Origin of the sequence: Klenkia taihuensis (assembly GCF_900112525.1) — a bacterium.
Lineage (GTDB): Bacteria > Actinomycetota > Actinomycetes > Mycobacteriales > Geodermatophilaceae > Klenkia > Klenkia taihuensis.
In genome coordinates, this window is sequence record NZ_FOMD01000006.1 from 1 (window position 1) to 113852 (window position 113852).

Annotated in this window: 111 protein-coding genes, 1 tRNA gene and 1 other RNA gene (1 of these 113 running past the window's edge); 70 read left to right on the forward strand and 43 right to left on the reverse strand. The window is 75.1% G+C overall.

Features of this window, described 5'->3' with window-relative positions; translation table 11 throughout:
- A partial coding sequence (locus BM158_RS19850) for a glycosyltransferase (protein ID WP_131802091.1) occupies positions 1–480 on the reverse strand: 480 nt, incomplete at its 3' end.
- A gap of 112 nt (positions 481–592) precedes the next feature.
- Between BM158_RS19850 and BM158_RS19855 the strand changes: the two genes are divergently transcribed.
- A complete protein-coding gene (locus BM158_RS19855; RefSeq protein ID WP_229827876.1) occupies positions 593–1528 on the forward strand; it encodes an NADP-dependent oxidoreductase in 936 nt (311 codons plus the stop codon).
- A gap of 21 nt (positions 1529–1549) precedes the next feature.
- Here the strand turns inward: BM158_RS19855 and BM158_RS19860 are convergent, their stop codons facing one another.
- Positions 1550–1891 (reverse strand): group I truncated hemoglobin, encoded by a 342-nt coding sequence (locus BM158_RS19860; protein WP_165629037.1) that lies wholly within the window; start codon positions 1889–1891, stop codon positions 1550–1552.
- Between the two features lie 220 nt (positions 1892–2111).
- Here BM158_RS19860 and BM158_RS19865 point away from each other — a divergent pair, with 220 nt between their 5' ends.
- From BM158_RS19865 to BM158_RS19945, 17 genes are all read left to right on the forward strand, one after another.
- A complete protein-coding gene (locus tag BM158_RS19865) occupies positions 2112–3359 on the forward strand; it encodes a TadA family conjugal transfer-associated ATPase (protein WP_091563778.1) in 1248 nt (415 codons plus the stop codon).
- Positions 3356–4219 (forward strand): type II secretion system F family protein, encoded by an 864-nt coding sequence (locus tag BM158_RS19870; protein ID WP_091563780.1) that lies wholly within the window; start codon positions 3356–3358, stop codon positions 4217–4219. Before BM158_RS19865 ends, BM158_RS19870 begins: the two co-directional genes overlap by 4 nt.
- Positions 4216–5157: a type II secretion system F family protein gene (locus BM158_RS19875; protein ID WP_091563782.1), complete on the forward strand. Its 942-nt coding sequence runs from the start codon at positions 4216–4218 to the stop codon at positions 5155–5157. The genes BM158_RS19870 and BM158_RS19875 overlap by 4 nt, the downstream gene beginning before the upstream one ends.
- Before the next feature lie 10 nt (positions 5158–5167).
- Positions 5168–5368, forward strand: a complete 201-nt coding sequence (locus tag BM158_RS19880; protein ID WP_091563784.1) for a hypothetical protein — start codon at positions 5168–5170, stop codon at positions 5366–5368.
- Positions 5358–5765 (forward strand): TadE/TadG family type IV pilus assembly protein, encoded by a 408-nt coding sequence (locus tag BM158_RS19885; RefSeq protein ID WP_091563786.1) that lies wholly within the window; start codon positions 5358–5360, stop codon positions 5763–5765. Before BM158_RS19880 ends, BM158_RS19885 begins: the two co-directional genes overlap by 11 nt.
- Positions 5762–6214, forward strand: a complete 453-nt coding sequence (locus BM158_RS19890) for a hypothetical protein (RefSeq protein WP_229827875.1) — start codon at positions 5762–5764, stop codon at positions 6212–6214. The genes BM158_RS19885 and BM158_RS19890 overlap by 4 nt, the downstream gene beginning before the upstream one ends.
- Before the next feature lie 104 nt (positions 6215–6318).
- The gene (locus tag BM158_RS19895) at positions 6319–8091 is read left to right on the forward strand and encodes a putative bifunctional diguanylate cyclase/phosphodiesterase (protein ID WP_165629038.1); all 1773 of its coding nucleotides are present in this window, start codon (positions 6319–6321) and stop codon (positions 8089–8091) included.
- Between the two features lie 97 nt (positions 8092–8188).
- Positions 8189–11656 carry an ATP-binding cassette domain-containing protein gene (locus tag BM158_RS19900; RefSeq protein WP_207506823.1) on the forward strand — a complete coding sequence of 1156 codons (3468 nt, stop codon included), beginning with the start codon at positions 8189–8191 and terminating at the stop codon, positions 11654–11656.
- A gap of 37 nt (positions 11657–11693) precedes the next feature.
- Positions 11694–12809, forward strand: a complete 1116-nt coding sequence (gene prfB / locus BM158_RS19905; protein ID WP_091563795.1) for a peptide chain release factor 2 — start codon at positions 11694–11696, stop codon at positions 12807–12809.
- Positions 12810–12861: 52 nt separating this feature from the next.
- Positions 12862–13551 carry a cell division ATP-binding protein FtsE gene (ftsE, locus tag BM158_RS19910; protein ID WP_091067689.1) on the forward strand — a complete coding sequence of 230 codons (690 nt, stop codon included), beginning with the start codon at positions 12862–12864 and terminating at the stop codon, positions 13549–13551.
- 27 nt (positions 13552–13578) lie between these two features.
- Positions 13579–14463, forward strand: a complete 885-nt coding sequence (gene ftsX, locus BM158_RS19915; protein ID WP_091563797.1) for a permease-like cell division protein FtsX — start codon at positions 13579–13581, stop codon at positions 14461–14463.
- A gap of 39 nt (positions 14464–14502) precedes the next feature.
- The gene (gene smpB, locus BM158_RS19920; protein ID WP_091563799.1) at positions 14503–14979 is read left to right on the forward strand and encodes an SsrA-binding protein SmpB; all 477 of its coding nucleotides are present in this window, start codon (positions 14503–14505) and stop codon (positions 14977–14979) included.
- Positions 14980–14990: 11 nt separating this feature from the next.
- Positions 14991–15914: an NADP-dependent oxidoreductase gene (locus BM158_RS19925; RefSeq protein WP_091564053.1), complete on the forward strand. Its 924-nt coding sequence runs from the start codon at positions 14991–14993 to the stop codon at positions 15912–15914.
- Positions 15911–16813 carry an amidohydrolase family protein gene (locus tag BM158_RS19930; protein WP_229827874.1) on the forward strand — a complete coding sequence of 301 codons (903 nt, stop codon included), beginning with the start codon at positions 15911–15913 and terminating at the stop codon, positions 16811–16813. The genes BM158_RS19925 and BM158_RS19930 overlap by 4 nt, the downstream gene beginning before the upstream one ends.
- A gap of 14 nt (positions 16814–16827) precedes the next feature.
- The gene (locus tag BM158_RS19935; RefSeq protein WP_091563802.1) at positions 16828–17805 is read left to right on the forward strand and encodes a GNAT family N-acetyltransferase; all 978 of its coding nucleotides are present in this window, start codon (positions 16828–16830) and stop codon (positions 17803–17805) included.
- Between the two features lie 20 nt (positions 17806–17825).
- Entirely contained in the window at positions 17826–18710 is an 885-nt protein-coding gene (locus BM158_RS19940; RefSeq protein ID WP_091563804.1) for an SCO6745 family protein, read from the forward strand.
- On the forward strand, positions 18707–19288 hold the full coding sequence (locus BM158_RS19945) for a carboxymuconolactone decarboxylase family protein (RefSeq protein WP_229827873.1): 582 nt from the start codon (positions 18707–18709) through the stop codon (positions 19286–19288). The genes BM158_RS19940 and BM158_RS19945 overlap by 4 nt, the downstream gene beginning before the upstream one ends.
- On the opposite strand, the gene BM158_RS19950 is transcribed toward BM158_RS19945, so the two are convergent.
- Together BM158_RS19950 and yczE are read right to left on the reverse strand one after the other, a co-directional pair.
- A complete protein-coding gene (locus BM158_RS19950) occupies positions 19285–20811 on the reverse strand; it encodes a hypothetical protein (protein WP_091563807.1) in 1527 nt (508 codons plus the stop codon). The two genes, BM158_RS19945 and BM158_RS19950, sit on opposite strands and share 4 nt — an antisense overlap.
- A 45-nt stretch (positions 20812–20856) precedes the next feature.
- Positions 20857–21528, reverse strand: a complete 672-nt coding sequence (gene yczE / locus BM158_RS19955) for a membrane protein YczE (protein WP_191328757.1) — start codon at positions 21526–21528, stop codon at positions 20857–20859.
- 290 nt (positions 21529–21818) lie between these two features.
- Between yczE and BM158_RS19960 the strand changes: the two genes are divergently transcribed.
- Positions 21819–22976, forward strand: coding sequence for a magnesium and cobalt transport protein CorA (locus BM158_RS19960; RefSeq protein WP_109504872.1), 1158 nt, complete (start codon positions 21819–21821; stop codon positions 22974–22976).
- Between the two features lie 28 nt (positions 22977–23004).
- Positions 23005–23380: a transfer-messenger RNA gene (ssrA, locus tag BM158_RS19965) on the forward strand.
- A gap of 74 nt (positions 23381–23454) precedes the next feature.
- Here the strand turns inward: ssrA and BM158_RS19970 are convergent.
- The gene (locus BM158_RS19970; RefSeq protein WP_207506826.1) at positions 23455–25818 is read right to left on the reverse strand and encodes an ATP-binding cassette domain-containing protein; all 2364 of its coding nucleotides are present in this window, start codon (positions 25816–25818) and stop codon (positions 23455–23457) included.
- Between the two features lie 80 nt (positions 25819–25898).
- Here BM158_RS19970 and BM158_RS19975 point away from each other — a divergent pair, with 80 nt between their 5' ends.
- Both BM158_RS19975 and BM158_RS19980 read left to right on the forward strand, forming a co-directional pair.
- Entirely contained in the window at positions 25899–26774 is an 876-nt protein-coding gene (locus BM158_RS19975) for a sigma-70 family RNA polymerase sigma factor (protein ID WP_091564063.1), read from the forward strand.
- Entirely contained in the window at positions 26771–27013 is a 243-nt protein-coding gene (locus BM158_RS19980) for a hypothetical protein (RefSeq protein WP_091563813.1), read from the forward strand. Before BM158_RS19975 ends, BM158_RS19980 begins: the two co-directional genes overlap by 4 nt.
- Here BM158_RS19980 and BM158_RS19985 read toward each other — a convergent pair.
- Both BM158_RS19985 and BM158_RS19990 read right to left on the reverse strand, forming a co-directional pair.
- Positions 27010–28014, reverse strand: a complete 1005-nt coding sequence (locus BM158_RS19985) for an NADP-dependent oxidoreductase (protein WP_091563815.1) — start codon at positions 28012–28014, stop codon at positions 27010–27012. The genes BM158_RS19980 and BM158_RS19985 overlap by 4 nt on opposite strands.
- Positions 28015–28027: 13 nt before the next feature.
- On the reverse strand, positions 28028–28387 hold the full coding sequence (locus BM158_RS19990) for a DUF1304 domain-containing protein (protein ID WP_207506827.1): 360 nt from the start codon (positions 28385–28387) through the stop codon (positions 28028–28030).
- Positions 28388–28504: 117 nt separating this feature from the next.
- Between BM158_RS19990 and BM158_RS19995 the strand changes: the two genes are divergently transcribed.
- Positions 28505–29071 carry a TetR/AcrR family transcriptional regulator gene (locus tag BM158_RS19995; RefSeq protein WP_091563819.1) on the forward strand — a complete coding sequence of 189 codons (567 nt, stop codon included), beginning with the start codon at positions 28505–28507 and terminating at the stop codon, positions 29069–29071.
- Here the strand turns inward: BM158_RS19995 and BM158_RS20000 are convergent.
- Positions 29068–30102 carry a 5-methyltetrahydropteroyltriglutamate--homocysteine methyltransferase gene (locus BM158_RS20000; RefSeq protein ID WP_091563821.1) on the reverse strand — a complete coding sequence of 345 codons (1035 nt, stop codon included), beginning with the start codon at positions 30100–30102 and terminating at the stop codon, positions 29068–29070. The genes BM158_RS19995 and BM158_RS20000 overlap by 4 nt on opposite strands.
- Before the next feature lie 89 nt (positions 30103–30191).
- Here BM158_RS20000 and BM158_RS20005 point away from each other — a divergent pair, with 89 nt between their 5' ends.
- Positions 30192–31265 carry an alpha/beta fold hydrolase gene (locus BM158_RS20005; RefSeq protein ID WP_165629039.1) on the forward strand — a complete coding sequence of 358 codons (1074 nt, stop codon included), beginning with the start codon at positions 30192–30194 and terminating at the stop codon, positions 31263–31265.
- Between the two features lie 52 nt (positions 31266–31317).
- Complete coding sequence (locus tag BM158_RS20010) at positions 31318–32145, forward strand: alpha/beta fold hydrolase (protein WP_191328769.1); 828 nt, start codon at positions 31318–31320, stop codon at positions 32143–32145.
- Between the two features lie 38 nt (positions 32146–32183).
- Here the strand turns inward: BM158_RS20010 and ggh are convergent, their stop codons facing one another.
- Complete coding sequence (gene ggh, locus BM158_RS20015; protein WP_109504873.1) at positions 32184–33605, reverse strand: glucosylglycerate hydrolase; 1422 nt, start codon at positions 33603–33605, stop codon at positions 32184–32186.
- Between the two features lie 9 nt (positions 33606–33614).
- The gene (locus BM158_RS20020; protein ID WP_207506829.1) at positions 33615–34958 is read right to left on the reverse strand and encodes an APC family permease; all 1344 of its coding nucleotides are present in this window, start codon (positions 34956–34958) and stop codon (positions 33615–33617) included.
- A gap of 155 nt (positions 34959–35113) precedes the next feature.
- Between BM158_RS20020 and BM158_RS20025 the strand changes: the two genes are divergently transcribed.
- Together BM158_RS20025 and BM158_RS20030 are read left to right on the forward strand one after the other, a co-directional pair.
- Complete coding sequence (locus BM158_RS20025; RefSeq protein ID WP_207506831.1) at positions 35114–36667, forward strand: adenylate/guanylate cyclase domain-containing protein; 1554 nt, start codon at positions 35114–35116, stop codon at positions 36665–36667.
- Positions 36668–36675: 8 nt separating this feature from the next.
- Complete coding sequence (locus BM158_RS20030; RefSeq protein WP_229827872.1) at positions 36676–39465, forward strand: FAD-binding and (Fe-S)-binding domain-containing protein; 2790 nt, start codon at positions 36676–36678, stop codon at positions 39463–39465.
- A 2-nt stretch (positions 39466–39467) separates the two neighbouring features.
- On the opposite strand, the gene BM158_RS20035 is transcribed toward BM158_RS20030, so the two are convergent.
- Both BM158_RS20035 and BM158_RS20040 read right to left on the reverse strand, forming a co-directional pair.
- Entirely contained in the window at positions 39468–40475 is a 1008-nt protein-coding gene (locus BM158_RS20035; RefSeq protein WP_091563833.1) for a potassium channel family protein, read from the reverse strand.
- A gap of 66 nt (positions 40476–40541) precedes the next feature.
- Positions 40542–42248, reverse strand: coding sequence for a class I adenylate-forming enzyme family protein (locus BM158_RS20040; protein WP_229827871.1), 1707 nt, complete (start codon positions 42246–42248; stop codon positions 40542–40544).
- A gap of 234 nt (positions 42249–42482) precedes the next feature.
- Here BM158_RS20040 and BM158_RS22145 point away from each other — a divergent pair, with 234 nt between their 5' ends.
- The 4 genes from BM158_RS22145 (at position 42483) to BM158_RS20060 (ending at position 46932) form a co-directional block, all read left to right on the forward strand.
- Positions 42483–43622, forward strand: a complete 1140-nt coding sequence (locus BM158_RS22145; protein WP_131802092.1) for an LPXTG cell wall anchor domain-containing protein — start codon at positions 42483–42485, stop codon at positions 43620–43622.
- Between the two features lie 105 nt (positions 43623–43727).
- Entirely contained in the window at positions 43728–45125 is a 1398-nt protein-coding gene (locus tag BM158_RS20050; protein WP_268247951.1) for a sugar porter family MFS transporter, read from the forward strand.
- Between the two features lie 45 nt (positions 45126–45170).
- Positions 45171–45935 carry a crotonase/enoyl-CoA hydratase family protein gene (locus BM158_RS20055; RefSeq protein ID WP_091563838.1) on the forward strand — a complete coding sequence of 255 codons (765 nt, stop codon included), beginning with the start codon at positions 45171–45173 and terminating at the stop codon, positions 45933–45935.
- Between the two features lie 118 nt (positions 45936–46053).
- A complete protein-coding gene (locus BM158_RS20060) occupies positions 46054–46932 on the forward strand; it encodes a DUF559 domain-containing protein (protein WP_109504875.1) in 879 nt (292 codons plus the stop codon).
- Between the two features lie 50 nt (positions 46933–46982).
- Here the strand turns inward: BM158_RS20060 and BM158_RS20065 are convergent, their stop codons facing one another.
- Positions 46983–48515, reverse strand: coding sequence for a long-chain-fatty-acid--CoA ligase (locus BM158_RS20065; RefSeq protein ID WP_229827870.1), 1533 nt, complete (start codon positions 48513–48515; stop codon positions 46983–46985).
- A gap of 118 nt (positions 48516–48633) precedes the next feature.
- Between BM158_RS20065 and BM158_RS20070 the strand changes: the two genes are divergently transcribed.
- The gene (locus BM158_RS20070) at positions 48634–49389 is read left to right on the forward strand and encodes a 3-hydroxyacyl-CoA dehydrogenase (RefSeq protein WP_091563844.1); all 756 of its coding nucleotides are present in this window, start codon (positions 48634–48636) and stop codon (positions 49387–49389) included.
- On the opposite strand, the gene BM158_RS20075 is transcribed toward BM158_RS20070, so the two are convergent.
- Positions 49386–49985, reverse strand: coding sequence for a TetR/AcrR family transcriptional regulator (locus tag BM158_RS20075; RefSeq protein WP_091563846.1), 600 nt, complete (start codon positions 49983–49985; stop codon positions 49386–49388). The genes BM158_RS20070 and BM158_RS20075 overlap by 4 nt on opposite strands.
- A 95-nt stretch (positions 49986–50080) precedes the next feature.
- On the opposite strand from BM158_RS20075, the gene BM158_RS20080 reads away from it, so the two are divergent.
- Genes BM158_RS20080 through BM158_RS20105 form a run of 6 tightly spaced genes read left to right on the forward strand, consistent with a single transcriptional unit; the run spans position 50081 to position 56801 of the window.
- Entirely contained in the window at positions 50081–51337 is a 1257-nt protein-coding gene (locus tag BM158_RS20080) for an acyl-CoA dehydrogenase family protein (protein WP_091563849.1), read from the forward strand.
- Complete coding sequence (locus BM158_RS20085) at positions 51334–52311, forward strand: acyl-CoA dehydrogenase family protein (protein WP_091563851.1); 978 nt, start codon at positions 51334–51336, stop codon at positions 52309–52311. The genes BM158_RS20080 and BM158_RS20085 overlap by 4 nt, the downstream gene beginning before the upstream one ends.
- Positions 52308–53168: an enoyl-CoA hydratase-related protein gene (locus BM158_RS20090; protein WP_091563854.1), complete on the forward strand. Its 861-nt coding sequence runs from the start codon at positions 52308–52310 to the stop codon at positions 53166–53168. The genes BM158_RS20085 and BM158_RS20090 overlap by 4 nt, the downstream gene beginning before the upstream one ends.
- Before the next feature lie 38 nt (positions 53169–53206).
- The gene (locus BM158_RS20095; protein WP_091563856.1) at positions 53207–53728 is read left to right on the forward strand and encodes a 2Fe-2S iron-sulfur cluster-binding protein; all 522 of its coding nucleotides are present in this window, start codon (positions 53207–53209) and stop codon (positions 53726–53728) included.
- Entirely contained in the window at positions 53725–54738 is a 1014-nt protein-coding gene (locus BM158_RS20100) for an FAD binding domain-containing protein (protein ID WP_091563858.1), read from the forward strand. Before BM158_RS20095 ends, BM158_RS20100 begins: the two co-directional genes overlap by 4 nt.
- A complete protein-coding gene (locus BM158_RS20105) occupies positions 54735–56801 on the forward strand; it encodes a xanthine dehydrogenase family protein molybdopterin-binding subunit (RefSeq protein WP_091563860.1) in 2067 nt (688 codons plus the stop codon). The genes BM158_RS20100 and BM158_RS20105 overlap by 4 nt, the downstream gene beginning before the upstream one ends.
- Positions 56802–56808: 7 nt before the next feature.
- On the opposite strand, the gene BM158_RS20110 is transcribed toward BM158_RS20105, so the two are convergent.
- Positions 56809–57291, reverse strand: a complete 483-nt coding sequence (locus tag BM158_RS20110; protein WP_091563862.1) for a MarR family winged helix-turn-helix transcriptional regulator — start codon at positions 57289–57291, stop codon at positions 56809–56811.
- A gap of 89 nt (positions 57292–57380) precedes the next feature.
- Here BM158_RS20110 and BM158_RS20115 point away from each other — a divergent pair, with 89 nt between their 5' ends.
- From BM158_RS20115 to BM158_RS20150, 8 genes are all read left to right on the forward strand, one after another.
- Positions 57381–57935: a YceI family protein gene (locus BM158_RS20115; RefSeq protein ID WP_091563864.1), complete on the forward strand. Its 555-nt coding sequence runs from the start codon at positions 57381–57383 to the stop codon at positions 57933–57935.
- Positions 57936–58007: 72 nt separating this feature from the next.
- A complete protein-coding gene (locus tag BM158_RS20120) occupies positions 58008–58772 on the forward strand; it encodes an alpha/beta fold hydrolase (RefSeq protein ID WP_091563866.1) in 765 nt (254 codons plus the stop codon).
- Positions 58773–58819: 47 nt separating this feature from the next.
- On the forward strand, positions 58820–59308 hold the full coding sequence (locus tag BM158_RS20125; RefSeq protein WP_091564073.1) for a MauE/DoxX family redox-associated membrane protein: 489 nt from the start codon (positions 58820–58822) through the stop codon (positions 59306–59308).
- Entirely contained in the window at positions 59305–60066 is a 762-nt protein-coding gene (locus tag BM158_RS20130) for a DsbA family protein (RefSeq protein ID WP_091563869.1), read from the forward strand. The genes BM158_RS20125 and BM158_RS20130 overlap by 4 nt, the downstream gene beginning before the upstream one ends.
- Before the next feature lie 17 nt (positions 60067–60083).
- Positions 60084–60407, forward strand: coding sequence for a hypothetical protein (locus BM158_RS20135; RefSeq protein ID WP_091563872.1), 324 nt, complete (start codon positions 60084–60086; stop codon positions 60405–60407).
- Positions 60408–60545: 138 nt separating this feature from the next.
- Positions 60546–62441: a translational GTPase TypA gene (gene typA / locus BM158_RS20140; protein ID WP_091564075.1), complete on the forward strand. Its 1896-nt coding sequence runs from the start codon at positions 60546–60548 to the stop codon at positions 62439–62441.
- Positions 62442–62695: 254 nt separating this feature from the next.
- Entirely contained in the window at positions 62696–63199 is a 504-nt protein-coding gene (locus tag BM158_RS20145) for a DUF5994 family protein (RefSeq protein WP_229827869.1), read from the forward strand.
- Positions 63200–63234: 35 nt separating this feature from the next.
- Entirely contained in the window at positions 63235–64074 is an 840-nt protein-coding gene (locus tag BM158_RS20150; protein WP_091563874.1) for a DUF1684 domain-containing protein, read from the forward strand.
- Here the strand turns inward: BM158_RS20150 and BM158_RS20155 are convergent.
- Positions 64071–64733, reverse strand: a complete 663-nt coding sequence (locus BM158_RS20155) for an SDR family NAD(P)-dependent oxidoreductase (protein WP_229827868.1) — start codon at positions 64731–64733, stop codon at positions 64071–64073. The two genes, BM158_RS20150 and BM158_RS20155, sit on opposite strands and share 4 nt — an antisense overlap.
- Before the next feature lie 130 nt (positions 64734–64863).
- Between BM158_RS20155 and BM158_RS20160 the strand changes: the two genes are divergently transcribed.
- The gene (locus BM158_RS20160; RefSeq protein ID WP_091563880.1) at positions 64864–65835 is read left to right on the forward strand and encodes an NAD-dependent epimerase/dehydratase family protein; all 972 of its coding nucleotides are present in this window, start codon (positions 64864–64866) and stop codon (positions 65833–65835) included.
- A gap of 78 nt (positions 65836–65913) precedes the next feature.
- Here the strand turns inward: BM158_RS20160 and BM158_RS20165 are convergent, their stop codons facing one another.
- The 6 genes from BM158_RS20165 to BM158_RS20185 form a co-directional block, all read right to left on the reverse strand.
- Positions 65914–66897, reverse strand: a complete 984-nt coding sequence (locus tag BM158_RS20165) for a sulfite exporter TauE/SafE family protein (protein ID WP_091563882.1) — start codon at positions 66895–66897, stop codon at positions 65914–65916.
- A gap of 87 nt (positions 66898–66984) precedes the next feature.
- Positions 66985–67092 (reverse strand): putative leader peptide, encoded by a 108-nt coding sequence (locus BM158_RS22905; RefSeq protein WP_409359902.1) that lies wholly within the window; start codon positions 67090–67092, stop codon positions 66985–66987.
- Between the two features lie 27 nt (positions 67093–67119).
- Complete coding sequence (locus tag BM158_RS20170) at positions 67120–68520, reverse strand: MFS transporter (RefSeq protein ID WP_091563884.1); 1401 nt, start codon at positions 68518–68520, stop codon at positions 67120–67122.
- Between the two features lie 10 nt (positions 68521–68530).
- The gene (locus BM158_RS20175) at positions 68531–69532 is read right to left on the reverse strand and encodes an inorganic phosphate transporter (protein ID WP_278247591.1); all 1002 of its coding nucleotides are present in this window, start codon (positions 69530–69532) and stop codon (positions 68531–68533) included.
- 7 nt (positions 69533–69539) lie between these two features.
- Complete coding sequence (locus tag BM158_RS20180; protein WP_091563886.1) at positions 69540–70157, reverse strand: DUF47 domain-containing protein; 618 nt, start codon at positions 70155–70157, stop codon at positions 69540–69542.
- 46 nt (positions 70158–70203) lie between these two features.
- The gene (locus BM158_RS20185) at positions 70204–70758 is read right to left on the reverse strand and encodes a sigma-70 family RNA polymerase sigma factor (protein WP_091563889.1); all 555 of its coding nucleotides are present in this window, start codon (positions 70756–70758) and stop codon (positions 70204–70206) included.
- 17 nt (positions 70759–70775) lie between these two features.
- Between BM158_RS20185 and BM158_RS20190 the strand changes: the two genes are divergently transcribed.
- The 7 genes from BM158_RS20190 to BM158_RS20220 all read left to right on the forward strand — a co-directional run bounded on the left by BM158_RS20190 (position 70776) and on the right by BM158_RS20220 (position 77528).
- On the forward strand, positions 70776–71480 hold the full coding sequence (locus tag BM158_RS20190; RefSeq protein WP_229827867.1) for a zf-HC2 domain-containing protein: 705 nt from the start codon (positions 70776–70778) through the stop codon (positions 71478–71480).
- The gene (locus BM158_RS20195; RefSeq protein ID WP_091564084.1) at positions 71477–73192 is read left to right on the forward strand and encodes a copper resistance CopC/CopD family protein; all 1716 of its coding nucleotides are present in this window, start codon (positions 71477–71479) and stop codon (positions 73190–73192) included. Before BM158_RS20190 ends, BM158_RS20195 begins: the two co-directional genes overlap by 4 nt.
- Positions 73193–73223: 31 nt before the next feature.
- Positions 73224–73967, forward strand: a complete 744-nt coding sequence (locus BM158_RS20200) for a YcnI family copper-binding membrane protein (RefSeq protein WP_091563892.1) — start codon at positions 73224–73226, stop codon at positions 73965–73967.
- Positions 73964–74626, forward strand: coding sequence for an SCO family protein (locus BM158_RS20205; RefSeq protein WP_091563894.1), 663 nt, complete (start codon positions 73964–73966; stop codon positions 74624–74626). The genes BM158_RS20200 and BM158_RS20205 overlap by 4 nt, the downstream gene beginning before the upstream one ends.
- Positions 74627–74628: 2 nt before the next feature.
- A complete protein-coding gene (locus BM158_RS20210) occupies positions 74629–75666 on the forward strand; it encodes a hypothetical protein (protein ID WP_229827866.1) in 1038 nt (345 codons plus the stop codon).
- 50 nt (positions 75667–75716) lie between these two features.
- Positions 75717–76688: a DMT family transporter gene (locus tag BM158_RS20215; RefSeq protein WP_091563899.1), complete on the forward strand. Its 972-nt coding sequence runs from the start codon at positions 75717–75719 to the stop codon at positions 76686–76688.
- Positions 76689–76817: 129 nt separating this feature from the next.
- Positions 76818–77528: a M23 family metallopeptidase gene (locus BM158_RS20220; protein ID WP_091563901.1), complete on the forward strand. Its 711-nt coding sequence runs from the start codon at positions 76818–76820 to the stop codon at positions 77526–77528.
- A gap of 4 nt (positions 77529–77532) precedes the next feature.
- On the opposite strand, the gene BM158_RS20225 is transcribed toward BM158_RS20220, so the two are convergent.
- Genes BM158_RS20225 through BM158_RS20235 form a run of 3 tightly spaced genes read right to left on the reverse strand, consistent with a single transcriptional unit; the run spans position 77533 to position 81209 of the window.
- Positions 77533–78207, reverse strand: coding sequence for a response regulator (locus tag BM158_RS20225; protein ID WP_091563903.1), 675 nt, complete (start codon positions 78205–78207; stop codon positions 77533–77535).
- Positions 78204–80666 (reverse strand): ATP-binding protein, encoded by a 2463-nt coding sequence (locus tag BM158_RS20230; RefSeq protein WP_091563905.1) that lies wholly within the window; start codon positions 80664–80666, stop codon positions 78204–78206. The genes BM158_RS20225 and BM158_RS20230 overlap by 4 nt, the downstream gene beginning before the upstream one ends.
- 57 nt (positions 80667–80723) lie before the next feature.
- On the reverse strand, positions 80724–81209 hold the full coding sequence (locus tag BM158_RS20235) for a hypothetical protein (RefSeq protein ID WP_091563907.1): 486 nt from the start codon (positions 81207–81209) through the stop codon (positions 80724–80726).
- Positions 81210–81360: 151 nt separating this feature from the next.
- Between BM158_RS20235 and BM158_RS22780 the strand changes: the two genes are divergently transcribed.
- The 6 genes from BM158_RS22780 (at position 81361) to BM158_RS20260 (ending at position 86039) form a co-directional block, all read left to right on the forward strand.
- On the forward strand, positions 81361–81483 hold the full coding sequence (locus BM158_RS22780) for a hypothetical protein (RefSeq protein WP_278247592.1): 123 nt from the start codon (positions 81361–81363) through the stop codon (positions 81481–81483).
- Entirely contained in the window at positions 81480–81566 is an 87-nt protein-coding gene (gene kdpF / locus BM158_RS22910; RefSeq protein WP_091563909.1) for a K(+)-transporting ATPase subunit F, read from the forward strand. Before BM158_RS22780 ends, kdpF begins: the two co-directional genes overlap by 4 nt.
- A complete protein-coding gene (gene kdpA, locus BM158_RS20245; RefSeq protein ID WP_091563912.1) occupies positions 81566–83197 on the forward strand; it encodes a potassium-transporting ATPase subunit KdpA in 1632 nt (543 codons plus the stop codon). The genes kdpF and kdpA overlap by 1 nt, the downstream gene beginning before the upstream one ends.
- A complete protein-coding gene (gene kdpB / locus BM158_RS20250; RefSeq protein ID WP_091563914.1) occupies positions 83194–85221 on the forward strand; it encodes a potassium-transporting ATPase subunit KdpB in 2028 nt (675 codons plus the stop codon). Before kdpA ends, kdpB begins: the two co-directional genes overlap by 4 nt.
- Entirely contained in the window at positions 85221–85808 is a 588-nt protein-coding gene (gene kdpC, locus BM158_RS20255) for a potassium-transporting ATPase subunit KdpC (RefSeq protein ID WP_091563917.1), read from the forward strand. The genes kdpB and kdpC overlap by 1 nt, the downstream gene beginning before the upstream one ends.
- Before the next feature lie 158 nt (positions 85809–85966).
- Positions 85967–86039: transfer RNA gene (locus tag BM158_RS20260), tRNA-Ala, on the forward strand.
- A gap of 65 nt (positions 86040–86104) precedes the next feature.
- On the opposite strand, the gene BM158_RS20265 is transcribed toward BM158_RS20260, so the two are convergent.
- Both BM158_RS20265 and nhaA read right to left on the reverse strand, forming a co-directional pair.
- The gene (locus BM158_RS20265) at positions 86105–86386 is read right to left on the reverse strand and encodes a hypothetical protein (RefSeq protein ID WP_091563920.1); all 282 of its coding nucleotides are present in this window, start codon (positions 86384–86386) and stop codon (positions 86105–86107) included.
- A 29-nt stretch (positions 86387–86415) separates the two neighbouring features.
- Positions 86416–87789 carry a Na+/H+ antiporter NhaA gene (gene nhaA, locus BM158_RS20270; protein ID WP_091563922.1) on the reverse strand — a complete coding sequence of 458 codons (1374 nt, stop codon included), beginning with the start codon at positions 87787–87789 and terminating at the stop codon, positions 86416–86418.
- 138 nt (positions 87790–87927) lie between these two features.
- Between nhaA and BM158_RS20275 the strand changes: the two genes are divergently transcribed.
- Positions 87928–88998: a calcium/sodium antiporter gene (locus BM158_RS20275; protein WP_091563925.1), complete on the forward strand. Its 1071-nt coding sequence runs from the start codon at positions 87928–87930 to the stop codon at positions 88996–88998.
- On the opposite strand, the gene BM158_RS20280 is transcribed toward BM158_RS20275, so the two are convergent.
- From BM158_RS20280 to BM158_RS20325, 10 genes are all read right to left on the reverse strand, one after another.
- Positions 88906–89271 (reverse strand): monovalent cation/H(+) antiporter subunit G, encoded by a 366-nt coding sequence (locus tag BM158_RS20280; protein ID WP_091563928.1) that lies wholly within the window; start codon positions 89269–89271, stop codon positions 88906–88908. The two genes, BM158_RS20275 and BM158_RS20280, sit on opposite strands and share 93 nt — an antisense overlap.
- Positions 89268–89537: an MrpF/PhaF family protein gene (locus tag BM158_RS20285; protein ID WP_229827865.1), complete on the reverse strand. Its 270-nt coding sequence runs from the start codon at positions 89535–89537 to the stop codon at positions 89268–89270. Before BM158_RS20285 ends, BM158_RS20280 begins: the two co-directional genes overlap by 4 nt.
- The gene (locus BM158_RS21930; protein ID WP_165629040.1) at positions 89534–89866 is read right to left on the reverse strand and encodes a Na+/H+ antiporter subunit E; all 333 of its coding nucleotides are present in this window, start codon (positions 89864–89866) and stop codon (positions 89534–89536) included. Before BM158_RS21930 ends, BM158_RS20285 begins: the two co-directional genes overlap by 4 nt.
- On the reverse strand, positions 89863–91326 hold the full coding sequence (locus tag BM158_RS20295) for a proton-conducting transporter transmembrane domain-containing protein (protein ID WP_091563933.1): 1464 nt from the start codon (positions 91324–91326) through the stop codon (positions 89863–89865). Before BM158_RS20295 ends, BM158_RS21930 begins: the two co-directional genes overlap by 4 nt.
- On the reverse strand, positions 91323–91634 hold the full coding sequence (locus BM158_RS20300) for a sodium:proton antiporter (RefSeq protein WP_091563935.1): 312 nt from the start codon (positions 91632–91634) through the stop codon (positions 91323–91325). The genes BM158_RS20295 and BM158_RS20300 overlap by 4 nt, the downstream gene beginning before the upstream one ends.
- Complete coding sequence (gene mbhE, locus BM158_RS20305; protein WP_091563938.1) at positions 91631–94324, reverse strand: hydrogen gas-evolving membrane-bound hydrogenase subunit E; 2694 nt, start codon at positions 94322–94324, stop codon at positions 91631–91633. Before mbhE ends, BM158_RS20300 begins: the two co-directional genes overlap by 4 nt.
- Before the next feature lie 157 nt (positions 94325–94481).
- Positions 94482–96323, reverse strand: a complete 1842-nt coding sequence (locus BM158_RS20310) for a glycoside hydrolase family 15 protein (protein ID WP_091563940.1) — start codon at positions 96321–96323, stop codon at positions 94482–94484.
- Between the two features lie 114 nt (positions 96324–96437).
- Positions 96438–97043 (reverse strand): permease, encoded by a 606-nt coding sequence (locus tag BM158_RS20315; protein ID WP_091563942.1) that lies wholly within the window; start codon positions 97041–97043, stop codon positions 96438–96440.
- A 95-nt stretch (positions 97044–97138) separates the two neighbouring features.
- Positions 97139–97930, reverse strand: coding sequence for a glycerophosphodiester phosphodiesterase (locus tag BM158_RS20320; RefSeq protein WP_091563944.1), 792 nt, complete (start codon positions 97928–97930; stop codon positions 97139–97141).
- Positions 97927–98124, reverse strand: coding sequence for a hypothetical protein (locus tag BM158_RS20325; protein WP_091563946.1), 198 nt, complete (start codon positions 98122–98124; stop codon positions 97927–97929). The genes BM158_RS20320 and BM158_RS20325 overlap by 4 nt, the downstream gene beginning before the upstream one ends.
- Positions 98125–98187: 63 nt before the next feature.
- Between BM158_RS20325 and BM158_RS20330 the strand changes: the two genes are divergently transcribed.
- A complete protein-coding gene (locus BM158_RS20330; RefSeq protein ID WP_091563948.1) occupies positions 98188–99285 on the forward strand; it encodes an SDR family oxidoreductase in 1098 nt (365 codons plus the stop codon).
- Here BM158_RS20330 and BM158_RS20335 read toward each other — a convergent pair.
- On the reverse strand, positions 99275–99865 hold the full coding sequence (locus tag BM158_RS20335; protein ID WP_091563950.1) for a DUF1353 domain-containing protein: 591 nt from the start codon (positions 99863–99865) through the stop codon (positions 99275–99277). The genes BM158_RS20330 and BM158_RS20335 overlap by 11 nt on opposite strands.
- Positions 99866–99989: 124 nt before the next feature.
- Here BM158_RS20335 and BM158_RS22785 point away from each other — a divergent pair, with 124 nt between their 5' ends.
- Positions 99990–101414 (forward strand): lytic murein transglycosylase, encoded by a 1425-nt coding sequence (locus BM158_RS22785; protein ID WP_091563953.1) that lies wholly within the window; start codon positions 99990–99992, stop codon positions 101412–101414.
- A gap of 18 nt (positions 101415–101432) precedes the next feature.
- Here BM158_RS22785 and BM158_RS20345 read toward each other — a convergent pair whose 3' ends face one another.
- A complete protein-coding gene (locus BM158_RS20345) occupies positions 101433–101831 on the reverse strand; it encodes a TIGR03618 family F420-dependent PPOX class oxidoreductase (protein WP_091563955.1) in 399 nt (132 codons plus the stop codon).
- Positions 101832–101860: 29 nt separating this feature from the next.
- Here BM158_RS20345 and BM158_RS20350 point away from each other — a divergent pair, with 29 nt between their 5' ends.
- A complete protein-coding gene (locus BM158_RS20350) occupies positions 101861–102742 on the forward strand; it encodes an ABC transporter substrate-binding protein (protein ID WP_091563957.1) in 882 nt (293 codons plus the stop codon).
- Here the strand turns inward: BM158_RS20350 and BM158_RS20355 are convergent.
- Positions 102732–103652: an aldose 1-epimerase family protein gene (locus tag BM158_RS20355; RefSeq protein WP_091563959.1), complete on the reverse strand. Its 921-nt coding sequence runs from the start codon at positions 103650–103652 to the stop codon at positions 102732–102734. The two genes, BM158_RS20350 and BM158_RS20355, sit on opposite strands and share 11 nt — an antisense overlap.
- 304 nt (positions 103653–103956) lie before the next feature.
- On the opposite strand from BM158_RS20355, the gene BM158_RS20360 reads away from it, so the two are divergent.
- From BM158_RS20360 to BM158_RS20380, 5 genes are all read left to right on the forward strand, one after another.
- The gene (locus BM158_RS20360) at positions 103957–104910 is read left to right on the forward strand and encodes an ABC transporter substrate-binding protein (RefSeq protein WP_191328768.1); all 954 of its coding nucleotides are present in this window, start codon (positions 103957–103959) and stop codon (positions 104908–104910) included.
- A gap of 98 nt (positions 104911–105008) precedes the next feature.
- Entirely contained in the window at positions 105009–106535 is a 1527-nt protein-coding gene (locus BM158_RS20365) for a sugar ABC transporter ATP-binding protein (RefSeq protein WP_207506837.1), read from the forward strand.
- Positions 106528–107706 (forward strand): ABC transporter permease, encoded by a 1179-nt coding sequence (locus tag BM158_RS20370; RefSeq protein WP_207506839.1) that lies wholly within the window; start codon positions 106528–106530, stop codon positions 107704–107706. The genes BM158_RS20365 and BM158_RS20370 overlap by 8 nt, the downstream gene beginning before the upstream one ends.
- Complete coding sequence (gene yjfF, locus BM158_RS20375) at positions 107703–108743, forward strand: galactofuranose ABC transporter, permease protein YjfF (protein WP_091563963.1); 1041 nt, start codon at positions 107703–107705, stop codon at positions 108741–108743. Before BM158_RS20370 ends, yjfF begins: the two co-directional genes overlap by 4 nt.
- A gap of 116 nt (positions 108744–108859) precedes the next feature.
- A complete protein-coding gene (locus BM158_RS20380) occupies positions 108860–109885 on the forward strand; it encodes a LacI family DNA-binding transcriptional regulator (protein WP_229827864.1) in 1026 nt (341 codons plus the stop codon).
- A 2-nt stretch (positions 109886–109887) separates the two neighbouring features.
- Here the strand turns inward: BM158_RS20380 and BM158_RS20385 are convergent, their stop codons facing one another.
- Positions 109888–111120 (reverse strand): DUF2786 domain-containing protein, encoded by a 1233-nt coding sequence (locus tag BM158_RS20385; protein ID WP_131802093.1) that lies wholly within the window; start codon positions 111118–111120, stop codon positions 109888–109890.
- 169 nt (positions 111121–111289) lie between these two features.
- Between BM158_RS20385 and BM158_RS20390 the strand changes: the two genes are divergently transcribed.
- On the forward strand, positions 111290–112333 hold the full coding sequence (locus tag BM158_RS20390; protein ID WP_165629041.1) for a winged helix DNA-binding domain-containing protein: 1044 nt from the start codon (positions 111290–111292) through the stop codon (positions 112331–112333).
- Here the strand turns inward: BM158_RS20390 and purT are convergent, their stop codons facing one another.
- Positions 112334–113524, reverse strand: a complete 1191-nt coding sequence (gene purT / locus BM158_RS20395) for a formate-dependent phosphoribosylglycinamide formyltransferase (RefSeq protein WP_091563969.1) — start codon at positions 113522–113524, stop codon at positions 112334–112336.
- 23 nt (positions 113525–113547) lie between these two features.
- Positions 113548–113852, reverse strand: the end of a protein-coding gene (locus BM158_RS20400) for a hypothetical protein (protein ID WP_091563971.1). Its footprint extends 325 nt past the window's final position; the window shows 305 of its 630 coding nt (coding positions 326–630); the start codon falls outside the window, past its right edge; its stop codon occupies positions 113548–113550.

The following is a 113852-nucleotide window of genomic DNA, read 5'->3' on the forward strand; positions in this document are numbered from 1 at the left end:
GCGCAGCAGCAGGTTGTAGCTGCGGGAGATGAACTCGCGCTTGGCCCCGCGCACCACGCGGGAGGAGCCGGCCAGCCGGGTGCCGATGGCCAGGTCGGAGTGGCCGCTGATGAGCGGGGCGACCAGGGGCAGGAGGGCGTTGAGGTCGGTGGACAGGTCGACGTCCATGTAGACCAGGACGGCGGCGTCGCTGGCGGCCCAGGCGCGGTTGAGCGCGCGGCCGCGGCCGGGCTCGGTCTCGACCCGGACGGTGACGCCGGGCAGCTGGGCGGCCAGCCGCTGGGCGACGTCGAGGGTGCCGTCGGTGCTGGCGTTCTCGGCGATGGTGATGCGGTAGCTGAAGGGCAGGGTGGCCAGGTGGGCGTCCAGGCGGCGGACGCACTGCTCGAGGTCGGCCTCCTCGTCGTGCACGGGCACGACGACGTCGAGCACCGGGGCGGCGGTGCGGGGCTCGCCGGAGGGGGCCATCAGCGGGGGCATGGGGGCACGGTCGGCTGCGACCCTGACGGCGCGCACAGAGGCACCTGCACGCCGGCTGTGGGAATCACGGACGGCGTCCGGTGCCTTGGTCCTGGGCATGAGAGCTGTCGGAGTGACCGAGTTCGGCGGGCCCGAGGCCCTGCACCTGCTCGACGTGCCGGAGGTGCACGCCGGCCCGGGGGAGGTGCGGCTGCGGGTCACCGCCGCCGCGGTGAGCCCGACCGACACCTACGCCCGCAACGGCACCTACGCCCAGCGCCCGGGTGCCCCGCAGGAGATGCCGTGGATCCCCGGCATGGACGTCGCCGGCGTGGTGGACGAGGTCGGCGAGGGAACCGACACCCCGCTGTCGGTGGGTGACCGGGTGATGGGCATCGTCGTCCCGGTCGGTGCGCACGGCGGGTACCGCGAGCAGATCGTGCTGCCGGCCGCCTCCGTCGCGCCGGTGCCGGCCGGCGCCGACGACGCCGCGGCCTCGACCCTGCCGATGAACGGGCTCACCGCCCGGCTCGCCCTGGACCGGATGGGCCTGGCGCCCGGGCAGGTGCTGGCGGTGACCGGCGCCGCCGGCGCGTTCGGCGGCTACGTCGTGCAGCTGGCCAAGGTCGACGGCCTGGTCGTGGTGGCCGACGCCGCCGAGGCCGACCGGGAGCTGGTCCGCTCGCTGGGCGCCGACGTGGTGCTCGACCGCGGTGCCGGCTTCGCCGACGCGGTGCTGGACCGCTACCCCGGCGGGGTCGACGGCCTGGCCGACGGGTCCCTGCAGGGTGCCGAGGTGGCGCGGGCGGTGCGCGACGGCGGCGTGGTGACGACGGTGCGCGGCTACCGCGGCGAGGACGACGCGCTGGCCCGCGGGGTGCGGTTCGAGCCGGTGATGGTGCGCGACTACGCGCAGAACGCCGCCGCGCTGGACACGCTGCGCGCGCAGGCGGAGGCCGGCGAGGTCACCCTGCGGGTGGCCGACGTGCTGCCCGCGGCCGAGGGCGCGACGGCGCACGCGCGGCTGGAGGCCGGCGGCGTGCGCGGCCGGCTGGTGCTGCAGTTCTGAGCTGGTCGGCGCAGCGGGCGGTCAGGCCTCCACGACCTGGTCGCGCAGGCCCTCGACCGCCTGCTGCAGCTCCTTGAGGTAGCCCTCGCCGACGCCCACCGTGGCCATCGCCGACAGCAGGTGGGCGCACACCCGGTCGTAGGCGACGTCGTCGATGCCCAGGCCCGCGTGCGCGCGGACCAGGTCGAACCGGCTGGTGCCGCCGTCCAGCGCGCTGCCGAGGAACTCGGCCTGGTGCCGGCGCAGGCGGGCCATGTCGACGCCCTTGAACCAGGTGGCCAGGGCGGGGTCGTCCAGCACGAGGTCGTAGAAGCGGTCGACGGCGGTGGCCAGCAGCGTCCTGGCCCCGGTGGTCTCGGGCACGGGTACCTCCGCGGTCGTCTCGGTGGCGCGCAGGATATCGGTCGGGCCGGTTCCGTGTGCTGACCCACCGTGGCCGGGCCGTTCCGGTCCGTCGAACCCGCCGTCACCCGATCGGGTACGCGTGCGCCGGGTTGTCCACAGCCCGTGCCCACGGCCTTCTGCGGAACCCTGCGTCCTCGTAGTTTGCGCTGGTCGAAGACCACGTCGAACGGGGGAACGCGTGTCCGTGCTGCCCGCCGCGGCGACCGCGCTGGACCTCGTCGACGCCGAGGTCCGGGAGCTGGTGCGCCGGCGCGGCCTGGACCCCGCGGTGGACCCGGCCCCGGTGCGGGCGCTGGCCCGCGAGGTGGTGGCCGACTACGCCGAGCGGGCCGCGTCCTCCTCGCTGCCGCCGCTGGCCGACCCCGAGGGCGTGCTGCGCGACGTGCTGGACCGGGTCGCCGGGTTCGGGCCGCTGCAGCGCTGGCTGGACGACCCCGAGGTCGAGGAGATCTGGGTCAACGAGCCCGGCCGGGTGTTCGTCGCCCGGCGCGGTCGCAGCGAGTTGACCACCACCGTCCTGGGCCCGGGGCAGCTGGCCGACCTGGTCGAGCGGATGCTGCGCACGTCGGGTCGACGGGTCGACATGTCGACCCCGTTCGTCGACGCGGTGCTGCCCGACGGGTCCCGCCTGCACGTCGTCATCCCCGACATCACCCGGCGCCACATGGCCGTCAACATCCGCAAGTTCGTGCTGCAGGCGCACAGCCTCGACGAGCTCGTCGCGCTCGGCACGCTGCCCGCGCAGGTGGCCCGGTTCCTGGAGGCCGCGGTCGCCGCCGGGCTGAACATCCTGGTCAGCGGCGGGACGCAGGCAGGCAAGACCACGCTGCTGAACTGCCTGTGCGCGGCGATCCCCGCCCGGGAACGGGTGATCACCGCGGAGGAGGTGTTCGAGCTCCGCGTCCCGTTGCCCGACGTCGTGTCGATGCAGACCCGGCAGGCCAACCTCGAGGGCGCCGGGGAGGTCCCGCTGCGCCGGCTGGTCAAGGAGGCGCTGCGGATGCGGCCCTCCCGCCTCGTCGTCGGCGAGGTGCGGCAGGAGGAGTGCCTGGACCTGCTCATCGCCCTGAACAGCGGGCTGCCCGGCATGTGCACGCTGCACGCCAACAGCGCCCGCGAGGCCGTGGTGAAGATGTGCACGCTCCCGCTGCTGGCGGGGGAGAACATCGGGCACGCCTTCGTCGTCCCCACCGTGGCCAGCAGCGTCGACCTCGTCGTCCACGTCGGCACCGACCCCTCGGGCCACCGCCGGGTGCGGGAGGTCGTGGCCTTGCCCGGGCGGGCCGAGGGCGCGGTCATCGAGACCGCCGACGTGTTCACCACCCGCGAGGGCCGGCTGGTCCGCGCCGGGGGCTACCCGCCGCACCCCGAGCGGTTCGCCGCCGCCGGGTTCGACCTGCCCGCGCTGCTGGGGGAGCGGCGGTGACCGTCCCCGGCGCCCTGCTCGGCCTGGCGCTCGGCGTCGGCCTGCTGCTCGTCTGGCGCAGCGGGCCCCGCGCACCGCAGCGACGCACCGGGCCCCGGCGGCCCGGCCGACGGCGGCAGCTGCTGTCCGCCGCCGGCCTCACCGGCGTCAACCCCGCCCAGCTCACCGCGCTGCAGGTGGGCCTCGGCCTGCTCGCCGCCGTCGTCGTGCTGGTCACCACCGGCACGGTGACCATCTCCCTGGCCTTCGGCGTCTTCGGCGCGGCCACCCCGCACCTGCTGGTCCGCCGGCTGGCCGGCAAGCGCCGCGCCGATCTGCGCGAGGTGTGGCCCGAGGTCGTCGACAACCTGGCCTCCGCCGTCCGGGCCGGGCTGTCGCTGCCGGAGTCCCTGGCCGCGCTGGCCACCCGCGGCCCCGAGGTGCTCCGCCCGCCGTTCGCCCGCTTCGCCGCCGAGCACCGCGCCACCGGCCGGTTCGCCGACGCCCTCGACCGGCTCAAGGACGACCTGGCCGACCCGGTCGGCGACCGCATCGTGGAGACCCTGCGGGTGGCCCGCGAGGTCGGCGGCAGCGACCTGGGCCGGGTGCTGCGCACGCTGGCCACGTTCCTCCGCGAGGACGCCCGCGCCCGAGCCGAGCTGGAGACCCGGCAGGGCTGGATCGTGCAGGCCGCCCGGCTGGCCGTCGCCGCGCCCTGGGTGGTGCTGCTCCTGCTGGCCACCCAGCGGCAGACCCTCGACGCCTACGACAGCCCGGTCGGGACCGCGATCCTGCTCGGCGGCGGCGCGGTCTGCCTGGCCGCCTACCGGCTCATGCTGCGCATCGGCCGGCTGCCCGAGGACCTGCGGGTGCTCGCGTGAGCCCCGGGGTGGTCGGCATCCTGCTCGGCCTCGCCGCGTCGTGCGGCCTGGTCCTGGTGCTGCGGTACGCCCCGCCGTCCCGGCCGGTGCGGCTGGTCGACCGGCTGGCGCCCTACGTCGCGGACACCCCGGCGCCCTCGCGGCTGCTGGGCACCGCCACCGAGCCCGGCCTGCTCTCGGCCGCGCGCCGGGTGCTCGGCCCCGCGCTGACCGACGGCGCCCGCTTCGTCGACCGGCTGCTCGGCGGGCGGGTCGCCGTCCGGCGGCGGCTGGACGCGCTCGGGGCCGGGACCACCGTCGAGGACTTCCGGGTCGAGCAGGTCGTGTGGGGCGGGCTCGGGCTGCTGGCCGGCGGCCTGGTCACCGTCGTGGTCGCCGGGCTGACCGGCGGGCTGGTGCTGCTCAGCGCCGTGCTGGTCTGCCTGGGCGGGCTGCTCACCGGGGTGCTCGGCCGCGACTGGTGGCTGACCCGGCAGGTGCAGCGCCGGGAGGCCCTCCTGCTGGCGGAGTTCCCCGTCGTCGCCGAGCTGCTCGCCCTCGCCGTCACCGCCGGGGAGAGCCCGGTCGCCGCGCTCGCCCGGGTCACCCGGCTGTCGGGCGGCGAGCTGGCCCGCGAGCTCGGCGGCGCGCTGGGCCGTGCCCGGGCCGGCGTGCCGCTGGTGACCGCGCTGCAGGAGGTCGCCGACCGCACCTCGGTCGACGCGCTGGCCCGCTTCGTCGACGGCGTCGTCGTGGCCATCGAGCGCGGCACCCCGCTCGCGGAGGTGCTGCGCGCCCAGGCCGCCGACGTCCGGGAGGCCGGCAAGCGCCGGCTGCTGGAGTCCGGCGGCGCCAAGGAGATCCAGATGATGGTCCCGGTCGTGTTCCTCGTGCTGCCGGTGACCGTGCTGTTCGCCCTGTTCCCCGGCCTGGTCAGCATCGTGACCCTGGCCCAGTGAGGAGACCCGCATGACCGTCCTGACCGTGGTGCTCGCCGCCCTCGTCGACCGCCTGCGGGGTGAGGACGACGAGCGCGGCGACGTGCCGGGCTGGGTGATGATCACCGTGATGACGGCGGCGCTCGTGCTGGCCATCCTCATCCCGTTCCGCGAGGCCATCGTGGCCGCGGTGCAGAACGCGCTGACCTCGGTCACCAGCGGTGGCGGCTGACCCCCACCGCCGCGACGCCGAGCGGGGCAGCGCCGTCGTCGACTTCGCCCTGGTCTCCGTGCTCGTCGTCGTCCTGCTCCTGGCCGTGCTGCAGGTCGCGGTCTACGTGCACGTCCGCAACGTCGCGACCTCGAGCGCGCAGGAGGGTGCCCGGTACGCCGCCAACGCCGACGTGCCCGCCGCGGCCGGCGCCGACCGGGCGCTCGAGGTGGTCGCCGCCGCCACCAGCGCCCGCACCGCGGCCGGCCTGACCTGCACCGCGGATCAGGAGACCGACGCGTCGGGGCTCGTGCTGGTCGTCGTCCGGTGCTCCGGCGCGGTGCCCAGCCTGCTGGCCGCCCTGGGCGACCTGCTGCCGCTGGAGGTCACCGGCCGGGCCGTGGAGGAGGGGCCGTGACAGAGGCCGACGACGGCGAGCGCGGGTCGGCCATCGTGGAGTTCGTCTTCGTCGCGCTGGTCGTCTTCGTGCCGCTGGTCTACCTCGTCGCCGGCTTCTCCGCGGTGCAGCGCGGCGTGTTCGCCGCCGACGCCGCCGCCCGCGAGGCCGGCCGGGCCATCGGCACCGCGCCCGACCCCGTGACCGGGCAGGCGCGTGCAGAGGCGGCCGCGGCGCTGGCGGTGGAGGACCAGTCGGTGTCGGCTACGGACGTCCGGGTGGCCTACCTGCCGGCCGGGGTCGAGTGCACCGCCAGCAACGGCGGCTACACCCCGGCGCTGGTGCCGGGGGAGGAGTTCAGCGTCTGCGTGACCGTCACCGTTCGCGTGCCGCTGCTGCCCGACTTCGTCGACGCCAACACCGCCACCGGTCAGTTCGTCGTCGAGCGCGACCGCTACGTCGACCCCTGAGCGGGGACACGCGTGGGGCTGGTGGGACGACGTCACGCAGATGCAACGTGCAACCGTGGTCGTCGGCACGCGCGGAGGGCCCGCGGTTCCCTAGGGTGGTGACCGTGTCGTCACCCGCCGTCCCCCTCGCGGACGGCGGCCGTGCGGGCGGGCACCGTTCCCGGCGGCCCGCGCCCCCCGCCCCCGCCCTCCCCGCCGCGGTGCTGGACGCCCTGCCCGCGCCCACCGTGCTGCTCGACGGCGACGGCACGGTCCTGGTGCGCAACGCCGCCTGGGCGCAGGCCGACCTCGCCGGCACCGTGCTGCCGCTGTCGGTCGGGGACGACTACGCGGAGGCCGTGCTCGCCGCCCGCGACGACGACGACGTCCGGGTGCTGCTCGACGGCCTGGGCGAGCTGACCGAGCACGGCGGCGCCCCCGTCTCCGTGGACGTCGCCCTCGGGCCGGCCCCGGTGGGCCGCTGGGTGCACGTGCAGGCCGCCCGGCTGGACGACTCCGGCCAGCTGGTGGTCACCCACACCGACATCACCGCCAGCGTCGAGGCCGTCCGCGACGGCGCCCGCCGCGCGCTCTACGACCACCTCACCGACCTGCCCAACCGGGTGCACCTGCAGGAGCTGGTCGAGGCCGAGCTCGCCCGGGTCGACGGCCGGTCCACCGCGGTGCTGGTGCTCGACGTCGACGAGTTCAAGTCGGTCAACGACAGCCTCGGCCACGACGCCGGCGACCTGCTCATCCGCCAGGTCGCCTCCCGGCTGTCGCACGCCGTCGGCGAGCTGGACACCGTCGGCCGGATGGGCGGCGACGAGTTCGTCGTGCTGGGCCGGGACGTCGACGCCGCCGGCGCGCACGACCTCGCCGAGCGCTGCCGCGCGGCGTTCACCGAGCCGTTCGCCCTCGCCGGCGCGATGGTGCCGCTGACCGCCAGCATCGGCGTCGCGGTCGCCGACGCCGGCACGCACACCGCCGCCGACCTGGTGCGCGACGCCGACCTGGCCAAGTACGCCGCCAAGGCCGCCGGCCGCAACACCGTCACCGCGTTCTCCGACGACCTGCGGGCCAGCGCGCAGCGCCGGCTGCGGGTGACCACCGAGCTCAGCGACGCCATCGAGGCCGGCCAGATGGTCGTGCACTACCAGCCGCTGCTGCACCTGCGCACCCGCACCGTCACCGGTGTCGAGGCCCTGGTGCGGTGGGAGCACCCCGAGCGCGGGCTGCTGCCGCCGTCGGAGTTCGTCCCGGTCGCCGAGGCCAGCGGCCTGGTCGACGAGCTCACCCGCTGGGTGCTGGCCACCGTCGCCCGCGACGCCGCCGCCTGGGACGCCATGGGTCTGCCGCTGACCGCCGCGGTGAACATCAGCGCCACCCACATGGGCTCGGGCACCCTGGTCTCCGACGTCACCCGCGCGCTGACCACCAGCGGCCTGCGGCCGGAGCGGCTGGTGCTGGAGCTGACCGAGACCAGCGTCGCCGAGGACCCCGAGCGCGCCGCCGAGCAGTTCGCCGAGCTGCGGGTGTCGGGCATCGAGGTGTCCATCGACGACTTCGGCAGCGGCTTCTCCTGCCTGGGCCAGATCGTCTCCATGCCGGCCGGCATCCTCAAGATCGACAAGTCGCTGGTGCAGGGCATCGCCGGGTCGGGCCACAAGCAGGCCAGCCAGTCCGCCGCCGCGGTGGAGACGGTGGTCAGCCTGGCCCGCGCGTGCGGCATGCGCAGCGTCGCGGAGGGCGTGGAGACACCCGAGCAGCTGGCCACCGTCGCGGCGCTGGGCTGCACCTACGCGCAGGGCTTCGTCATCGCCCGGCCGATGCCGGCCGAGGACCTGCCGCGCTGGCTGGGCTCCCGCAGCCGCCGCCGCGCCGCCCTCGCCGGCTGACCCGCCGCCGGCGGAAAACCAGGCGCGCGCTGTCGGACCCCGTCCGTAGCGTGCGGGGGGACAGGGCTGGACGACGCGGACGACGGGGGTGGACGGGGTGCGGGAGCACGCACCGCTGGGCTGGCGGCGGCTGGCCGGGCCCGGGTGCACCGTGGCCGTCGTCCTCGCGGTCGTCGCCGCGGTCGCCGAGACCCTCGGCACCGTCGCGGCCGGCCGCATCGCCGACGGCCCGACCGGCCGGCTGCTCGCCGTCCTCGCCGTGCTGCTCGTCGGGTCCGCGCTGGCCGAGGTGGTCGGGCGCACCCTGTTCGCCACCGCCGTCGGCCGGGCCGAGGGCGTGCTGCGCGCCGACCTGCTCGACGCCGCGCTGCACCAGCCGCTGACCACGCTGGAGGGCCAGGGCGTCGGCGAGCTCATCGACCGCGTCGACGACGACACCCGCCAGCTGTCCACGCTGCTGCGCATCACCGGCTGGGCGATGGGCCGCGCGGTGCTGCGTTCCGGTCTCGCGTGGGTCGCCGCCGGTCTGGTGTGGTGGCCGGCCTGGATCGCCTTCCCCCTCGCTGCGGTGGTCGTGCTGGCCGCCGTCCGCCGGCTCACCCCGCGGCTGGCCGCGTCCAAGACCGTGGAGGAGGAGGCCTGGTCCGACGGCGCCGCCCAGCTGGAGGAGGCCGTCGCCGGCCGCGACGACGTCCGCACCTCGCTGGGCCAGCCGCACGTGCTCGCCCAGTTCGCCACCCGGTCGGCGGAGATCCTGCGGCGCAACGCCCGCACCTCCAGGATCGGCGCGCGGGTCGCGCTGCGGAGCGGCCTGGTGCTGCACGGCATGCTGGCCGCCCTCGCGCTGGCCGCGATCGCGCTCGTCGGCCGCGGCACGCTCGACGTCGCCACCCTGGTCACCCTGTGGCTGCTGGTCACCACCTTCGTCGGCCGGCTCGACGAGGTGAACCACCACCTGCCCGAGATGCACGAGGGCATCGGGGCGCTCACCCGCATCCGCACCCTGATGTCCGCCGAGCCCGAGCCGCAGGGCGGCGCCCCGCTCACCGGCGCCGGCATCGAGGTGCGCGACCTCGACTTCTCCTACCGCACCGAGGGCCACCAGGAGCCCTTCACGCTGCAGGTCCCGCACTGGTCGGTGCCCGTGGGCACCACCTGCGCGCTGGTCGGCCGCAGCGGCGCCGGCAAGTCCACCCTGGCCAAGCTGCTCTCCCGGGCCGTCGACCCGCCGCCGGGCACCGTGCACGTGGGCGGCGTCGACGTCACGGCGCTGGACCTCGAGCAGCTGCGGGCCGGCGTCGGCGTGGTCACCCAGCGCACCGAGCTGCTGGCCGCCACCCTCGCCGAGAACATCACGCTGTTCGCCGACCTGCCGCGCGCCGACGTCGAGCGCGCCGTCGCCGAGCTCGGCATCGACGGCTGGGTGGCCTCGCTGCCCGACGGCCTGGACACCGTGCTCGGCCCGCGCGGGGTCACCCTGTCCGCGGGGCAGGAGCAGCTTGTCGCCTTCGCCCGGCTGCTGGTCCGCGACGTGCAGGTCGTCGTGCTCGACGAGGCCACCGCCCGGATGGACCCCACCACCGAGGAGCTGGTCACCCGGGCCGCCCGCCGGCTGCTGGCCGGGCGCACCGGCGTCGTCGTCGCGCACCGGCTGGGCACCACGCGCTGGTGCGACACCGTCGCCGTCCTCGACGGCGGGCGCGTGGTGCAGCAGGGCCCGCGGGCCGAGCTGGCCTCGACCATCGGCCCGTTCCGCGACCTGCTGGTGGCTGCCGGCAGCGCCGGGGCGGTCGACGCCCCGCCCGCGCCCGCCGCCCCCGTGCAGCACGTCGGCCTGGTCGCCCGCACCGACCGGCGCGACCCCCGCCCGGCGCCCCCGGCACCCCGGGTGCGGCTGGGCCCGACCATCGCCCGGGTGCTGCTGGCGCACCCGCGGTGGGGCGTCGTGGGCACCTTCACCTTCCTGGCCGCGTCGCTGTGCGGCACCTACGGCGTGCTCACCGGCGCGCTGTGGGGCGACCTGGTGGCCGGGCTGCAGGCCGGGGAGGACCCGACGGGGCAGTCGGTGCTGCTGGCGGTCTCGCTGCTGGCCTCGACGGTCTTCGTCGCCTGGGCGTTCCTGGTCTACCCGGTGTGGTGGACGGCGGTGACGCTGCGGCTGCGGCTGGCCGTGCTGCGCGGGCAGACCGAGCAGCACCGGCTGGCCCGCACCCCCGCCGGCGAGGTCACCGCCCGCGCGCTGGACTCCGACCGCCTGATGAACTGGGCCGACCGGTGGGTCGACGTCGGCATCGGCGCCGCGGTCACCGCCCTCACCGTGCTGGTCACCGGGCAGCCGCTGGCCGGGGCGATCACCGGCGGCGTCATCGTCGGGTCGGTGCTGGTGGCCTTCCTCGGTGCCCCCGTCGCGGGCCGGGCCGGGCGGCTGGCCGGCGACCGCCGCGCCGCGTTCGGCCGCGCCCTGGCCTCGGCGCTGGAGGCGGTGCGCACGGTCAAGCTGGCCGCCGCCACCGGCCCGGTGCAGCGCCACCTGGAGGCCGTGGACGCCCTCCGGGTGCAGGCCACCGTCCGCGAGACCCGCATCCGCACGATGCTCGAGGGCACCGCCGTCGTCCTGGTGCAGGTCGGCATCGTCGCGGCCTGGGGGCTGTACCTGATCGACGTCTGGGGCCTGGCGACCGCGCTGACGGTCACCACCGCGGTGTCCGGCGCGGCCTGGTACGGCATCACCGCCGGGCTGGTCGTCGTCGAGCGGCCGATCGCCGGCGCGTGGCTGCGCGAGGCGACCGCGCTGGCCGGCCGCGACGACCTGGTCGGTCTGCCGCCCGACGTCGACCTGGTCGCCGGGGTCGCGCCCCCGCCGCCGGACGCCGACCGGGTGCCGCTGCGCCGGCTGGAGCTCGACGACGTCACCGCCGTGCACGACGACGGCACGGTCGGCGTGGCCGGGGTCGACCTCGACGTGCCGGCCGGCTCGCTGACCCTGCTGGTCGGCCGGGTGGGCTCGGGCAAGTCCAGCCTGCTGGCCGCGCTGGCCGGGCTGGTCGACCACGAGGGCGCCATCCGCTGGAACGGCACCGAGGTCGGCGACCCGCAGCTGTTCCTGCGACCCGGCCAGGTCGCCCACGTCGCCCAGGTGCCGCGGGTGCTCTCGGGGACCATCACCGACAACGTCGCCCTCGGCCACGCCCGCGAGATCGGCGGCGCGCTGGCCGACGCCCGGCTGGAGCGCGACGTCGCCGACGCCGGGGGAGTCGGCGCGCTCGTGGGCCACCGCGGGGTGCGGTTGTCCGGCGGGCAGGTGCAGCGGCTGGCGCTGGCCCGCGCGCTGGCCACCGGCGCCGAGCTGGTGCTCGCCGACGACGTGTCCTCCGCGCTGGACGCCCGCACCGAGCTGGAGCTGTGGGGCGCGCTGCGCGAGCGGGGCGCCACGGTGGTCGGCGCGAGCTCCAAGCGGGCCGCGCTGGCCCTGGCCGACCGGGTCGTCGTCCTCGACGGCGGCCGGGTGGCCGCGACCGGTCCGTGGTCCGAGCTCGCGCCCGAGTGGGGCCACCTCGCGGGCTGACGCGGGGATCCCCCGGGCGCGACTACCCTCGACCCTCGTGGCTGCCGACTTCTCCTCCCGCCTGGACGACCTGAACGGGACCCTGGCCTCGATCGAGACCGTGATGAAGCTCGACGACCTGCGCGACGAGATCCGCGACCTCGAGCAGCAGGCCGGCGCGCCCGACCTGTGGGACGACGTCGAGGCCGCGCAGAAGATCACCTCCCGGCTGTCCTACCTGCAGGGCGACCTGCGCCGCGTCGAGGAGCTGCGCAGTCGCATCGACGACGCCGCCGTCCTGTGGGAGATGGCCGCCGAGGAGGACGACGAGGCCACCCGCGCCGAGGCCGAGCGCGAGGTCGACAGCCTGCAGAAGTCGATCGAGGAGCTCGAGGTCCGCACCCTGCTGTCCGGTGAGTACGACAGCCGCGAGGCCCTGGTGACCATCCGGTCGGAGGCCGGGGGCGTCGACGCCGCCGACTTCGCCGAGATGCTGCTGCGCATGTACCTGCGCTGGGCCGAGCGGAAGGGCTACCCGACCGAGGTCTACGACACCTCCTACGCCGAGGAGGCCGGCATCAAGTCGGCCACCTTCGCGGTCAAGCAGCCCTACGCCTACGGCACGCTGTCGGTCGAGCAGGGCACCCACCGGCTGGTGCGCATCTCGCCCTTCGACAACCAGGGCCGCCGGCAGACCTCCTTCGCCGGCGTCGAGGTGCTGCCGGTGGTCGAGCAGACCGACCACGTGGACATCCCCGAGAACGAGATCCGGGTCGACGTCTTCCGCTCCTCGGGCCCCGGTGGCCAGTCGGTGAACACCACCGACTCCGCCGTCCGGCTGACCCACATCCCCACCGGCATCGTGGTGTCCTGCCAGAACGAGAAGTCCCAGATCCAGAACCGCGCCGCGGCGCTGCGGGTGCTGCAGGCCCGCCTGCTGGTGGTCCGCCAGGCCGAGCAGAAGGCCGAGCTGGACGCGCTCAAGGGCGAGGGCAGCAGCTGGGGCAACCAGATGCGCTCCTACGTCCTGCACCCGTACCAGATGGTCAAGGACCTGCGGACCGAGACCGAGAGCGGCAACCCCGGCAACGTCCTCGACGGCGACCTCGACGCCTTCATCGAGGCCGGCATCCGGTGGCGCAAGGAGCAGGAGGCCACCGCGGACGCGGTGTGAGACACGGCGAGCCGACCAGGATGACCAGCTTCGGCGGGTACGGTCATCTCCCGTGATCGAACTGCAACACGTCACCAAGGTCTACCCGACGTCCCCGCGGCCGGCCCTGGACGACGTCTCCATGGAGATCGACAAGGGCGAGTTCGTCTTCCTCATCGGCTCGTCCGGTTCGGGCAAGTCCACCTTCCTGCGGCTGCTGCTGAAGGAGGACAACCCGACCAAGGGCACGATCAAGGTCAACGACAAGACCTTGAACACCATGAGCAAGTGGCAGGTGCCCAAGCTGCGCCGCACGATGGGCTGCGTCTTCCAGGACTTCCGGCTGCTGCGCAACCGCACCGTGGCCGAGAACGTCGCCTTCGCCCTCGAGGTGATCAACAAGCCCCAGCGGACCATCCGCCGGGTCGTGCCCGAGGTGCTGGAGATGGTGGGCCTGGAGGGCAAGGCCGAGCGGCTGCCTAACGAGCTCTCCGGTGGCGAGCAGCAGCGCGTGGCCATCGCCCGCGCGTTCGTCAACCGCCCCCTGGTGCTGCTCGCCGACGAGCCCACCGGCAACCTGGACCCCGAGACCAGCCAGGGCATCATGCTGCTGCTGGAGCGCATCAACCGCACCGGCACCACCGTGGTGATGGCCACGCACGACTACCACATCGTCGACTCGATGCGCCGCCGCGTGATCGAGCTCAACGACGGCCAGGTGTCGCGCGACCAGTCCCGCGGCGTCTACGGCGTCGGTCGCTGACCGACCCCCGACTTCCCGAAGGAACCCATGCGCGTCAACTTCGTCCTCTCCGAGGTGGCCACCGGGCTGCGTCGGAACCTGACCATGACGGTCGCCATGATCCTGACGACCGGCATCTCGCTGGCGCTCATGGGCACCGGCCTGGTCATCGCCAACATGATCAGCGACATGCGGGCGATCTACTACGACAAGGTCCAGGTCTCGATCTACCTGACCGACGACGTGACCGACCAGCAGCGCGAGGCGATCGCCGCCGAGCTGGACGCCTCGCCCGAGGTCGCGAACTACATCTACGAGTCCAAGGCCGAGGCCTACCAGCGGTTCACCGAGCAGTTCTCCCAGCAGCCCGCGCTGGTCGAGAACACCGACCCGAACGCGCTGCCGGAGAGCTTCCGGGTCGAGCTGGTCAACCCCGAGCGCTACTCGGTGATCGCCGCGGAGTTCCCGAACGGCGAGAACGGCGTGGACCAGGTGCGCGACGAGGGCGACTTCCTCGACCGCCTGTTCAGCCTGCTCAACGGGGCACGCAACGCGACGATCGCGGTGGCCGTCGTGCAGGCCCTGGCCGCGTTGCTGCTCATCTCCAACACGATCCAGCTCGCGGCCTTCAACCGGCGCAACGAGACCAACATCATGCGGCTGGTCGGCGCCTCCCGCTGGTACACCCAGCTGCCGTTCATCCTGGAGGCGGCGCTGGCCGGGTTCCTGGGCGCGGTGCTGGCCACGGTGGGCCTGGTGCTGACCAAGGTGCTGTTCATCGACCGCACCCTCGCCGGGCCGATCCGCGCCGGGATCATCCCGCCGGTCGACTGGGGCGTCATCGCCACCATCAGCCCGATCATCGCCGCCGCCGGCGTGGGCCTGGCCGCGATCGCGGCCTACGTGACGCTGCGCCTGTACGTCCGGCTGTAGCCGGGATCCGGGTGGCGGGGGCCCACTAACCTGGGCCCCATGCCACGCGAACAGGGGCGCAAGTTCATCGCCCAGAACAAGAAGGCGCGGCACGACTACTCGATCCTCGACACCTACGAGGTCGGCCTGGTGCTGACCGGCACCGAGGTCAAGAGCCTGCGCCAGGGTCGTGCCTCGCTGGTCGACGGCTTCGCCATGGTCGAGGACGGCGAGGTGTGGCTGCACCACGTGCACATCCCCGAGTACACCGAGGGCACCTGGACCAACCACACGCCCCGGCGCAAGCGGAAGATCCTCATGCACCGCGCCGAGATCGAGAAGCTCATCGGCAAGACCAAGGAGGGCGGGCTGACGCTCGTCCCGCTCGACCTGTACTTCAAGGACGGCCGCGCCAAGGCCACCCTCGCGCTGGCCAAGGGCAAGAAGACCTACGACAAGCGCCAGGACCTCGCCGAGCGCGACAGCCGCCGCGAGATGGAACGCGCCTTCGGCCGCTACGTGAAGGGCCGCCGCTGATGCCCGGGCTGATGAGGGGCATCGCCTACGACCGCTTCGGCGACGTCGACGTCCTGCAGCTGCGCGAGGACCTGCCGGTCCCGCCGGTCGGGCCGGACACCGTCCTGGTCCGGGTGCACGCCGCCGGCGTCAACCCGGTCGACATGGCCATCCGCTCCGGCGGGCTCGCCGGGGCGTTCCCGCACCACTTCCCGGTCGTGCCCGGCTGGGACGTCTCCGGCGTGGTGGAGCAGGTGGGCCCCGCGGTGACCTCGGTCGCCCCGGGCGACGAGGTGTTCGGCTACGTGCGGCGGGACGACGTCGGCCTGGGCACCTGCGCGGAGTACGTCGCCGCGCCGCAGCGGTGCGTGGCGCACAAGCCGCGGTCGCTGTCCTTCGCCGAGGCCGGCGCCCTGCCGCTGGCCGGGCTCACCGCCTACCAGGCGCTCACCGAGGCGCTCGACGTCGGCGAGGGCGACCGCGTGCTGGTGCACCGGGCCTCGGGCGGCGTCGGCTTCAACGCGGTGCAGATCGCGGTCGCGCTGGGCGCGCACGTCATCGGCACGTCGAGCGCGAAGAACCACGGCTTCCTGCGGGACGCCGGGTGCGCGGAGGTGTTCGACTACGCCGACGGCCCGCTGAGCGAGCAGCTGTCCGAGCCGGTGGACGCCGTCCTGGACCTCGTCGGCGGGGCCACCCTGGCCGACGCGCCCGACCAGGTGCGCGACCCCTCCCGCATCGCCTCCGTCGTCGACCCCGCGGTCAACGACCTGGGCGGGCAGTACGTGTTCGTCCGGCCCGACCCGCACGACCTCGAGGAGCTGGCCCGCCTGGCCGACGACGGCCAGCTGCGCGTGCCGGTCGCCAAGGCCTTCCCGCTGGAGCGCACCGCGCAGGCGCAGGAGCTGGTCGCGGCCGGGCACGTCCGCGGCAAGGTCGTCGTCACCCTGCGATGACGGACGCCGGGATGACGGTGCCGCCGCCGGTCGACGACGCCGACGTCCCGAGGTTCGTCGGCGAGCTCGGCCTGCCCGGGCTCGCCGACGTGCACGTGCACTTCATGCCCGAGCGGGTGCAGGCCGCGGTCTGGGCGTACTTCGACCAGGCCGGGACGCACTACGGCGCAGAGTGGCCGATCACCTACCGCGGCTCGGTGGAGGAGCGGCTGGCCCGGCTCGACCACCTCGGCGTCCGGGCGTTCTCGGCGCTGAACTACCCGCACCGGCCGGGCATGGCCGCGGGGCTCAACGACTGGTCGCGGGAGTTCGCCCACCAGCACCCGCAGGTCATCCCGTCGGCCACGTTCTTCCCCGAGCCCGAGGCCGCGCACTACGTGCCCGAGGCCCTCGACGGCGGCGCGCGGGTGTTCAAGGTGCACGTGCAGGTCGGGTCCTTCGACCCGCGCGACCGGCTGCTGGAGCCGGTGTGGGCCCGGCTGGAGGAGACCGGCACCCCGGTGGTCATCCACTGCGGGTCCGGTCCGCTGGCGGGGGAGCACACCGGGCCGGCGCCGATGCAGGGGCTGCTGCAGCGCCACCCGGGCCTGCAGCTGGCGATCGCCCACCTGGGCATGCCGGAGTACGCCGAGTTCCTGACCCTGGCCGAGACCTACGACGGCGTCCGGCTGGACACCACGATGTTCGCCACCGACTTCACCGAGCGGCTGATGCCCTTCCCGCGGGACCTGCTGCCGCGGCTGGCCGCGCTGGGCGGCAAGGTGCTGCTGGGCAGCGACTTCCCCTCCATCCCCTACCCCTACGCCCACCAGCTGGCCGCGCTGCACCGGCTGGGCCTGGGGGAGGAGTGGCTGCGCGCGGTGCTGTGGCGCAACGCCTCGGCGCTGTTCGGGCTCTGAGTAGGGTCGCCGGGGTGCCCTTCCCCGCCGGACTCACCGACCGCCCGCTGACCCGGGAGGACCTCCCCGCGGTCGCGCAGCTGTACGCCGCCGCCGAGCGGGTCGACGACACCGGCCACCACTGGGACGCCGACGACCTCGCCGAGTACTGGTTCGCCCCCTTCGTGGAGACCGACCGCGACACCCGGGTGGTCCTCGACGGCCCCGACGTCGTCGCCGTCGGGGCCGTGGTCGCCCCGCCCACCTTCCGCGACGCCTACGGCGTGCACCTGGACGGCGCCGTGCACCCCGACCGGCGCGGCGAGGGCATCGGCCGGGCGCTGCTGGACTGGCAGGTGCAGCGCGGCCGGCAGGTGCACGCCGAGCGGCAGCCCGCCGCCCCGGCCCGGCTGACCGTGCTGGGGCTGGCCTCCGTCGCCGGGCTGGAGGGCCTGCTGCGGCGGGCCGGGTTCGAGGCGGTGCGCTGGTTCGCCTCGATGAGCCGCCCGCTGACCGGCCTGCCCGACCGGCGCGAGGTCGCCGGGGTCGACCTGCAGCCCTTCGACTGGCCCCGCGACGAGGAGGTGCGGCTGGCGCACAACGCCGCCTTCACCGACCACTACGGCTCCAGCGAGCGCGACCGCACCTCGTGGGAGTCGATGTTCACCGGCCAGCGCGCCTTCCGGCCCGACCTCTCGGTGCTCGCGGTCGAGAGCGGCGCGGTGCTGGGCTACGTGCTCGCCTACGTGCACGAGGCCGACACCGCCGCGACGGGGAGGGTCGACGCCTACTACGGCCAGATCGGCGTCGTGCCCGCCGCGCGGGGCCGGGGGCTGGCCAAGGCCCTCATCGCGACCGCCCTGCACGCCGCCGCCGACGCCGGCTGCGACACCGCCTCGCTGCAGGTGGACACCGACAACACCAGCGAGGCGCAGGGCCTGTACGCGGCGATGGGGTTCGCGGTGCAGCGCACCGAGGTGTCGTGGTCGGTGCAGGTGCCTGCGCGGGGCTGACCGACCAGTAGGGTCCGGGCATGGTCACTGTGGATCAGCTCACACCCCCCGGTGTGGACGCCCGGCTGGCGGCGCGCGCGCACCGGTCGCTGGAGCCGCTGCACTCGCACCACTACTTCTCGCCCGAGCACGAGGAGCACCTGGCCGCCACCGGCCTGCGGCCCGGGCGGATGGCCTACTTCGCCGGCCGCGCCGCCCCGATGGGCGCGGTGGGCCCGGGCGTCGTCGTCGCCACGTTCTACAACTTCTCCCCGTCGCTGGTGGCCCGGCACGTCCCGCGCTGCTGGACACTCGCCTCCCCCGACGCCGTCGTCGCCGCCCGCTGGGCGAGCGCGACCGCCTCGCTGACCCGGCTGCTCGCAGACACCCCGACCGAGCAGGTCGTCGAGCTCGGCGACCTGCTCGCCGAGGCATGCACGGCGCTGACCCCCGAGGCGCGGCCGCTCTACGCCGGCCACGCCGACGTGCCCTGGCCCGCCGACCCGGTCGGCCGGCTGTGGCACGCCGCCACCCTGCTGCGCGAGCACCGCGGCGACGGCCACCTCATGGCGCTGCAGCAGCACGGGCTGGGTGGCCTGGAGGCGCTGGTCAGCCACACCGCGACCGGCCGCGGCTTCACCGTCGAGGCGGCGCAGCGCACCCGCGGCTGGTCCGACGAGGAGTGGAGCGCGGCGCAGGCGCGGCTCACCGAACGGGGCCTGCTCGACGAGCACGGCCTGACCGAGGACGGCGTGGCCCTGCGCGGGGCCGTGGAGGAGGCGACGGACATGCTGAGCGTGCAGCCCTTCGAGCACCTGGGGGCCGACCGCACCGGGCGGGTGGTGGAGCTGGCCAAGGGCATGGCCCGCACCCTGGTGGCCGGTGGCGCCTACCCCGCCGGCGTCCTGGCGGGGGGCTCGCGGTGAGCGGCGCCCGGCACGAGTCCACCCAGCCGGCCCGGCTGCCCTTCCCCGAGATCGGGGCGGACGCCGAGCCGGTCGCGCAGCGCATGGCGGCCCGCCGAGGCGGCGAGCTGTCGTCGCTGGACAAGCTGCTGCTGCACAGCCCGCCGGTGGCCGACGGCTGGAACGAGCTGCTCGGTGCGCTGCGGCACAAGTCCTCGCTGTCCGCCGACCTGCGCGAGCTGGCCATCCTGCGGGTCGCGGTGCTCAACAACGCGGCCTTCGAGTGGGTGGCGCACAAGGAGGCCGCCCGCCGCGCCGGGGTCACCGACGCGCAGATCGACGCGCTGTACGACATGGACCCCAACCAGCACTTCGACTACCGGCAGAACCTGGTGCTCGAGCTCGCCGACACCTCGACCTTCGGCGTCGAGATCCCCGACCTGCTCTTCCAGCAGGTGCGCGCGGAGTTCAGCGAGCGGGAGATCGTCGAGCTGATGGTGACCATCGGCGGCTACGCCATGGTCAGCCGGTTCCTCGTCGCGCTGCAGGTGCCCCCGCCGGAGGGCGAGGTCGCCTCGGTCGACGGCGCGGCCGGCTAGCGGGCGACCAGCAGGACCCGGACGTCGTCCCGGGCGGTGACCCGCCAGCCGGCGGCCACCGCCTGGGCGACCAGGGGACGGTCGGGCTCGAGCAGCAGGCAGCCGACGCCGTGCTCCTCCAGGGCGGCCAGCGCGCCGTCGTGCCCGCGCATCAGCTGCTCGGTCCACACCAGGGTGTCCATGCCGTAGACGTCGTTGCGGCCGTCGGCGGAGACGAGCACGCCGTCCGCCCCGCGCAGGAGGGTGAGCAGGCCGCCCTCGTCGTACTCGTTGAGCACCCGGCAGCCGTCGGGGACGGCGGCGACCGTGGCCGCGGACGGGAACAGCGGGCCGGGACGGCCGAACTGCGGCAGCTCGGTGACCGCCACGCTGAGCACCGCGACGCCGACGGCGACCGGCAGCGCCAGCGCGAGCCGGGACACCAGCCACGGCAGCCGGACCGGCCGCAGCAGCGGGACCACCGCGGCCACGGCCGGCAGCGCGACCAGCAGCGCCATCGGGGAGAACCGGGCGGCGGTCAGCCCGCCGACCACCAGCGCGGCGGTGGCGCCGACCCAGTACGGCAACCAGGACGGCGTGCCGCCCGTGCGGGCCGACCGGCCCCAGGCCGCGACCAGGACCAGCAGGGACACCAGCGCCACGGCCCAGGTCAGCACCAGGTAGCCCTTGGCCCGCCACAGCGGCGCCCACTCGTCGATGAGCTCCACCGACGCGCCGGCGGTGTGCCCGGCGGCGGCGAGGATGCCGGTGCCCAGCGGGCTGAGCAGGCAGCCCAGGCCGACGCCGGCCACCACGGCGCCCGCCCGGGCGAGCGCGGCGAGGGCCGCGGGCAGCGTGCTGCGGTCGCGCAGCAGCGCGCGGCCGGGACCGGCCAGCAGGGCCAGACCCGCGCCGGCGCCGACCGCGGCCGGCCCGCCGAGCGCGGCCAGGTGCAGGTTCACCCACAGCGCGGTCAGGGCGACGAGGGCGAGGCACCCGGCGGCCGGCCGGGCCACGCCGCGGGCACCGAGCACCCGCGCGGCCAGGCCGACGACCAGCACGACCAGGGCGTAGCTGACCGTCTGCGGCCGGGCCGAGAGCCACACCACGAGCGGGACGACGGCGACGGTGGACACCACCGTCAGCACGGGGGTCGACGCGCCCAGTCCCCGCCCGACCAGCGCCACGGCCAGCCCGACCGCGGAGACGGTGAGCACCGTCCACCACCCCAGGCCGGCCCAGCCGCCCAGCGCCCACGCCCGCTCCACGAGCACGTCGTAGAGCCAGGAGTTGGGGTGCCACGGCGTGCCGGCGGCGTCCCAGCTGTCGTCCTCCACCAGCCAGGTGGTGCCGCGCTGCAGGATCTCGGCACCGGTGGTGACCTGCCAGTAGGTGTCGCCCTCGGCGAACCGGGTGGACCGGGCGAGCGCGACCAGCACGAACGGCAGTGCGCCACCCAGCAGCAGCCACCGCCATCGGCGCAGCACAGGGCGGCGCGGCGGCTCGGCGGACGGCGCCGGGGGAGGGGCCAGGGTGGCGGTCACGGGGTCCTCGGGACGGGGGCGGTCCCCCTCCTGGTCGGCCCGCGGTCAGCCCGCCTTGAGCCCGGCGGGTTCCGGATCCCCCTCCCGGGCGGGGAGGCGGACGGCGACCAGCGGCAGGAACAGCTGCACCAGCGGGCCGATGGCCACCGCGTAGAGCACCGTGCCGACCCCGACCGTGCCGCCCAGCAGCAGGCCGACGGCCAGGACTGTCAGCTCCAGGCAGGTGCGCACCAGCCGGACGCTGCGCCCGGTGCGGGCCACCAGGCCGGTCATCAGGCCGTCGCGCGGGCCGGCGCCGAACGCGCTGGCCAGGTAGGTCGCCCCGGCCAGGCCGTTGAGCACGACGCCGGCGACGAGCAGGCCGATCCGCAGCGGCAGGGGGTCCACCGGGGGCAGCACCGCCAGGCCCGCGTCCACCGCGAGGCCGATGACGACGACGTTGCTCACCGTGCCCAGCCCGGGCCACTGCCGCAGCGGGATCCACAGCAGCAGCACCAGCGCGCCGACCACGATGGTCACCGTGCCGAAGGACCAGCCCAGCTGCTCGGCCAGGCCCTGGTGCAGCACGTCCCACGGGTCCAGGCCGAGGTCGGCGCGCAGCACCAGGGCCATGGAGAAGCCGTAGAGCACCAGGCCGGCGTACAGCTGCACCAGGCGCCGGGGCAACCGGCCGGTGCGCAGCTGCTGGAGCGGGGAGAGCACGGGCGGGTGGGTCACGGCGTCCAGGGTGGACCGGCCGCGGGCCGGTCCGAGCGGTCCACCGTGGCCCGGTGGACTGCTCCGGGCGGGTGGTGTTCACCGCACCGACCGCTGCTGCACGTGATCGGCGCGTCCGGGCGTGTCACCATGGACGACGGCCCGGACGGCGGGCCCGTCGACCAGGAGGTGCCGCGGTGCGCAGCGAACCCCCGAGTAGTCCCGAGGTCCCCGCCGCCTGACCACCTGCGCGTGGTGCGAGCGGGACCTCCTCCGGTGCCCCGAACCGCTCGACCCCCAGGGAGCCCGCCGTGGCCGACCGCCGCCGTCCCCAGCTCACCGCCCCGCTCACCGCGCTGACCACCCTCGCCCGCAGGCCCCGGCCGAACGGGCTCGCCCCCGAGCCGGCGACCCGGCTCGAGCTGCCCGGCCGCGCGCCGAAGGTCATCGACAACGCCGTCTACAGCAACGGCAAGCGGGTGGCCACCGCCGAGTCCCCGGCCGAGAGCCGCACGCTGCTGCAGCTGGCCGACGGGTTCACCGACAGCCGGCTGGCCTGGCTGGGCCTCTACCGGCCCGAGCCGCGGCAGGTCGGTGAGCTCGCCGAGCTGTTCGACCTGCCCGAGCTCGCGGTCGAGGACGCCATCCACGCCCACCAGCGGCCGAAGTTCGAGCGGTACGGGGAGACGCTGTTCGTCGTCCTCAAGGCCGCCCGGTACCTCGACGCGCGCGAGGAGGTCGAGTTCGGGGAGCTGCACCTGTTCCTCGGGCGGGACTTCGTCATCACCATCCGGCACGCGGAGTCCCCGGACCTCGCCCGGGTGCGCCGCCGGCTCGAGAGCGACCCGGAGCTGCTGGCCAAGGGCAGCGAGTCGGTGCTCTACGCGATCCTGGACGCCGTCGTCGACGGGTACCTGCCGGTGCTGGCCGGGCTGGACAAGGACATCGACGAGATCGAGCTCGAGGTGTTCCGCGGGGACCCGCGGGTGTCGCGGCGGATCTACGAGCTGTCGCAGGAGGTCCTCGACGTGCAGCGGGCCACCGCGCCGCTGTCGGGGATCTGCGCGGCCATCGCGGCCGGGTTCGAGAAGTACGGCGTCGACGAGGAGCTGCGGGCCTACCTGCGCGACGTCGCCGACCACGTCACCGGCATCAACGAGCGGGTCGACGGCTTCCGCTCGCAGCTGCGCGACATCCTCACCGTCAACGCCACGCTGGTGGCGCAGCGGCAGAACGAGGAGATGAAGACGCTGTCGGAGGCCTCCATCGCGCAGGGGGAGGAGGTCAAGAAGATCTCCGCGTGGGCGGCCATCCTCTTCGCCCCGTCCCTGATCGGCGGGGTGTACGGGATGAACTTCGACCACATGCCGGAGCTGACCTGGGTCTTCGGCTACCCCTTCGCGCTCGGCCTGATGCTGGCGACGAGCCTGACCCTGTACGTGATCTTCAAGCGCCGCGACTGGATCTAGGCGTAGGATCGACCAGCACAACTGCACAGGGGGTGATTGGTCTCGACTTCGGTCGGGTCACCAGGGGAAGCGAGCCGAGGAAGCCAACGATGAGCTCGTTAACCACGCGTTGGAAAACACACAAGCGCCGACTCCAGTCAGCGCGACTTCGCTCTCGCTGCGTAAGCAGCCGGAGTGAGTCTGTCAGCCCGGGTTCTGTCATCGGCCCGGATCCTGGCATCAGCTAGATGACTCACCGTGCTGGTCGGTCGCGGACCGGCACGGGACACCCCACAGCGACTGGGCCTGTCGTCCCGACCTGTTCGTGGGATCGGGAAGGTCGAGCAGGGACACAGCGGACTGCGCTCGGAGAAGCCCTGGTCGCGCGTCGAAGGACGCGGGTTCGATTCCCGCCACCTCCACATCACTGCACCACCCCTGGCAGAGCAGAGCCCGGACGGTCCTCGGACCGCCCGGGCTCTGCTGCGTCCGCCCTCGGTCAGGCGCCGACGTACTCGGCGAGGTGCTGGCCGGTGAGGGTGGAACGGTCGGCGACCAGCTGCGCCGGGGTGCCCTGGAAGACCACCCGGCCGCCGTCGTGGCCGGCGCCCGGGCCGATGTCGATGATCGCGTCGGCGTGCGCCATCACCGCCTGGTGGTGCTCGATGACGACCACCGACTTCCCCGAGTCGACGAGGCGGTCGAGCAGGCCGAGCAGCTGGTCGACGTCGGCCAGGTGCAGCCCGGTGGTGGGCTCGTCGAGCACGTAGACCGTGCCGCCCTCGCCCATCTGGCTGGCCAGCTTGAGCCGTTGCCGCTCGCCGCCGGACAGCGTGTTCAGCGGCTGGCCGAGGGTCAGGTAGCCCAGCCCGACGTCGACCATCCGCGCCAGGATCTTCTGCGCGGCCGGGGTCTTCGCCTCGCCGTCGCCGAAGTACTCGAGCGCCTCGCTGACCGGCAGCGCGAGCACCTCGGCGATGTTCTTGCCGCCCAGGCGGTACTCCAGCACCGCGGCCTGGAACCGCTTGCCCTCGCACTCCTCGCACGGGGTCGAGACGGTGCCCATCGTGGGGATCTCGGTGATGATCACGCCGGCGCCGTTGCAGGAGGGGCAGGCGCCCTCGGAGTTGGCGCTGAACAGGGCCGGCTTGACCCCGTTGGCCTTGGCGAACGCCTTGCGCACCGGCTCCAGCAGGCCGGTGTAGGTGGCCGGGTTGCTGCGCCGCGACCCCTTGATGGCGCTCTGGTCGATGCTGACCACGCCCTCGCGGCCGCTGATCGACCCGTGCACCAGCGAGCTCTTGCCCGAACCGGCCACCCCGGTGACGACGACCAGCACGCCGAGCGGGACGTCGACGTCCACGTCCTGCAGGTTGTGCGTGGCGGCCCCGCGCACCTCCAGCACCCCGGTCGGGGTGCGGACGGCGTCCTTGAGCCGGGCGCGGTCGTCCAGGTGCGCGCCGGTGAGGGTGCCGCTGGCCCGCAGCCCCTCCAGCGACCCCTCGTAGACCACCTCGCCGCCGGCGGTGCCCGCGCGCGGCCCGATGTCGACGACGTGGTCGGCGATCGCGATCGTCTCGGGCTTGTGCTCGACGACCAGCACCGTGTTGCCCTTGTCCCGCAGCTGCAGCAGCAGGGTGTTCATCTTGCCGATGTCGTGCGGGTGCAGGCCGATGGTGGGCTCGTCGAAGACGTAGGTGACGTCGGTGAGGGAGGACCCCAGGTGGCGGATGAGCTTGGTGCGCTGGGCCTCGCCGCCGGACAGCGTGCCGGCCGGGCGGTCCAGCGACAGGTAGCCCAGCCCGATGTCGGTGAACGCGTCGAGGGTGTCGCGCAGCCCGGCCAGCAGGGGAGCGACGGAGGGCTCCTCGAGCCGGCGGACCCACGACGCCAGGTCGCTGATCTGCATCTGGCACAGCTCGGCGATGTTCTTCCCGTTGATCCGCGAGCTGCGGGCGGTCTCGTTGAGCCGGGTGCCGTCGCAGTCGGGGCAGGTGGTGAAGGTGACTGCCCGCTCGACGAAGGCGCGGATGTGCGGCTGCATCGCGTCGACGTCCTTGGAGAGGAACGACTTCTGGATCTGCGGGATGATCCCCAGGAAGGTCAGGTTGATGCCCTCGACCTTGATCTTGGTGGCGTCCTGGTACAGCAGCGCGCGCAGCTCGCGCTCGGGCAGGTCGCGGATCGGGGTGTCGCAGTCGAAGAGCCCGCACCCGCGCAGGATGCGGCCCTGCCAGCCGTCCATCGACCAGCCGGGGATGGTCAGCGCGCCCTCGTTGATCGACTTGGTGTCGTCGTAGAGCGCGCTGCGGTCGAAGTCGGTGACCGAGCCGCGGCCCTCGCAGCGGGCGCACATGCCGCCCTGCACGCGGAACTCCTTGCGCTCGACCTTGGTCCCCGCCTCGGGGTCGCCCTTCTCCACGGTCAGCCCGCCCTTGCCGCTGACGGTGGCGGTGTTGAAGGAGAAGGCCTGCGCGGATCCCACGTGCGGGGTGCCGATCTTGGAGAACAGGATGCGCAGCAGCGCGTTGACGTCGGTGGCGGTGCCCAGGGTGGAGCGCGGGTTGGCGCCCATCCGCTCCTGGTCGACGATGATCGCGGTGGTCAGGCCGTCGAGGACGTCGACGTCGGGGCGGGCCTGGGAGGGCATGAAGCCCTGCAGGAACGCCGGGTAGGTCTCGTTGATCAGCCGCTGGGACTCCGCGGCGATGGTGGCGAACACCAGGGAGCTCTTGCCCGAGCCCGAGACGCCGGTGAACACCGTGAGGCGCCGCTTGGGGATCTCGACGTCGACGTCCTTGAGGTTGTTCTCGCGGGCGCCGAGGACGCGGATGAGGTCATGGCTGTCGGCCGGGTGATCCACGGCGTGGTGTCTACCGCATCCGGGCGACGATTCCGAGACGGTCACATCCGATCGGGCCGGGTCGTCAGGAGGGTGTGCGCATGATCGAGGAGTTCGAGGCGGAGCGTCCACGGCTGACGGCGCTGGCCGCCCGCGTGCTGGGCGACCGGGGCGAGGCCGAGGACGTCGTCCAGCAGGCGTGGCTGCGGCTGGACCGCACCGCGACCGGCATCGACGACCTGCCGGCCTGGCTGACCACGGTGACCACCCGGCTGTGCCTGGACCGGCTCCGGGCCCGCACGCCGGTGCCGGTCGAGGACGTCGAGCTGCCGGGCACCGCACCCGACCCGGCCGAGGACGTCGTCCTGGCCGACACCGTCGGCGTCGCGCTGCAGGTGGTGCTCGACCGGCTGCCGCCGCGGGAGCGGGTGGCCTTCGTGCTGCACGACAGCTTCGGGTTCGCCTTCGACACCGTCGCCGCGGTCCTGGACACCACCCCGGCCGCGGCCCGCAAGCTCGCCTCGCGGGCCCGGGCGCGCATCGCCCAGCCCGTGCCCGGGGACCGGCTGGCCGCCTGGGAGGTGGTCGACGCGTTCATGGCCGCCGCCCGCGGGGGAGACCTGGCCCGGCTGCTGGAGCTGCTGGCGCCCGGGGCCGGGGTCACCGCCGACGCCGCCGCGCTGCAGGCCGGCACCCCGGAGCGGATCGAGGGCCGCGACGCCGTCGCCGCGTTCTTCGACGGCAGCGCGCACGCCGCGCTGCCCGTGCTGGTCGACGGCCGGCCCGGCTACGCCTGGTACCACCGCGGCGAGGCGAAGGTCGTCTTCGACTTCACCGTGGCGCAGGGCCGGGTCACCGGCATCGTGTTCCGGGCCGCCGTGGACGTGCTGGCCGCCGTGCGGCGCCGGTCGGTCACACCGGCGGCCCCGCCGTCGTCAGAGGAGCAGGACACCACCACGACCGAGGAGCACCGATGAAGACCATGACCTGCGCCCAGCTGGGCGGGCCCTGCGACCACCCGCACCGCGGCGAGGACGCGAACGCCGTCATCAACGCCCAGGACCAGCACCTGAAGGAGCGCGAGGCGGCCGGCGACGCGACCCACCAGGAGGCCCGGGACGCGATGAAGGCCCGCTGGCGCCACCCCAAGAAGTCCATGGACTGGTACCGGGGGGCGCAGCGGGCCTTCGCCGAGCTGCCGGAGGACCGGGGCTAGACCTTCACCACCATCTTGCCGGTGTTCTCGCCGCGCATCAGGCCGAGGAAGGCGTCGACGGCGTGGTCGATGCCCTCCACCACGGTCTCGTCCCAGGCGATGCGGCCGTCGGCGAACCAGCCGGTCATGTGCTCGCGGAACTCCGGTGCGAGGTGGCCGTAGTTGCCCAGCGTGAAGCCCTTGAGCGTCAGCCCGGCCTTGACGACGTTCATCATGTTGCGCGGCCCGGGGGGCGCCTGCTCGGCGTTGTAGCCGCTGATCGCACCGCACATCGCGGCCCGGCCGCCGTCGTTGAGGACCGCGAGCGCGGCCTCGAGGTGGTCGCCCCCGACGTTGTCGAAGTAGACGTCGATGCCGTCCGGGGCGGCCTCGCGCAGCTGGTCGAGCACGGGGCCCGCCTTGTAGTCGAAGCCGGCGTCGTAGCCGTACTTCCCGGTCAGCAGGGCGACCTTCTCGGGCGACCCGGCCGAGCCGACGACCCGCCCGGCGCCGAGCAGCTTCGCGATCTGCCCGACCGCGGAACCCACCGCACCGGCCGCGCCGGACACGAAGACGGTGTCGCCCTCCTGCAGCTGCGCGATCGCGGTCAGGCCGACGTAGGCGGTCATGCCGGTGAGGCCGAGGACGCCGAGGTGCAGGGAGTGGGGGGCGCCGGGGACCTCCTGCACGACGCGGAAGCCGCGGGCGTCCTCCTGGACGACGTCGCGCCAGCCGAAGTTGTGCAGCACGAGCGAGCCGACCGGGTGGGCGTCGGAGGTGGACTCCTCGACCCGGCCGACGGCGCCGCCGGTCATCGTCTCGCCGAGGGCGAAGGGCGGGATGTAGCTCTTCACGTCGTTCATCCGGCCGCGCATGTAGGGGTCGACGGAGAGGAACTCGTTGCGCACCCGGACCTGGCCGGGGGCGAGGTCGCCGTAGGCGACGGTGACGGTGGCGAAGTCCTCGTGCGTCGGCCAGCCCTGCGGACGGCGGGCGAGCTGGATCTGGGTGCTGTCGACCATGTTGATCTCCTTGCTAGAGGGCGAGCCCGGCCGCGAGGAGCGCGATGCCGAGCAGGGGAGGGGTGAGCTGGATGAGGGCCGGGCGGGTCCTGGACCGGTCGGACAGCAGCAGGACCAGGCCCGCGGCGACCATCGAGCCGGCGCCGACGAACACCAGCGTGGCACCGACGGCGGTGGCACCGGCGGCCAGGACGACGACGACGCCGGCGGCGATCTCGACGGCCAGGAACAGGTTGTAGAAGCCCTGGTTGAACGCCATCGAGCGGGTCTCGCGGGCCTGCTCGGGGGTGGTGCCGAAGGTGGCCCGGGCCTTCGCGCCGGTCCAGGCGAGGGCCTCGAGCACGAAGATGTACAGGTGGATCGCTGCGGCCACGCCCGCCAGCACCAACCCTGCGACGACCATCCCGACCTCCCGGTTGTGAACTGACCGTTGCACCGTAACGCCACCCGGCGTAGATTTGCAACGGCTGGTCCAGAACGAGGAGGAACGATGCCGCGACCGCAGGCCTACGTCACCGCCGACGCCGTCCGCGCGGCGCGCGGGGTGTTCTGGGCCCAGGGGTTCGAGGGGGCGGCGGTCCCCGACCTCGAGCGCGCGACCGGGCTGAACCGGTCGAGCATCTACCACGCCTTCGGCAGCAAGCGAGGCCTGTTCGACGCCGCCGTGCAGAGCTACCTCGACGAGGTGGTGCGCCCGCGCCTCGCTGTCCTCACCGGTCCCGACGTCGCCCCCGACGCCCTGGTCGAGTACCTGTCCGGCCTGCGCGCGGCGATCGCCGCCGTCGACCCGGGCGGAGCCGGGCAGGGGTGCCTGCTGGTCAACACCGCGACCGCGCCGATCGGCGGGGACGCCGCGGTGCGCGCCGTCGTGGCCGGCTACCGGGGCGAGCTGCGGACGGCGTTCGAGCGCGGCGTGCGGGCCCGGTTCCCCGACCGCGACCCCGCCGAGCTCGCCGACACCTGCACCTCGTTGGTGGTCGCCGCCTTCGCCCTCGCCCGGGTCGACCCCGACGGCGCCGTCCGCTCGCTGGACGTCGCGCTGGCCCAGGCCGCCTAGAGCTCCCCGCGCACCAGCTCGGCGGCCATCGCCAGGGCGCGCATCTTGCCCGCAGCGGACTCCCGCGGCAGGTACTTCAGCCCGCAGTCGCTGGAGAGCACCAGCTTCGCGACGTCCACGTGGCCCAGCGCCCGGCGCACCCGGTCGGCCACCTGCACCGGCGTCTCGACCTCGGGCGTCGAGAGGTCCAGCACGCCCAGGGCGATGCCCTTCCCGCGCAGCGGCTCCAGCGTCGCCGGGTCCATGTGGGACTGCGCGGTCTCCACCGACACCGCGTCGCAGGCCACGTCGGCGAGCTCGGGCAGGAAGGAGTAGCCGTCGGGGCGCTGCGCCACCATCGCGGCGTAGCCGAAGCACAGGTGCACGTGCGTGGTGCCCGCGGCGCCCTCCAGGGCCCGGTTCAGCGCCTCGACGCCGTACCGGCGGGCCACCTCGGGCCGGGCCTGCAGCCACGGCTCGTCCAGCTGGACGACGTCGGCCCCGGCGGCGAACAGGTCGGCGATCTCGGCCCGGACGACGTCGGCGTAGGCCAGCGCCAGCTCGCGGTCGTCGCCGTAGTGGTCGTCCTGGGCCTGCTGCGCCATGGTGAACGGCCCCGGCACGGTGATCTTGACGGCGCGGTTGGTGTGCGCCCGCAGGAACCGGACGTCGTCGGCCTGCACCGGCCGCGGCCGGGTGATCGGGCCGACCACGCGGGGGACCGGGATGTCCAGGCCGGAGCGGTTGCGCACCGTCCCCGGGTGGTCCAGGTCGATGCCCTCGAGCGCGGTGGCGAAGTGGTTGGAGTAGGACTCCCGCCGCACCTCGCCGTCCCCGACGATGTCCAGGCCGGCCTCCTCCTGGGCGCGGACGGTGACCAGGGTGGCGTCGTCCTGCGCCTCGGCCAGCCGCTCGGCGGGGATCCGCCACAGCTCGGCGGCGCGCACCCGCGGCGGGAACTGGTGGCCCAGCCGGTCGCGGTCGATCAGCCAGTCGGGCTGGGGCAGGCTCCCGACGACGGTGGTGGGCAGCGTCGGCAGCGGGCGTGGCATGCCGACGATCCTGCCCGATGCGGGGGTGACGGGGGCCCGGTCGTGCGTCAGGGTGGCCCCATCCCACCCGGCTCGACGAGGAGCTGCCCGTGATCGAGAACCCGTTCTACGCACCCGAGGTGCAGGGCCCCTACCAGCTGCACTCCCTGGGGTCCTTCGACCTGGAGGAGGGCGGCACCATCCCCGACCTCCAGCTCGCGTACGCCACCTACGGCGAGCTGAACGAGGCCAAGGACAACGCGATCCTGGTCCCGACCTGGTTCAGCGGCACCCACGCCACCTGGTGGCAGGTCTACATCGGGGAGGGGCGGGCGCTGGACCCGGCGAAGTACTTCATCGTCGTGGTGAACCAGATCGGCAACGGGCTCTCGACGTCACCGCACACCACCGACGACCCCGCCATCGCGATGTCGCGGTTCCCGAAGGTCAGGATCGGGGACGACGTCCGGGCGCAGCGGCAGCTGGCGCAGGAGCTGTTCGGCATCGACCGGTGGGCGCTGGTCGTCGGCGGGTCGATGGGCGCGCAGCAGGTCTACGAGTGGGCGGTGCGCTACCCCGACGCCGTGCAGCGGGCCGCCCCGATCGCCGGCACCGCGCAGAACACCCCGCACGACTTCCTCTTCACCCAGACGCTGATGGACGCCATCACCTCCGACCCCGGGTGGAACGGCGGGGAGTACACCAGCCACACCGAGGTCGCCGCCGGGCTGGCCCGGCACGCCGACATCTGGGCGATCATGGGCCTGTCGACGGAGTTTTGGCGCTCGGGCTTCTGGAGGGGCATCGAGCTGCCCGACACCAGCTGGGACACCTTCACCGAGTTCCAGGAGCGGTTCACCCGCGCGGTGTTCGGCGCGATGGACCCCAACGCGCTGCTGACCATGGGCTGGAAGTGGCAGCGCGGCGACGTCGCCCGGCACACCGGCGGCGACCTGGCTGCGGCGCTCGGGCGGGTCACCGCGCGGACCTTCGTCATGCCCATCGACGAGGACATGTTCTTCCCGCCGCGCGACTGCCGCCGGGAGGCCGAGCTGGTCCCGGGCGCGCAGGTGCGGGTGCTGCCGAGCATCGCCGGCCACTTCGGCCTGTTCGGCTTCGAGCAGACCTACCTGGACGCCGTCGACGCCAACCTGGGGGAGCTGCTGGCCAGCGAGGTGCCGTAACCCGGTCGCGCGGGGGCCCGGCCGTCTGGCACGGTCGGGCCCCGTGGAACGCATGGTGCAGGTCGCCGACGGGGTCCAGCTGTGGGTCGAGGAACGGGGGGACCCGGGTGCGCCCGCCGTCCTGCTGGTGATGGGGGCGGCGTCGTCCGGGCTGGTGTGGCCCGACGAGCTGGTCGACCGGCTGGCGGCGTCGTACCGGGTGGTGCGCTACGACCACCGCGACACCGGCCGCTCGACGCGGGGCACGACGTACGCCCTGCGCGACCTGGCCACCGACGCGGTCGGCGTGCTCGACGGGCTCGGCGTCGACCGCGCGCACGTCGTCGGCATGTCGATGGGCGGGCTGCTGACCCAGCTGCTGCTGCTCGACCACCCCGACCGGCTGCACAGCGCGACGCTGTTCTGCACCGGGCCGCTGGGCGGTGCCGCCGGTGAGCCCGCGCCGCCGCCGGCCGACGACCTGCTGGCCTTCTGGGCGACCATGGCCGAACCGCGCGACGACGAGGCGGAGCTGGCCTGGCGGGCGGAGCACTGGGCCCGGCTGAACGGCGACCAGCTGGACGTCGACCCCGCCGAGTGGGTGGCGCTCGAGCAGCGGGTGGCCGCGCACTCCGGCGGGTTGCTGCCGGCGACCCCGCACGCCGTCGCCGACCAGGGCGGCCTGGCCCGGGGTGCGGAGCTGGCCGCGGTCCGGGTGCCCGTACTGGTGGTCGAGGCGCCGGCCGACCCCGCCTACCCGCCGCCGAACGCCCAGCTGCTGGCCGGCGCGCTGGGGAACGCCCGGGTGGTCACGGTGCCCGGCATGGGCCACGCGCTCCCGCCGGCGGTCCTGGGCCCGCTGACCGACGCGATCGAGGAGCACCTCGCCCGCTCGATGTGACATCCAGCGGTGTCCGGCCGCCGGGATACCGCCTCGACTCACATCGGGCTGGGGCCGGCCGGGGTGACGGCGGGGAGCTCCGACGTCAGCAGGCGGACGCGCTTGCGCCGGCCGGGGCGGCGGGCGGCCAGGAAGTCCAGCGCGATCGCCGCCGTCCACGACTGGTCCCGCGACCCGAGCTGCTCGCCGGTCAGCGGCTCGTAGTACTCGGCGAAGTCGCAGTCGACCAGCTGCGCCAGCCCGGCCAGCCGCAGCGCGTTGGCCGCCTCCTGCTCGCCGGACCGGTTCAGCGCCCACGCCATCAGCCAGTTGAGCACCGGCCACTGCGGCCCGCGCCAGTAGGTGCGCTCCCGGAACGCCGGCGAGGCCGGGGAGACCGAGGGGACGACGGGCCAGCGCAGCCGCGAGTGGCCGCACCAGCGGGGGCCCAGCAGCAGGTCGCGCTGGCGGCGCAGCAGCGCGTCGTCGCCGCCGCACACCAACGGTGCGAAGCCGGCCGCGGAGTCGACCGCCAGGAAGTCACCCGTCCGCAGGTCCAGGTCGCGGGCCAGGTCGGTGGCCGGGTCGACCGTGCGCAGCACGCCGGTGCGGAACCGGCGGGCGATGGCCCGGGACTCCTCGATGCCGGCCGGGTCGGCGCCGAGCTCGGCGCCCATGTCGGCCAGCAGGTCCGAGGCCGCGGCCAGCAGCGCCGAGACCAGCACGTCGCCGACCACGAAGTCGCCGGTCGCCCGGTAGGCGGCGTCGTCGTAGCGGGCCCGCACCTTCTGCTCGACCAGCCACAGGTAGCGGGCGTACTCGGCGTCGCTGGGCCGCTGGGAGGGGTCGGACACGTGCGCGAGGTCCCGGCGCACGAACGGCGGCACCGGGCCGGGCACCACCCGGGAGTAGGGGGCGTCCCAGCGCGGGGAGTCGTCCATGCCGGACTCCCAGCCGTGGTGGATCTCCACCAGGCCGTGCGCGTGCGGGTCGCGCGCGGTGGCCAGGTAGCGGTGCCAGGCCAGCCACTGCGGGAAGGTGTCGAGCACGAACCGCTCGCACAGCTCCTGGTCGCCCCCGCCCCGGCGGCGGGCGTCGTGCAGGATCCGCGACAGCGCGATGACGTGGATCGGCGGCTGGGTGATCCCGCTGGTCAGCACCCCGGCGGGCCGCGCGGCCGCGACCTGGGTGCGCCAGCGGTCCGGGTCGGGGAAGTAGTCGCTGGGGGAGTGGAACAGGATGTGCGGGATCATCCCCGTCGCCCACTGCCCGGTGAGCAGCGTGCGCAGCTCGTCCAGCGCCCGCGGCACCGAGACGGTGGCGATGCCCAGCGCGACGAACCCGGCGTCCCAGCTCCACATGTGCGGGTAGAGCGTCGGCGAGGCGACGGTGAAGCGGCCGCGGTCGTTGGCCTTGAGCACGTAGCCGGCCCGCCCGGCCATCAGCGCGATGTCGACCGGCGTGGGGTGCTGTATCGCCATGACCCATCCTCACCGCCCGGGCCGCTCCGCGGTAGAGGTGCGCGTCACGCGGGCCAGCAGGTACAGCACGACGCCGACGGCGAGCATGATCGCCGCGCGCAGCCAGGTGCCGGCCTCCTGCTGCCACAGCAGCAGCACGCAGGAGGCGATCGCCAGCACCGGCAGCACGACCGGGGCGCGGAAGTGGTCGTGGTCGACCCGGTCGCGGCGCAGCACCAGCACCGACACGTTGGTGGACAGGAACACGAACAGCAGCAGCAGGACGACGGTGGTCGCCAGCGTGGCCAGGTCCCCGGTCAGGGTCAGCCCGATCGCCACCAGCGTGGTGGCCACGATCGCCACCCACGGGGTGCGCCGGACCGGCAGCACCCGGCCCAGCGCGGACGGCAGCAGGCGCTCCTCGGCCAGGCCGTAGACCAGCCGGCTGGCCATGATCATCGTCAGCAGGGCACCGTTGGCGACGGCCACCAGCGCGATCGCGGAGAACACCTGGTCGGGGATGCCGACCCCGCTGGCCTGGACCACCGCCAGCAGCGGCCCGGACGACGCCGCGAGCTCGTCGGGGGCCAGCACCACCGAGGCGGCCAGGCCGACCAGCACGTAGACCGCGCCGGCGGCCAGCAGTGCGCCGAACAGCGCCCGCGGGTAGACCCGCCGCACGTCGCGGACCTCCTCGGCCATGTTCGCCGAGGTCTCGAACCCGACGAAGGAGTAGTAGGCCAGCACCGCCGCGGCGAGCACCGCGCTGCCGGCGGACACCCCGTCGGGGAACTCCACGACCCGGCCCGGGTCGCCGTCCCCCCGGCCCAGCACCACCGCGCCGAGGACGACGACCAGCACCAGCCCGGACACCTCGACGCAGGTCATCACCAGGTTGGCCCGCATCGACTCCTGGATGCCGCGGGCGTTGAGCAGCCCGACGAGCACCAGGAAGACCACCGCGGCCGGGACGGCGGGGACGTCGAGGAACGCCGTCAGGTAGTCGCCGCTGAACGCCAGCGCGAGCCCGGCCGCGCTGGTCACCCCGGCGGCGAGCATGCAGAACCCGACCAGGAACGACAGCACGGGGACGCCGAAGGCACGCTCGGCGAACACCGCCGCGCCGCCGGCCCTCGGGTACTTGGTCACCAGCTCGGCGTAGGACGCCGCGGTGAGCATCGCCAGGCCCAGCGCGACCAGCAGCGGCACCCAGACCGCGCCGCCCACCTCGCCGGCGACCTCGCCGATGAGCGCGTAGATGCCGGCCCCCAGGACGTCGCCGAGCACGAAGACGAAGAGCAGCTTGCCACTGACGGCCCGCTTCAGCGCGGTGCCGCTGTCGCGTTCGGTCGAGTTCCGGTTCCCGTCGGTCACCGGTGCCAGCGTCGTCCACACCGGCCGATCGCGCGCGCCGGGAGCCACCCGGGCGGGGCGGGTCGGCTGGTGCGCCGGGCCCGCGCCGGGCACCGTGGGCCGGTGCGCAGTGTCCCCGGGCCCGGTCGCTCGTTGACCCGTGCTGTGAGGGCTGCGTGATCACCACCGTGCTGCGGAGCGCGCGCGCCCTGCCCCCGGCCCTGCTGCGCGTCGTCGTCCCGGGCATCCGCCGGGTGGTGCCCGCCGACCGCGTCGTCGCCCCCGGCATCGCGCTGCTGGTGGTGGCGGCCAACGTCGTCGGCGCGGGCGTGGTGACCGTGCTGCTGCTGGGCGTCAACGGCGGCAGCGACGTGGAGTCCCCGACCGGCCGGCTGGTCACCGGCATCGTCGGCGCGGGCTACCTGCTGCTGGCCATCCCGGTCGGCGTCGTCCTCGGCCTGCACAAGCACCGCCGCACCAACCGCTGGCTGTGGACCGGCCGCACCCCGACGCCCGAGGAGGTGCTGCTCGCGCTGCGGCTGCCCGGCGACGTCGCCCGGCTGGTGGCCTGGGTGTGGGCGGTGGCCGCGGTCGGGCTGGGCGTGGTGTCGGCGGCGGTCTACCCCCAGGCACTGGTGGGGCTGCGGATCGGCATCTCCGTCGTCCTCGGCGGCGTGGTCACCGCCGGCGTCACCTACCTGCTGGTCGCCCGCGCCGCCCGGCACGTCACCGCCCGCGCGCTGGCCGCCCAGCCCCCCGACCAGCCGCGCACCCTCAGCGTCCGCCGGCGCCTGCTGCTGACCTGGGGCCTGACCAGCGGCGTGCCGATGCTCGGCCTGATCCTGCTGGTCCTCGACCCCACCGGGCAGGGCACGCCGGGCCGGTTCACCGCGCTGTTCCTGCCCGGCGTCGCGCTCGTCGTCGGCCTGCTCGCCACCCTGCTGGTCGCCCGCGGCGTGGGCTCGCCGCTGCGCGAGCTGCGCCGGGCGGTGCAGCGGATCGGCGAGGGCGAGACCGACGTCCGGGTCGTCGTCGACGACGCCGGGGAGATCGGGCTGCTGCAGAACGGGGTGAACACCATGGCCAGCGGCCTGGCCGAGCGGGAGCGGCTGCGCGACCTGTTCGGCCGGCACGTCGGCGCCGACGTCGCCGCCCGCGCGCTGTCCGACGGCGTCGAGCTGGGCGGGGAGACCCGCACCGTGGCCGCGCTGTTCGTCGACGTCGCCGGCTCCACCGGGCTGGCCGAGCGGCTGGGCCCGCAGGAGATGGTCGGCCTGCTCAACCGGTTCTTCGCCGTGGTCGTGGACGCCACCTCCGCCGAGGGCGGGCTGGTCAACAAGTTCGAGGGCGACGCCGCGCTGTGCGTGTTCGGCGCGCCCCAGCCGCTGCCCGACGCCGCCGGTGCCGCGCTGCGGGCGGCCCGGGCGATCTGCACCGCGGTCGCCGAGGCCGGCGAGGTCGACGTCGGCGTCGGGGTGGCCTGGGGCGACGTCGTCGCCGGCCAGATCGGGGCGGACAGCCGCTCGGAGTACACCGTCATCGGCGACGCGGTGAACACCGCGGCCCGCCTCACCGAGCTGGCCAAGGACCACACCGGCCGAGCGGTGGCCAGCGACGCCGCCGTGCAGGCCGCCACCGCGGGCGAGCGGGAGCACTGGGTGGCCGGCGAGGAGGTCGTGCTGCGCGGCCGCTCGGAGCCGACCCGGCTGTGGGTGCTCGCCGGGGGATGATCGGGGGCGTGCCGGGCTTCGAGGACGACCTGCGGGCCCGGTTCGGCGACCTCGCCCGCACCGACGGCCTGGCCCGCGCTGTCTTCTCCACCGACGCGTCCAACTACCGGGTGCCGCCACGTGCGGTCGTGCAGCCCCGCACCCGGGCCGACGTCGTCGACGCCGTCGCGCTGGCCGCCGCGCACGGCGTCCCGGTCACCCCGCGCGGCGGCGGCACCTCCTGCGCCGGCAACGCCATCGGCCCCGGCCTGGTCCTCGACCTCTCCCGCCACCTGGACCGGGTGCTCGCCGTCGACCCGGAGGCCCGCACCGCCACCGTGCAGCCCGGCGTCGTGCTGACCGACCTGCAGGCCGCCGCCGCGCCGCACGGCCTGCGCTTCGGCCCCGACCCCTCCACCGCCTCGCGCGCCACCCTCGGCGGGCTGATCGGCAACAACGCCTGCGGCCCGCACGGGCTGTCCTACGGCCGCACCGCCGACAACGTCGTCGAGCTGACCTGGCTCACCGGCGACGGCCGGGTGCTCACCGCCGGGTCGGGCCCCGGTGCGCTGGACGCCGTCCCCGGGCTGGCCGGGTTCGTCCGCGACCACCTCGGCGTCGTCCGCACGGAGTTCGGCCGCTTCGCCCGGCAGATCTCGGGCTACTCGCTGGAGCACCTGCTGCCGGAGAACGGCTCGTCGCTGGCCGCCGCGCTGGTGGGCACCGAGGGCACCTGCGGGGTGCTGCTGGAGGCCGTCGTCCGGCTGGTGCCGCGTGCGCCGGCCCCCGCGCTGGCGGTGCTGGCCTACCCCGACATGGCCGCGGCCGCCGACGACGTCCCGGCGCTGCTGCCGCTGGCGCCGCTGGCGCTGGAGGGCCTGGACGCCCGGCTGGTGGACGTCGTCCGCCGGGCGCACGGCAGCGTGCCCGACCTGCCCGACGGCGGCGGTTGGCTGATGGCCGAGCTCGGCGGGGAGACCGGGGAGGAGGCGGTCGAGGCCGCGCACCGGTTCGCCGCCGCCTCCGCCGCCCGCGACGTCCGGGTGCTGCCCGCCGGCCCCGCGGCCACCCGGCTGTGGCAGATCCGGGCCGACGGGGCGGGCCTGGCCGGGCGCACGCCCGCCGGCACCCAGGCCTGGCCCGGGTGGGAGGACTCGGCGGTGCCGCCGGAGCGGCTGGGCGACTACCTGCGCGGCCTCGAGGCGCTGATGGCCGACGAGGACGTCACCGGGCTGGCCTACGGCCACTTCGGCGACGGCTGCGTGCACGTGCGCATCGACTTCCCGCTGCACACCGGCGGCGCCCCGATGCGGCGGTTCCTGGAGCGGGCGGCCGACCTGGCCACCTCGCACGGCGGGTCGCTGTCCGGCGAGCACGGCGACGGCCGGGCCCGCTCCGAGCTGCTGCGCACCATGTACTCCGCCGACGCGCTGACCGCGATGGCCCGGTTCAAGGGCCTGCTGGACCCGGACGACCGGATGAACCCCGGCGTCGTCGTCCGGCCCGCGCCGCTGGACGCCGACCTGCGCCGCCCGCACGCCCTGCCGGTCGTGGCCGCCGACGGGTTCGCCTTCGCCGCGGACGGCGGCGACGTCACCGCGGCGCTGCACCGGTGCACCGGCGTCGGTGCCTGCCGGGCCGACCTGCGCGGGCAGGGCGCCTTCATGTGCCCCTCGTACCTGGCCACCCGGGAGGAGCAGGACTCGACCCGCGGCCGGGCCCGCGCGCTGCAGGAGATGCTGGCCGGCGGGGTCGACGGCGGCTGGGCGGCACCCGAGGTGCACGAGGCGCTGGACCTCTGCCTGAGCTGCAAGGCGTGCGCCGCCGACTGCCCGACCGGCACCGACATGGCCACCTACAAGGCCGAGACCCTGCACCGCACCTACGCCGGCCGGGTCCGCCCGCGCACGCACTACACCTTCGGCCGGCTGCCGCGGTGGCTGCGGCTGGCCGCCCCGTTCGCCGCCCCGCTGCGCGCCGCCGCCCGGGTGGGGCCGCTGCGCCGGTCGGCGCTGCGGGCGATGGGCGCCGACCCCCGCCGGTCGCTGCCCGACCTGCCGCTGCGGCCCTTCCGGTGGACCCGCACCGCCCGCACGCACCGCCGGCCCACCGGCACCGGCACGCCGGTGCTGCTGTGGGTGGACTCCTTCTCCGACGGCCTCGAGCCCGCGGTCGCCCGCGACGCGGTCGCGGTGCTGGAGGCGGCCGGCTGCGACGTCGTGGTCGCCGAGCCCGGCGCCTGCTGCGGGCTGACCCTGGTCACCACTGGCCAGCTCACCGCCGCCCGCACCCGGATGCGGCGCACCCTCGCCGTCCTGGAGCCGCACGTGCAGGCCGGGCGGGTGGTGGTCGGCCTGGAGCCCAGCTGCACCGCGACGCTGCGCTCGGACCTGGTGGAGCTCCTGCCGGACGACCCGCGGGCCGCGGCGGTGGCCGCCGCCGTCCGCACCGTCGCCGAGCTGCTCACCGAGCTGGACTGGACCCCGCCGGCCGGGGCGGGGGAGCGGCTGCTGGTGCAGCCGCACTGCCACCACCACGCGGTGCTCGGCTTCGACGCCGACCGGGCGCTGCTGGACCGGATGGGGCACGACGTCGTGGAGTCGACCGGCTGCTGCGGGCTCGCCGGCAGCTTCGGGATGGAGCGCGGGCACCACGACGTGTCCGTCGCGATCGCGCGCGACGGCGTCCTCGCGCGGGCCGCCGAGCACCCCGACCGGGCGCTGCTGGCCGACGGGTTCTCCTGCCGCACCCAGGTGCGCGACCTGGCCGGGCTGCCCGCCCGGCACCTGGTGCAGCTGCTGGCCGACCGGCTGCGCTGAGGTCAGCTGTTGGAGCGGACGACGACCAGCACGTCCTCGCTCTGCAGGGTGCCGATCGCGGGGTCGTCGAAGCGCAGGGTGCGCCCGCCCCGGGTCACCGACAGCACCACGTCGCGCAGCTGCCGGGCCCCCATGCCGACCTCGGCGCTGGTCACCGTGCGCTGGGCCAGGTCCAGGCCGTGCCCGGCGGTCAGCAGGTCCTCGACCGCGGCGACCACGCGCGGGGCGTCGGTGGCCAGGCCGAGCAGCCGCCCGGAGGTGGAGGAGGAGGTGATGACCGAGTCGGCGCCGGACTGGCGCAGCAGGCTCGCGTTCTCCTCCTCGCGCACCGACGCGGTGATCGGCACCGTCGGCGAGAGCTGTCGAACGGTGAGGGTGATGAGGACGGCGGTGTCGTCGCGGTTGGCGGCCACCACCACCGCGCGGGCCTTCTCGATGGAGGTGCGGCGCAGCACGTCGGCGCGGCCGGCGTCGCCGACGATGCCGGTCAGGCCGATGGAGTTGGCCTCGTCGATCGCCGCGGGGCTGGGGTCGACGACGACGATGTGCTCCTTGTCGGTGCCGGCGGCGATGAGGGCGCGGATGGCGCTGCGGCCCTTGGTGCCGTAGCCGCACACGACGACGTGCTGGCGCACGGAGGACCTCCAACGACGGACCCGGAACTCCTCGCGGGAGCGCGCGGTGAGCGCCTCCAGCGTGGTCCCGATGAGGATGAGCAGGAAGAGCACGCGCAGCGGCGTGATGAGCAGGATGTTGACCAGCCGGGCACTGGGCGTCACCGGGGTGATGTCGCCGTAGCCGGTGGTCGAGAGGCTGACCGTGGCGTAGTAGGTCGCGTCCAGCAGCGACAGCTCGCCACCGTTGTTGTCCCGGTAGCCGCTGCGGTCGAAGTAGACGATGAGCACGGTGGCCACGAGCACGACCGTGGCGATGACGACCCGCTTGCCGACCTGCCGGAACGGGGACTGCTCGGTGTGCGCGAGCTGCACACCGCCGTGGTCGCTCAGCATGCGGGGATCACGGCTGGGACAGTACGCAGCCGCAGGTCAGCGGACCGGCCGGACACCCCTTCCGGGTCAGCCCGCCGCCTCGCGCTCGCGGTCGGCCAGCACCCGCTTGAGCACCTTGCCCGCCGGGGAGACCGGGATGGCGTCGGTGAAGACGACGGCGCGCACCCGCTTGTACGGCGTCACCCGGTCGTTGACCGCGGCCATCACCGACTCCTCGGTCAGCGCCGCCCCGGCCTCGTCGGACCGCCGCACCACGTAGGCCACCGGCAGCTCCCCGGCGACCGGGTCGGGCCGGCCCACCACCGCAACGCCGGCCACCCCGGGGACGCCGACCAGGATCTCCTCGAGCTCGCGCGGGAAGACGTTGTAGCCCTTGTGCAGCAGCATGTCCTTGGTGCGGTCGACGACGGCCAGGTAGCCGTCCTCGTCGAGCACGCCGACGTCGCCGGAGTGGAACCAGCCCTCGGCGTCGATCGACTGCGCGGTGGCCTCGGGCCGGCCGGCGTAGCCGCGCATCACCTGCGGGCCGCGGATGCACACCTCGCCGCGCTCGCCGGCCGGCAGCTCCTCGCCGGTGTCCAGCGCCCGGATGCTGATCTCGGTGTCGGGGACCGGGAGGCCGACCGTGCCGGCCTTGCGCACCGCGGACCGGGCGACGGGGTTGCCGGTGGCCTGCATGGTCACCTCGGTCAGCCCGTAGCCCTCGCCGATGACGGCGCCGGGGAACAGCGCGGTCAGCCGCTCGATGAGGGGGACGGCGAGCGGCGCGGCCCCGCTGGACAGGCCCCGCACGCTGGACAGGTCGGCGTCGGCGATGCCGGGCACCTGCAGCAGCGCGGCGAACACCGGCGGGGCGCCGCCGATCGAGGTGACCCGGTACGCCTCGGCGTCCCGGACGTAGGCGACCGGGTCGAACCGGTCGTGGATGACCACGGTGGCTCCGCTGAGCACCTGGCCGTTGAGGTAGCCGATCACGCCCATGGCGTGGAACCACGGCGTCAGGTTGATCGCGCAGCCGGTGCCCAGCCGGGTCGGGTACTCGTCGGGGTCGCCGACCTGGTCGAGGGTGACGTCGCCCTCGGCGTCCCGGGCGGGGAGCGAGCCCGAGGCCCAGCAGCCGGACTGCAGCACGTTGGTGACCACCTGCCGGTGCGGCAGCTCCACGCCCTTGCTCACCCCGGTGGTCCCGCCGGTGTAGGCCAGGTGGGCCAGTGCGGTCGCCGGGTCGAGGTCGGCGTCGCGGTGGGCGTCGGAGGGGTCGGCGGCCAGCAGGTCGGCCAGGTCGACACCGCCCTCGGGCAGCTCGACCGGTGCGGTCGGGTCGGCGATCTGGGCGGGACCGGTGACGACGACGGTGCGCACCGCGGTGTCCCCGAGCGCGGCCCGCACCGCCGGCAGGCACGCATCCCAGGTGATCAGCGCCCGGGCGCCCGAGTCGGCCAGCTGGTGGGCGAGCTCCGCCGGCGTGAGCAGCGGGTTGGTGGGGGAGAAGGTCGCGCCGGCGAGCAGGACGCCGTAGTAGACCGGCGGGTACTGCAAGCAGTTGGGCAGGTGCACCGCGACCACGTCGCCCGGGCCCACCCCGCGCTCGGCCAGCCCGGCGGCCACCGCGTGCGCCCGCCGGCCCAGCTCGGTGAAGGACAGCTCGGTGCCGTGGTGCACGAACGCCGTTCGGTCGCCCCACCGGCGGACCGCTGCGCGCAGCAGCGAGCCCACGGGGGCGGTCGGGTAGTCGAGGCTGCGGGGGACGCCGGTGGGCCACAGGTCGCTCACCCCGGCCAGCGTGCTCCACGTCACACCGTGCGTCGACACCGGCCCCGGACGGCGGTCAGCCGTCCACCACGGAGGGTCACGACTCGCGACCGACCGGGTGAAGCCTGCGCCGGACTGCACCGGAACGGCGCCGATTCGGGTGGCTGTGCCGCCGCTGTGCTGACACGTTCCGTCACCAGTGGGCCGCCGCGGCCCTGATCCGCGCCCCGCGAGGGGCCGACGAGAGGTGGTCCCGTGCGGGATCTCGCAGTCCGGTCGGTGGTCGCCGCCATGGTCGGTGCCGGTGTGCTCCTGGGCGGGGCCGGCATCGCCGTCGCCGAGCCCTCGGGGGGCGTCGAGGCCACGACCAGCTCCTCGAGCAGCACCACCACGACCTCGACGTCGTCCTCGCCGACGACCGAGGTGACGGTCCCGCCCACGACCACCTCGGCACCCACCACGACGACGTCGGCACCCACCACGACGACCTCGGCACCCACGACCACGACGTCGGCGCCCACGACCACGACGTCGGCACCCACCACGACGTCGGCACCCACCACGACGACCTCGGCGCCCACGACCACCACGTCGACCGTCCCCGGGCAGTCGCCGGGCGCCGCCACCGCGCAGCAGGGCTGCCTCGGCGAGATCACCATCGTGGTCTCCGGCACCGACCTCTCCGAGGGCACCCTGGTCGACGTCCAGCTCTCCGTGGGCGACCGCACCGAGACCGTCCAGGCCGAGGTCATCGGCGGGCGCATCGGCGTCGTCGCGAACCCGGCCGCGCTCCAGGGCGTGGACACCGTCGGCGTGCTGGTCCAGCAGCCCGGCAGCGACGCGGTCTACGTCTACGAGGTCCCGGTGCAGCCGCTGACCGACGTCTGCACCGCCGAGGGCGGCATCGCCCTCGCCCGTGACTGCGCCGCACCCGACGCCGTGCTCGCCACCGTCGAGGCCTCCGGGCTGACCGCCGGTGGCACCTACGGCATCGCGGTCGTGGGGACCAGCCCGTCGGGCCAGCAGGTCGAGCTCGCCAGCGCCGACGTCGTCTCCGTCGACGGCACCCTCGCCGGCACGCTGCCGCTGCTCAGCGCCACCGGCACGGTCCCGCTGGACGGCTTCACCGGCCTCGCGCTGCTCGTCGACGGCCAGGTCTTCGCCTCGGTCGGCGTGACCGACGCCGTGGTCGGCACCTGCGTGGTCCCGCAGCCGCTGCCCGTGGCGCCGGCGCACCCGGTCGCCTCGACCAGCCCGGCCGCCGGTGCGCACCCGGCCCAGCCGGCGGCGCTGGCGCAGACCGGCACCGAGGCCAGCAGCCTGCTCCTGCTCGCCGGCGCCTTCCTGGTGGTCGGCGGTCTGACCACCCTGCTCGCCCGCCGCACCGCGCGCTGACCCCGCGCTGACCGACCGGCCCGGTCCTCCTCGCGGGGGACCGGGCCGGTCGTGCGTCTGGGGTCCTCCGGTCGCCGAACCCGCTGACCAGGCGCACGATGCACGGTGGTTGAGAGTTGCAACGAGACGGGAACGACCATGACGAGCACCACCCAGGCCACCGCCGCCCACCGGCGCGCGGTGACCAAGGCCGCCGCGCTGACCGCGGTCGGCGGCATCCTCTTCGGCTACGACACCGGCGTCATCGGCGGTGTGCTGCCCAACATCAGCGACGACTTCACCCTTGACACCCCGTTCCTGCAGGGCACGGTCGTGTCGATCCTGCTGGTCGGCGCCGCCGTCGGGGCCCTGGTCGCCGGACGGGTCGCCGACACCCTGGGCCGCCGCAAGGCGATCATCGCCACCTCGCTGGTCTTCGTGGTCGGCCTGCTGCTGTCCATCGTCGCCCCGGCGTTCTGGGTGCTGCTGCTGTCGCGGTTCCTCATCGGCGTCGGCGTGGGGTCGGCGTCCTTCGTCGTCCCCGTCTACATCGGGGAGATCGCCCCGCCCGAGCGGCGCGGGGCCCTGGTCAGCCTCAACCAGCTGTCGGTGACCATCGGCATCCTGGTCTCCCAGCTCGTCGCCTACTTCCTCGCCGGCAGCGGTGACTGGCGGATCAGCGTCGGCCTCGCGCTCGCGCCGGCCGTCGTCCTCGGCCTGGGCATGGTCCGGGAGCCCGAGAGCCCGGCGTGGCTGGTCCGGCAGGGCCGGGTCGACGAGGCCCGCGACGTGCTGCGCACGCTGCGCGACTCCGAGGACGCCATCACCGAGGAGATCGACGACATCCGCGGCACCGCCACCGAGGAGGAGAAGGGTGCGAAGCGTTCCCTGCTCGCCCCGAAGCTGCGCCCGGCGCTGGTGCTGGGCGTGACGCTGGCGATCGTCCAGCAGATCACCGGTGTGAACACCGTCATCTACTTCGCCCCGACCGTGCTGGAGAACGCCGGCCTGGGCTCGCAGGCCGCGCTGCTGGCCCTGCTGGTCGTCGGCCTGACCAACGTGGTCATGACGATCGTGGCGATCAAGGTCATCGACCGGGTCGGTCGCCGGGCCCTGCTCATCTGGGGCATGAGCGGGATGGTGCTGGGCCTGGCCGGCCTGGCGATCGCGTTCCTGTTCGACATCGCCGGCGCGGGGGCGATCGCCACCACCGTGGTGCTGGCCTTCTACGTCGGCTCCTTCGCCGTCAGCCTGGGCCCGGTGGTCTGGCTGCTGATCAGCGAGATCTTCCCGCTGGCGGTGCGCGGCCGGGCCTCCTCGGTGGCGACGATGGCCAACTGGGTGGCCAACTTCGTCGTCGCGGTCAGCTACCTGTCGATCATCGCCGCGATCGGGGAGACGGCCACCTTCGGCCTGTACGCGGTGATCACCGTGCTGTCCCTGGTCTACGTGGTGAAGGCCGTGCCGGAGACCAAGAACCGCAGCCTGGCCGACATCGAGCGGGAGCTGTCGCCGGCGTCCTGACGGTCAGGGTTGACTGCCCGGGTCGCACCTGGCAGACATGGCGTCATGACGGACACGGTGCTGACCGAGGTGACCGACGGGGTCGGCACCATCACCCTCAACCGCCCCGAGGCGAAGAACGCCGTCGACCTCGCGACGACGGAGGCGCTGGCTGCCGCCGTCGACGACTTCGACGCCCGGGACGACGTCTCCGTCATGGTGCTCACCGGGGCGGGCGGGGTGTTCTGCGCCGGGATGGACCTCAGGGCCTTCTCCCGGGGCGAGCGCCCGTCCCTGCCCGGCCGCGGGTTCGCCGGGCTGACCGAGGCACCGCCGGCCAAGCCGCTGATCGCCGCGGTCGAGGGCTGGGCGCTGGCCGGCGGGTTCGAGCTGGTGCTGTCCTGCGACCTGGTGGTGGCCTCGCGCGAGGCCAGGTTCGGCATCCCCGAGGTCAAGCGCTCGCTGGTCGCGGCCGGCGGCGGCGTGCTGCGGCTGCCCAAGACGCTGCCCTACCAGCGGGCCATGGAGTTGGCGCTGACCGGTGACCCGATGGGCGCCGAGGAGGCGCACCGGTTCGGCCTGGTCAACGTCCTCACCGAGCCCGGCGGCGCATTGGCCGGCGCCCGCGAGCTGGCCGGCCGGATCGTGGTGAACGGGCCGTTGGCGCTGCGGGCGACCAAGCAGCTGGTGGCCGGCGCCGTCCGCTGGACCGACCGCGAGCTGCTGGACCACCAGGTCACCGTCACCGACGCCGTCTTCCGCTCCGCCGACGCGCAGGAGGGCGCCCGCGCGTTCGCCGAGAAGCGCGCCCCCGTCTGGCGCGGCGAGTAGCCCCCATCGAGTGGCAGCTCAACGCGGTCTGCACTGGCCGCGGGCGACGCTGAGCTGTCACTCGACGGTTGTCCACAGGCCCCGCCCGCGCCGTCCCGATCCCGGGCACGCTGCGGCGGTGCCCCGACCCCGCCGTCCACCGTCCCTGGTGGGCCGGTGGTTCCGCGGCAGCGACGTCGTCGCGCGGGGCCTGCTCACCGCGGGGGAGCTGCGCGGGCCGGCGTGGCGGCGGGTGTTCCCGGACGTCTACGTCGACGCAGCCTGCGACGTCGACCACGCGCTGCTCGCCCGGATCGCCGCCACGACCTTGGCTCCCGGTGCGGTCGTGACCGGGGTCAGTGCCGCCGTGCTGTGGGGCCTGACCGACCTCGCCGGCGTGGACGACCCGGTCGAGCTCACGGTCGCGCCCGGCGCCCCGCGCCCCAGCTGTCCGGGCGTCGTGGTCCGGCGGCGGGCTCTGCCGAGCACGAGCTCGGTCCGCCGGGGCACGGTGCTGGTGGCGACCCCCGAGACGGCGGCGCTCGAGCTCGCCGGCCGGCTCGACCCGGTGGAGGCCGTCGTCCTGCTGGACCGCTGCGTGGCGGAGCGCATCAGCACGCTGGCTGCGCTCCGCCAGGCGGCAGCCGGACTCGCCGGGCGGGGGTGCCGGCGGGCGCGCGCGGCGGCCGACCGCGCCGACGGGCAGGCCGGGTCACCGCAGGAGACGCGGCTGCGACTGCTCGTGCTCGACGCGGGGTTGCTGCCGCCGCTCGCCCAGTTCACCGTGCGGGTGGAGGGCCGGTTCGTGGCGCGTGTCGACTTCGCCTGGCCGGACCACCGAATCGCGCTGGAGTACGAGGGTGCCTGGCACACCACCCGGGTCGCCGCCGACCGCCGTCGCATCGAGGCGCTGCAGGCGGCCGGGTGGCGGGTCCTGTTCGTGACGGCGGCCGACCTGCGCCGCCCGGCGCCGCTGCTCGCACGCATCCGGGCGGCGCTGGCATCGAATGACAGCTGACTCCAGCGCAGGCGGGTCAGGGCCAGCGGGGAGCTGTCACTCGGCGTGGGTCAGGGGGTGTGGGAGGCGCGGAGGTCGGTCTTCAGCACCTTGCCGCTGGGGTTCCTGGGCAGGGCGTCGACGACGTGGAACTCCCGCGGGCACTTGTAGTGCGCCATGCGGTCCCGGCACCAGGCGGTCAGCTCGGCGGCGGTGGGCGGCGCGGCGGGGTCGCGGGCGGCCAGGACGGCCAGCGGCGCCTCGCCCCAGCGGTCGTCGGGGACCCCGATCAGCGCCACCTCCGCGACGCCGGGGTGCGCGGCCAGCACGTCCTCCACCTCGGCGCAGTAGATGTTCTCGCCGCCGCTGATGATCATGTCCTTCTTGCGGTCGACGACGTAGAAGTAGCCCTCCTCGTCCTGTCGCACCAGGTCGCCGGAGTGGAACCAGCCGCCCGCGAACGCAGCGGCGGTCTCGGCCGGCTTGCCCCAGTACTCGCGCATCACCATGGGGGAGCGGTAGACGATCTCGCCGACCTCGCCCTGCGGCACGTCGCGCATCGCCTCGTCGACCACCCGCACCTCGACGTTGAGCATCGGCGTCCCGACCGACCCGATCTTGCGGACGGCGTCCGGGCCGCGCAGGAAGCAGGTGACCGGCGAGCACTCGGTCTGCCCGAACGCCGTCACCAGCTCGGCCTGCGGGAAGAGGTCGAGCATCCGCTGCAGCAGCGTGGTCGACGCCGGCGCCGCACCCCACGAGATCCGGCGCAGCCGGGACAGGTCGCGGGCGGGAAGGTCGGGGACGTCGACGATCGCCTGCCACGCCGCGGGCACGAAGAAGCACGAGGACACCTGCTCGGCGACGATCTCGTCCAGGGTCTCGGCGGGGTCGAAGGCGCCCGAGCGCGTGACCACGAAGGTGCCGCCCAGCAGCAGGTTGGGCAGCATCCCGGCGACCGCGGCGATGTGGAACAGCGGGGCGCCGTAGAGGGTGACCCGGTCGTCGGGTGCCCAGCCCAGGTGCGTGATGTGGCTGAACGCGTGCATGAGCAGGTTCCGGTGGGTGAGCACCGCACCCTTGGGCCGGCCCGTCGTCCCCGAGGTGTACATCAGGAACGCCGCGTCGGTGTCGCCCACCTCGTGCTCGACGGGGGTGGGGTCGGCGGCGGCCAGTGCCGCCTCGTACTCCGACCCGACCACCAGCACGTGCTCCGGCGGGCCGGCCTGCTGCGCGGTGGCGGCGGTGGCGGCGTCCACGACGAGCACCCGGGCGCCGGAGTCGGCCAGCACGTAGGCCACCTCGGCCGGGGCCAGCCGGAAGTTCACCGGGACGGCGATCGCCCCGATCCGCGCGGCGGCCAGGAAGCACTCGACGACCTCGAGGCCGTTGAGGGCCAGCACCGCGACCCGGTCGCCGTGCCGCACGCCCCACCCGGTGAGGACGGCGGCCAGCCGGGTGACCCGGTCCTCGACCTCGGCGTAGCTGCGGCCGGTGCCGGCGAACCGGTAGGCGGCGACGTCGGGCGTGGTGCGTGCGTGCCGGGCGAGCTGGTCGGAGATGGTCATGCCGCGCCAGCCGGTGTCGTGCCGGGTCTGCTGCACTGGGGCTCCTCGGGGCTCCGCGGGCCGGGTGTTGTCGGCGTCATGCTGGCCCGCCCCGTCGGTTACGGTCAACCCTGACTGCTGGGACCGGACAGCAGCGCCGAACCGAAGGAGAACCATGGACGTCACCGACGCCGTCGCCGTCGTCACCGGGGGCGCATCCGGCCTCGGTCTGGCCACCGCCCGCCGGCTGCGCGAGGCCGGCGCGCAGGTCGTGCTGCTGGACCTGCCGACCTCGGCGGGGGAGTCCGTCGCCGCGGAGATCGGCGCGCACTTCGCCGCCGCCGACGTGACCTCCGAGGAGCAGGTGACCGCCGCGCTGGACCTCGCCACCGAGCTCGGCCCGCTGCGCGTCGCGGTCAACTGCGCCGGCATCGGCAACGGGATCAAGACCGCAGGCAAGAAGGGCGCCTTCCCCCTCGACGCCTTCCAGAAGGTCATCCAGGTCAACCTGGTCGGCACCTTCAACGTCATCCGGCTCGCCGCCCAGCGGATGCTGTCGGTGGACCTGCAGGGCGAGGAGCGCGGGGTCGTCGTGAACACCGCCTCGGTCGCGGCGTTCGACGGCCAGATCGGGCAGGCGGCCTACTCGGCGTCCAAGGGCGGGATCGTCGGCATGACCCTGCCGATCGCCCGCGACCTCGCCGGCGAGGCCATCCGCGTGGTCACCATCGCGCCGGGCCTGTTCAACACCCCGCTGCTGGCCGGGCTGCCCGAGGAGGCCAAGGCCTCCCTCGGTGCGCAGGTGCCGCACCCGGCGCGGCTGGGCGAGCCCGACGAGTACGGCCAGCTGGTGGCGCACATCGTGGCCAACCCGATGCTCAACGGCGAGGTCATCCGCCTCGACGGCGCGATCCGGATGGCCCCCCGCTAACCCAGCATCTGGCGCGCCAGGTCCTTCCAGATGGCCAGGTGCGGGTCGGTGGCGGCGGGGCGGTCCTCGAAGGAGTAGGCGATCGCCACGCCGCGCATCGAGGTGAACAGCAGCTCGCGCAGCACCGGGTAGCGCGGGGACGCGACCGCGGCCGGCCCCCAGATCCGGTCGGCCGCGGCGCGGATCGCCTGGTTGATCCGCCGCTCCTCGGGCGCCAGCGCCGCGCGCAGCGCCCGGTCGGTGCGGGCGGCGTTCCACAGCTCCATCGCCGCCCAGAACGGCGGCTTCTGGAACAGTGCCCAGTTCAGCTCGACGCACCGCTCCACCCGCTCGACCGGGTCGGCGACGTCGAGCTGCTCGGCCTGGTCGGCGGCCTCGGCGAGCATCTCGTTGACCAGGTGCGACGCCGCGGCGACCAGCAGCTCCTCGCGGCTGGGGAAGTGGTGCAGCAGCCGCCCGCGCGACACCCCGGCCCGCGCCTGCACCGCCAGCGTCGAGGCGCCGGCGTAGCCGTCGGACACCAGGCAGGCGACCGCGGCGTCCAGGATCAGCGCGCGGCTGTCGGCGGTCCGTTCGCTCCGGCTGCGGGTCTCCACGGCACGAGCCTAGCCGCGGGCAGTCAGGGTTGACCGTTCGTGCACCCGACCGGAGGATGCGGACGACCACCCTCACCGACGAGAGGTGCCACCCCGTGGACTTCGACGACACCCCCGACGAGGCCGCCTACCGGGCCCGCGTGCGGGCCGCGCTGGCCGAGCACGCCGACGAGCTGGTGCACACCGACGTCGACGCGGACGCCGGCGAGGAGGCCGCCGACCCCCGCGAGCAGGAGCAGGCACTGCGCCGCACCCAGCGGGTCCTCGCCGAGGCCGGCCTGGTCGGGGTGGCCTGGGCCGCGGAGCACGGCGGGCAGGGCGGCAGCCTCGCCCAGCAGGCGATCGTCGGCCAGGAACTGGCCCGCGCCCGGGTGCCCAGCCTGATCAACCACATCGGCATCGGCATGTGCGGGCCCACCGTCATCGCGCACGGCACCCCCGCGCAGCACGAGAAGTACCTGGCCCGCCTGCTGCGCGCCGACGACGTGTGGTGCCAGCTGTTCAGCGAGCCGGCCAGCGGCTCGGACCTGGCCGCGCTGCGCACCACCGCCGTGCGCGACGGCGAGGACTGGGTGGTCAACGGCCAGAAGGTCTGGACGACGCTGGCCCACGTCTCCGACTACGGCATCCTGCTCACCCGCACCGACCCCGACCGGCCCAAGCACGCCGGGCTGACCATGTTCGTCGTCGACATGCACGCCCCCGGGGTGACCGTGCGCCCGCTGCGCCAGATGGGCGGCCAGTCCGACTTCAACGAGGTGTTCCTCGACGACGTCCGCATCCCCGACGCCGAGCGGCTCGGCGAGCCCGGCGAGGGCTGGCGGGTCGCGCTGACCACGCTGCTCAACGAGCGGGTCGCCGTCGGCGGGGGCGGCAACGACCTGGGCCTGTCGGTCGAGTCGCTGGCCCGGCTGGCCGCCGACCGGCTCCCCGCGCTCCCCGCCGACCGGCAGGTGCTGGCCCGCCAGGCGCTGGGCCGGGCGGCCGTCGCCGCGCTGGCCAACCGCTACACCGGCTACCGCCGGCTCACCGCCATCAGCCAGGGCGGGCTGCCCGGACCCGAGGCCAGCGCCGGCAAGCTCGCCGGCACCGCCGCGGCCAAGCTGGTCGCCGACGCCGGGGTCCGGCTCCTCGGGGACGACGCCGTCTTCGCCGTCGGGCCCGGGGACGACGGGGGCGCGGACGGAGCCGGCCGCTGGCAGCGCAACCAGGCGTGGCTGCCGGGCATCGCGATCGCCGGCGGCACCGACGAGGTGCTGCGCAACATCGTCGGCGAGCGGGTGCTGGGCCTGCCGCCGGAGCCCCGCGAGGACAAGCACCGCCCCTTCGACGCCTCCGGGAGCGCTCGGTGAACTTCGACCTCGACCAGGACCAGCTCGACGCGGCGGCCGGCGCGGAGCGGTTCTTCACCGGGCAGGCCGGCCCGGCGCAGGCCCGCGCCGCGCTGGAGGGCGGCCCGCTCGCCCCTGGCCGGCAGGCGCTGGCCGACATCGGGTTCCTGGGCATCACCGTGCCCGAGGACGCCGGCGGGGGCGGTGGGTCGGTGCTCGACCTGGCCGTCGTCGCCGAGCAGGCCGGCGCCGTCCTCGCCGGGCCGTCGCTGGTCACCGCCGCCCGGGCCGCCGTCCTGCTGGCCGACCAGCCCGAGCTGGCGGCCGCCCTGGCCGACGGGTCGCGCTCGTTCTGCGTCGTCGACGGCGACCACCCCGCCCTGGACGCCGTCGGTGCCGACACCTTCCTCGCCCTGGTCGACGGCGACCTGGTGATCGGGGACGGCGGGGTGGCCACCGGGCAGCCGATGGACGCCACCCGCGGCCTCGGCGTCGTCACCCTGACCGGCACCCGGGTGCTGGTGCCCGACGCCGGCGAGCGGTGGGCCCGGGCCCGCGACGTCGCCGTCGTCGCGCTCGCCGCCGAGGACCTGGGCACCGCCGGCAAGGCCGTCGAGGTCGGTGTCGCCTACGCGAAGGAGCGGCAGGCCTTCGGCCGGGCGATCGGCTCCTACCAGGCGGTCAAGCACGCCCTGGTCGACGCCTGGGTGGGGGTCGAGCAGCTGCGGTCGCTGGTCTGGTGGGCCGCGTGGGCGGCCGACGCCGCCCCCGGCGAGCTGCCGCTGGCCGCGGCCTCGGCCGGCGCGTTCGCCGCCGAGACCCTGGAGCGGGCCGCCGAGACCTGCATCCAGGTGCACGGCGGCACCGGCTTCACCTGGGAGCACGACGCGCACCTGTACTGGCGGCGGGCCAAGGTCGACCGGCTGCTGCTGGGCGACGCCGCCGAGCACCAGGACGCCGTCGCCGGCCTCGTGCTCGCCGGGGCGCTGTCGTGAGCGACTGGCAGCAGGTCTCCTACGCCGTGGACGGCGGGGTCGCGACCCTCACCCTGGACCGCCCGGAGCGCCGCAACGCCTACACCACGGTGATGGCGCGCGAGCTGTCCGAGGTGGCCGCGGTGGCCGACGCCGACGACGCCGTCCGGGTGCTGGTGGTGACCGGCGCGGGGAAGGACTTCTGCGTCGGTGCCGACCTCGCCGGCGCGGGCACCTTCGACCGCAGCGCGCAGGCCGCCGACGCCGGCACCATCGACGGCGTCGCCCGCGACTGGGGCGGCATCGGCGCACTGCCCTTCGCCGCGCTCCGCAAGCCGGTGATCGCCGCGGTGCGGGGCGCCGCGGTCGGCATCGGCGCCACGATGACCCTGCCGATGGACATCCGGATCGCCTCGGACACCGCCCGGTTCGGGTTCGTGTTCACCCGCCGCGGCATCGTCCCGGAGGCCGCGTCCAGCTGGTTCCTGCCGCGGGTGGTCGGCATCAGCCAGGCGATGGAGTGGGTGGCCACCGGCCGGGTGTTCGGCGCCGAGGAGGCCCTGCGCGGCCGGCTGGTGTCGCGGGTCGTCCCCGACGGGGAGCTGCTGGACACCGCCTACGGCATCGCGCACGAGATCGCGGACCACACGTCCGGGGTCTCCGTGGCGACCAGCCGGCAGCTGCTGTGGTCGATGCTGTCGGCGCCCAGCCCCTGGGACGCGCACCGCGCGGAGTCCCGGGCGCTGGTCGAGCTGGGGTCCGGGCCGGACGCCGCCGAGGGCGTGGCCTCCTTCCTGGAGAAGCGGCCCGCCGAGTTCCGCGCCCCGCTGGACGGCGTCGGGCTCGGCTGGCCCGCGCCGCCCGACGACCTGGCCTGAGCGTTTCCCCGGCCCCCTGCGCGGGGCACCGAGCGTCCGTGGACCAGCAGATCACCCTCCAGGTCGACGGGGCGCGCTCGGCGCTGACCGTGGACACCCGCACCTCGCTGCTCGACGCGCTGCGCGAGCGGCTGGGCACTACGAGCGCCAAGAAGGGCTGCGACCACGGCCAGTGCGGCGCCTGCACCGTGCTGCTGGACGGCCGGCGGGTGAACAGCTGCCTGGTGCTGGCGGTGACCGCCGAGGACGCGGAGGTGACCACGTCGGACGGGCTGGCCGCCGACGGCCCGCACGCCCTGCACGAGGCGTTCGTCGACCACGACGCCTACCAGTGCGGCTACTGCACCCCCGGCCAGATCACCTCGGCCGCCGGCGTGCTGGCCGAGGCCGCGCAGGGTTGGCCCAGCGCGGTCACCGAGGACCTCGCCGCCGAGCGCACCGAGCTCACCGACGCCGAGATCCGGGAGCGGATGAGCGGCAACCTGTGCCGCTGCGCCGCGTACGCCAACATCGTCCCGGCGGTCGCGGAGGTCGCGGCGGCGCAGGGGGTGCGGGCATGAGGGAGTTCCGGTACGAGAAGGCCGCCGACCCGGCGGGCGCGGTCGCGCTGCTGGCCGGTGCGCCCGAGGGCGCCTACCTGGGCGGCGGCACCAACCTGGTCGACCTGATGCGCCTCGGGGTGGCCACGCCCGACGTGCTCGTCGACGTCCGGACGCTCACCTCCGACCTGGTCGAGGAGCTGCCCGACGGCGGCCTGCGCATCGGCGCCGCGGTGCCCAACGCCGACCTCGCCGCGGACCTGCGGGTGCGGCAGCGCTTCCCGCTGCTGGCCCAGGCGCTGCTGGCCGGGGCGTCGGGGCAGCTGCGCAACCGCGCCACCACCGGCGGCAACCTGCTGCAGCGCACCCGCTGCACCTACTTCACCGACGTCACCCAGCCCTGCAACAAGCGCGCCCCCGGCTCGGGCTGCGGCGCGGTGACCGGGCTGCACCGCAACCACGCCGTCCTCGGCGCCACCGACGAGGGCCCGGGTTCCCCGCACACCTGCGTGGCCACCCACCCCTCCGACCTCGCGGTCGCGCTGCGCGCACTGGACGCCGAGGTCCGCGTGCTGGGCCCGGGCGGCGAGCGCACCGTGCCGATGGCCGACCTGCACCGGCTCCCCGGCGAGGACCCGTCCCGGGACACCACGCTGGCCCACGGCGAGCTGATCACCGCCATCGACGTCCCCGGTCTGCCGTGGGCGGTCCGCTCGCGCTACCGCAAGGTCCGCGACCGGGCCTCCTACGCCTTCGCGCTGGTCAGCGTGGCCGCCGCGATGGACCTCGACGGCTCCACCGTGCGCGACGTCCGGATCGCCCTGGGCGGCATGGCCCACGCGCCCTGGCGGGCCACCGTCGCCGAGGACGCGCTGCGCGGCGGCCCAGCCACCGAGGAGGCCTTCGCCGCCGCCGCCGAGGCCGAGCTGGCCGCCGCCCGCCCGCTGCCCGACAACGCGTTCAAGGTCCCGATGGCCACCAGCACCCTCGTCCGCACGCTGCTCCAGATCTCCGCGGAGGCCCGCGCATGACCACCATCGAGCGTTCCGTCGGCGCGGGGGTCCGCCGCCTCGACGGCCCGGACAAGGTCCGCGGCCGCGCCCCCTACGCCTACGAGCACGAGCTGGACGCGCAGGCGGTGTTCGTCGCGATCGTGCAGTCGCCGGTCGCCCGTGGCCGCATCACCGCGATCGACGGGTCGGGCGCCCAGGCGGTGCCCGGGGTCCTCGCCGTCCTCACGCACGTGGACGCGCCCCGGCTGGGCGAGGTCGTCGAGGAGCTGCGGGTGCTGCAGTCCGACGCCGTGCAGTACGCCGGCCAGCCGGTGGCCGTCGTCGTCGCCGAGACCTCCGAGGTCGCCCGCGACGCCGTCGGCCGGGTACGGGTGGAGTACGAGTCGGGCGACCCGGACGTCGTCCTGTCCGCCGACCGGGACGACCTGTACGCCCCGGAGAAGCTGATGGCCGGCTTCGAGACCGACTCGGTGATCGGGGACGTCGACGCCGCCCTCGCCGAGGCGCCGGTGTCGGTGGACGTCGTCTACGAGACGCCCAACCAGCACAACAACCCGATCGAGATGCACGCGACCGTCGCCCGGTGGGACGGCGACGTGCTGCGCATGTGGGACGCCAACCAGGGCCCGCACAACCTGGTGCCGGTGATCACCGAGGCCTTCGGGATCACCGAGGACCAGCTGCACATCACCTCGCCCTACGTCGGCGGGGCGTTCGGCTCGAAGGCCTTCACCCACGTACACCAGCTGCTGGCGATCATGGCCGCGAAGGTCACCGGCCGGACGGCGAAGCTCGAGCTCACCCGGCAGCAGATGTTCAGCCTGGTCGGCCACCGCACGCCCACCATCCAGCGGCTGCGCCTGGGTGCCCGGCCCGACGGCACGCTGACCGCGATCAGCCACGAGGTCGTCGAGCACACCTCGCAGAACGCGGAGTTCGCCGAGCAGACGGCGACGGCGACCCGGCTGATGTACGCCGCGCCCGCCCGCCGGACCACGCACCGGCTGGCCCGGCTCGACGTCCCGGCGCCGACGATCATGCGGGCGCCGGGGGAGGCCCCGGGCATGTACGCGCTGGAGTCCGCGATGGACGAGCTGGCGGCGGCGCTGGGCATGGACCCCGTGCAGCTGCGGCTGCGCAACGAGCCCGACCGCGACCCCGAGCGCGACGTCCCGTGGAGCACCCGCAACCTGGTCGCCTGCCTGACCGAGGGTGCGGAGCGCTTCGGGTGGGCCGGCCGTGACCACCGGCCCGGCGTCCGGGAGGAGGGCCGCTGGCTGGTCGGCACCGGGGTGGCCGCGGCGACCTACCCGACCCGCCGCCGGCCGTCGCAGGCCCGGATCGAGGCGGTGCCGGGGAAGCCGTTCGTCGTCAGCATCGACGCCTCCGACATCGGCACCGGTGCCTGGACCACGCTGACCCAGATCGCCGCGGACGCGCTGCGGGTGCCGATGGACCAGGTGGTGCTGCGGATCGGGGACAGCCGGCTGCCGAAGGCCTCGGGCGCGGGCGGGTCCACCGGCATCACCTCGTGGGGGCCGGCCGTCGTCGACGCCGCCGAGCAGCTGCGGGACCGCGACGTCCCCGCGGGCGGGCTGACCGTCACCGGCTCGTCCGGCCCCGGCGACGAGGCCGAGCAGCTGTCCAGCCACGCCTTCGGCGCGCACTTCGCCGAGGTCCGGGTGGACCGCGACACCGGCGAGGTCCGGGTGCCGCGGATGACCGGGGTCTTCGCCGCCGGCCGGATCATCAACCCGGTCACCGCGCGGTCGCAGTTCCTGGGCGGCATGACGATGGGCCTGTCCATGGCGCTGCACGAGGAGGCGGTGCTGGACACCCGCCGCGGGCACTACGCCAACCACGACCTCGCCGAGTACCACATCGCGGCCAACGCCGACGTCGGCGAGGTGGACATCGCCTGGGTCGACGAGGTCGACGAGGCGCACAACCCGCTGGGCGCCAAGGGCATCGGCGAGATCGGCATCGTGGGGTCGGCCGCGGCCATCGGCAACGCCTACTGGCACGCCACCGGCCGGCGGGTGCGCGACCTGCCGATCACGCCCGACAAGTGGTTCCGGTAGGGGCCGCTCAGCGGGGCGGGGAGAGGTGCGCCTGCAGGGTCTGGCCGATGTCCTGCAGGGCGCGCACCTGCTCGGGGGAGAGCTGGTCGAACAGGTGCGTGCGCACGCTCTCCACGTGCACGGGCGCGGCCTGCTCCAGGGCGGTGAAGCCCTCGTCGGTGAGGACGGCGAGCTGGCCGCGGCCGTCGTCCTCGCAGACCTGCCGGCGCACCCAGCCGCGCTCCTCCAGGCGGGAGACCGCGTGGGAGAGCCGGCTGCGCGAGGACAGGCAGCGGTCGGCCAGGTCGCTCATCCGCAGTGCGCGGCCGGGGGTCTCCGAGAGCTGCACCAGGATCTCGTAGTAGGCGTGGGAGATGCCGGTCGCGCGGGTGAGCTCGCGGTCGAGCCGGTCCTGCAGCAGCAGGGTGCTGTAGAGCCAGGCCCGCCAGGCCTGCTGCTCCTCTGCGGACAACCAGCGCGGCTGTGACGGAGCAGACACCTCGTCGGACATGCCCACCAGGGTATGGCGGAATGCTCAAGCCTTCAACTACGCTACGGTCCAGCGCAGCAGTCAAGCGTTCAACGACTTCGGAGGTCACCATGACCAGCACGCAGATCCCCGGCTACCTGGCCGGCACCTGGGACATCGACGCCAGCCACTCGACCGTGGGCTTCTCGGTCCGCCACATGATGGTCAGCAAGGTCCGCGGCTACTTCACCAAGTTCGAGGGCGTGCTCGTCACGGCCGAGGACCCGGCGAACTCCACCGTCGAGGCCACCATCGACATGGACTCGATCGACACCCGCCAGGAGCAGCGCGACGCCCACATCAAGAGCGCCGACTTCTTCGACACCGGCAACCACACGGTCATGACCTTCCGCTCCACCGCCATCAAGGCCAAGGGCGACGACTGGACCGTCGAGGGCGACCTGACCATCAAGGGCATCACCAAGCCCACCACCCTGGACCTGGAGCTCAACGGCTTCGGCCCGGACGCCTACGGCGGCACCCGCGCGGGCTTCTCCGCCAAGACCGACATCTCCCGCAAGGAGTTCGGCGTCGACATCGACATGCCGATGGACGGCGGCGGCGTCGTCGTCGGCGACAAGATCTCCGTCGAGCTCGAGATCGAGGCCGTGCTCCGCACCGCCTGATCCGCACAGCCCCCCGACGGGCCCCGGTGACCTCGGTCACCGGGGCCCGTCGTCGTCGGGCACGATGCGTCCGTGACCGTCGAGCTCGCCACCACCACCGAGGGCGCAGGCCCGCCGCTCGTGCTGCTGCACGGCATCACCGAGGACGCCGGGTTCTGGGCGCCGGTGGTCCCGCTGCTCACCCCCTGGGCCACCGTCACCACCGTCGACCTGCGCGGCCACGGCGCCTCGCCCGACGGCGGCGGCTACGACCTCGAGGACATGGCCGACGACGTCGCCGCCACCTTCGGCGACGAGCCGCCGCTGGTGGTCGGGCACTCCCTCGGCGGGCTGCTCGCGGTGGTCGTGGCCGCCCGGCACGCCACCCGCGGCGTGGTCGACGTCGACCAGCCCCTCGCCCTGGGCGGTCTGCAGGCCGGCGTGCAGCAGGCCGCGCCGCTGCTGCGCGGCTCCACCGCGGAGTTCGAGGGCTTCATGACCGCGATGTTCGCCTCGATGTCGGGCAGCACGTCCGACGTCGAGTCCGCCGCGCTCGCCGTGCGCCGCCGTCCCCGCCAGGACGTCGTCACCGGCATCTGGACTCCGCTGCTGGACTGGTCACCGGCCGAGCTGGACGCCTTCGTCGAGCGGACGGCGGCCGCGGTCACCGTGCCGGTGCTGTCGCTGCACGGCCTGGACCCGGGCCCGGACTACGCCGCCTGGCTGGCCGCCCGCATCCCCACCGCGACGGTCGAGCACTGGACCGACGACGACGGCGCCGACCTCGGCCACCACCCGCACCTGCGCCGGCCCGAGCGGTTCGCAGCCCGTGTCCGGGAGTTCGCCAGCGGACTCTGAGCCCGCTCCCAGGAACTCCGCGGGGTCGGGCGACGACAGTGCAGGTCGTGCGGTCCGACCTCGTGCGCCCCTGGCTGGCGACGGCCGCCCGGCTGCTGCTGGGCGGCGTCCTCGTCGTCGCCGGCGTGCTCAAGTTCCCCGACCCGGCCGCCGCGGTGCGCTCCGTCCGCGCCTACCAGCTGCTGCCCGAGCCCCTCGTCGCCCCGGTCGCCTTCGGCCTCCCCGCGGTCGAGGTGGTCGTCGGGCTGGCGTTGCTGGCAGGGGTGGCCGTCCGCGCAGCCGCGGTGGCCGCCGCGGTGCTGATGGTGGTCTTCCTCGTCGGCATCGTGTCGGCCTGGGCCCGTGGCCTGCAGATCGACTGCGGTTGCTTCGGCGGTGGGGGTCAGGTGGCCGCGGGGGAGACCCGCTACCTGTCGGAGACCCTCCGCGACACCGGACTGCTGATGGTCGCGCTCGCGCTGGCCCGCTGGCCGCACTCCCGTCTCGCCCTCGCGAACCGTCTGGAGACCCCGACACCCATGAGCACGACCCCATGAGCACGTCGAGCAAGAAGGAAGCCGCCCGGCAGCGGATCGCCGAGAAGCGCGCCGCCGAGGCCGCCGCCCGCGCCGCCGAGCAGCGCCGCCGCCGCACCGTCGTCGGCGGCGTGGTCGCCGCGGTGGTCGTGGTGGTCGCCGTCGTGGTGGCGGTCGTGGTGCAGACCAGCCGGACCTCGACGGCGGCCGACGCGGCCCGCCCGGGCGGCACCTCGGCCGGGGGCAACGGCTACACCTTCTCCGTCGGCACCGGCCCGGTCACCGTGGACGTCTACGAGGACTTCCAGTGCCCCAACTGCAAGGCCTTCGAGGACGCCGCCGGCGCCACGCTCGAGCAGCTGCAGCAGGCCGGCACCGTGACGATCGTCTACCACGGCATGGCCTTCCTGGACTCCTCGCAGAACGACGACTACTCCACCCGCGCGCTCAACGCGGCGGCCGTCGTCGCCTCCGACGCCGGGACGGCGGCCTACCAGCAGTTCCACGACCTGCTCTACGCCCACCAGCCCGACGAGCGGACCGGCAGCGGGCTCACCGACGACCAGCTGATCGCCTACGCCGAGCAGGCCGGCGCGACCGGTGAGGACGTCGCCACCGACATCCGTGACCTGGTCTACGGCGACTGGGTGGAGGAGGCCACCGACCAGGCCTCGAAGGACGGCGTGACCGGGACGCCCACCGTCCTCGTCGACGGCACGCAGCTGTCCGACCTGTCGGCCGACGGCCTGCGGACCGCGGTCGAGGACGCCGCTGCATGAGCGGGGACACTGGGGCCATGTCGAGCAGCACCCTCGCCCGCACCTCCCTCCCCAGCGCGCTGCCGGTCGCCGTCGGGCTGGCCGCCGGGTTCGCGATCGCGCAGGGCACCGGCGTCCGGGCCCTGGGCGGCGCGGTGTTCGTCGCCGGCGGGGTGGCCGCCGGCTGGCTGTGGCGCCGCCGCCGCGGCTGGGCCGTCACCGCCGGGCTGGCCGCGGTCTACCTGGTGGCCTTCGTGCTCGCGCACGTGCTGGCCATCGGCGTGGGCTGGCCGGCGTGGCTGGCCGTGGGCACGGTGACCGTGGTGGCCGCGGCCATCACCTACGGCGTCGCCGACCGCTGAGCGACCCCCGCGGGGGAGGGGTGACCGCGCACACGCCGGGGGAGGTCGTCGGAGCGCCTACCATGGGAAGGTCGCCGGTCGGCGACCCCGCGGCGTGAGGCGCTGCGACATCCCCGAGCTCCTGAGGTGCTGTTCCGCATGCCCACCCGCAACGACCTGCGCAACGTGGCGATCGTCGCCCACGTCGACCACGGCAAGACGACCCTCGTGGACGCGCTGCTCCGGCAGGCCGGCGCCCTCGGCCGCGCCAAGGGCGAGGGGACCGACAACGACTCCACGCAGGACCGGGTCATGGACTCCATGGACCTCGAGCGCGAGCGCGGCATCACCATCCTCGCCAAGAACACCGCCATCCGGCTGGCCGACGCCGACGGCAACCCGGTCGTCGTCAACATCGTCGACACCCCCGGCCACGCCGACTTCGGTGGCGAGGTCGAGCGCGGGCTGTCGATGGTCGACGGCGTCGTGCTGCTGGTGGACGCCTCCGAGGGCCCGCTGCCGCAGACCCGCTTCGTGCTGCGCAAGGCGCTGGGCAAGGGGATGCCGGTCATCCTCGCGGTCAACAAGACCGACCGCGCCGACGCCCGCATCGAGGAGGTCGTCGACGAGTGCTACGAGCTGTTCATGGAGCTGCTCGAGGACGCCGGCCTGCCCGCGGAGACCCTCGAGTTCCCGATCGTCTACTGCAACGGCCGCACCGGCCAGGCCTCGCTGACCAAGCCCGAGAACGGCACCGTCCCCGACAGCCCCGACCTCGGCCCGCTGGTCACCACCCTGCTGGACACCATCCCGGCGCCGGAGTACGACGCCGAGGAGCCCCTGCGCGCGCAGGTCACCAACCTCGACGCCTCCCCGTTCCTGGGCCGACTGGCGCTGCTGCGCATCCACTCCGGTGAGATGAAGCGCGGCCAGCAGGTCGCCTGGTGCAAGGTCGACGGCACCATCACCAAGGTCAAGATCACCGAGCTGCTGGTCACCGAGGGGCTCACCCGCACCCCGGCCGACAGCGCCGGCCCCGGCGACCTGGTCGCCATCGCCGGCATCGAGGACATCGGCATCGGCGACACCCTGGCCGACCCCGACGACCCGCGCCCGCTGCCGGCGCTGACCGTCGACGAGCCCTCGATCTCGATCACCATCGGCATCAACACCTCGCCGCTGTCGGGCAAGTCGGGCAAGAAGGTCACCGCCCGCCTGATCAAGAACCGCCTCGACCAGGAGCTGGTCGGCAACGTCTCGGTGCGCATGCTGCCCACCGAGCGCCCCGACACCTGGGAGATGCAGGGCCGCGGCGAGCTGGCCCTGGCCATCCTCGTCGAGCAGCTGCGCCGCGAGGACTTCGAGCTCACCGTCGGCCGCCCGCAGGTGGTCACCAAGATGATCGACGGCAAGCTGCACGAGCCGGTCGAGCGGGTCACCATCGACACCCCCGGCGAGTACGTCGGCACGCTGACCCAGGCGCTGGCCATCCGCAAGGGCCGGCTGGAGAACCTGGTGCACCACGACACCGGCTGGGCCCGGATGGAGTACGTCGCCCCCTCGCGCGGGCTGATCGGTTTCCGCACCGAGTTCCTGACCGAGACCCGCGGCACCGGCGTGTTCAACCACGTGCTCGAGGGCTACGAGCCGTGGCTGGGCGAGATGCGCGCCCGGCCCACCGGTTCGCTGGTCGCCGACCGCGCCGGCGTGGCCACCACGTACTCGATGTTCTCGCTGCAGGAGCGCGGCCAGATGATGGTCGAGCCCGGCTCGGAGGTCTACGAGGGCATGCTGGTCGGTGAGAACTCCCGTCCCGACGACATGGACGTGAACATCACCAAGGAGAAGAAGCTCACCAACATGCGCAAGTCCACCTCCGAGGAGCTCGAGCGGCTGATCCCGCCGCGCGTGCTCAACCTGGAGCAGGCGCTGGAGTTCTGCGCCGAGGACGAGTGCGTCGAGGTCACCCCGTCGGTGGTGCGCATCCGCAAGGTCGAGCTGGACCAGACCGTCCGCGGCCGCCAGCGCAACAAGAAGCCCAAGGTCGGCGAGTAACCCACCGCCTGCTCCTCCGGCGGCCGCGCGGCCGTCTCCTGACGCCGAGGGCCCACGTCCGCACGGACGTGGGCCCTCGGCGTCATCCGGCGCCTGCCCGGTGCCGGGGCGAGTGGAGGCGGGTGGTCACTGCGCGTGAGGGCTGGCCGTGGGGCGGACGGGGCGGCTGGGGCGCCGCGTGTCCCGGCGGGGTGCACAGGGAGTCGCCCTAGCGTTGCCGGGCGGGGAGCGGTACGGGGATCGAACGAGGGGTGGTGCCGGTGGCCGACCGGGCGGCGTGGATCGGGGAGCAGGAGCTCCCGGGCTTCCGCGGGGGCATCGACGCGCGGGTCAGCCTGCGCACGGACGCCGGCCCCGGCCTGCACGGCGCGTGGTGGCCGCGCTCGACCGACCTGGCCGTCGAGCTGCCCGAGCTGGTGGCCGCGCTCGCCCGCCGGGGCGTGCACGTCACCCGGTTCACCTACCCGTTCGCCACCTGGCACGCCGTCCCGCGCAAGCTCGCCGTCGGTGACCGGCTGGTGCGGGTGGGCGGCTTCGCCACCGGTGACCCGCAGCTGGTCTGGCTGACCTGCGCCCCCGACGACCTGCACCTGGAGCTGCTCGTCGTCCCGCCGGGCACCGAGGCGCTGTTCAGCGCCCGGGCGATGCGGATGGCCTCGGTCCCCGGCGCGGCCCGCAGCGCCCGAGCGGTGCTCACCGCCGCGGGCAGCCACCCGGCGCTGCGCACCGGCGAGATCCCGGTGCAGACCGCCGGCTGAGGACTACCCCGCGCCCCGGCGTCGTTGTCGGCTGCATGACCAGCACCGTGCAGCAGACCTTCGCCGACGAGTGGGCCGCCTGGCACCGGGACCGCGAGGTGCGGCTCACCGACCCGCACGGCTTCCTCGCCGTCACCTCGCTGACCTGGCTCGGCGAGCAGCCGGTCACCGCTCCCGGCGCGCCCGGCCGCTGGTCCGCCGACGGCCGCGGCGTCGTGGTCGCCCTCGCCGAGGGCGAGCAGCTCCTGGTCGAGGGCACCCCCGTGCAGGGGGAGCACGTCGTCGGCGAGCTGGGCCTGCGGGAGAGCCGGCTGCTGCTGGCCGGCGAGGTGGGCGTCGAGGTCGCCGAGCGGGGCGGCCGCTACGTCGTCCGGGTGCGCGACCCCCGTTCGCCGCTGCTGGCTGCGCACCCCGGCACGCCCGCGTTCCCGGCCGACGTGCGCTGGGCGGTGCCCGGCAGGTTCGTGCCCTTCGACGCGCCGCGGCCGACCACGGTGCCCGGTGTCCTCGAGGGCGTCGAGCACGTCTACGACGCCCCCGGCACCGTCGAGTTCACCCTCGACGGCACCGACTACGCCCTGCGCGCCTTCCCCGGCCACGGCGACGGAGCGCTGACCGTGCTGTTCTCCGACGCGACCTCGGGGGACACCACCTACCCGTTCCGGTCGCTGCACCTGGTGCCCGACGCCGACGGCAGCGTGCAGGTCGACCTGAACCGCGCGGTCAACCTGCCCTGCGCCTACACCGACCTGGCCACCTGCCCGACCCCGCCGGCGGAGAACCGGCTGCCGGTCGCCGTCGAGGCGGGGGAGCGGACGCCGACCGTGCGCGGCGCCGCCCGCCCCACCGACGACGGGGCAGTGCTCGCCGGCTAGTCCGAGCCCTCCACCTGGTAGCGGAAGTCGCCCCGGCCGGTGTGCAGGTCCCACAGGTGGCCGGCCATCACGTCGGGGCCCTTCACCGGGTCGCCGTCGACCATCGCGCCGGGGATGACGAGCTGGGCGACGTGGATGCCCTCGCCGGCCAGCACCTCGTGCAGCATCTGCGCGTAGGCGGTCAGCCCGGCGAAGGCCACGCTGGTCCCGGCGACGCCGGCGTTCGGCACCACGGCCGACCCGCCGTTGACGAACAGGATCGAGGGCCGGGCCCCGTCGGGGAGGTACCGCATGCCCGGCAGCACCTGCCGGACGGCGGCCACCGGCCCGTAGACGGAGAACTCGAGCGGCCCGACCAGGTCGGCGGCGGTGGTCTCGAGCACCGGGCGCAGGAAGGTCTTGTCCGGCAGCGGGCTGTACTGCAGCACCTCGATCGGCCCCATCGCCTGGGCGACGGTGTCCAGGGTGTGGGTGATGGAGTCGGGGTCGCGGACGTCGGCGACGAACCCGCCGGCGGTGATGCCCTCGGCCGACAGCTCCGCGGCCAGGTCGGTCACCCGCTGCTGGTTGCGGGCGACGAGCGCGACGTCGTAGCCCTCCCTGCCGAACCGGCGGGCGGTCTCCGCGCCCAGCCCGCGCCCTGCTCCGATGATGGCCATGACCGGCATGCCGGACCTCTTCCTGGTGGGGTGCACGTCGCAGGGGCCCTACCCGTTCGGTCGCGCGCAACGCATCGGCTGTCGGCGAACCGGGTGGACGCCGGCCCCGGCCCGCCCCGAGGGTGGGGGCATGCGACTGCTGGTGCTGGGCGGCACCCACTTCCTGGGCCGGCACGTGGTGGACGCGGCCCGCGCCGCCGGCCACGACGTGGCCGTCCTGACCCGCGGGGTGTCCGGTGGCCCACCGGACGGCGTCCGCGCCTTCCGCGCCGACCGGGACGACCCCCTGCCGGACGACGTCCTGGCGTGGGCGCCGGAGCTGGTGGTCGACACCTCCTGCCAGACCCGCGCCGCCGCCGAGCACGCCGCCGCGCTGGACCCCCGCGGGTACGCCTTCGTCTCCAGCCTGAACGCCTACCGGCACTGGCCGCCGGGCCCGCTGCGCAGCGAGGACGAGCCCACCTGGGACACCGACGACGACGAGTACGGACCGGTCAAGGCGCACGCCGAGCGGGTGCTGGGCGCGGCGTTCGGCGACCGGTTCCTCACCGCCCGCGCCGGGTTGGTGGCCGGCCCGCACGACCGGCTGCACCGGCTGGGCTGGTGGCTGGCGCGCATCGCCGAGGGTGGGCCGGTCGTCGTCCCCGACGCCCTGGACCAGCCGATCGCGCTGGTCGACGCCCGCGACCTGGCCGGTTGGCTGGTCGAGGTGTGCGGGCGGGCGTCCGGGCCGGCGAACGCCACCGGCCCGGCCGGGATGACGACCTTCGGCGCCCTGCTCGACACCTGCCGGGAGGTCACCGGCGGCGATGCCGCGTGGGTCGTCGTGCCCGAGGCCGAGCTGCTGGCCGCGGGCGTGCAGCCGTGGCAGCACCTGCCGTTCTGGCTGCCGGCCGACGTCGCGCGCACCGCGTGGGACGTCGACACCACGCGGGCGCGCGAGCTCGGGCTGCCCGTCCGGCCGGTGCAGGACACGGTCGCCGACACCTGGGCCTGGCAGCGGGGCGCCGACCTCCCGGTGCCCCCGCCCGGCCGCGACCTGCCCGGCCTCCCGCCCGACCTGGAGGCCCGCCTGCTCGCCGACCACCGCCCCCGGACGTGATCATGGGGTTGTCGCCCACCGACGCGCCGGTGCACGGCGGTTCGGCGGCGACAACCCCATGATCACGGGCTGGTGCGGTCAGTCGCGGGGGTCCTGGGGGCGGCCGGACACGACGGCGTCCTCGTGGTTGCGGGAGGCCTCGCGGACGAGCTCCTCACGGCGCTCGGCCTCCAGGCGCTGCGCGGCCTCCACCGACTCCGCGGCGGTGTCGGCCCGGTACTGCTTGAACGACCAGACGACCGCGCCGACCCAGGCGAGCACGACCACCGCGTAGACCGGCCAGCGGACGGCGTCGGCGACCTCGAAGGCGTTGAACAGCGACCGGGTGTTGGTGAACACGATGATGCCGCCGACCGCCGAGCCGAGCAGCCGCGGCGGCACGTGCCGCACCAGCCAGGCCGCGATCGGGGCGGCGACCAGACCGCCGATGAGCAGGCCGGCGACCCACAGCGGGTCGATGCCCTGGGTGCCGAGGGAGAACAGGAAGCCCAGCGAGGCGGCGAGGGCGACCAGGAACTCCGAGGTGTCGATGGAGCCGATGACCTTGCGGGGCTCCATCCGGCCGCTGGCCAGGATCGCGGGGGTGCCGACGGGGCCCCAGCCACCGCCGCCGGTCGCGTCCACGAAGCCGGCGACCAGGCCCAGCGGGCCCAGGAAGCGCTTGCGCATCGGCTTGCCGAGGTTCTGCCGGTTCAGGCCGCGGAAGGTGAACCGCACGAGGATGTAGACGCCCAGCACCAGCAGGATGCCGCTCATCAGCGGTGCGGCGACCGAGGTGTCCAGCGAGGACAGGAACGTCGCGCCGGCGAAGGCGCCGACCGCGCCGGGCAGGCCGATCTTCGCGACGACCTTCCAGTCGACGTTGCCGAACTTCCAGTGGGACAGGCCCGAGGCCAGCGTGGTGCCGATCTCGGCGAGGTGGACGGTGGCCGAGGCAGCGGCCGGGCTGGCGCCGACGACCAGCAGCAGCGTGGTCGAGGTGACGCCGTAGGCCATGCCGAGGCTGCCGTCGACCAGCTGGGCGCCGAGGCCCACCAGGGCGAACAGGACGAGGGTGCGCACGATCGAGCTCCAGGGGTGGAGAAGAGGTGGGGGAGGTCCCCGGCCGCGCACCCGCGCCGGGGTCAGGGCGGTGTCGCCCCGGGGAGGTCAGCGGGCGCGACAGGCCGCGGTCGTGACGCGCGCGAGGTCGACGTGGATGCGGCCCACGAGCAGATCACCGGGGTAGTTCCCCGGGAGCAGGCAGGACGTCGGCACGAGCGCAATGTCTACCAGCCCGATGCACTAAGGCGTAACAGGTCGTCCCGTCTGGTGGGACGGGCGGAGCGTGACGAGCGACACCGCACCGCCGACGGCCAGCAGGACGGCGCACAGCCGCATGGCCAGTGCGTAGCCGTCGGTGAACGTCTCCGGCTGGGGGTGGTCGTCGCCGGACAGGCCCACCGCCAGCGGCAGGGCGGCGACGGCCAGCAGCTGGGCGGCCCGGGCCACGGCGTTGTTCACCCCGCTGGCCACCCCGGCGAGCCGGTCGGGGGCGGCGTCGAGCACGGTCGCGGTCAGCGGCGCCACGGTCAGCGCCATGCCCAGGCCGAACAGCACCGACCCGGGCAGCACCGCGGTCGCCCAGCGGGAGCCGGCGTCGACGAAGGACAGGTACAGCACCCCGGCCGCGGCGACCAGCGGCCCGACCGTCATCGGCAGCCGCGGGCCGGTGCGCGCGGCCAGCGCCCCGGCCCGCGAGGACAGCAGCGAGATGAGCAGGATCGAGGGGACGACGGCGGCCCCGGCGGCCAGCGCGTCGTAGCCCAGCACCGTCTGCAGCTGCAGCACCAGGAAGAACGACATGCCGCCGAGCGCGCCGTAGACGGCCAGCGTGGTCAGGTTGGCCCCGCTGAACCGGCGGTCGGCGAACACGACCAGCGGCAGCATCGGGTCCGCCGCCGTCCGCTCCCGGGCCACGAACCCGGCCGCCGCGGCCAGGCCGACCGCCAGGGCGGCCCAGGTGCCGGGCCCGCTGCCGGCGTCGATGAGGGCGTAGGTGGTGCCGCCCAGGGCCAGCGCAGCCAGGGCCGACCCGGCGACGTCGAACCGGCCGTGGTGGCCCTCGTCCCGGCTCTCCGGGACGTGCCGCAGCGAGACCAGGACGACGGCGACCGCCAGCGGCACGTTGAGCAGGAACACCCACCGCCAGCTCACCGCGTCGACCAGGAAGCCGGCGAGGAACGGCCCGCCCAGCCCCGCGATGCCGCCCAGGCCCGACCACAGCCCGATGGCCCGGCCGCGGTCGGCGTGCACGAAGGAGGCCTGGATGATCGACAGCGACCCGGGCACGAGCAGCGCGCCACCGATGCCCTGCAGCACCCGGGCGGCGACCAGCAGCCCGGTCGAGGGCGCCAGCCCGCACAGCAGCGAGGTGGCGGCGAACCACACCACGCCGACCAGGAAGACCCGCCGCCGGCCGAACCGGTCGCCCAGCGCACCACCGAGCAGGATCAGCGCGGCCAGCGCGAGGGTGTAGCCGGTGACGGTCCACTGCAGGCCCGACAGCGAGGACCCGAGGTCGGTGCCGATCGTGGGCAGCGCGACGTTGACCGCGGTGGAGTCCAGGAAGGCCATCGCCGAGGCGAGCACCGTGGCCAGCAGCGTCCAGCGGGCCGGCGCGGTCCCCAGCTGCAGCCCGGTCACGCGTCCTCCGTCAGCCGACGATCGCGTGCACCACGTAGTAGACGCCCGCGGCCACGGCGCCCGCGGCCGGCAGGGTCAACACCCAGGCCACCACGATGTTCCCCGCCACGCCCCAGCGCACCGCCGACAGCCGGCGGGTGGCACCCACGCCCATGATCGACGTGGTCGTGATGTGCGTGGTGGACACCGGGACGGCGAAGACGGTGGCGGTGGTGACCATGACCGCCGAGGCCACGGTCTGCGCGGAGAAGCCGCCGGCCGGGGTGAGCTGGATGATGCGCCGGCCCAGCGTGCGCATGATGCGGAACCCGCCGGCGTAGGTGCCCGCACTGATCGCCAGCGCGGCGGCGATGACCACCCACAGCGGCACCTCGAAGGTGTCGATCTCCCCGGCGGTGACCAGGGCGAGGGTGATGATGCCCATCGTCTTCTGCGCGTCCTGCAGGCCGTGGCCCAGCGCCATCGTGGCCGAGCTGATGATCTGGGCGTACCGGAACCCGCGGTTGGCCCGGGTGACGTTCGCGCCCCGGAAGCTCCACAGCACCGCCAGCATGAACAGGTAGCCCAGTCCGAACCCGACCAGCGGCGAGAGCACCATCGGGACGACGACCTTCTCCACGATGCCCAGCCACTGCACCGAGTGCACCGCGGCCAGCGCGGCGCCGACCAGCCCGCCGATCAGGGCGTGCGAGGAGGAGCTGGGCAGCCCGAAGTACCACGTGATCAGGTTCCAGGTGATCGCGCCCACGAGCGCGGCGAAGACGATCTGCAGGCCGCCGGAGCCCTCCGGGGTGTCGATGATGCCGGCGCCGACGGTCTTGGCGACCTCGGTGGAGATCAGCGCCCCGACCAGGTTCATCACCGCGGCCAGGGCCAGGGCCACCTTCGGGGTCAGGGCCTTGGTGGAGACGGCGACGGCGATCGAGTTGGCGGCGTCGTGGAAGCCGTTGGTGTAGTCGAAGGCCAGCGCGACGACGACGATGACGACCATCGCCAGGAAGAGCCCGTCCACGGCGGGGTCAGGACTCCTTGACCGCGATGGTCTCGACGACGTTGGCCACGTGCTCGAAGGCGTCGGCGGCCTCCTCGAGCTGGTCGGCCACCTCCTTCAGCTTGAGGATCTCCAGCGCGTCGAACTCCCCGGAGTACAGGCGGGAGAGCAGCCGGCGGTAGAGCTTGTCCGCCTCGTTCTCCAGGCTGTTGACCTCGATCCAGTAGTCGGAGAGGCCCTTCATCGCCTTCAGCCGCGGCATCGCGTCCGCGGTGACCTGCGCGCAGCGCTGCAGGAGCGCGACCTGCTGGCCCATCTCGGCGGGCAGCGTGCCCAGCCCGGTGAGGACGACGAGGTCGGCGGCGGCCTCGATGGCGTCCATGACGTCGTCCAGGTCGCTGGCCAGGTTGTAGATGTCCTCCCGGTCGAACGGGGTGACGAAGCTGGAGTTCAGCTGCCGGAAGACCGCGTGCGTGGCGTTGTCGCCCTTGTGCTCGAGGTCGCGCAGCGTGCGGGCGAGCTCGTCGCGCCGCGTGTGGTCGTGCAGGAAGTCACCGAGGACCGAGGTGGCCTCCACGAGGTTCGTCGCCGAGGCGGTGAACATGTCGTAGAAGCTCGAGTCCTTGGGCGTCAGGCTGAAGGGCACGCGGGGAGCCTAGGCCCCTTGGGTACACCAACCGTTCACCTGCGCGTCACCTGGCCCGCGCAACGCCGTCCTGCCCGTCGTCCAGGGCGTCGACCAGGTCGGCGCGCGCCCGGGCCACCCGGGAACGGATGGTGCCCACCGGCACGCCCGCGACCTCGGCCGCCTCGGCGTAGGGCAGCCCCATCAGCTGGGTCAGCACGAAGGCCTCGCGCCGGTCGGGGTGCAGCCGGGCCAGCAGGTCCTCGACCGCGGCGCCCTCACCGGTGCGGTCGACGCCGTCGGGGCGCTCGAGCAGCTCGTCGTCCCCGACCAGCACCAGCCGGCGCCGCCGGCGGGAGCGGATCGCGTCGGCGCAGGTGCGGCGGGCGATCGACAGCAGCCAGGTGCGCACCGTCGAGCGGCCGGCGAAGCGGTGCAGCGACCCGAAGGCCCGCAGGTAGGTCTCCTGGGTCAGGTCGTCGGCGGACTGCCGGTCGCCCAGGTGCGCGCACAGCCGCCACACGTCGGCCTGGGTGGCGCGGACCAGCGCCGCGGCGGCCAGCGGGTCGCCGTCGGCGGCGTCCCGGGCGACCCGGGCCAGCTCGTCGACGGGACCTGTCACGCACTCCAGTCTGACCTGTGACCACGGCCATGCCGACCCCCGGGAACCGGGGGCACCCGGGCGCCGACCACCACACCATGCACTGCGAGCGTTTCCGCGAGGCGGCGTCGGCCCGGATGGACGGCGAGGGGTCCCCGGTCCCCGAGGCGGCCCTCGACGCGCACCTGGACGGCTGCGCGGCCTGCGCCGCCTGGGCCGCCACCGCGGCCGCGGTGACCCGCCGCGCCCGGCTGGCGCCCGCGCCCGCCGTCCCCGACCTGACCGCCACGGTGCTGGCCGCGCTGCCCGACCGGCTGCCCGGTGCCGCCGCGGCCGCCCGGTCCCGGCTGGTCACCACCGCCCTGCGGCTGGCGCTGCTGGCCGTCGGCGTCGCCCAGATCGGGCTGGCCACGCCGTCGCTGCTGGACGGCGCCGGGGCGATGAGCGCCCCGGTGCACATGGCGCACGAGACCGGCGCCTGGAACCTCGGCCTGGCCGTGGCCTTCCTGGCCTGCGCCGCGGCCCCCCGGCTGGCGCCGGGCGCGCTGCCGTTCCTGGTGACCTTCACCCTGGTGCTCACCGTGACCACCGTCGCGGACCTGGAGTCCGGGCACGTGCACGCCGACCGGGCGGTCGGGCACCTGCTGCTGCTCGTCGGGCTGCTGCTCACCGCGACGCTGGCGTGGCGCGGCCGGCGCCGGCGCAGCGCGCGGGCGGCCGCCGGGGTGCGGGTGCTCGCGTGAGGCGGCTGGTCGTCGTCCTGCTGGCCGGCTTCGGGGTGCTGCTGGGCACCGCCGGCCCGGCCAGCGCGCACGCCACCCTGGTCACCTCCTCGCCCGCCGACGGCGCCCGCCTGGACGCCGTGCCGGGAGAAGTGACCCTGGAGTTCGACGAGGCGGTGTCCCTGGGCGCCGGCTACGCCCGGGTGCTGGGCGCCGACGGCGAGCGGGTCGACACCGGTGCCGCCTCGGTCACCGACGACGTGCTGACCATCCCGCTGCGCGACGGCCTGCCCGACGCCAGCTACGTCGTCACCTGGCGGGTCGTGTCCGCCGACTCGCACCCGGTCTCGGGGGCCTACGCCTTCGTGGTCGGGGACGGCGAGCTGGTCGCGGCCACCGACGTCGAGGAGGGCTCCGACGTCGACCCGGTCGTGGCCACCCTGCTCCCGGTCGCCCGGTGGCTCGGGTTCGGCGGCCTCGCCCTCGGGCTGGGCGTCCCCGTCGTGCTCGCGACGTGCTGGCCGGCCGGCTGGGCCTCCCGGCGGGCGCAGCTGCTCACCGTCGGCGGGCTCGGGGCGGTCGGCGTCGGCGCGCTGCTGTCGTTCCTGCTGCAGGGCCCCTACGCGGCCGCGACCGGGGTGACCGGTGCGTTCGACCCGCAGCTGCTGGCCACCACCCTCGGCTCGGCCTACGGGGTTACCCTGCTGGTGCGGGCGGTCCTCGTGGCCGCCCTCGCCGCGCTGGTCGCGCTCCGGCCCGCCGGCGGACCGCCCGGCCGGGCCTGGCTCGGCGCCGCCGGGCTGCTCGGCCTCGGGCTCGTGGTCAGCACCGCGGCGGTCGGGCACCCCGTCGCCGGCCCGCTGCCGGGGCTGGCCGTCGTGGTCACCTCGGTGCACGTGGCCGCGATGACCGTCTGGCTCGGCGGGCTGGCCCTGCTGCTGGCCGTCGTGCTGCGGCCGGGCGTCCCCGCCGGCCAGCTGGCGAGCGCGCTGCCCCGCTACAGCCGGCTGGCCGCGGGCTCGGTGGCCGCGCTGGTCGTCAGCGGTGTCGTGCAGTCCGTCCGCGAGGTCGGGTCACCGGCCGCGCTGGTGTCGACGACCTACGGCTGGGTGCTGGTCGCCAAGCTCGCCCTGGTCCTCGCGCTGCTCGCCGTCGCAGGCGTCAGCCGGGTCTGGGTGCAGCAGCGCCTGGGCGCCCCGCGCCCGGGCCGGCGCAGCGTCGTCGCGCACGCCTTCAGCGCCGAGGAGGAGGCCGCCGCGGCGCAGCGCACCGAGACCGCGGTGGCCGACGTCGCGCCCTTCCGGCGGTCGGTGCTGATCGAGGTGGCCGTCGCCGCCGTCGTCCTGGCGCTGTCGGCCGTCCTGGTCGGCACGCCCCCGGCCAAGGCGGCGCTGGCCCAGCCGGTCGACGTCACCCTGCCGCTGCAGTCGGCCGCCGGCACCGACGGCAGCGTGCAGCTGTCCCTGGAGCCGGCCCGGCCGGGCACCAACGTGCTGCACGTCTACCTCTTCGACGCCTCGGGCCGGCTGGCCCAGCCGCAGTCGCTGGGCGTCACCCTCACCGAGCCGCAGCAGCAGATCGGCCCGCTGGAGGTCGACCTCGAGCCCGCCGGCCCCGGCCACTCCACCGGCGACGCCGCCCTGCCCACCGCCGGCACCTGGACGGTCACCGTCTCCGTCCGGCTCGACGAGTTCACCGCGCTCACCGCGCAGACCACGTTCCCCGTCCGCTGACGCGGACGACCCCCCCCACCGAAGGAGAAGCATGTCCCGCACCCTCCGCCGCGCCGCCGTCCTCGTGGTCGGCGCCGCCGTGGCGACCGTCGCCACCCTCGTGGCCGGCACCGGCATCGCCTCGGCGCACGTCCGGGTGTCCTCCGACGACGCCACCCCCGGTGGCTACGGCGTGATGACCTTCCGGGTGCCCAACGAGAGCGACACCGCCAGCACCGTGTCGCTGCGCATCCAGCTGCCCACCGACACCCCGCTGACCTTCGTGCAGGCCGAGCCGGTCCCGGGCTGGACGGTCACCCGGACCACTACGCAGCTCGACCCGCCGGTCGAGTCCGACGGCGACACGATCACCGAGGCGGTCAGCGTCGTGCAGTTCACCGCCGCCGAGGGCGGGGGCATCGCGCCGGGCCAGTTCCAGGAGTTCCGGCTGCTGGGCGGCCCCTTCCCGGACGCCGACAGCCTGACCCTGCCGACCGTGCAGACCTACAGCGACGGCACCGAGGCGGCCTGGATCGAGCCGACCGTCGAGGGCCAGGACGAGCCGCAGAGCCCCGCGCCCGTGCTGGGCCTGACCGGCACCTCGGGCGGGGCGGCCGACGCCCACGGCTCGGGGGGCACCTCCACCGACACGGCCTCCTCCTCGACCCCGGCCACCGACGACGGCGGGGACGGCCTGGCCGTCACCGCGCTGGTCCTGGGCGGCCTCGGCCTGCTCGCCGGGCTCGGCGGGCTCGTCCTGGGCCTGTCGGCACGCCGTCGTACCGTGGGGCAGTGAGCACCCGACGACGGGCCCGACGGGCGGTGGTGCCGGCGCTGCTGGCGGCCGGCCTGCTGCTGGCCGGCTGCGGCGGCACCGCCGAGGCCGACGCCGGCCACGACCACTCCGGCGGCGAGGCCCCGGCCACCGTGTCGGGCCCGAGCAACCCCTACGACGGCCTGTACCTGCAGGACCCGTACCAGAAGCCGGAGTTCACCCTCACCGACCAGTCCGGTGCGGCCTACGACTTCTCGGCGCAGACCGCCGACGGGCCGACGCTGCTGTTCTTCGGCTACACCAACTGCCCCGACATCTGCCCCACGACGATGGCCGACGTCGCCGTCGCGCTGCAGACCGTCGACCCGGCGGTGGCCGAGCGGACGCACGTGGTGTTCGTGACCACCGACCCGACCCGCGACACCCCCGAGGTGCTGGGGGAGTACCTGGCCCGCTTCGGCACCGGCCCGGCCCCGGCGATCGTCGGGCTGACCGGTGACCAGTCGCAGATCGACGCCGCGCAGCTGGCCGCCGGGGTCCCGCTGGCCGAGGACATGGGGCAGCAGCACTCCTCGCTGCTGCTGCTGTACGGCACCGACGGCGAGGCCAGCGTGGCCTTCGACGCCGGCAACACCTCCCGCGACATCGCCCACGACCTGGCCCTCGTCGCCGGGGAGTGAGCGTGCTGCGCGCCCGGCTGGTCGCCGTCCTGGTCGGGGTGGTGGGCGTGCTGGCGCTGGCCGGGCCGGCGTCGGCGCACGTCGGCGACGGCCGGGCCGGCAGCGACTTCGACGGCCGGGTCCTGGCGGTGACCCCGGCGCTGCCCGGGGTCACCGTGCGGGTGCTGCAGTTCGGCGACGAGCTCGAGGTGGTCAACACCACCGGCACCGAGCTCGCCGTCCCCGGCTACTCCGGTGAGCCCTACCTGCGCATCGGGCCCGACGGCGTGTGGCGCAACCGGCTGAGCCCGGCCACCACCATCAACCTCGACCGGTACGGGCGCACCCCGCTGCCCGCCGACGCCGACCCGCTGGCCGCGCCCGACTGGGAGCAGGTCAGCACGCAGCCGTCCTACACCTGGCACGACCACCGCACGCACTGGATGAGCGAGGGCCAGCTGCCGCCTGCGGTGGCCGCCGACCCCGGCCGCGACCACCAGGTGTTCGCCTGGACGGTGCCGATGACCTACGGGGACACCGACGTCGCGGTCGAGGGTGAGCTGACCTGGTCGCCCCCGCCGCCGAGCTGGCTGGTCTGGCCGCTGTACGCCGCCCTGTTGGTCGCCGTCGTGGCCGCCGGCCTGCGCGGGCCCGGCCCGCTGGCCGCCGCGCTGGCGGTGGGGACGGCCGCGTCGCTGTGGCACTCGCTGGCCACCCCGGCACCGGCGGTGACCCAGAGCTCGCACACCGGCGCGGTGCTGTCGGCACTGCTGCCGGCCCTGCTGGTCACCGCGGTGGCCGTGCTCGGCATCCGCGCCGCCCGCCGCGGCCGGGCCGGGCTGACCGGGGTGCTGGCCGTCGTGGCCGGCTGGCTGCTGCTCGTGCAGGGCCTGCCGGACGTCGACGTGCTGTGGACGGCGAACGTGCTGGCCACCGGTCCGGCGCTGCTGGCCCGGGCCGCGGTGGCGGTGCTGCTGGCCGGCGGGCTGGGCCTGGTCGTCGGCGGCGCGCTGGCCGCCCGGCGGGCCCGCACCGTCGAGCAGGAGCCGCTGCCCGCCTGAGTGCGCGCCCCGGCCGACGCGGGGCGGTCGGTCGTGGCAGGCTCGCAGCCGTGGGCGACGTCGTCGAGGTGCTGGCCGCAGCCGGTCCACCCGGCCGGGGCTCGCCGAACCTGGCCCTCTCGGTGCTGCTGGCGCTGCTCTCGGCGTGCGCCTTCGCCGTGTCCACGGTGGTGCAGCACCGGGCGGCCACCGTCGCCGGGCAGGACCTGCCGCAGGGCGCGGTGCTGCGGCTGGTCGGCAAGCTGGTGCGCAACAAGGCCTGGATCGGTGGCCAGGCCGCGGCGCTGGCCGGGTTCTGCCTGCACGCCGCGGCGCTGAAGTTCGGCCCGGTCGTGGTGGTGCAGCCGCTGCTGTCGGGCGGGCTGGTCATCTCCCTCGCCCTGGGCGCGCTGGTCGACCGGCGGCACCCCGAGCGGCTGCTGCCGGAGAGGGGCCAGTGGATCGCCGCCGGGGTGGTCGCGGTGACCCTGGGCCTGTTCGTCGTCTCCGCCCGCCCCGACCACGGCGGCGCCTACGCCCGGCCCGGCCCGTTGCTGCTCTGCGTGGGCGCCGCGGCCGCGGTCATGGTGCTCGGCGCGGTCTGGGCGCTGCGCCCGCGGGCCGCGCACAAGGCCCTGGTGCTGGGCCTGGGCGCCGGGTTCGGGTTCGGCATCACCGGGCTGCTGCTCAAGGACGTGGTCGCGCACCCGCCGGGGGAGCTGCTCACCAGCTGGACGACCTACCTGCTGCTGGCCTCCGGCGCGGCCTCCATCACCTTCGCCCAGTGGGCCTACCAGTCCGGCCAGCTCATCGAGTGCCTGCCGGTGATGGCCATCCTCGAGCCGCTGGTCGCCGTCGGGCTGGCCGCGCCGGTCTACGGCGAGCGGCTCGCGCCGGGCTGGCTGGCGACCACCGGCCAGGTGGTCGGCGTCGTCGGGCTGGTGGTCGGCGTGGCCGTGCTGGCCCGCCGGACCGCCGCCCGGGACGCCACCGGGGTGCCCGTCGCTGTACCCGCCCCGGCACCGGCACCTCCGCCCACCTGAGCTCGAATCACACCGGTGTCATTTTCCTGACGGCGTGTCGCGGACGACGCGCCGAACGGGGGGTCACATCCGGGTCACGGCTCGTTACGTTGTGCGCCATCGGGCTGCGGGACGGCGAGGGGACGCGGGATGGCGGAGCAGGGCGCAGGGCACCGGGGTCGCACGGCTCGGGGGGCCCGCCGACCGGCGGCCCTGCTGGTCGCGCTGGCCCTGGGCGGCGTCCTGGCCGGGGTGCTCGGCCTGCCCGGCACCGCCCCCGCCGGGGCCACCGAGGACGTCGCGGTCGCCGAGGCGCTCGCCGCGTCGGAGAACTCCTCCTTCGAGACCGAGGCCATGCCGCAGATGGCCATCACCGAGGCCCAGGCACAGCAGCGCCTCGCCGAGGTGGCCGCCTCCCGTGCCCAGCGCGACGCGGAGGTCGCGGCCGCCGCCGAGGCCGCCCGCCCCGAGGCGGTCGTCCCCGTGGACGGGGCGCGGATGACCACCTGCTTCTGCATGCGCTGGGGCTCGATGCACTACGGCATCGACCTGGCCGCCCCGATGCTCACCCCGGAGTACGCGGCCGAGGACGGCGTCGTCATCCGGGCCGGCGCGGCCAGCGGCTACGGCCAGGCCGTCTACATCCTCGGCGTCAGCGGCGACGTGACGATCTACGGCCACATGGAGGAGATCGAGGTCTCCGCCGGCGACGTGGTCGAGGCCGGGCAGACCATCGCGCTGCTGGGCAGCCGCGGCCAGTCCACCGGCCCGCACCTGCACTTCGAGGTGCACTCGGGTGGGCTGAACGGCGAGCCGGTCGACCCGGTGGAGTGGCTGCGCGACCGCGGCGTCGACATCTGAGGCCTCAGGGCGTGAAGCGGTAGCCCATCCCGGGTTCGGTGTGCAGATAGCGCGGGTGGGCGGGGTCGGGCTCCAGCTTGCGGCGCAGCTGGGCCAGGTAGACCCGCAGGTAGTTGGTCTCCCGCTCGTACGCCGGGCCCCACACCGACTGCAGCAGCTGCTTCTGCCCGACCAGCCGGCCCGGCGCCCGCACCAGCTCGCTCAGCAGCGCCCACTCGGTGGGGGTCAGCCGCACCGCGGCGCCGTCCACGGTCACCTGCCGCGCGGCGAGGTCGACGGTGAAGGCGTCGGTGACCACCACCGGCTCGGCGGGGGCGTCGGACCGGCGGCGCACCAGCGACCGCAGCCGGGCCAGCAGCTCGTCCATGTCGAAGGGCTTGGTCACGTAGTCGTCGGCGCCGGCGTCCAGCGCGTCGACCTTGTCCCGGCTGTCCGAGCGCGCCGACAGCACCAGCACCGGCCCGGTGAACCAGGGCCGCAGCCCGGCGAGCACCTCCGTGCCGTCCAGGTCGGGCAGGCCCAGGTCCAGGACGACGACGTCGGGGTGCGCCGCCGCGGCCTCGCGCAGCGCGGTGGACCCGTCGGGGGCGGTGACCACCTCGTGGCCGGCCGCGCGCAGGGTGATCCGCAGCGCCCGCAGCAGCTGCACGTCGTCGTCGACGACCAGCACCCGGCTCATGCCGCCACCTGCAGCGACAGCACCATGGTCAGCCCGCCGCCGGGGGTGTCCTCGGCGTCCAGCGTGCCGCCCATCGCCTCGGTGAGCCCGCGGGCCACCGCCAGCCCCAGCCCGACGCCGTGCCCGGACGGGCTGTCGCCGAGGCGCTGGAAGGGGGCGAACACCCGCTCCCGGTCGGCGGCGGGGACGCCAGGGCCGCGGTCGACGACCCGCAGCTCCACCCGGTCGGGCAGGCAGCCGGCGGTGACCGCCAGCGGGCCGGCCGGGGCGTGCTTGGCGGCGTTGTCGACCAGGTTGGCGACGACGCGCTCCAGCAGGCCGGGGTCGGCGAGCACCGGCGGCAGGTCGTCGGGGGCGGTCACGGTGACCCGGGTGGGGTCCTCCAGCCAGGTCAAGGCGCGGTGCACCACGCCCACCAGGTCGGCCGGGGCGGTCACCGGCGTGACGGCCCCGGCCTGCAGGCGGCTCATGTCCAGCAGGTTGTCGACCAGGCCGGCCAGCCGGTCGGCGGACTCGTCGACGGTCTCCACCAGCTCGGCCCGGTCGTCGTCGGTGAGCGCCAGCTGGGTGGAGCGCAGCGCGGAGGAGGCGGCCTTGATGCCGGCCAGCGGGGTGCGCAGGTCGTGGCTGACCGCGGCCAGCAGCGCCGTCCGCATGCTGTTGCCGGCGGCCAGCCGGTCGGCCTCGGCGGCCGCCGCGGCCAGCCGGCCCTGCTTCAGGGCCACCGCGGCCTGCTCGGCGAAGGCGACCAGCACCCGCCGCTCGCCCGGGGCCAGCGCCCGGCCGCAGAGCTGCAGCTGCAGGGTGTCGGTGACCGGCACGGTGTCGACGTCCCCGGCCGGCTCCCCGCAGGAGCCGACGACGGTGCCGGACTCGACCAGCGCGACCGACTGCAGCGCGAAGGCCTCCCGGACCTTCTCCAGCATGGCCTGCATGCCTCCGCCACCGGCCAGCACCGACCGGGACAGCGAGGCCAGCAGCGCGGTCTCGGCGCGGGAGCGGGCCGCCGCGGTGGCCCGCTGGGCCGACCGGTCGACCACGGTGGCCACGGCGACCGCGACCACGAGGTAGCCGGCGAGGGCGACCAGGTCGTCGAGCCGGGCGACGGTCAGCCGGCCGGTGGGCTGGGTGAAGAACCAGTTCTCGACCAGTGCCCCGACGACGGCGGCCAGCAGCGCCGGCCACAGCCCGCCGACGAGGGCGACGGCCACGACCAGGAGCAGGAAGACCAGCAGCACGCTGGCCAGCGACAGCGCCGGGCCCGCGGCCAGGCACACCGCGGTGACGGCGGGGATGCCGGCCACGGCCAGCGCGACCCCGGCCCAGCGGCGGCGGGCGGTGAGCGCGCCGGTGAGCGGGGGCAGCCGCAACCCGCGGGAGCCCGCGGCGGAGTGCGTGACGATGTGCACGTCGATCTCGCCGGAGCCGGCGATGACCGCTCCGCCCACTCCGCCGCGGACGGCCCGGGCCCAGCGGTTGCGCCGGGAGGTGCCGACGACGAGCTGGGTGGCGTCGGCGCCGCGGGCGAACTCCAGCAGCGCGGCCGCGACGTCGTCCCCGACGACCTGGTGGTAGCTGCCGCCGAGGGACTCCACCAGCGCCCGCTGCGCGCGCAGCGCGGCGGGGGAGGCGCCGGTCAGGCCGTCGGAGCGCAGCACGTGCACGGCCAGCAGGTCGCCGTCGCCCTGCCGGCGGGCGACCCGGGAGGCCCGCCGGATGAGCGTCTCGCCCTCGGGCCCGCCGGTGAGGGCGACGACGACGCGCTCGCGGGTCTCCCAGACGTGGTCGATGTCGTGCTCAGCGCGGTAGCGGCGCAGGCCCTCGTCGACCCGGTCGGCCAGCCACAGCAGCGCCAGCTCGCGCAGCGCGGTCAGGTTGCCGATGCGGAACCAGTTGCCCATCGCGGCATCCACCCGCTCGGGCGGGTAGACGTTGCCGTGCGCCAGCCGCCGGCGCAGCGCCTCGGGCGACATGTCGACCAGCTCGACCTGGTCGGCCCGGCGGACGACCTCGTCGGGCACGGTCTCGCCCTGGGTGACGCCGGTGATCTGCGCGACGACGTCGGTGAGGCTGGCCAGGTGCTGCACGTTCACCGTGGTGATCACGCAGATGCCGGCGGCGACGAACTCCTCGACGTCCTGCCAGCGGTACTCGTTGCGCGAGCCGGGGGCGTTGGAGTGGGCGAGCTCGTCGACCACCACCACCTCGGGGTGGCGGGCCAGCACGCCGTCGACGTCCAGCTCGGACAGCGCCACGCCGCGGTGGGTGACGGTCGCGCGGGGCACGACCTCCAGGCCCTCGAGCTGGGCGGCCGTCCGGTCCCGGCCGTGCGTCTCGACCACGCCGACGACGACGTCGGCCCCGCGCTCGGCGCGGCGGCGTGCCTCGCCGAGCGCGGCGAAGGTCTTCCCGACGCCCGGTGCGGCGCCCAGGTAGACGCGCAACGTGCCCCGGCCCATGCACCCATGATCACCCGCCCCGCCGCCCAGCAGGTCGAGGCGGGCGTCAAGGACTCGTCAGGATCGCCCGCGGGGGTGACGCCACTCCAGGTCCCAGGTCTCCCCGGGGCGCAGCGCGCGCCAGCGGGACCGGGCCTCCCGCAGCGCGGCGGCGGCCCGGTGCAGCTCGGCGGCCGGCACCCAGGCCACCTGCTGCGCGGGCACAGCCTCACCGCGGGAGAGCCGGGCGACGGCGTCGGCGAGGGTCTCGGCCCGGCCGATCGCGTCGCGCCGCTCCTTCTTGAGCCTCTCCGACCGCGGGCGGGCCTGCGGCGGCTGCCGGCCCGACACGTGGGTCATCGAGCCCCACACCACGCCGTCGGCGATGCAGCCCCAGATGCCGTCGCGCACCCCCAGCTCGGTCTCCACCAGCAGGTGCACCAGGTCGTGCGGCAGGTCCTCGCCGCCCCCGGCGCCGCGGAGGGTGAACGCGACGCCGTCGTCCCGGGTCAGCGGGGTGACCACCGGCCGCCGGTCGGCCATCCGCTCGAACACCACCCGCACCCCTCCAGGGTGCCGCGCCCGGTCAACCGGGTTGCGCGGGTCACCGGCCGTCAGGACGGCGTCAAGGGCGGCGCAGCGCGGCGTCAAGGACGCGTCAAGACCGGGTGCAACCGGGCCGGCCGCTCCTAGCGTCGCCGACCGCGTGGGACCGGTGCGGAGCCGGTCCCGGAGACGAGAGAAGGCGACAACGGTGACCGACGTGGTCTACGTGCTCCTCACGCTGGCGGTCTTCGGGCTGCTGGCCCTGGCCGTGCGCGGGGTGGAGCGGCTGTGATCGAGACCTGGATCGGTCTGGCGGTGGCGGTCGGGCTGACCGGCTACCTGCTGGCGTCCCTGCTGTTCCCGGACCGGTTCTGATGGGGTCGGCCGCAGCCGGGTGGCTGCAGCTGGGCCTGCTGGTCGTGGCGCTCGCGGTGGTGCACAGGCCGCTGGGCGACTGGATGGCCCGGGTCTTCACCGCGCAGCAGCACTGGCGGGTCGAGAAGCTGACCTACCGGCTGGTCGGGGTGGACGCCGGCGCCGAGCAGCGCTGGCCCACCTACCTGCGCAGCGTCCTGACCTTCTCGCTGGTCGGCGTGCTGGTGCTCTACGCCCTCCAGCGACTGCAGGGCCTGCTCCCGCTGGGCAACGGCATGGCCGCGGTCGAGCCGGCCAACGCCTGGAACACCGCGATCAGCTTCGTGACCAACACGAACTGGCAGGGCTACGCCGGTGAGTCGACGATGGGCCACCTGGTCCAGATGGCCGGCCTCGCGGTGCAGAACTTCGTCTCCGCGGCCGTGGGCCTGGCCGTCCTCGTGGCGCTGGTGCGCGGGTTCGTCCGCCGCGGCACCGACCGGCTGGGCAACGCGTGGGTCGACATCACCCGCGCCGTCGTCCGGCTGCTGCTGCCCCTCGCCGTCCTCGCGACCGTGGTCCTGGTGCTCGGCGGGGTCGTGCAGAACCTGCGCGCCGGAGGCGACGTCACCACGCTCACCGGGGGGTCGCAGTTCGTCCCCGGCGGGCCGGTCGCCTCGCAGGAGGCGATCAAGGAACTGGGCACCAACGGTGGCGGGTTCTACAACGCCAACTCCGCGCACCCCTTCGAGGGGCCGACCGCGTGGGTGTCGCTGTTCCAGGTCTTCCTGATGCTGGTCATCCCGTTCTCGCTGCCGCGGACCTTCGGGAAGATGGTGGGGGACCGCACGCAGGGCCTGGCGATCCTCGGCGTGATGGGCCTGCTGGCCGGCATCTCGCTGGCGCTGGTCAACGCCTTCCAGGCCGGCGCGCTCCCCGAGGGCCAGGAGGTCCGCTTCGGCGGCCCGCTGTCCTCGCTGTTCGCCGCGTCGACCACGCTCACCTCGACCGGCGCGGTCAACTCCATGCACGACAGCTACACCCCGCTGGGCGGCATGGTGACCCTGTTCAACATGATGCTCGGCGAGGTCGCGCCGGGCGGGGTCGGCTCGGGCCTGTACGGGATGCTCGTGCTCGCCGTCGTCGCCGTCTTCGTCGCCGGCCTCATGGTCGGCCGCACGCCGGAGTACCTGGGCAAGAAGCTGGGCCGCCGCGAGATGACCCTGGCCAGCCTCTACCTGCTGACCACCCCGGCCATCGTGCTCACCGGCACGGCGATCGCGATCGCGGTGCCCGCCGGGCAGGCCGGGATGCTCAACAGCGGCCCGCACGGGCTCTCCGAGGTGCTCTACGCCTTCACCTCGGCCGGCAACAACAACGGCTCCGCCTTCGCCGGGCTCAGCGCCAACACGCCCTTCTACAACACCGCGCTGGGGCTGGCGATGGTGCTCGGCCGGTTCGTGCCGATCATCCTGGTCGTCGCGCTGGCCGGGAAGCTCGCCGCGCAGGGGAAGGTCCCGGTCACCACCGGCACCCTGCCCACCCACCGCCCGCTGTTCGCCGGGCTGCTCACCGCCGTCGTCCTCGTGGTCGTCGGGCTCACCTACTTCCCGGTGCTCGCACTCGGGCCTCTCGCCGAAGGGCTGTCATGACCACCCCCGTGCTCGACCGGGCACCCGCTCCGGAGACCGCGAAGCCCACCATCGAGTGGGCGCCGGCGTTCACCGGCGCGGTCCGCAAGCTCGACCCGCGCGGGCTGGTGCGCCAGCCCGTCGTGTTCACCGTCTGGGTCGGCTCGGTGTTCTCCACCGTGCTGGCCGTGCTGCACCCGTCGGTCTTCGGCTGGTCGATCGCGGTCTGGCTGTGGCTGACCGTGCTGTTCGCCAACGTCGCCGAGGCCGTCGCCGAGGGCCGCGGCAAGGCGCAGGCCGCGTCGCTGCGCAAGGCCAAGACCACCGCCGTCGCGGTGCTGGAGGACGGTCGCGAGGTGCCGGCCGCCGACCTGCGGCCCGGCGACCGGGTCGTCGTGGTCGCCGGCCAGGTCGTCCCCGGGGACGGCGACGTCGTCGAGGGCATCGCCAGCGTCGACGAGTCGGCCATCACCGGTGAGTCCGCGCCGGTGATCCGCGAGTCCGGCGGCGACCGGTGCGCCGTCACCGGCGGGACCACGGTCCTCTCGGACCGCATCGTCGTCACCATCACCAGCAAGCCGGGCGAGACCTTCGTCGACCGGATGATCGCACTCGTCGAGGGCGCCTCGAGGCAGAAGACGCCCAACGAGGTGGCGCTGAACATCCTGCTGTCGTCGTTGACCATCGTCTTCCTGCTGGCCGTGGTGACGCTGGCGCCGATCGCCGCCTGGTCGGGCGCGGGCCAGTCGACCACCGTGCTCATCGCGCTGGTGGTCTGCCTGATCCCGACCACCATCGGTGCGCTGCTGAGCGCGATCGGCATCGCCGGGATGGACCGGCTGGTGCAGCGCAACGTGCTGGCGATGAGCGGCCGGGCCGTGGAGGCCGCCGGCGACGTCGGCACGCTGCTGCTGGACAAGACCGGCACCATCACGCTGGGCAACCGGCAGGCCGCCCGTTTCGTGCCGGTCGGGGACGCCTCCGTCGAGGAGGTCGCGCAGGCCGCGGTGCTCGCGTCGCTGGCCGACGAGACACCCGAGGGCCGGTCGGTCGTCGTCCTCGGCGGGGGAGCGGTCGACCGCCCCGCGGGGGCGGAGTTCGTGGAGTTCACCGCGCAGACCCGGATGAGCGGGGTCGACCTGCCCGGCGGGCGCCAACTGCGCAAGGGCGCGGCCGGGGCCGTGCAGGCCTGGGTGCGCTCCCTCGGGGGCGACGTGCCCGCCGAGGCCGGGACGTCGGTCACCGAGATCTCGACGGCCGGCGGCACGCCGCTGGTGCTCGCGGAGAACGGGCCGGACGGCGCCCGGGTGCTCGGCGTCATCGAGCTCAAGGACGTCGTCAAGCCCGGGATGCGCGAGCGCTTCGACGAGCTGCGCCGGATGGGCATCCGCACCGTGATGATCACCGGCGACAACGAGGCCACCGCGCGGGCGATCGCCGCCGAGGCCGGGGTGGACGACGTGCTGGCCGAGGCGACGCCGGAGGACAAGCTGGCGCTGATCGCCAAGGAGCAGGAGGGCGGCCGGCTGGTCGCGATGACCGGGGACGGCACCAACGACGCCCCGGCGCTCGCCCAGGCCGACGTCGGCGTCGCGATGAACACCGGGACGTCGGCGGCCAAGGAGGCCGGCAACATGGTCGACCTCGACAGCGACCCCACGAAGCTGATCGAGATCGTGGCCATCGGCAAGCAGCTGCTCATCACCCGCGGCTCGCTGACCACGTTCTCCATCGCCAACGACCTGGCGAAGTACTTCGCGATCCTGCCGGCGATGTTCGCCCCGGTCTTCCCGGGCCTGGACGTGCTCAACGTGATGCGGCTGCACTCGCCGGAGTCCGCGATCCTCTCCGCGGTGGTCTTCAACGCGCTGATCATCGTGGCGCTGGTGCCGCTGGCCCTCAAGGGCGTGACGTACCGGCCCGGGACGGCCTCGGCCCTGCTGTCCCGCAACCTCCTGGTCTACGGCGTCGGCGGCGTGGTGCTGCCCTTCGTCGGGATCAAGGCCATCGACCTGCTCGTGTCGCTCGTCCCAGGGATCTCGTGATGACTCGTCAACTGATCGCCGGCCTGCGGGCCGTGCTGCTGGCCACCGTGGTGCTGGGCCTGGCCTACCCGCTGCTGATGACCGGGTTCGCCCAGGTCGCTGTCCCCGGGCGGGCCGACGGGTCGCTGGTCACCTCGGCCGACGGCACCGTGGTCGGCTCGTCGCTGCTCGGCCAGGGCTTCGTGTCCGCCGACGGGTCGCCGCTGGCGCAGTACTTCCAGTCGCGGCCGTCGGCGGGGGACTGGGACGGTGCGGCGTCCGGCGGGTCCAACCTGGGGCCCTCGTCGTCGGAGCTGGCCGAGGCCGTGGCGTCCCGCCGCGCCGAGGTGGCGTCGTTCAACGGGGTGCCGGAGTCGCAGGTGCCCGACGACGCGGTGACGACGTCGGCGTCCGGCCTGGACCCCGGCATCTCGCCGGCCTACGCCGCCATCCAGGTGGAGAGGGTGGCCGCCGCGCGCGGGGTGTCGCCGGCCGACGTCGAGGCGCTGGTCGAGCAGGCCACGCACGGCCGTGACCTGGGGTTCATCGGGGCGCCCGGCGTCGACGTCCTCGACCTCAACCTGGCCCTGGACCGCGCCTTCGGCTGAGTGCTCCGCCGAGTGGCACACCAGCGGGCGTGCGGGCGACCCGCACGCCCGCTGAGGTGCCACTCGATGACACGCCGGTGACCGGGACCCCCCTGCGGGGCGGCGGCTCGGGGACTGTATGGTTGTCGACGGCTCGGACACACCAGACCGGGTCGCAAGGGGCTGTGGCGCAGCTGGTAGCGCACCACACTGGCAGTGTGGGGGTCAGGGGTTCGAGTCCCCTCAGCTCCACCCGATCGACGAAGGCCGCTCTCCCCCGGGAGGGCGGCCTTCGTCGTCTCCGGGGTGACCCGCTGTCAGGCCTCGGGGTCCCGGGCGAGCCGGCGACGGCTGGCAGCCACCCAGACCCCGCTCACCAGGGCGGCGCCCGCGGCAGCGGAGACCCAGGCCACCCAGCCGCTGGGGAGCGGGGTCGTCGTGGTGACCGCGGCGGCGGCCAGGCCGATGCCGCCGAAGGCACCGACCGAGCCGAGGATGACGGCCGGCAGCCAGATCATGTGCCCGCGCAGCGGCAGGGCCCGCCACGCGATGAGGCCGGCAGCGACCCCGACCAGGCCGGCGATGAGGGTCCCGGGCACGGTCGCTCCTGTCCTCCGTCGGGGCGGTGTCAGCCGGTCGGACCGGTCGAGCGCTTGCGGGCGGCGGCCTCGTCCACGGTCTCCCGCGGGGAGGTCCGGTCCACCGCGCGGCCGTGCTCCTGGTAGACGTCGGGGATGCCGTCGCCGTCGTCGTCGCGGGCCTCGGCCTCGGCGATGCGGCGGTAGACGCGGTCGCGGGGCTTGAGGACGGCGGTGGCCAGCAGCGCGGCGAGCAGGGTGCCGGTCAGCACGCCGACCTTGACGTGCTCGTCCCGCAGCGAGCCGGCGCCGAAGGCCAGCTCGCCGATGAGCAGGGAGACCGTGAACCCGATGCCGGCCAGCAGCGAGAGCCCGACGACGTCCGGCCAGCGCAGGTCGGTGTCCAGGCGGGCGCGGGTGAACCGGCTGACCAGCCAGGTCGCGCCGGTGATGCCGATGGCCTTGCCGGCGACCAGGCCGACGACGATGCCGATCGCGACGGTGTCGGTGAGCGAGGCGCCCAGGCCCGACAGCCCACCCACCGTGACACCGGCGGAGAAGAAGGCGAAGACCGGGACGGCGATGCCCGCGGAGATCGGCCGGATGCGGTGCTCGAAGTGCTCGGCAAGCCCGGGGCCGGCGTCCGGACCGCCGGCGGCCTCGCTGCGCACGACCGGGACCGTGAAGGCCAGCAGGACGCCCGCGACGGTGGCGTGCACGCCGGACTCGTGCACCAGCACCCAGGTGGCCGCGGCCAAGGGCAGCAGCACCCACCAGGAGCGGATGCGCCGCTGCACCGCGACGGCGAACAGCGCCAGCGGGATCAAGGCCAGCGCGAGCGGGCCGAAGGACAGCGACGAGGTGTAGAAGACCGCGATCACCGTGATGGCGAGCAGGTCGTCGACGATGGCCAGGGTCAGCAGGAAGGTGCGCAGCGCGGCCGGCAGGTGGGTGCTGATGACCGCGAGCACGGCGAGGGCGAAGGCGATGTCGGTGGCGGTGGGGATGGCCCAGCCGGCCAGCCCGCCGTCGCTGCGCAGGTTGATGACCGTGAAGATCAGCGCGGGCACGGCCATGCCGCCCACCGCGGCGGCGATGGGCAGGGCGGCCTTGCGGGGGTCGCGCAGGTCGCCGGCGACGAACTCCCGCTTGAGCTCGAGGCCGGCGACGAAGAAGAAGATCGCCAGCAGGCCGTCGGCCGCCCAGGTGCCCAGGGACAGGTCCAGGTGCAGGGACGCCGGGCCGACGACGGTGTCGCGCAGCCCCTCGTACGCCGACGCCCAGGGGGTGTTGGCCCAGACCAGGGCGGCGACGGCGCCGGCGATCAGCAGGACGCCGCCGACGGTCTCCTTGCGCAGCAGCGCGGCGATGCGGGTGGCCTCGCCGTAGGTGCCTCGGGCGAACAGGCGGGTGGGGGAGGACACAGAGCGGCTCCGGGTGCAGGGGTCGGTCGAGGAGTTGCCGACCAGACTTCCCGGCGCACCGTCCACCACAGTACCGGTCGGGGTGGCCCGCCGCCGCGCGGACGAGCCGGTCCGTCGGAGGGGTGCGACGATCCGGCCGTGCTGGTGTTCCTGCTGGTGGCGGGCCTGGTCGCGCTGGTGGCGGGCGGCGAGCTGCTGGTCCGCGGGGCGAGCGGCCTGGGCCGCGCGTGCGGCCTCTCGCCCCTGGTGGTCGGGGCGACCGTGGTGGCCACCGCCACCAGCGCGCCGGAGCTGGCCGTCTCCGTCGACGCGACGCTGTCCGGGTCGCCGGGCCTGGCGGTCGGCAACGCGGTGGGCAGCAACACCGTCAACATCCTGCTGGTGCTCGGCGTCGCCGCCCTGGTCCGGCCGCAGACCGGTGACCGAGCGCTGCTGCGCCTCGACCTGCCGGTCGCGCTGGGCCTGGCGGTGGCGCTGCTCGTCCTCGGCCTGGACGGCGGTCTCGGCCGGTGGGACGGCGCCCTGCTCACCCTGGGGGTGCTCGGCTACCTGGCCGCCGCCGTGGTGCGCGGCCGGCGGGCACCCGCCGAGGAGGCGTCACCGGGGGACCCGCACCCGGTGCGCGACGTCCTCGCGCTGCTGGCCGGGGTGGGCCTGCTGGTCCTGGGCGCGAACTGGCTGGTCGACTCCGCCAGCACCATCGCGGCGTCCCTCGGTCTGTCCGACCTGGTGATCGGGCTGACCGTGGTCTCGGTGGGCACCGCGCTGCCGGAGATCACCACCGCGGTGCTCGCCGCGGTGAAGGGCGACACCCAGCTGGCGGTGGGCAACGTCGTCGGCAGCAACGTGGCCAACATCGGCATGGTGCTCGGCATCCCGGCGCTGGCGCTGCCCGGCGGCATCGCCGTCGACCCCGCGGCCGTGCGGTTCGACGTGCCGGTGATGGCCGCGGCGACCGTCGCGCTGGGCGTCGTGCTGTGGACGGGCTCGCTGGTCAGCCGGCCCGAGGGTGCGGTGCTGCTGGCCTGGTTCGTCGCCTACACCGCCTACCTGGTGCTGGACTCCGCCGACCACGACGCGCTGGGGCCGTTCAGCGCCGTCCTGCTGTGGTTCTGCCTACCGGTCACCGTCGTGGCCGCGGCCGGGCTCGCCGTCCGGGAGGTCCGCGCCGGGCGAGGTGCCGGTCCCGGGCGCGAACGGCGCGCCTGACACCCGGGCGGCCTGGCCGATCTCGAGACCGGCGATGGGCACGGTGAACAGCTGCAGCGCCACGGCGAGCAGCAGGACGACGACGGCGGTCGGGCCGGGGGAGAGGACGACGACGCCGAGCAGCACCAGGACCAGCCCGAGCCCGCCGGCCTTGGCGACGGCGTTGGTCCGGTTGTAGACGTCGGGCATCCGGACGAGGCCCACCGCGGCGACGACCACGAGCAGCACGCCGAGCCCCAGCAGCACGTCGCCGGCCACCGTCTGCAGGGTCACCGCGACCGCCTCGCCACGAGCCGGGCCAGCGCGACCGTGGCCAGGAACCCGACCAGGGTGCCGACCAGCACCAGGTCCAGCAGCGCCGGGGTGCGCAGCCGGACCGCCAGCAGCGCGACCGCGCAGAGCGTGACCAGGAAGCCGAAGTCCACGGCCAGCACCCGGTCGGCGTCGGTGGGGCCGACGACCGCCCGGACGGCGGCGACCACCAGGCACAGCGCCAGCAGCACGAGGGCGGTGTCGAGCACGACGTCCTGGGCGATCACGAGGTCCTCCCGGTCCGGCCGAACGCGGCGAGCATCCGCTCCTCCAGCTCGCGCAGGTCGGCCAGCTCCTGCGCGCTGTCGCGGGCGTGCACGGCGTGCACGGTGACCACGCCGGTGCTGCGGTCCACCACCAAGGTGCCGGGGGTGAGGCTGACCAGGGCGATGAAGCTGGCCACCTCGCCGTCGGTCCGGCTCCGCAGCTCGTACCGGACGACGACGGGGCGGTGCGCCAGCCGGGGGCGGAGCACGTGGCCGGCCACCACCACGTTGGCCACCAGGAACTGGCGCAGGTACCACGCCGCGAAGGCCGCCAGCGCCAGCGGCCTCACCGGGTCACCGCCGCGACCCAGGCCGACGGGTCGGCCAGCTGCTCCCCGGCGACGGTCGCCGCGGCCAGCAGGGGCTGCGCCCAGAGGCCGAGCACCACCGCGGCGCCGGCCAGCAGCAGCGGCGGGCCCAGCAGCGTCGCCGGCACCCGGCCCGCCGGGGCGGGCAGCGGGGACGGCTCGCCCCAGAAGACGCCGTTCCACAGCTTGAGCATCGACACCAGGGTCACCGCGCTGACCGCGACGACGGCGAGCAGCACCCACCACGGCCCGTCGGCGGCCGCGGCGGTGGCCAGCTGCAGCTTGGCCACGAAACCCGAGGTCGGCGGGATGCCGACGAGGGCGAGCGCCGCACCGGCGAACGCGACGGCCAGCCAACGCTCGCGGTGCACCAGCCCGCCACCGAGCCGGGCCAGCACGTCGGTGCCGTAGCGCACCTCGACGGCCCCGCCGACCATGAACAGCGCCGCCTTGACCAGCACGTACTGGACCAGGAAGAAGGTCGCGGCGGCCAGCCCGGCCACCGTGGACAGGCCCAGGCCGACCAGCACGTAGCCGATCTGGCTGACCATGTGCGCGGTCAGCACCGGCCGGACCGCCGTCGCCCCCACGGCCGACAGCACCCCGACCACCATCGTGAGGACGGCGACGACGAGCACCACCCAGAGGAAGCGCCGGTCGCCGTCGAAGAGCACCGCGTACAGCCGGAAGAGCGCGTAGAGCCCGACCTTGGTGAGCAGCCCGGAGAACAGCACGGTCACCGCCGGCCCCGCCACGGAGTAGGACCCGGGCAGCCACGAGTGCAGCGGGACGACGGCGGACTTGATGCCCATCGCCAGCAGCAGCAGGGTCGCGGCCAGCGCGGCGGGGGCGCTCCCGGCGGCGACCCCGGCCAGCTGCCCGAGCTGGACGGTGCCGGTGACGCCGTAGAGCAGGCCGATCCCGCCGAGGAACAGCGTCGAGGCCAGCAGGTTCACGCTCACGTACAGCCGGGCGCCGGCGATGCGCTGCCGGCGGCGGGCCAGGGTGAGCAGCACGTAGCTCGGGATGAGCACGACCTCGACGAAGACGAAGAGGTTGAACAGGTCCGCCGTCGACGACGCCCCGGAGACGCCCGCCGACATGACCAGCACCAGCGGGGTGAAGGTGCGCTCGCGGTCCTCGCCGGTGCCGATCGCGTAGACCAGCCCGAGCAGGGTGACCGCGGCGGTGAGCAGCAGCACCAGGGCCCCGAAGGTGTCCAGCGCCAGCACGATCGCGATCCCCGCCGGCCACCCGCCGATCTGCGCCACCGGGACCTCGCCGCCCAGCGTGCGGGCCAGCAGCACCGCGGCGGCGACCACCACCAGGGCGGTGCTGCCGATGCCGAGCACGCGGGCCAGCACCGTCGACCGTGGCGCCAGCAGCAGCACCGCGGCGGCCACCAGCGGCAGCGCCACGGGCGCGACGACCAGGGCGTTCACGACGGGCCCCGGGCGTCGTCGTCGGGCTCGTCGGAGCCGGCCCGCAGCAGCCCGAGCAGGTAGACGGTGACCGCGAAGGCGATGACCACCGCGGTGAGCACGAACGCCTGGGGCAGCGGGTCGGCCGTCTCGCCCGCGCCGTTGCCGGGCAGCGCGAACCCGCCCCGGTCACCACCGGCGGCCAGCACCAGCACGACCATCGCGTGCCCCAGGAGCACGAACCCCAGGACGACGCGGAGCAGCCCCCGCTGCAGCACCAGGTAGGCCCCGCCGGCCACCAGGAGGCCGACGGCCACCGCCGCGGTCACGCCGCCGCCCCCTCGAGCTCGTGCCGGGGCCGAGCACCCAGCGCCTGCACGACGGCCACCACCAGCGCCAGCACCATCAGCCAGACGCCGACGTCGAACACCAGCGCCGAGCTCAGGGACGGCAGCAGGGAGAACGGCGTGAGGAGTGCGTCGCCGACCGCCAGCGGGGCCACCCCCACGCCGACGGACAGCACGGCGCCGGCCCCGAGCAGCACGCGGGGCCGCAGCCACCGGCTGGTCGGGACGGTGCCCGAGGCGAGCTGCCGCAGCGCGACCGCGATCCCGGCGACCAGCGCGGAGATGAAACCGCCGCCGGGCTGGTCGTGCCCGCGCCACAGCAGCCAGGCCGACAGCAGCAGCATCCCGGGGGCGAGCAGCCGCGTGCCCACCCGCAGCAGCACGTCGTCGGTGTCGGTGGGGTGCGGCACGGTGGCCGACCCCAGCAGGAGCAGGCCGAGCGCGGCGACGCCGACGACGACGGACTCCAGCAGCGTGTCCAGGCCGCGGAAGTCGACCAGCACGGTGTTGACCACGTTGGTGCCGCCAGTGAGCTCCTCGGCGCGGTCCAGGAAGAAGGTGCCGGCCGCGGACAGCTCGCGCCGTCCGGTCAGCGCGGCCGTCGCGCCGGCGGCGACCAGGCCGACCGCGACCGCCAGGACGGCGGCGGGCCGGCGCCGCGGGCCGGGTGCCGGCAGCCGCAGAGGCCGGCCGCGCAGGACCAGCACGAGGACGACGGCCGTGAGCACCTCGACCAGCAGCAGGGTGATCGCGACGTCCAGCGCGCCGGACAGCAGCAGCCACAGTGCGACGAACAGGCCGGTGACCCCGACCAGGGCGACCAGCGCGACGGTGCGGGTGGCCAGCACGGTGCCGAGCACGGCGGCGGCCAGCAGCGCGACGACCAGCCAGCGGCCGGGGTCCCCGGCGTCCACCCGACCGGGCAGCGGGCCGACCGTGACCAGCCCGACGACGCCGAGCGCGACCACGGCGAGCAGCGGCCGGGCCAGGTGCGCGGCCAGCGTGGGCGACCGGTCCGGGGCACCCACCCGGCCACCGAGCGCGAGCAGGGCGTCGTGGCCGCGGGTGAACAGCGCGGGCCCGTCGGGGAGCCGGAGCCGCTGCAGCGCGGCGTCGACCCGGTCGCGCTGCCAGAACAGCACGAGCCCGACGGCGACGGTGGCCGTCGACATGGCGAGCTCGGGGCTCAGCCCGTGCCAGGCGTAGACCGACGGCGGGGTGGACCCGGGCAGCGCGTCGGTGGTGGCGCTGTCGATGACCGGGTCGAGCAGCGACACGGCCGGGCCGGCGGCGACCCCGACGGCCGCGGCGACGGCGGCGGGCGCGAGGAAGGCCGGTGCGGGCTCGTAGAGGTCGGGCTGCTCGACCGGTCCGCCGAAGGCGCCCCAGACGATGCGGGCGCCGTAGGCGAAGGTCAGCGCCGAGGCGATCACCGCCACCGCGCCGGCGACGGGGCCGGCCCACGGGGTGACGTCGGCGGAGAGGAGCCCCATGAAGAGGTACTCCTTGCTGACGAACCCGAGCATCGGCGGTACCCCGGCCATCGACAGCGCGGCGACCGCGGTGGCGGCCGCCGTCCACGGCATGACCGTGCGCAGTCCCGAGAGCTCGCGGACGTCGCGGCTGCCGGTCTCCTTGTCGATGATCCCGACGAGCATGAACAGCGTCGCCTTGAACAGCGCGTGCGCCACGGTGTGCAGCAGCGCCGCGGCCAGCGCGGTCGCGGTGCCGACCCCGATGACGGCGACGAGCAGGCCCAGCTGGCTGACCGTGGAGCGCGCCAGCACCGCCTTGAGGTCGTGCTCGCGCAGTGCCTGCACCGCCCCGAGCAGGGCGGTGGTCAGCCCGACGGTGATCAGCACCGCCGACCACGCGGTCTGCCCCGCGAACAGCGGGCTCATCCGGACCAGCAGGTAGATGCCGGCCTTCACCATCGTCGCGGCGTGCAGGTAGGCGCTGACCGGGGTCATCGCGACCATCGCCCCGGGCAGCCACGACTGGAACGGGAACTGCGCGCTCTTGGTGAACGCCGCGACCGCGACGCAGGCCGCGACCGCGACGGCGTAGGGGCTGTCCAGCACGGCCGCCGGGTCGGCGAGGACGGCGGACAGCCGCGTGGTGCCGGCGGCCAGGGTCAGCAGGACGACGGCGACCAGCAGCGCCAGCCCGCCGACGACGGTGACCACCAGCGCGTGCCGGCCGGGCCCGGCGGCCTTCGCGCCCGCGGTGGAGACCAGGGCGAAGGAGCAGAGGGTGGTGATCTCCCAGAACACGTAGAGCAGCACCAGGTCGTCGGCGAGCACCAGCCCGACCATCGCGGCGGCGAAGAGCGTGAGCAGCGGGTAGACCGGGCCGCGCGCGGCCGTGTCGGAGAGGTAGCGGCAGCAGTAGGCCATCACCAGGGCACCGACGACGAGCGCGACCAGGCTGAACACCAGCGAGACGCCGTCCAGCCGCAGCGCCAGGGAGACCCCGAGCTCGGGGACCCACTCGACGCCCCAGTCGACGGTGCGGTCGTCGAGGACCGTCGGCGCGTGCGCGGCCAGCACGCCGGCGACGGCGAGGAAGCCGGCGGCCAGGACGTAGCCGGCGTTGCGCCCCAGGGCCCGGGTGAGCAGCGGAGCGCCCGCGGCGAGCCCGCCGAGCACCGCGAGGGAGACGAGCAGGCTCACCGGACCGACAGGGTGCCCGTGCTCGCCACGCCGACGAGGATGCGGGGTCCCGGGGACTCCTGCATCTCGGAGCACCGCGCTGACCTGCAGTTCCGTCGTGCAACCGACCGTGGCCGCACCGTTCCCGGGGGCGTCCTCGGCCCCTCCGGCGACCCGGTCACGCCCGCCCCGCCCGGGCCCGTGCCAGCTTCCACCCGGAGGCGATGACGCCCAGGTGGCTGAACGCCTGCGGGAAGTTGCCGAGGAACGAGCCGTCCCGGGGGTCGATCTCCTCGCTGAGCAGGCCCAGCGGGGTGGCCCGGGCGCACAGCGAGTCGAAGAGGGCCTCGGCCTCGTCGAGGCGGCCCTGCCCGGTGAGGTTGTCCACCAGCCAGAAGCTGCAGAGCATGAACGCGCCCTCCTCCCCGGGCAGCCCGTCGTCGGACTCGCTGTGCAGGTAGCGGTAGAGCAGCCCGTCGCCGGCGTCGAGGTGCTCGCGCACCTTCTCCACGGTGGCGACCATCCGCGGGTCGTCGAAGGGCACGACGCCGCGCAGCGGCAGCGCGAGCAGCGACCCGTCGAGGCCCCCGTCGTTCGCCTTCCCGTCCTCGGCGAGGTGCTCGGTGAAGGTGCCCCGCTCGTCGTCCCAGGACCGCTCGAGGACGGCGGCCCGCATCTCGTCGGCCGCGGCCCGCCACCGCTCGCGGGGGTGGTCGAGGCCGCAGCGCTCGGCGATCCGCAGCGCCCGGTCGACCGCCACCTGGCACATCGCGACCGAGTAGGTGAACGGCCGGCCGGCCCCGCGGATCTCCCAGATGCCCTGGTCGGGGGTGCGCCACTGCTCGATGGCCTGCTCGGCCAGCGCCGACAGCGCCCGCCAGAGGTGGTCGTCGACCGAGCCGCCGTCCGAGGCCCACTGGTGCGCGACGTCCATCAGCTCGCCGTAGACGTCGTGCTGGGTCTGCCCGGCCGCGCCGTTGCCCCAGCGCACCGGGGCCGACCCGCGCCAACCGCGCAGCACGGGGTCCTCCCGCTCCTCGGGCGGCTGCCCGCCGTCCAGGGCGTACATGATCCTCGGGCCGCCGTCGCGCTCGGCGTTCGTGAGCGTCCAGGCGAGGAAGGAGTCGGCCTCGGTGGTCAGCCCGATGCGGCGCAGCGCGTAGACGCTGAACGCGGCGTCGCGGACCCAGGTGTAGCGGTAGTCCCAGTTGCGCACCCCGCCCACCTCCTCGGGCAGCGACGAGGTGGCGGCGGCCATGATCGCGCCGGTGGCGGCGTGGTCGAGCAGCTTGAGCGTGAGCGCCGAGCGGCGGACCAGCCGGCGCTGCGGGCCCTCGTACCGGATGCGGGCCGCCCAGGCCCGCCAGGCCGCCGCCGTCTGCTGCACCAGGGTCTCGGGGTCCTGCCGGTCCTGCAGGCGGGTGTTGCCCGACCAGTGCAGGGCGACGGTGAGCGGGTCGCCGGCGCGCAGGGTGACCGTGCCGCACAGTGCGCCGTCCTCGGCCTGCAGCGGGTGGGAGCACCACAGGGTGAGCCGCAGGTCGGGGCGGGCGGGCCAGGTGAGGGCCCAGCCGCCGCCCTCCTCCCGGACCTCGACGTCGTCCCCCGGGCGCAGCCGCACGGTCAGCTCGGCCCGGCCGCTGACCACGCGGGCCAGCCGCAGCAGCTCCGAGCGTCCGGCGGGGACCAGTTCGGTGAGGTCGGCACCGGCCCGCAGGGTGAGGCAGTCGGTCACCTCCACGACGCCGTCCGGGCCGTGCAGCTCGGTCAGCAGCACCCCGGTGTCGTCGAGGTAGCGCTGGTCGGCGGACACCAGGCCGGTGAGCTCCAGGTCGAAGGACCCGCCCCGTTCGTGGTCGAGGAGCCCCGCGAGGAAGGGCGGGGAGTCGAAGTCGGGCAGGCACAGCCAGGGGATCGAGCCGTCCCGGGCGACCAGCGCGCACGTGGCGCCGTCCCCGATCAGGCCGTGGTCCTCGATGGGCAGCTGACCGCGGTCTCGGGTCAGGGGGCGGGTCGGCACAGGTCTCTCCCGGGTGTCGGCGCGTCGTCCCGGCTCAGGTGCCCCGCGACCGGCCCGGCAACCGTGCCCCCGGCCCCCTCGCGCCGGTGCGGCGTGAGGGGGCCGGGACGGACGTCAGCGCCGGGCGGGGTGCTCGGCGGCGACGTCCCGCTTGGACGGCCACATCTTCGAACCCACGACCCCGCCGAGGGCCGAGGCGATGATGGTCAGCCCGAGGCCGAGGGATGCCCAGCTGGCGCTGGAGGTCACCGCGTCCGCGGCCTGGGCGGGGTCGACGTCGGGCGTCCCGACCGCACCGATGTCACCGACCACCTGGGACAGCGGGCCGAGCAGCGCGCCGCCGCCGAGCAGGGCCAGACCCAGGATGGCCACGATGCCGGCGGACCAGACCAGGATGCCGTGCAGCAGGCCGTCGTCGACCCCCCGCCACATCGAGCTGGCGCCCGCGGTCAGCCCTCCCAGGAAGAACGCGACCAGACCGGCGACGCCGCTGATCACGCCGGCCTCGGTGCCGTCCTGCTCGGCGATGTCCCACCAGCCCAGCGCGAGGGTGATGACCTCGATGAGCAGGAAGGTGGGGAGGGCGACCACGAGGCCGGCCCACACCGGTCCCCACCGCACCCGGTCCTGCCGGGGCGGGACGGCGAGCCGCTGGTCGTCCCGGGTCCGGACGTCGTGCGCTGCTGTGCCCACGGTGTGGGCGCCGTCGTCGGCTGTCATGTCGTTGCCTCTCGTCGTGGCTGACGCCCCACGCTTCGAGACGGTGCTCCGTGGTGTGTGCCCGTCGATCCGGTCGTGACACACCGCCACCCCGATCAGCGGGTCACGACCTCCGTGACGCCGGACACCATGAGCCCGGCGGCGCCGCGGTCGAGGGCCTGCCGGGCCTGCTCCCGGGTGGCGACGACGTGGCCGAAGACCGGTCTGCCGGTGGCGACGGCGTCCGCCCAGGCCGGCACCGGTCCGTCCCAGGGCAGGGCAAGCAGGTCGTAGCGCACCTGGTCGGCGTCGAAGGTCGGCAGGTCGCTCGTGAACCAGTAGCCCCAGGTCCGGTAGCCGCGCTCGCGGGCCGCCTCGGGCACCGCGACCGACGGCCCGTAGCTCTTCAGCACGAACCGGTCGGGTCCGCCGGCAGAGTCGAGCAGGTCGAGCAGGCCGGCCGGGTCGGCGGCGGGCTTGTCGTCGACCAGCCACACCCGGTCGGGGTGCTCGGCCAGCACGTCGGTCAGCCGGGCCATCGGCAGGTCGCCGTCGACGGTCCGCAGCGCGGACAGCTGCGCCCACGTGCTGGTCGCGATGTCGAGGTCGGCGTCGAACTCCGCGCCGGTCGTCGCGTCGTGGCAGACCACCCAGACCCCGTCGGCGGTGAGCCAGACAGGTGCCTCCAGCGCCAGGGACGGCGACCAGTCGGCCGCCCGGTCGTAGGCGTAGGAGGTGCCCTCGGGCCAGTCGGCGCTGCCACCGCGGTGCGCGATGAGGGACGGCGAGTGCGCCAGCCACGCCTCGACCGGGGTGCGCAGCGGCTGGGCGGCGCCGGTGACGGGGCTGCTGCAGCCGGCCAGCACGAGCCCGCCGACGACCAGCACCAGGGACAGCCGGCGCCTCACCGGTTCTGGCGGCGGGCGACCACGACGGCGACGACGAGGACCAGCGCCAGCGGCGCCCAGCCCGGCAGGCCGAAGGGGCCCAGGACGACCCGCGCGATGAACAGCACGAGCTGGAGGGCGACCCAGAAGCCGACCAGCAGCACGATGAAGTACAGGACCGGTCGTTCCATCTGGAGGCGGCGCAGGTAGTCCATGTGCCCATCATCCCCGGCCCGCGCAGGGAACAGGGCGGGACGCGGCCGTGCTGCCCCCTGGTGATGAGCACCGACACCAGCACCCCGACCCCGCCCTTCCTCGGCGCGCACGCCCTCGTGGTCGGCGCCAGCGGCATCACCGGCAGCGCGCTGGTGGAGAAGCTGACCGCCGGCGGGTGGGAGGTCTCCGGCCTCTCGCGCACCCCGGTCCCGGGCTCCAGCGCCCGCCACGTCCGCGCCGACCTGCGCTCGCCGGACTCCCTGGCGCAGGCACTGGGCGAGCTGCGACCCACGCACGTGTTCTTCTGCGCCTGGTCCAGGCAGGAGACCGAGGCCGCGAACATCGTGGTCAACCGGGCGATGGTGGCCGACCTGCTGGCCGCGTTGGCGCCGGGCCGGAGCGTCCGGCACGTCGCGCTGGTCACCGGGCTGAAGCACTACCTCGGCCCCTTCGAGGCCTACGGCCAGGGCGAGGTGCCCGACACCCCGTTCCTCGAGGACGCCGAGCGGCTGCCGGTCGAGAACTTCTACTACGCGCAGGAGGACGCGCTGTTCGAGGCGGCGGCGCAGCAGGGGTTCACCTGGAGCGTGCACCGCTCGCACACCGTCATCGGCCACGCCGTGGGCAACGCGATGAACATGGGCTCGACGCTGGCCGCCTACGCCGCGGTCTGCCGGGCCACCGGCCGCCCGTTCACCTTCCCCGGGTCGGCGACGCAGTGGGACTCCCTCGTCGACATGACCGACGCCGGCCAGCTCGCCGACCACATGGTCTGGGCCTCGACCACCGAGGCCGCCGCGGACCTGGCCTTCAACGTGGTCAACGGCGACGTCTTCCGGTGGCGCCGGATGTGGCCGCGGCTGGCCGCCGCCCTCGGCGTCGAGCCGGCCGGGTTCCCGGGCGAGCCCCAGCCGCTCGAGCAGCAGATGGCCGGCGCCGAGGAGGTCTGGGCGCGGGTCGTCGCCGAGCACGGGCTGGTCGAGCCCGACCTCTCCCGCGTCGCGTCCTGGTGGCACACCGACTCCGACCTCGGCCGCGACGTCGAGGTGGTCGCCGACATGAGCCGCTCGCGGCTGCTCGGCTTCACCGGCTACGTGCGCACCGAGGACTCGTTCCTCCGGCTGTTCGACCGCTACCGCGCCGACCGCCTCATCCCGTGACGGGCTGGTCACCGGTCCGCTCCGTCGACTCGCGCTCGGCCAGCCACGGGCCGGGCGGGTCGGCGGGGCGGCCGGCCAGCCGCAGCGCCAGGCTCAGCGCCCGGTCGACGACGGCGTCCACGGCCAGCCCCACCGCGACCACCACCGACACGGGCAGCACCAGCGGGGCGACGGCCACCGAGAGGAGCAGGACGGCGGGGGCGTCGCGCACCCACCCGGGGCGGCGGACGGGGCTGGCCAGCGCGCCCCACCGCACGCCGGTCCACATCACCCAGCGGCGCAGCACCGGCGTCCCCAGTTCCCGGCACATGCGGCGGAAGACGCCGTCGGCGTCCCTGCTGCTGATCACCCCGGCGGCGATGCCCACGTCGCAGAACCAGTCGTGCACGACCGCCGCCGCCGTCCACGGCCCGTCGGCGGGGATGAGCCAGCGGACCGGGACCGGCACCGAGGCGAAGTCGGACTCGAATCCCGCCGGGACGACCCACTCCTCGGCCCGGCCGGCGTAGACCAGCGGCGCGGTGAGCGTCCAGTGACCGCTGGCGGTCTGCTCCACGCGCGGGCGGGTCAGGAACGGCACGGCGCCAGTCTGGCCGACGGTTCCCCCGAACAGGGGGCTGGACCAGGTCCTTGCCTCCGCTTACGGTCGGACGCGGCGGTCGGGTCGACGGGGACCCGCACCGGACGACGGCGGGAGACCCAGGATGAGCCGCGGGCCCGGCACGACCCTGCTGCTGGCCGTGCTCGGCGGCGTCGCCGTCGCGACGCTGCCGGCCGTCGTCGGGCCCGGCACCGGCACCTCGCCGGGACCGCGCCACGAGGAGCTCGTGCTCGCCGCCGAGCGGGTGCACGACCCCGACCTCGACCTGGACGCCGGGCTCCCGGCGACCCGGCGGGCCGGCACCGCCGCCGAGGGCGCCACCGCCGACGGGGACGACGCCCCGTCCCCGCACCGGTCCGGTTCGGTGGACCCCGACCTCGACGGCGCACCCCGGCCGTCGGCCACCCGCAGCTCCAGCACGCCCGCCTCGGGTCTGGCCGCCTCCGGCATCCCCACCACCGCGCTGGAGGCTTACCGCGCCGCCGCCGACGCGCAGGACTGCGGCATCGACTGGACCCTGCTCGCCGCGATCGGCCGGGTGGAGTCCAACCACGGCCGCTTCGGCGGCGCGACCCTGCACACCGACGGCACGTCCAGCCCGGCGATCATCGGCATCCCGCTGGACGGCGGCCCCGGCGTCGCCACCATCACCGACACCGACGGCGGCCGGTTCGACCGCGACACCGTGCACGACCGGGCGGTCGGCCCGATGCAGTTCATCCCGGGCACCTGGGCCCGCTACGCCGCCGACGGGGACGGCGACGGCGTGCGCGACCCGTTCGACGTCCACGACGCCGCCGCGGCCGCCGCCGACTACCTCTGCACCGCCGGCGGGGACCTGTCCACGCCGGCCGGGCAGGCGCGCGCAGTGCTGGCCTACAACCGCTCGCAGAGCTACGTGGACACCGTGCTGGGCCTGGCCGCGACCTACGCCGGCACCGAGGTGACCGAGGTGCCGACGCCCACCGCGCCGCCCACGGTCCCACCGGCCGCACCGCCGGCGCCTTCGCCGCAGCCGGCCCCCGCACCGGCGCCCACCCCGAGCCCCGCGCCGACCCCGGTCCCGGCGCCCACCCCGACCCCGACGCCCGCCCCCGAGCCGACGCCCGCGCCCACCCCGACGCCCGCGCCGAGCCCGGCCCCGACGCCGGACCCGACCCCGACCCCGACGCCCACGCCCGCGCCGACCCCGGCGTGCCCCGGTGACGGTGCGCCCGCCGTCGTCGACGTGGTCGACGGCACCGGGCGGCCCGGGGTCGCGGACGAGCTGCTCGCCGACCTGACCGCGGCCGGTCTCACCACCGGCACCGTCACGGCGGTCGACGGCGGCACCGCGGCGGTGGAGGGGCCGGCCGGCGACGGCGGGGCGGCCTGGCTGGCCGACGCGCTGGGCCTGCCGGAGCTGGCCCGCGACGGCGACGTCGAGCACGTCACCGTGGCGCTCGGCCCGGGCACCACCGCCGACGACCGCACCGCCGACGTCCTCACCGCCGCGGACGCCCTGCCCGACTGCACCCCGGCCGGCTGACCCGGGTCCGGCCGGTGCTCAGCCCTGGGGCGAGTGCACCGAGTCGGCCTCGATCGTGAGGACCAGCCGCTGCTGGTCCCGGCCGCCGTACCAGGGGTAGGGCCCGCCGAGGTACTTCTGGGCCAGCGCCTCGATGTGCTCGACGGCGCCGTCGGCCGTGACGTCGACGACCCTGCCGCGGACGCCGAAGTAGCGCGACGGGTCGGCCGGGTCGGCGACGTTCAGGGCCACCCGCGGGTCGCGCTCGACGTTGCGGACCTTCTGGAACCCGGCGACCGAGTTGACCCGGATCCGGCCCCGGTCGTCGGCGTCGACCCAGGTCTGGGTCATCTGCGGTGCACCGTCGGGCATGAGGGTGGCGACGAAGCAGGGCGCCGGGGAGCGCAGCAGCGCCAGCAGGCCGTCGGGGAGGTCCATGCCCCGACGCTACGACCTACCGTCGGGGGATGCGCGTGGTCTCCCTGCTGCCCTCGGCGACCGAGGTCGTGGCGGCCCTCGGCCTGGCCGACGACCTCGTCGGCGTCAGCTTCGAGTGCGACCGGCCGCCGGGCATCCGCGAGCGCGCGGCGGTCGTGGTCGGCGGGCTGGACACTGCCGGGCTGGGCCCCGGCGAGGTCGACGCGGCGGTGCGGGCGCGGGTGGCGGCGGGGGAGGACCTCTACACCCTGCACGCCGGCGCGCTGGCCGACCTCGCCCCGGACCTGGTGATCTCCCAGAACCTCTGCCAGGTCTGCGCGCTGCCCGCGGGCACCGTCCGCGACGCCCTGGCCCACCTCGGCACCGACGCCGACGTGCTCACCCTCGACCCGCACACCCTCGACGAGGTGCTGGCCACCATCACCGCCGTCGGCGGGCGGGCCGGGGTGCCGGGGCGGGCCGCCGAGCTGGTCGCCGCCCTGCGGGCCCGGCTGGACGCCGTCGGCGCCGCGGTGGCCGGTCGCCCGCGCCCCCGGGTGGCCGTCGTGGAGTGGACCGACCCGCCCTTCACCGCCGGCCACTGGGTGCCCGACCTGGTCACCGCCGCCGGCGGCGAGCCGGTCGGCGCCGCCAGCGGCGCCCGCAGCGTGACCACCACCTGGGGCGCGATCGACGCCGGCGACCCCGAGGTCGTCCTGGTCGCCCCCTGCGGCTACGGCCTGGACGCCGCCGTCGAGCAGGCGCGGACCGTCGCCGGCCACCTGCCCGGCCGCACCGTGTGGGCGATCGACGCCGACGGGCTCGTCGTCCGGCCCGGGCCGCGGCTGGTGGACGGCGTGGAGGCCATCGCCGCGGTGCTGCACCCGGACGTCGTCCCGCCGTCGGCTGCGGTGGCGCGGGTCAGCGGCTGAGCGCCTCGATCTCCCACGTCGCGGTGTGCACGGCGCCGGGCTCGAGCACGACGAGGTCGGTGCCGGTGCGCAGGGCGTCGGGCGGGCAGGTCATCGGCTCGACGGCGAGGCCGACCCGGTCGTCGGCGGGGTCGGGCCGGTCGGCGGTGTGCACCTGCACCCACGGCAGCTGCGACGGCGACCAGTGCATCGCCACGCCCGTGCCGTCGGCGGACCACACCCGGGCGGACACCCGCTCGGAGGAGCCCAGCCCGGTGTAGGCGTGGTCGACGGCCAGCCCGCGCAGGGACCGCCGGCTGCGGAAGTCCAGGTCGGTGGTGGCGACGTCCGCCAGCCCCGTGGGCAACAGGCGCTCGTCGTCGACGGTGAGCACCTGGGCGGCGTGGAGCTCGAGCTCCCAGTCGTCGACCCGGCCGGGCCCGGCGACCAGGTAGGGGTGCACGGAGCTGGCCCACGGTGCGGGCTCCCCGCCGACGTTGCGGCCGACGACGGTCCACCGCAGCCCGGCACCGGTCAGCTCGTAGTCGACCTCCACGTCGAGCAGGTGCGGCCAGCCCTGCTGCGGCCAGATCCGAGCCCCCAGCCGGAGCGTGGAGGCGGTGCGGTCCACCAGGGTCCAGGGGGTCCAGCACAGCAGGCCGTGCAGGGCGTTGCCGCGGTCGGGCTCGGTGAGGGCGAGCTGCTGCTCGGTGCCGGCGAAGGAGTACCGGCCGTCGCCGACCCGGTTGGGCCAGGGCGCCAGCACCGACCCCCGGTACAGGGGGCGTGGGACCTGGACCGGGAACCCCCGCACCAGGTGCCGGCCGGCCGCGGACAGCTCGCGCAGCCCGCCGCCCACCTCGGTGACCACGGCACGGACGTCACCGGAGACGAGCTCGTGCTGCGCGCCGGACGGGGCCGGACTGGTCATGCCGGGGCTCCTCGGTTCGATCGGCCGGCCGTCGCGGCAGACCTGCCGGCGCAGTCTGGTAGCGCTCACAGGACCTCGTCAAGCACGTCCCGATGCCCGCTTCGGCACGCCTTGACCCGAGCTGGTCCGATGCACATTCGTTACACAGGATGTGCTTGACGCCACATGTGTGAGCGCTAACACTTCGCCCCCAGAACGAGCGGGCCGCACCGGTGGGCAGCCGTTCGAGCGGACCGGCCCGGACTCCCCGGCCGGCCAGACCAGGTGGAGGCAGTCCGTGTTCAGGAAGACCTTGGTGACCGCGATGGCGGTCGCGGTGGCGTTCGGGGCGACCGCCTGCGGTGGCGGCGACGACAGCTCGGCCTCCGGCGGGAGCGGCGGCGACGGCACCATCACGATGGGCTTCTCGCAGGTCGGAGCCGAGAGTGGCTGGCGCACGGCCAACACGGCGTCGATCCAGCAGTCGGCCGAGGACGCCGGCATCGAGCTGCAGTTCTCCGACGCGCAGGGTGAGCAGGAGAACCAGATCTCGGCGATCCGCTCCTTCATCCAGCAGCGCGTCGACGTGATCGCCTTCAGCCCGGTCGTCGAGACCGGTTGGGACTCGGTGCTGCTGGAGGCCCAGCGCGCCGGCATCCCGGTGATCCTCACCGACCGCGCGGTCGACTCCGAGGACGACTCGCTCTACGAGACCTTCCTGGGCTCGGACTTCGTCGAGGAGGGCAAGAAGGCCGGCGAGTGGGCGGTGGAGAACTGGGGCTCGCAGCCCACCTTCGTCGCCGAGCTGCAGGGCACGACGGGCGCGGCCCCGGCCATCGACCGGCAGCAGGGCTTCGCCGACGCCATCGAGGGGACCGACAACATCGAGGTCGTCGCCTCGCAGTCCGGTGACTTCACCCGTGCCGGTGGCCGCGAGGTCATGGAGGCGATGCTGAACTCCAACCCGGAGATCAACGCCGTCTACGCGCACAACGACGACATGGCCCTCGGCGCCATCGAGGCCATCGAGGCCGCCGGCAAGACCCCCGGCGTGGACATCCAGATCATCTCCGTCGACGCCGTCCGCGACGGCATGCAGGCCCTCGCCGACGGCCAGATCAACTTCATCGTCGAGTGCAACCCGCTGCTGGGCGACCAGCTGATGGAGCTCGCCGAGCAGGTCGTCGCCGGCGAGGAGGTGCCCAAGCGGGTCGTCACCGAGGAGACCACCTTCACCCAGGAGCAGGCCGTCGAGGCGCTGCCGGACCGGCAGTACTGATCCCGTCCGGGTCCCGTTCTCCCACGGGGACCCGGATGCCCGCCCCGCCGCCGGCCACCACCGGCGGCGGGGCACCCCTACTCCTGGAGACCCACGCCATGAGCACCCCAGCACCCTCGCCGGTCGTCGAGATGTCCGGCATCACGATCGAGTTCCCCGGCGTCCGCGCCCTGGACGGGGTGGGCCTGCGCCTGTTCCCCGGCGAGGTGCACGCCCTCATGGGCGAGAACGGCGCCGGCAAGTCGACCCTCATCAAGGCCCTCACCGGCGTGTACCGCTACGACGCCGGGACGGTCACCGTCGACGGCGTCCCGCAGCGCTTCGGCACGCCCGCCGAGGCGCAGGGAGCGGGGATCAGCACGGTGTACCAGGAGGTGAACCTCTGCCCCAACCTCACCGTCACCGAGAACATCGTCCTCGGCCGCGAGCCACGGCGGCGGGGGTCGATCGACCGCCGGGCCTCCCGCGAGCGGGCCCGGCGCGTCCTCGGCGAGCTCCACCTGGACCTCGACCCGGGCAGCGTCCTGGGCAGGCACCCCATCGCGGTGCAGCAGCTGGTCGCCATCGCCCGTGCGGTGGACACCGACGCCAAGGTGCTCGTCCTCGACGAGCCCACCTCGAGCCTGGACGCCGGGGAGGTCGCCGAGCTCTTCCGCGTCGTGCGCGCCCTGCGCGACCGTGGCGTGGCCGTGCTGTTCGTCTCGCACTTCCTGGACCAGGTCTACGAGATCAGCGACCGGATGACCGTGCTGCGCAACGGCCGACTGGTGGCCGAGCACCGCACGGCCGAGCTCTCGCGGCTGCAGCTGGTGCAGGAGATGATCGGCCGGGAGCTCTCCACCCTCGAGCACCTGGACCGCGAGCCGTCCGCCGACACCCCCACCGACGCCGTCCCGCGGCTGCGGGCGCGCCGGCTGGGCCGGACCGGGGCCATCGCCCCGACCGACCTGGACGTGCACGCCGGCCGGGTGACCGGGCTGGCCGGGCTGCTCGGTTCGGGCCGCACCGAGCTGACGCGCCTGCTGTTCGGCGCAGACCGGGCCACCTCCGGCAGCCTGGAGGTCGACGGCCGGCCGGTGCGGTTGCGCACCCCGCGCGCCGCCATCGCCGAGGGCATCGCGTTCTGCTCCGAGGACCGCAAGGGCGAGGGCGTGGTCGGTGACCTGACCGTGCGCGACAACGTGCTGCTGGCCCTGCAGGCCCGCCGCGGCTGGCTCCGGCGGATCCCCCGCAAGCAGGGAGACGAGCTGGTCGCCAAGTACATGCAGGCCCTCGACGTCCGGCCGGCCGACCCGGACGCACTCATCCGCAACCTCTCCGGCGGCAACCAGCAGAAGGTGCTGCTGGCCCGCTGGCTGCTCACCGAACCCCGGCTGCTGCTGCTCGACGAGCCCACCCGGGGCATCGACATCGGCGCCAAGGCCCAGATCCAGGCGCTGGTCAGCCAGCTCGCCGCCGAGGGCATGTCCGTCGTCTTCGTCTCCGCCGAGCTGGAGGAGGTGCTGCGGATCAGCGACCGCATCACCGTCCTGCGTGACCACCGCGCGGTCGCCGACGTCCCGGGCAGCACCGCCACCCTCGACTCCGTCGTCGACCTGATCGCCAGTGGAGGCGACCGTGCCTGAGACCCCGACGACCCCCCGCGCGCGGCGCATGGTCGACCTGTCCTCGCCCGTGGTGTGGGCCGCGGCGGCCCTGCTGGCGCTCCTGCTGTTCAACGCCGTGGTCAACCCGGGCTTCTTCGCCGTGCGCATCCAGGACGGGCACCTGTTCGGCTCGCCGGTCGACGTCCTGAAGAACGCGGCACCGACGCTGCTCATCGCCGTGGGCATGACGCTGGTCATCGCGACCCGGGGCATCGACCTCTCGGTCGGCGCGGTCCTGGCCATCTCCGGCGCGGTGAGCTTCACCATCATCGACGGCTCCTCCGACCCCTCCTCGCCGGCCACCGCCGCGATCGCCATCGGCACCGCCCTGGCGGTCGGCCTGGTGCTGGGGGTGTGGAACGGGTTCCTGGTCTCCGTCGTCGGGATCCAGCCGATCATCGCGACCCTGGTGCTCATGACCGCCGGCCGCGGGCTGGCCATGCTGGTCACCGACGGCCAGATCATCACCGCCGAGAGCCCGGCCTTCACCTGGCTCGGCCGGGGCTACGTGCTCGGCCTGCCCGCCCAGGTGGTGCTCACGCTGCTCGTCCTGCTGGTGGTCGCTGCACTCACCCGGCGAACCGCGCTGGGCACCCTCATCGAGGCCGTCGGCACCAACCCGGAGGCCGCCCGGCTGGCCGGCGTCCGGTCCCGCTCGATCACCTGGACCGTGTACGTCTTCGTCGCCTTCACCGCGGCGGTCGCCGGCCTGATGACCAACGCCAACGTCAGCGCCGCCGACGCCAACCGGGCCGGGCTGTTCATCGAGCTCGACGCCATCCTCGCCGTGGTCATCGGCGGCACGTCGCTGGCCGGCGGCCGGTACTCCCTCACGGGGACCGTGCTCGGCGCGCTGATCCTGCAGGCGCTGACCACCACGACCCTCACCATGGGCGTGCCCGACGAGTACGTCCGGCTGTTCAAGGCCGTCGTCATCATCGCGGTCTTCCTCCTGCAGGCCCCGCGCATCCGCGCAGCCCTCGGGCGGCGACGGCGCGGCGCCCGGGGGGTCACCTCGCCGGACGTGCCGCCGACCGACGCGGCCGCCGACGACGTGCGTCCCCTCACGCCGGCGCAGGCAGCCAACTCCCCGACGACCGCCATGCCCGACGCCGCACCCAGCCCGACCGACCAGGGGGTCCTCCGATGACCGTCACCGACACCGCTCCGGCTCCCGCACCGCAACGGCCCGGCCGCTCGGCCGGCCGGTCGGCGTACGCCTGGCTGCGCCGGACCGACACCGGCTCCAGCACGTTCTCGGTGCTGGTGACCGCCGTCCTGCTCGTCGTCCTGTTCGGGGCGGGCACCGTGCGGTACGAGAACTTCGGCTACCCGCAGGTGGCACTGAACCTGCTCGTCGACAACGCGCACCTCATCGTGCTCGCGGTCGGCATGACCTTCGTGATCCTCACCGGCGGCATCGACCTGTCCTCCGGCGCGGTGGTCGCGCTGTCCACCGTCGTCGCCGCGTCCCTCCTGGAGAAGGGCTGGGCCGCGCCCCTGGTCATCGCGCTGGTGCTGGCCATCGGCACCCTGCTGGGGTGGGCGATGGGGGCAGCGGTGCACCACCTCCAGCTGCAGCCCTTCATCGTCACCCTCGCCGGGATGTTCCTCGCCCGCGGGCTGTGCTTCGTCATCAGCGAGCCGTCGATCCCCATCCGCGACGACCTGTTCACCGGCCTGGCGCAGAACGTCGTCGAGCTGCCGGGGAACACCTACCTGACCTACGCGGTGGTGATCGCCCTCGTGGTGGTCGCCGTCGCGGCGTTCGTGCTGCACCGCACCCGCTTCGGCCGCACGGTCTACGCGATCGGCGGCAACGAGCAGTCCGCGGGCCTCATGGGTCTGGCGGTCGGGCGGACCAAGGTCGCGGTCTACGCGATCAGCGGGTTCTGCTCGGCCCTCGGCGGCCTCCTCTTCAGCCTCTACATCCTCTCGGGCTGGAGCCTGCACGCCATCGGCATGGAGCTCGACGCCATCGCCGCCGTGGTCATCGGCGGCACCTTGCTCACCGGTGGCTCGGGTCTGGTGCTCGGCTCCTTGCTGGGTGTGCTCGTGCTGGGCACCATCCAGTCGCTGATCTCGTTCGACGGAGGTCTCAGCTCCTGGTGGACCAAGATCACGATTGGTCTGTTGCTCCTGGTGTTCGTGGTCGTCCAGCGGGTGACGACCCGACGCCGTCGGTGACGCTGCTCGCCCCTCCGGGTGGCGGGGGCGGCGCAGCGGCCGCCCCGGGCTCCGGAGGGGTGCGACCATCACGGACGACTCACCGGCGCCCGCCCGGGAGCGGACGGGAGGTCGCGGTGGACGCCCGCCCGAGCCGTCCCGCCGTGATGGCCGATGTCGCGCAGCTGGCGGGGGTGTCCCACCAGACGGTCTCGCGGGTGGTCAACGAGCACCCCTACGTTAAGGAGGAGACCCGGGCCAAGGTGCTCGCGGCGATGGCCAAGCTGGACTACCGGCCGAACCTGACCGCCCGCGCGCTGGCCCGCCGGCAGTCCGACACCATCGGCGTCATCGCCTTCGACACCACCCTGCACGGCCCGGCCAGCACGCTGTTCAGCCTGGAGCAGGCGGCCCGGACGGCCGGCTACGAGGTGCACGTCGTCACCGTGCCCGACCCGGAGCCGCAGGCCTTCGCCGACGCCGTGGAACGACTGGTCGCCCAGTCGGTGTGCGGCGTGGTGGTGCTCGCCCCGCAGCGTGCCGCGGTGCGGGTGATGGCAGGCCTGCCCGCCGACCTGCCGGCCGTGGCGGTCGAGGGCGGTGCGGCGCCGGGTGTGCCGTCGGTGGTGGTCGACCAGCTCGAGGGCGCCCGGCGGGCCACCCGCCACCTCGTCGACCTCGGGCACCGGCAGATCGCGCACGTGCGCGGCCGGCAGGACTGGATCGAGGCCGAGGCCCGGTGCGACGGCTGGCGCCGGACGCTGGAGGAGGCCGGCCTCCCGGTGCGGGACCCGCTGCCGGGGGACTGGAGCGCCCGCTCCGGGTACGAGGCCGGCCGCGCGCTGTGCCGGGACCACCCGGAGGTCACGGGAGTGTTCGTCGCCAACGACCACATGGCGCTCGGTCTCCTCCGTGCCCTGGCCGAGGCCGGGGTCGACGTCCCCGGCAGGGTCAGCGTGGTCGGCTTCGACGACGTCGCCGAGGCCGAGTACCTGCACCCGCCGCTGACCACCGTGCACCAGGACTTCGCGGAGGTCGGCCGGCGCTGCGTCGACGTCCTCGTCGAGCGGATCGAGGCAGCGGAGCGGTGGTTCCAAGGGCGTCCGGTGGTGGTCCCCGCCCGGCTGGTGGTGCGGGCCTCGACCGGCCCCGTCCCCGGCTGACCTCACCGGCCCAGCCGGGGCGCCGCGGGGCCGGACCCCAGGTCGGCGCGGTCGGCGGCGGCCCGGCCGGCCCACCACCCGGCGGGGTCGACGGCGCGCCGCCGGGCGGCCCGCAGCCGTGGGAACAGCTCGGTCAGCCGGTGCTCCACCGCGGCGTCGCGGCGGGCGAGCGCCGGGACCAGCGCACCCCCGTGCTCGGCCGCGGCCGCGGTGGCGGCCCGCTCCCCGGCGGCGGTCAGCCGCTCGCCGATCCGGCCGGCGTAGGCGAGCAGGAACCCGCGGCCGAACACCGCCGACCGGGGCCCGCCGCGGCCGGCGTCGGCCAGGGCGCGGGTGGCCTGCAGCAGCAGCGAGGTGAACAGCAGGTCGACCAGCTCCAGGTCGGTGGGCAGGCCCACCACGGTCGCCATCCCGAGGTCGCCCAGCCGTACCACCCGGCAGCCGTTGGCCGCGGCCACCGCGTGCAGCAGCTGGGACTTCGCGGTGGCGAACGGGTCGTCCAGGTGCAGCCGACGGGCCACCACCCCGGCCCCGAGGTCCAGGGCCTGCTCCCCGGCGAGCACCGCCGCGTCGATGGCGTACCGGCTCACCAGCTCCTGCGCCTTGCCGGCGAGCGCGTCGGCCTCCTCCGGGAAGTCGGTGCGCTCGGCCTTGGCCAGCAGCGCCCGCACCCGGCCCAGCACCCGCTCGTCCACCGGCCCCGACCGGACCGGCTCCTCCCCGGCGCGGCGGTGCGCCGGCCACCCGGCCGGCCCGGGGAGCAGCCGCTCCAACGGCGGCAGGGTGGGCAGCAGCGCGAGGACCCGGACGACGTCGGCCCACGCGGTGCCCGCCTCGACGCGGGTGCCGGCTCGCCACCCGGGGACGCCGACGGCGGGGGGCAGCGCGTCGAGCTGCTCGACCCACGGCCGCGGGGCACGGTCGGCGGCCCCGCTGGCCGCGGCCTCGGACCGCACGACCGCGGCCACCAGCCGGGCGGCCCGGCGGCTGGTGCGCCGGCCCACCACGTGCACGACGTCGGCCGGTTGCCAGCCGCGGTCCCACAGCCCGGCCACGGCCGCGGTCAGCTGCTGCTCGACACCGGGCAGGTCCAGGGCGGGGTGCCGGGCGGCCAGCGCCGTCGTCAGCGGGTCGAGCAGGTCGGCCGTGGCGCCCGGCAGCCGGGCCGCGGCCACCGCGGCCCGCAGCAGCTCCGCCGGGTCGGGCTCGGCGGCCGGCCGCCAGGGGGTGCGCATGCCCGGCAGCCTGCCGCAGCGGGCCGGCTGCGCGACGGGCCGACGGGGATCTGTGGACGGCCGGCCGACCGGGGACGGCGGGACCCGTCCTGTCGGTGCCACCCGCTACCGTCCCCGCCCACCGGGGGAGCGCCGCCCGCGGAGGAGCGCCGGCGAGGGGAGCGACAGCGTGCAGGTCGACGTCGTCGCCGTCCGCCGGATGCGCCTGGCCGCCCTGGGCCTGACCCGGCCGCGGGGCGCGGTGCCGGCCGCCGTGCGCGGCCTGCTCGCGCTGCAGGCGCAGGACCTGCGGCAGGCCGAGTGGGCGATCGGCTCCCGCGTGCCCGGGAGCACCCCCGCCGACGTGTGGGCCGCCTTCGACACCGCCGCGGTGGTCCGGTCCTGGCCGGTGCGGGGCACCCTGTTCGCTCTGGCCCCGGACGACCTGCGGCTGCTGCTGTCCCTCACCGCCGAGCGGCAGCAGCGCACCGCCGAGCCCCGGCACCGCCAGCTCGGCCTCGCCGAGGAGCACGTGGCCCTCGCCGCCGACGTCGCCCGCGCCGAGCTGGCGGGCGGCGGCGCGCTGACCCGGCCCGAGCTCGCGGCCTGCTGGACCGCCGCCGGTCTCGACGTCACCGGGCAGCGCGCGCCGCACCTGTACGGCCGGCTCGCCCACCGGGGCCTGCTGTGCCTGGGGCCGGCGCGGGGCGCCACGGCCGGCGGGCCGCAGCAGGCCTTCGTGCTGCTCGACGAGTGGGCGCCGGGGGAGCCGCCGGCCGACCGCGCGGGGGCGGTGACCGAGCTGGTCCGCCGCTACCTGGCCGGCCACGGACCGGCGTCCGAGCGCGACCTGGCCTGGTGGAGCGGCCTCACGCTCACCGAGGTCCGCGCCGGGTTCGCCGCCGTGCGCGACGAGCTGACCGAGCTGCACTGCGGTGACCGGGTGCTCTGGACCCTGGGGGAGCCGCCGCCGGCCGCGCCCGACGGCACCCGGGCGCTGGCCGGGTTCGACGAGCTGGTCCTCGGCCACACCGACCGGTCCCTCGTGCTGCCCGAGGCGCACCGCGACGCCGTCGTCCCCGGGGGCAACGGCGTCTTCCTGCCCGTCCTGGTCGAGGACGGCGAGGTGGTCGGCACCTGGAAGCGGGGCCGCGGCGGTGCCGAGACCACCTCGTTCCGGCCGGTGCCGGGTGCGGCGGAGGCCGTCGACGCCGCCCTGGCGTTCCGGGCCTGATCAGGCCCGGGGGCGCACCCGGGACGCGGCCTCGCGGGCGGTGGCGCGGGCGGCGTCGGGGTTTTCGCCGCGGGCCAGCGCGACGCCCATCCGGCGGCGGGTGAAGCTCTCGGGCTTGCCGAACAGCCGCAGCTGCACGCCGGGCAGCGCCAGCGCCTCGTCGACGCCGTCGAAGGCGATCCCGGTCGCCTCGACCCCGCCGTAGACGACGGCGGAGGCGCCGGGGTTGCGCAGCGAGGTGTCCACCGGCAGGCCGAGCAGGGCGCGCGCGTGCAGCTCGAACTCGTCCTGCCACTGGGTGGCCATGGTGACCATGCCGGTGTCGTGCGGGCGGGGGCTGACCTCGGAGAACCACACGTCGTCCCCGCGCACGAACAGCTCCACGCCGAACAGGCCGTGACCACCCAGGTCGCCGGTGACCGCGGCCGCGATGTCCTGCGCCCGCCGCAGTGCGACCTCGCTCATCGGCTGGGGCTGCCAGCTCTCCACGTAGTCGCCGGACTCCTGCCGGTGCCCGATGGGCGCGCAGAAGCTGGTCACCGTCTCCTCCCCGCGCCGCGACCGGACGGTGAGCAGGGTGATCTCGTAGTCGAAGTCGACGAACCCCTCGACGATGACCCGGGTGCCGGCGACCCGGCTGCCGGCCATCGCGTACCCCCACGCGGTCTCGACGTCCTCGGCCGTGCGCACCGTGCTCTGGCCCTTGCCCGAGGAGGACATGACCGGCTTGACCACGCAGGGGAAGCCGACCGCCTCGGCGCCGGCGCGCAGCTCCTCGAGCGAGTCGCAGAACCGGTACGGGCTGGTGGGCAGGCCGAGGGTCTCGGCGGCCAGCCGCCGGATGCCCTCCCGGTCCATGGTCAGCCGGGCGGCCCGCGCGGTGGGCACCACCCGCTGGCCGGCGGCCTCGAGCTCGACCAGGGTCGGCGTCGCGATGGCCTCGATCTCGGGGACGACGACGTCGGGCCGCTCGGCCTCGACCAGCGCCCGCAGCTGCTCCGGGTCGCTCATGGTGATGGTGCGGGCGTGGTGGGCGACCTGGTGGCCGGGGGCGTGGTCGTACCGGTCGACCGCGATGGTCTCCACGCCGAGGCGCTGCAGCGCGATGAGCACCTCCTTGGCCAGCTCGCCGCTGCCCAGCAGCATCACGCGGGTGGCCGACGGCGACAGGGGCGTGCCCAGGGAGACCATGGCCAGCAGGCTAGCGACGCGCCTCAGCCGACCTCGGCGCGCAGCACCGTCCCGTCGGGGGACAGCCACGCCCGTGCCCCGGAGCTGTACCGGTCGGACACCGCGAGCACCACGTCGCCGTAGGCGGGGAAGGGCCGCTCGGCCACGAGCAGCAGGTAGGTCACGTCGTCGGGGTCGTTGCCGATCGCCCGGTTGCCGGTCGCCAGCGCCGCGGTGAGCCCGGCGCCGGAGACCAGGTCGAGGGCGAACTCGGCTTCCTCCGGCGGCTGGGAGGGCAGGGGCTCGGACCGCCCGTCGCCGGGGAGGTCGAAGGAGTACTCCTGGTAGC

What these genes read in the sequence shown, in the direction of transcription:
- BM158_RS20155 (WP_229827868.1), bottom strand. Translation starts at nt 64,733, where the DNA reads ATGGCCATCATCGGAGCAGGGCGCGGGCTGGGCGCGGAGACCGCCCGC.
- BM158_RS19985 (WP_091563815.1), bottom strand. Translation starts at nt 28,014, where the DNA reads ATGGTCGACAGCACCCAGATCCAGCTCGCCCGCCGTCCGCAGGGCTGG.
- ftsX (WP_091563797.1), top strand. Translation starts at nt 13,579, where the DNA reads ATGCGCGTCAACTTCGTCCTCTCCGAGGTGGCCACCGGGCTGCGTCGG.
- BM158_RS20135 (WP_091563872.1), top strand. Translation starts at nt 60,084, where the DNA reads ATGTCGAGCAGCACCCTCGCCCGCACCTCCCTCCCCAGCGCGCTGCCG.
- BM158_RS20130 (WP_091563869.1), top strand. Translation starts at nt 59,305, where the DNA reads ATGAGCACGTCGAGCAAGAAGGAAGCCGCCCGGCAGCGGATCGCCGAG.
- BM158_RS20360 (WP_191328768.1), top strand. Translation starts at nt 103,957, where the DNA reads ATGGCGGTCGCGGTGGCGTTCGGGGCGACCGCCTGCGGTGGCGGCGAC.
- BM158_RS20220 (WP_091563901.1), top strand. Translation starts at nt 76,818, where the DNA reads ATGGCGGAGCAGGGCGCAGGGCACCGGGGTCGCACGGCTCGGGGGGCC.
- BM158_RS19995 (WP_091563819.1), top strand. Translation starts at nt 28,505, where the DNA reads ATGCCGCGACCGCAGGCCTACGTCACCGCCGACGCCGTCCGCGCGGCG.
- BM158_RS20350 (WP_091563957.1), top strand. Translation starts at nt 101,861, where the DNA reads ATGCGCGTGGTCTCCCTGCTGCCCTCGGCGACCGAGGTCGTGGCGGCC.
- BM158_RS20115 (WP_091563864.1), top strand. Translation starts at nt 57,381, where the DNA reads ATGACCAGCACGCAGATCCCCGGCTACCTGGCCGGCACCTGGGACATC.
- BM158_RS19930 (WP_229827874.1), top strand. Translation starts at nt 15,911, where the DNA reads ATGACGGACGCCGGGATGACGGTGCCGCCGCCGGTCGACGACGCCGAC.
- BM158_RS20200 (WP_091563892.1), top strand. Translation starts at nt 73,224, where the DNA reads ATGTCCCGCACCCTCCGCCGCGCCGCCGTCCTCGTGGTCGGCGCCGCC.
- BM158_RS19975 (WP_091564063.1), top strand. Translation starts at nt 25,899, where the DNA reads ATGATCGAGGAGTTCGAGGCGGAGCGTCCACGGCTGACGGCGCTGGCC.
- BM158_RS19980 (WP_091563813.1), top strand. Translation starts at nt 26,771, where the DNA reads ATGAAGACCATGACCTGCGCCCAGCTGGGCGGGCCCTGCGACCACCCG.
- BM158_RS20225 (WP_091563903.1), bottom strand. Translation starts at nt 78,207, where the DNA reads ATGAGCCGGGTGCTGGTCGTCGACGACGACGTGCAGCTGCTGCGGGCG.
- BM158_RS20345 (WP_091563955.1), bottom strand. Translation starts at nt 101,831, where the DNA reads ATGGACCTCCCCGACGGCCTGCTGGCGCTGCTGCGCTCCCCGGCGCCC.
- smpB (WP_091563799.1), top strand. Translation starts at nt 14,503, where the DNA reads ATGCCACGCGAACAGGGGCGCAAGTTCATCGCCCAGAACAAGAAGGCG.
- BM158_RS19925 (WP_091564053.1), top strand. Translation starts at nt 14,991, where the DNA reads ATGAGGGGCATCGCCTACGACCGCTTCGGCGACGTCGACGTCCTGCAG.
- ggh (WP_109504873.1), bottom strand. Translation starts at nt 33,605, where the DNA reads ATGGCGATACAGCACCCCACGCCGGTCGACATCGCGCTGATGGCCGGG.
- BM158_RS20365 (WP_207506837.1), top strand. Translation starts at nt 105,009, where the DNA reads ATGAGCACCCCAGCACCCTCGCCGGTCGTCGAGATGTCCGGCATCACG.
- BM158_RS20000 (WP_091563821.1), bottom strand. Translation starts at nt 30,102, where the DNA reads ATGCCACGCCCGCTGCCGACGCTGCCCACCACCGTCGTCGGGAGCCTG.
- kdpA (WP_091563912.1), top strand. Translation starts at nt 81,566, where the DNA reads ATGGGGTCGGCCGCAGCCGGGTGGCTGCAGCTGGGCCTGCTGGTCGTG.
- BM158_RS20070 (WP_091563844.1), top strand. Translation starts at nt 48,634, where the DNA reads ATGGACGTCACCGACGCCGTCGCCGTCGTCACCGGGGGCGCATCCGGC.
- BM158_RS20150 (WP_091563874.1), top strand. Translation starts at nt 63,235, where the DNA reads ATGACCAGCACCGTGCAGCAGACCTTCGCCGACGAGTGGGCCGCCTGG.
- BM158_RS20055 (WP_091563838.1), top strand. Translation starts at nt 45,171, where the DNA reads ATGACGGACACGGTGCTGACCGAGGTGACCGACGGGGTCGGCACCATC.
- BM158_RS20105 (WP_091563860.1), top strand. Translation starts at nt 54,735, where the DNA reads ATGACCACCATCGAGCGTTCCGTCGGCGCGGGGGTCCGCCGCCTCGAC.
- BM158_RS20355 (WP_091563959.1), bottom strand. Translation starts at nt 103,652, where the DNA reads ATGACCAGTCCGGCCCCGTCCGGCGCGCAGCACGAGCTCGTCTCCGGT.
- BM158_RS20100 (WP_091563858.1), top strand. Translation starts at nt 53,725, where the DNA reads ATGAGGGAGTTCCGGTACGAGAAGGCCGCCGACCCGGCGGGCGCGGTC.
- kdpB (WP_091563914.1), top strand. Translation starts at nt 83,194, where the DNA reads ATGACCACCCCCGTGCTCGACCGGGCACCCGCTCCGGAGACCGCGAAG.
- BM158_RS20385 (WP_131802093.1), bottom strand. Translation starts at nt 111,120, where the DNA reads ATGCGCACCCCCTGGCGGCCGGCCGCCGAGCCCGACCCGGCGGAGCTG.
- BM158_RS20110 (WP_091563862.1), bottom strand. Translation starts at nt 57,291, where the DNA reads ATGTCCGACGAGGTGTCTGCTCCGTCACAGCCGCGCTGGTTGTCCGCA.
- BM158_RS19940 (WP_091563804.1), top strand. Translation starts at nt 17,826, where the DNA reads ATGGTCACTGTGGATCAGCTCACACCCCCCGGTGTGGACGCCCGGCTG.
- purT (WP_091563969.1), bottom strand. Translation starts at nt 113,524, where the DNA reads ATGGTCTCCCTGGGCACGCCCCTGTCGCCGTCGGCCACCCGCGTGATG.
- BM158_RS20230 (WP_091563905.1), bottom strand. Translation starts at nt 80,666, where the DNA reads ATGGGCCGGGGCACGTTGCGCGTCTACCTGGGCGCCGCACCGGGCGTC.
- BM158_RS20325 (WP_091563946.1), bottom strand. Translation starts at nt 98,124, where the DNA reads ATGGACTACCTGCGCCGCCTCCAGATGGAACGACCGGTCCTGTACTTC.
- kdpC (WP_091563917.1), top strand. Translation starts at nt 85,221, where the DNA reads ATGACTCGTCAACTGATCGCCGGCCTGCGGGCCGTGCTGCTGGCCACC.
- typA (WP_091564075.1), top strand. Translation starts at nt 60,546, where the DNA reads ATGCCCACCCGCAACGACCTGCGCAACGTGGCGATCGTCGCCCACGTC.
- yjfF (WP_091563963.1), top strand. Translation starts at nt 107,703, where the DNA reads ATGACCGTCACCGACACCGCTCCGGCTCCCGCACCGCAACGGCCCGGC.
- BM158_RS20010 (WP_191328769.1), top strand. Translation starts at nt 31,318, where the DNA reads ATGGTGCAGGTCGCCGACGGGGTCCAGCTGTGGGTCGAGGAACGGGGG.
- BM158_RS20035 (WP_091563833.1), bottom strand. Translation starts at nt 40,475, where the DNA reads ATGCTGAGCGACCACGGCGGTGTGCAGCTCGCGCACACCGAGCAGTCC.
- BM158_RS19880 (WP_091563784.1), top strand. Translation starts at nt 5,168, where the DNA reads ATGACCGTCCTGACCGTGGTGCTCGCCGCCCTCGTCGACCGCCTGCGG.
- BM158_RS22785 (WP_091563953.1), top strand. Translation starts at nt 99,990, where the DNA reads ATGAGCCGCGGGCCCGGCACGACCCTGCTGCTGGCCGTGCTCGGCGGC.
- BM158_RS20160 (WP_091563880.1), top strand. Translation starts at nt 64,864, where the DNA reads ATGCGACTGCTGGTGCTGGGCGGCACCCACTTCCTGGGCCGGCACGTG.
- BM158_RS20315 (WP_091563942.1), bottom strand. Translation starts at nt 97,043, where the DNA reads ATGACAGCCGACGACGGCGCCCACACCGTGGGCACAGCAGCGCACGAC.
- BM158_RS20330 (WP_091563948.1), top strand. Translation starts at nt 98,188, where the DNA reads ATGAGCACCGACACCAGCACCCCGACCCCGCCCTTCCTCGGCGCGCAC.